90 protein-coding genes and 3 pseudogenes are annotated in these 95,649 nt (G+C 64.5%); 46 read left to right on the top strand and 47 right to left on the bottom strand.

The window, feature by feature from the left end:
• The 3 genes and pseudogenes from HZZ13_RS29490 to HZZ13_RS29480 all read right to left on the bottom strand — a co-directional run.
• Nucleotides 1-221: pseudogene (locus HZZ13_RS29490) on the bottom strand (hypothetical protein); the annotation flags it as partial.
• A gap of 129 nt (nucleotides 222-350) precedes the next feature.
• Nucleotides 351-1,913 (bottom strand): hypothetical protein, encoded by a 1,563-nt coding sequence (locus tag HZZ13_RS29485; protein ID WP_197963018.1) that lies wholly within the window; start codon nucleotides 1,911-1,913, stop codon nucleotides 351-353.
• Between the two features lie 44 nt (nucleotides 1,914-1,957).
• Nucleotides 1,958-3,448: a hypothetical protein gene (locus HZZ13_RS29480; RefSeq protein WP_197963017.1), complete on the bottom strand. Its 1,491-nt coding sequence runs from the start codon at nucleotides 3,446-3,448 to the stop codon at nucleotides 1,958-1,960.
• Nucleotides 3,449-3,801: 353 nt separating this feature from the next.
• Between HZZ13_RS29480 and HZZ13_RS29475 the strand changes: the two genes are divergently transcribed.
• Nucleotides 3,802-3,966 (top strand): Flp family type IVb pilin, encoded by a 165-nt coding sequence (locus HZZ13_RS29475; protein ID WP_197963016.1) that lies wholly within the window; start codon nucleotides 3,802-3,804, stop codon nucleotides 3,964-3,966.
• Between the two features lie 188 nt (nucleotides 3,967-4,154).
• On the opposite strand, the gene HZZ13_RS29470 is transcribed toward HZZ13_RS29475, so the two are convergent.
• Nucleotides 4,155-5,138 (bottom strand): phosphatase PAP2 family protein, encoded by a 984-nt coding sequence (locus HZZ13_RS29470; RefSeq protein WP_197963015.1) that lies wholly within the window; start codon nucleotides 5,136-5,138, stop codon nucleotides 4,155-4,157.
• A gap of 599 nt (nucleotides 5,139-5,737) precedes the next feature.
• Between HZZ13_RS29470 and HZZ13_RS29465 the strand changes: the two genes are divergently transcribed.
• Together HZZ13_RS29465 and HZZ13_RS29460 are read left to right on the top strand one after the other, a co-directional pair.
• Nucleotides 5,738-5,938 (top strand): DUF6494 family protein, encoded by a 201-nt coding sequence (locus HZZ13_RS29465; protein ID WP_197963014.1) that lies wholly within the window; start codon nucleotides 5,738-5,740, stop codon nucleotides 5,936-5,938.
• Nucleotides 5,939-6,420: 482 nt separating this feature from the next.
• Nucleotides 6,421-6,828, top strand: a complete 408-nt coding sequence (locus tag HZZ13_RS29460) for a hypothetical protein (protein ID WP_197963013.1) — start codon at nucleotides 6,421-6,423, stop codon at nucleotides 6,826-6,828.
• 448 nt (nucleotides 6,829-7,276) lie between these two features.
• On the opposite strand, the gene HZZ13_RS29455 is transcribed toward HZZ13_RS29460, so the two are convergent.
• Nucleotides 7,277-7,837 (bottom strand): group I truncated hemoglobin, encoded by a 561-nt coding sequence (locus tag HZZ13_RS29455; protein ID WP_197963012.1) that lies wholly within the window; start codon nucleotides 7,835-7,837, stop codon nucleotides 7,277-7,279.
• A 333-nt stretch (nucleotides 7,838-8,170) separates the two neighbouring features.
• The gene (locus tag HZZ13_RS29450) at nucleotides 8,171-8,581 is read right to left on the bottom strand and encodes a hypothetical protein (RefSeq protein WP_197963011.1); all 411 of its coding nucleotides are present in this window, start codon (nucleotides 8,579-8,581) and stop codon (nucleotides 8,171-8,173) included.
• Between the two features lie 654 nt (nucleotides 8,582-9,235).
• Here HZZ13_RS29450 and HZZ13_RS29445 point away from each other — a divergent pair.
• Nucleotides 9,236-9,867, top strand: a pseudogene (locus HZZ13_RS29445) (tyrosine-type recombinase/integrase).
• A 306-nt stretch (nucleotides 9,868-10,173) separates the two neighbouring features.
• Here the strand turns inward: HZZ13_RS29445 and HZZ13_RS29440 are convergent.
• Complete coding sequence (locus HZZ13_RS29440) at nucleotides 10,174-10,767, bottom strand: class I SAM-dependent methyltransferase (protein WP_197963010.1); 594 nt, start codon at nucleotides 10,765-10,767, stop codon at nucleotides 10,174-10,176.
• A gap of 607 nt (nucleotides 10,768-11,374) precedes the next feature.
• Nucleotides 11,375-11,641 (bottom strand): hypothetical protein, encoded by a 267-nt coding sequence (locus HZZ13_RS29435; RefSeq protein WP_027571093.1) that lies wholly within the window; start codon nucleotides 11,639-11,641, stop codon nucleotides 11,375-11,377.
• A 315-nt stretch (nucleotides 11,642-11,956) separates the two neighbouring features.
• On the opposite strand from HZZ13_RS29435, the gene HZZ13_RS29430 reads away from it, so the two are divergent.
• On the top strand, nucleotides 11,957-12,142 hold the full coding sequence (locus tag HZZ13_RS29430) for a PRC-barrel domain containing protein (protein WP_197963009.1): 186 nt from the start codon (nucleotides 11,957-11,959) through the stop codon (nucleotides 12,140-12,142).
• 373 nt (nucleotides 12,143-12,515) lie between these two features.
• Here the strand turns inward: HZZ13_RS29430 and HZZ13_RS37690 are convergent, their stop codons facing one another.
• Nucleotides 12,516-12,902 carry a hypothetical protein gene (locus tag HZZ13_RS37690; RefSeq protein WP_197963008.1) on the bottom strand — a complete coding sequence of 129 codons (387 nt, stop codon included), beginning with the start codon at nucleotides 12,900-12,902 and terminating at the stop codon, nucleotides 12,516-12,518.
• Nucleotides 12,903-13,831: 929 nt separating this feature from the next.
• Nucleotides 13,832-14,041 carry a hypothetical protein gene (locus HZZ13_RS29420; RefSeq protein WP_197963007.1) on the bottom strand — a complete coding sequence of 70 codons (210 nt, stop codon included), beginning with the start codon at nucleotides 14,039-14,041 and terminating at the stop codon, nucleotides 13,832-13,834.
• A gap of 686 nt (nucleotides 14,042-14,727) precedes the next feature.
• On the opposite strand from HZZ13_RS29420, the gene HZZ13_RS29415 reads away from it, so the two are divergent.
• A complete protein-coding gene (locus tag HZZ13_RS29415; RefSeq protein WP_057028549.1) occupies nucleotides 14,728-15,408 on the top strand; it encodes a TetR/AcrR family transcriptional regulator in 681 nt (226 codons plus the stop codon).
• Nucleotides 15,409-15,560: 152 nt separating this feature from the next.
• Here the strand turns inward: HZZ13_RS29415 and pyk are convergent, their stop codons facing one another.
• Together pyk and HZZ13_RS29405 are read right to left on the bottom strand one after the other, a co-directional pair.
• Nucleotides 15,561-16,997 carry a pyruvate kinase gene (gene pyk / locus HZZ13_RS29410; RefSeq protein WP_197963006.1) on the bottom strand — a complete coding sequence of 479 codons (1,437 nt, stop codon included), beginning with the start codon at nucleotides 16,995-16,997 and terminating at the stop codon, nucleotides 15,561-15,563.
• Nucleotides 16,994-17,575, bottom strand: a complete 582-nt coding sequence (locus HZZ13_RS29405) for a DUF1036 domain-containing protein (protein WP_197963005.1) — start codon at nucleotides 17,573-17,575, stop codon at nucleotides 16,994-16,996. The genes pyk and HZZ13_RS29405 overlap by 4 nt, the downstream gene beginning before the upstream one ends.
• 153 nt (nucleotides 17,576-17,728) lie before the next feature.
• On the opposite strand from HZZ13_RS29405, the gene HZZ13_RS29400 reads away from it, so the two are divergent.
• From HZZ13_RS29400 to HZZ13_RS29390, 3 genes are all read left to right on the top strand, one after another.
• Nucleotides 17,729-18,034 carry a DUF1244 domain-containing protein gene (locus tag HZZ13_RS29400; RefSeq protein ID WP_197963004.1) on the top strand — a complete coding sequence of 102 codons (306 nt, stop codon included), beginning with the start codon at nucleotides 17,729-17,731 and terminating at the stop codon, nucleotides 18,032-18,034.
• 187 nt (nucleotides 18,035-18,221) lie between these two features.
• Nucleotides 18,222-18,494, top strand: a complete 273-nt coding sequence (locus tag HZZ13_RS29395) for a DUF2312 domain-containing protein (RefSeq protein ID WP_018641571.1) — start codon at nucleotides 18,222-18,224, stop codon at nucleotides 18,492-18,494.
• Nucleotides 18,495-18,580: 86 nt separating this feature from the next.
• Nucleotides 18,581-20,344, top strand: coding sequence for an adenylate/guanylate cyclase domain-containing protein (locus tag HZZ13_RS29390; protein WP_197963003.1), 1,764 nt, complete (start codon nucleotides 18,581-18,583; stop codon nucleotides 20,342-20,344).
• 55 nt (nucleotides 20,345-20,399) lie between these two features.
• Here the strand turns inward: HZZ13_RS29390 and HZZ13_RS29385 are convergent, their stop codons facing one another.
• From HZZ13_RS29385 to HZZ13_RS29375, 3 genes are all read right to left on the bottom strand, one after another.
• Nucleotides 20,400-22,031 carry a peptidoglycan L,D-endopeptidase MepK gene (locus tag HZZ13_RS29385; RefSeq protein ID WP_197963002.1) on the bottom strand — a complete coding sequence of 544 codons (1,632 nt, stop codon included), beginning with the start codon at nucleotides 22,029-22,031 and terminating at the stop codon, nucleotides 20,400-20,402.
• Nucleotides 22,032-22,304: 273 nt separating this feature from the next.
• Nucleotides 22,305-24,485: a L,D-transpeptidase family protein gene (locus tag HZZ13_RS29380; RefSeq protein ID WP_197963001.1), complete on the bottom strand. Its 2,181-nt coding sequence runs from the start codon at nucleotides 24,483-24,485 to the stop codon at nucleotides 22,305-22,307.
• A 346-nt stretch (nucleotides 24,486-24,831) separates the two neighbouring features.
• Nucleotides 24,832-26,328 (bottom strand): sigma-54-dependent transcriptional regulator, encoded by a 1,497-nt coding sequence (locus HZZ13_RS29375; RefSeq protein ID WP_197963000.1) that lies wholly within the window; start codon nucleotides 26,326-26,328, stop codon nucleotides 24,832-24,834.
• Between the two features lie 127 nt (nucleotides 26,329-26,455).
• Between HZZ13_RS29375 and HZZ13_RS29370 the strand changes: the two genes are divergently transcribed.
• Nucleotides 26,456-28,378 carry a M3 family oligoendopeptidase gene (locus tag HZZ13_RS29370; RefSeq protein ID WP_197962999.1) on the top strand — a complete coding sequence of 641 codons (1,923 nt, stop codon included), beginning with the start codon at nucleotides 26,456-26,458 and terminating at the stop codon, nucleotides 28,376-28,378.
• Between the two features lie 12 nt (nucleotides 28,379-28,390).
• Here HZZ13_RS29370 and HZZ13_RS29365 read toward each other — a convergent pair whose 3' ends face one another.
• Nucleotides 28,391-29,173: a sterol desaturase family protein gene (locus HZZ13_RS29365; protein WP_197962998.1), complete on the bottom strand. Its 783-nt coding sequence runs from the start codon at nucleotides 29,171-29,173 to the stop codon at nucleotides 28,391-28,393.
• Nucleotides 29,174-29,279: 106 nt separating this feature from the next.
• Here HZZ13_RS29365 and HZZ13_RS29360 point away from each other — a divergent pair, with 106 nt between their 5' ends.
• The 10 genes from HZZ13_RS29360 (at nucleotide 29,280) to HZZ13_RS29315 (ending at nucleotide 38,170) form a co-directional block, all read left to right on the top strand.
• Entirely contained in the window at nucleotides 29,280-29,954 is a 675-nt protein-coding gene (locus HZZ13_RS29360; protein ID WP_210349524.1) for a TetR/AcrR family transcriptional regulator, read from the top strand.
• 132 nt (nucleotides 29,955-30,086) lie between these two features.
• Nucleotides 30,087-30,239, top strand: a complete 153-nt coding sequence (locus HZZ13_RS29355) for an aa3-type cytochrome c oxidase subunit IV (RefSeq protein WP_018317799.1) — start codon at nucleotides 30,087-30,089, stop codon at nucleotides 30,237-30,239.
• 137 nt (nucleotides 30,240-30,376) lie between these two features.
• The gene (locus tag HZZ13_RS29350) at nucleotides 30,377-31,504 is read left to right on the top strand and encodes a Re/Si-specific NAD(P)(+) transhydrogenase subunit alpha (RefSeq protein WP_197962996.1); all 1,128 of its coding nucleotides are present in this window, start codon (nucleotides 30,377-30,379) and stop codon (nucleotides 31,502-31,504) included.
• A gap of 11 nt (nucleotides 31,505-31,515) precedes the next feature.
• A complete protein-coding gene (locus HZZ13_RS29345) occupies nucleotides 31,516-31,833 on the top strand; it encodes a proton-translocating transhydrogenase family protein (protein ID WP_197962995.1) in 318 nt (105 codons plus the stop codon).
• A gap of 39 nt (nucleotides 31,834-31,872) precedes the next feature.
• Nucleotides 31,873-33,270: an NAD(P)(+) transhydrogenase (Re/Si-specific) subunit beta gene (locus HZZ13_RS29340; RefSeq protein WP_197962994.1), complete on the top strand. Its 1,398-nt coding sequence runs from the start codon at nucleotides 31,873-31,875 to the stop codon at nucleotides 33,268-33,270.
• Between the two features lie 211 nt (nucleotides 33,271-33,481).
• Nucleotides 33,482-34,279: an alpha/beta hydrolase gene (locus HZZ13_RS29335; protein WP_197963023.1), complete on the top strand. Its 798-nt coding sequence runs from the start codon at nucleotides 33,482-33,484 to the stop codon at nucleotides 34,277-34,279.
• Nucleotides 34,280-34,376: 97 nt separating this feature from the next.
• Complete coding sequence (locus HZZ13_RS29330; RefSeq protein ID WP_197963022.1) at nucleotides 34,377-35,711, top strand: sodium:proton antiporter; 1,335 nt, start codon at nucleotides 34,377-34,379, stop codon at nucleotides 35,709-35,711.
• A gap of 49 nt (nucleotides 35,712-35,760) precedes the next feature.
• Nucleotides 35,761-36,858, top strand: coding sequence for a calcium:cation antiporter (locus HZZ13_RS29325; protein ID WP_197962993.1), 1,098 nt, complete (start codon nucleotides 35,761-35,763; stop codon nucleotides 36,856-36,858).
• A gap of 12 nt (nucleotides 36,859-36,870) precedes the next feature.
• Nucleotides 36,871-37,155 carry a cupin domain-containing protein gene (locus tag HZZ13_RS29320; RefSeq protein WP_197962992.1) on the top strand — a complete coding sequence of 95 codons (285 nt, stop codon included), beginning with the start codon at nucleotides 36,871-36,873 and terminating at the stop codon, nucleotides 37,153-37,155.
• Nucleotides 37,156-37,246: 91 nt separating this feature from the next.
• On the top strand, nucleotides 37,247-38,170 hold the full coding sequence (locus HZZ13_RS29315; RefSeq protein WP_197962991.1) for a hypothetical protein: 924 nt from the start codon (nucleotides 37,247-37,249) through the stop codon (nucleotides 38,168-38,170).
• A gap of 21 nt (nucleotides 38,171-38,191) precedes the next feature.
• Here the strand turns inward: HZZ13_RS29315 and HZZ13_RS29310 are convergent, their stop codons facing one another.
• The 5 genes from HZZ13_RS29310 to HZZ13_RS37435 form a co-directional block, all read right to left on the bottom strand.
• Nucleotides 38,192-38,842, bottom strand: coding sequence for a tetratricopeptide repeat protein (locus HZZ13_RS29310; protein ID WP_197962990.1), 651 nt, complete (start codon nucleotides 38,840-38,842; stop codon nucleotides 38,192-38,194).
• 101 nt (nucleotides 38,843-38,943) lie between these two features.
• Nucleotides 38,944-39,240, bottom strand: a complete 297-nt coding sequence (rpsU, locus tag HZZ13_RS29305; RefSeq protein WP_008546194.1) for a 30S ribosomal protein S21 — start codon at nucleotides 39,238-39,240, stop codon at nucleotides 38,944-38,946.
• 293 nt (nucleotides 39,241-39,533) lie between these two features.
• Entirely contained in the window at nucleotides 39,534-40,640 is a 1,107-nt protein-coding gene (locus tag HZZ13_RS29300; RefSeq protein WP_197962989.1) for a 5-(carboxyamino)imidazole ribonucleotide synthase, read from the bottom strand.
• A complete protein-coding gene (gene purE, locus HZZ13_RS29295) occupies nucleotides 40,637-41,125 on the bottom strand; it encodes a 5-(carboxyamino)imidazole ribonucleotide mutase (protein WP_197962988.1) in 489 nt (162 codons plus the stop codon). The genes HZZ13_RS29300 and purE overlap by 4 nt, the downstream gene beginning before the upstream one ends.
• 93 nt (nucleotides 41,126-41,218) lie before the next feature.
• Nucleotides 41,219-41,407, bottom strand: coding sequence for a hypothetical protein (locus tag HZZ13_RS37435; RefSeq protein WP_311972763.1), 189 nt, complete (start codon nucleotides 41,405-41,407; stop codon nucleotides 41,219-41,221).
• Here HZZ13_RS37435 and HZZ13_RS29290 point away from each other — a divergent pair.
• Complete coding sequence (locus HZZ13_RS29290) at nucleotides 41,319-41,972, top strand: GGDEF domain-containing protein (protein WP_311972761.1); 654 nt, start codon at nucleotides 41,319-41,321, stop codon at nucleotides 41,970-41,972. The genes HZZ13_RS37435 and HZZ13_RS29290 overlap by 89 nt on opposite strands.
• Here HZZ13_RS29290 and HZZ13_RS29285 read toward each other — a convergent pair.
• From HZZ13_RS29285 to HZZ13_RS29275, 3 genes are all read right to left on the bottom strand, one after another.
• The gene (locus HZZ13_RS29285) at nucleotides 41,969-42,220 is read right to left on the bottom strand and encodes a hypothetical protein (protein WP_197962986.1); all 252 of its coding nucleotides are present in this window, start codon (nucleotides 42,218-42,220) and stop codon (nucleotides 41,969-41,971) included. The two genes, HZZ13_RS29290 and HZZ13_RS29285, sit on opposite strands and share 4 nt — an antisense overlap.
• 117 nt (nucleotides 42,221-42,337) lie before the next feature.
• Nucleotides 42,338-42,556: a hypothetical protein gene (locus HZZ13_RS29280; protein WP_197962985.1), complete on the bottom strand. Its 219-nt coding sequence runs from the start codon at nucleotides 42,554-42,556 to the stop codon at nucleotides 42,338-42,340.
• Between the two features lie 129 nt (nucleotides 42,557-42,685).
• Nucleotides 42,686-42,892, bottom strand: a complete 207-nt coding sequence (locus HZZ13_RS29275; protein ID WP_197962984.1) for a YdcH family protein — start codon at nucleotides 42,890-42,892, stop codon at nucleotides 42,686-42,688.
• A 330-nt stretch (nucleotides 42,893-43,222) separates the two neighbouring features.
• On the opposite strand from HZZ13_RS29275, the gene HZZ13_RS29270 reads away from it, so the two are divergent.
• The gene (locus tag HZZ13_RS29270) at nucleotides 43,223-43,405 is read left to right on the top strand and encodes a YdcH family protein (RefSeq protein WP_008546178.1); all 183 of its coding nucleotides are present in this window, start codon (nucleotides 43,223-43,225) and stop codon (nucleotides 43,403-43,405) included.
• 158 nt (nucleotides 43,406-43,563) lie between these two features.
• Here the strand turns inward: HZZ13_RS29270 and HZZ13_RS29265 are convergent, their stop codons facing one another.
• Nucleotides 43,564-44,667, bottom strand: a complete 1,104-nt coding sequence (locus HZZ13_RS29265; protein ID WP_197962983.1) for an NAD(P)/FAD-dependent oxidoreductase — start codon at nucleotides 44,665-44,667, stop codon at nucleotides 43,564-43,566.
• Between the two features lie 202 nt (nucleotides 44,668-44,869).
• Here HZZ13_RS29265 and HZZ13_RS29260 point away from each other — a divergent pair, with 202 nt between their 5' ends.
• From HZZ13_RS29260 to HZZ13_RS29240, 5 genes are all read left to right on the top strand, one after another.
• Nucleotides 44,870-47,554 carry a sensor domain-containing protein gene (locus HZZ13_RS29260; protein ID WP_197962982.1) on the top strand — a complete coding sequence of 895 codons (2,685 nt, stop codon included), beginning with the start codon at nucleotides 44,870-44,872 and terminating at the stop codon, nucleotides 47,552-47,554.
• 137 nt (nucleotides 47,555-47,691) lie between these two features.
• Nucleotides 47,692-49,170, top strand: coding sequence for a glycerol-3-phosphate dehydrogenase (locus tag HZZ13_RS29255; protein ID WP_197962981.1), 1,479 nt, complete (start codon nucleotides 47,692-47,694; stop codon nucleotides 49,168-49,170).
• A gap of 52 nt (nucleotides 49,171-49,222) precedes the next feature.
• Nucleotides 49,223-50,395, top strand: coding sequence for an ABC transporter ATP-binding protein (locus HZZ13_RS29250; protein ID WP_197963021.1), 1,173 nt, complete (start codon nucleotides 49,223-49,225; stop codon nucleotides 50,393-50,395).
• Nucleotides 50,392-51,306, top strand: coding sequence for an ABC transporter permease (locus HZZ13_RS29245; protein ID WP_197962980.1), 915 nt, complete (start codon nucleotides 50,392-50,394; stop codon nucleotides 51,304-51,306). The genes HZZ13_RS29250 and HZZ13_RS29245 overlap by 4 nt, the downstream gene beginning before the upstream one ends.
• 4 nt (nucleotides 51,307-51,310) lie before the next feature.
• Nucleotides 51,311-52,123: an ABC transporter permease gene (locus HZZ13_RS29240; protein WP_197962979.1), complete on the top strand. Its 813-nt coding sequence runs from the start codon at nucleotides 51,311-51,313 to the stop codon at nucleotides 52,121-52,123.
• A 91-nt stretch (nucleotides 52,124-52,214) separates the two neighbouring features.
• On the opposite strand, the gene HZZ13_RS29235 is transcribed toward HZZ13_RS29240, so the two are convergent.
• From HZZ13_RS29235 to HZZ13_RS29220, 4 genes are all read right to left on the bottom strand, one after another.
• Nucleotides 52,215-53,066: a carbohydrate ABC transporter permease gene (locus tag HZZ13_RS29235; RefSeq protein ID WP_197962978.1), complete on the bottom strand. Its 852-nt coding sequence runs from the start codon at nucleotides 53,064-53,066 to the stop codon at nucleotides 52,215-52,217.
• Nucleotides 53,063-53,935 carry a carbohydrate ABC transporter permease gene (locus HZZ13_RS29230; RefSeq protein WP_197962977.1) on the bottom strand — a complete coding sequence of 291 codons (873 nt, stop codon included), beginning with the start codon at nucleotides 53,933-53,935 and terminating at the stop codon, nucleotides 53,063-53,065. The genes HZZ13_RS29235 and HZZ13_RS29230 overlap by 4 nt, the downstream gene beginning before the upstream one ends.
• 191 nt (nucleotides 53,936-54,126) lie before the next feature.
• The gene (locus HZZ13_RS29225; protein ID WP_197962976.1) at nucleotides 54,127-55,512 is read right to left on the bottom strand and encodes an ABC transporter substrate-binding protein; all 1,386 of its coding nucleotides are present in this window, start codon (nucleotides 55,510-55,512) and stop codon (nucleotides 54,127-54,129) included.
• A gap of 194 nt (nucleotides 55,513-55,706) precedes the next feature.
• Nucleotides 55,707-56,687, bottom strand: a complete 981-nt coding sequence (locus tag HZZ13_RS29220; protein WP_197962975.1) for a LysR family transcriptional regulator — start codon at nucleotides 56,685-56,687, stop codon at nucleotides 55,707-55,709.
• Nucleotides 56,688-56,805: 118 nt separating this feature from the next.
• Between HZZ13_RS29220 and HZZ13_RS29215 the strand changes: the two genes are divergently transcribed.
• Nucleotides 56,806-57,879, top strand: coding sequence for a 4-oxalomesaconate tautomerase (locus HZZ13_RS29215; protein ID WP_197962974.1), 1,074 nt, complete (start codon nucleotides 56,806-56,808; stop codon nucleotides 57,877-57,879).
• 54 nt (nucleotides 57,880-57,933) lie between these two features.
• Nucleotides 57,934-59,319, top strand: a complete 1,386-nt coding sequence (gene dctA / locus HZZ13_RS29210; RefSeq protein WP_197962973.1) for a C4-dicarboxylate transporter DctA — start codon at nucleotides 57,934-57,936, stop codon at nucleotides 59,317-59,319.
• Nucleotides 59,320-59,339: 20 nt separating this feature from the next.
• Here dctA and HZZ13_RS29205 read toward each other — a convergent pair whose 3' ends face one another.
• The gene (locus HZZ13_RS29205) at nucleotides 59,340-61,238 is read right to left on the bottom strand and encodes an AsmA family protein (protein WP_197963020.1); all 1,899 of its coding nucleotides are present in this window, start codon (nucleotides 61,236-61,238) and stop codon (nucleotides 59,340-59,342) included.
• 288 nt (nucleotides 61,239-61,526) lie between these two features.
• Here HZZ13_RS29205 and HZZ13_RS29200 point away from each other — a divergent pair, with 288 nt between their 5' ends.
• From HZZ13_RS29200 to HZZ13_RS29190, 3 genes are read left to right on the top strand one after another with little or no spacing between them, the layout of a single operon-like run.
• Complete coding sequence (locus HZZ13_RS29200; RefSeq protein ID WP_197962972.1) at nucleotides 61,527-62,234, top strand: CoA transferase subunit A; 708 nt, start codon at nucleotides 61,527-61,529, stop codon at nucleotides 62,232-62,234.
• 18 nt (nucleotides 62,235-62,252) lie between these two features.
• Complete coding sequence (locus tag HZZ13_RS29195) at nucleotides 62,253-62,903, top strand: CoA transferase subunit B (RefSeq protein WP_197948214.1); 651 nt, start codon at nucleotides 62,253-62,255, stop codon at nucleotides 62,901-62,903.
• A gap of 21 nt (nucleotides 62,904-62,924) precedes the next feature.
• Nucleotides 62,925-63,560, top strand: a complete 636-nt coding sequence (locus HZZ13_RS29190; RefSeq protein WP_197962971.1) for a GNAT family N-acetyltransferase — start codon at nucleotides 62,925-62,927, stop codon at nucleotides 63,558-63,560.
• Nucleotides 63,561-63,654: 94 nt separating this feature from the next.
• Here HZZ13_RS29190 and HZZ13_RS29185 read toward each other — a convergent pair whose 3' ends face one another.
• From HZZ13_RS29185 to HZZ13_RS29175, 3 genes are all read right to left on the bottom strand, one after another.
• Nucleotides 63,655-64,473, bottom strand: a complete 819-nt coding sequence (locus HZZ13_RS29185; protein ID WP_197962970.1) for an SUMF1/EgtB/PvdO family nonheme iron enzyme — start codon at nucleotides 64,471-64,473, stop codon at nucleotides 63,655-63,657.
• A 53-nt stretch (nucleotides 64,474-64,526) separates the two neighbouring features.
• The gene (nirK, locus tag HZZ13_RS29180) at nucleotides 64,527-65,651 is read right to left on the bottom strand and encodes a copper-containing nitrite reductase (RefSeq protein ID WP_197962969.1); all 1,125 of its coding nucleotides are present in this window, start codon (nucleotides 65,649-65,651) and stop codon (nucleotides 64,527-64,529) included.
• A 302-nt stretch (nucleotides 65,652-65,953) separates the two neighbouring features.
• A complete protein-coding gene (locus HZZ13_RS29175; RefSeq protein WP_197962968.1) occupies nucleotides 65,954-66,154 on the bottom strand; it encodes a hypothetical protein in 201 nt (66 codons plus the stop codon).
• A 163-nt stretch (nucleotides 66,155-66,317) separates the two neighbouring features.
• Here HZZ13_RS29175 and hemN point away from each other — a divergent pair, with 163 nt between their 5' ends.
• Nucleotides 66,318-67,670 carry an oxygen-independent coproporphyrinogen III oxidase gene (gene hemN / locus HZZ13_RS29170; protein ID WP_197962967.1) on the top strand — a complete coding sequence of 451 codons (1,353 nt, stop codon included), beginning with the start codon at nucleotides 66,318-66,320 and terminating at the stop codon, nucleotides 67,668-67,670.
• A gap of 50 nt (nucleotides 67,671-67,720) precedes the next feature.
• On the opposite strand, the gene HZZ13_RS37265 is transcribed toward hemN, so the two are convergent.
• Nucleotides 67,721-67,852 carry a hypothetical protein gene (locus tag HZZ13_RS37265; RefSeq protein WP_283817191.1) on the bottom strand — a complete coding sequence of 44 codons (132 nt, stop codon included), beginning with the start codon at nucleotides 67,850-67,852 and terminating at the stop codon, nucleotides 67,721-67,723.
• Between HZZ13_RS37265 and HZZ13_RS29165 the strand changes: the two genes are divergently transcribed.
• A complete protein-coding gene (locus tag HZZ13_RS29165) occupies nucleotides 67,851-68,048 on the top strand; it encodes a DUF1858 domain-containing protein (protein ID WP_197962966.1) in 198 nt (65 codons plus the stop codon). The genes HZZ13_RS37265 and HZZ13_RS29165 overlap by 2 nt on opposite strands.
• Nucleotides 68,049-68,154: 106 nt before the next feature.
• Here the strand turns inward: HZZ13_RS29165 and HZZ13_RS29160 are convergent, their stop codons facing one another.
• A complete protein-coding gene (locus HZZ13_RS29160; RefSeq protein ID WP_197962965.1) occupies nucleotides 68,155-68,859 on the bottom strand; it encodes a Crp/Fnr family transcriptional regulator in 705 nt (234 codons plus the stop codon).
• Nucleotides 68,860-68,989: 130 nt separating this feature from the next.
• On the opposite strand from HZZ13_RS29160, the gene HZZ13_RS29155 reads away from it, so the two are divergent.
• Together HZZ13_RS29155 and HZZ13_RS29150 are read left to right on the top strand one after the other, a co-directional pair.
• Entirely contained in the window at nucleotides 68,990-70,207 is a 1,218-nt protein-coding gene (locus tag HZZ13_RS29155) for an NnrS family protein (protein ID WP_197962964.1), read from the top strand.
• Between the two features lie 160 nt (nucleotides 70,208-70,367).
• Entirely contained in the window at nucleotides 70,368-72,044 is a 1,677-nt protein-coding gene (locus HZZ13_RS29150; RefSeq protein ID WP_197962963.1) for a mucoidy inhibitor MuiA family protein, read from the top strand.
• Between the two features lie 238 nt (nucleotides 72,045-72,282).
• Here the strand turns inward: HZZ13_RS29150 and HZZ13_RS29145 are convergent, their stop codons facing one another.
• Genes HZZ13_RS29145 through HZZ13_RS36990 form a run of 4 tightly spaced genes read right to left on the bottom strand, consistent with a single transcriptional unit; the run spans nucleotide 72,283 to nucleotide 75,315 of the window.
• Complete coding sequence (locus HZZ13_RS29145; RefSeq protein ID WP_197962962.1) at nucleotides 72,283-73,074, bottom strand: heme ABC transporter ATP-binding protein; 792 nt, start codon at nucleotides 73,072-73,074, stop codon at nucleotides 72,283-72,285.
• Complete coding sequence (locus tag HZZ13_RS29140; RefSeq protein WP_197962961.1) at nucleotides 73,071-74,156, bottom strand: FecCD family ABC transporter permease; 1,086 nt, start codon at nucleotides 74,154-74,156, stop codon at nucleotides 73,071-73,073. The genes HZZ13_RS29145 and HZZ13_RS29140 overlap by 4 nt, the downstream gene beginning before the upstream one ends.
• Nucleotides 74,153-75,103: a heme/hemin ABC transporter substrate-binding protein gene (locus tag HZZ13_RS29135; protein ID WP_197962960.1), complete on the bottom strand. Its 951-nt coding sequence runs from the start codon at nucleotides 75,101-75,103 to the stop codon at nucleotides 74,153-74,155. Before HZZ13_RS29135 ends, HZZ13_RS29140 begins: the two co-directional genes overlap by 4 nt.
• 5 nt (nucleotides 75,104-75,108) lie before the next feature.
• Nucleotides 75,109-75,315 carry a hemin uptake protein HemP gene (locus HZZ13_RS36990; RefSeq protein ID WP_246504594.1) on the bottom strand — a complete coding sequence of 69 codons (207 nt, stop codon included), beginning with the start codon at nucleotides 75,313-75,315 and terminating at the stop codon, nucleotides 75,109-75,111.
• A 261-nt stretch (nucleotides 75,316-75,576) separates the two neighbouring features.
• Between HZZ13_RS36990 and HZZ13_RS29125 the strand changes: the two genes are divergently transcribed.
• The 6 genes from HZZ13_RS29125 to HZZ13_RS29100 all read left to right on the top strand — a co-directional run bounded on the left by HZZ13_RS29125 (nucleotide 75,577) and on the right by HZZ13_RS29100 (nucleotide 80,960).
• Nucleotides 75,577-77,925, top strand: coding sequence for a TonB-dependent hemoglobin/transferrin/lactoferrin family receptor (locus HZZ13_RS29125; protein WP_197962959.1), 2,349 nt, complete (start codon nucleotides 75,577-75,579; stop codon nucleotides 77,923-77,925).
• A 93-nt stretch (nucleotides 77,926-78,018) separates the two neighbouring features.
• Nucleotides 78,019-78,351 (top strand): heme-degrading protein HmuQ, encoded by a 333-nt coding sequence (gene hmuQ / locus HZZ13_RS29120; protein WP_197962958.1) that lies wholly within the window; start codon nucleotides 78,019-78,021, stop codon nucleotides 78,349-78,351.
• A gap of 27 nt (nucleotides 78,352-78,378) precedes the next feature.
• Nucleotides 78,379-78,888: a heme utilization cystosolic carrier protein HutX gene (gene hutX, locus HZZ13_RS29115; protein ID WP_197962957.1), complete on the top strand. Its 510-nt coding sequence runs from the start codon at nucleotides 78,379-78,381 to the stop codon at nucleotides 78,886-78,888.
• Nucleotides 78,889-78,915: 27 nt separating this feature from the next.
• A complete protein-coding gene (gene exbB, locus HZZ13_RS29110; protein WP_197962956.1) occupies nucleotides 78,916-79,692 on the top strand; it encodes a tonB-system energizer ExbB in 777 nt (258 codons plus the stop codon).
• Nucleotides 79,693-79,695: 3 nt separating this feature from the next.
• The gene (gene exbD / locus HZZ13_RS29105; protein WP_197962955.1) at nucleotides 79,696-80,136 is read left to right on the top strand and encodes a TonB system transport protein ExbD; all 441 of its coding nucleotides are present in this window, start codon (nucleotides 79,696-79,698) and stop codon (nucleotides 80,134-80,136) included.
• Nucleotides 80,136-80,960 carry an energy transducer TonB gene (locus HZZ13_RS29100; protein WP_197962954.1) on the top strand — a complete coding sequence of 275 codons (825 nt, stop codon included), beginning with the start codon at nucleotides 80,136-80,138 and terminating at the stop codon, nucleotides 80,958-80,960. The genes exbD and HZZ13_RS29100 overlap by 1 nt, the downstream gene beginning before the upstream one ends.
• A 231-nt stretch (nucleotides 80,961-81,191) precedes the next feature.
• Here the strand turns inward: HZZ13_RS29100 and HZZ13_RS29095 are convergent, their stop codons facing one another.
• The 5 genes from HZZ13_RS29095 to HZZ13_RS29075 all read right to left on the bottom strand — a co-directional run bounded on the left by HZZ13_RS29095 (nucleotide 81,192) and on the right by HZZ13_RS29075 (nucleotide 87,121).
• Nucleotides 81,192-82,547, bottom strand: a complete 1,356-nt coding sequence (locus HZZ13_RS29095; protein WP_197962953.1) for an esterase-like activity of phytase family protein — start codon at nucleotides 82,545-82,547, stop codon at nucleotides 81,192-81,194.
• An 84-nt stretch (nucleotides 82,548-82,631) separates the two neighbouring features.
• Nucleotides 82,632-83,531 (bottom strand): carbohydrate ABC transporter permease, encoded by a 900-nt coding sequence (locus tag HZZ13_RS29090; RefSeq protein ID WP_197962952.1) that lies wholly within the window; start codon nucleotides 83,529-83,531, stop codon nucleotides 82,632-82,634.
• On the bottom strand, nucleotides 83,524-84,480 hold the full coding sequence (locus HZZ13_RS29085) for a carbohydrate ABC transporter permease (RefSeq protein WP_197962951.1): 957 nt from the start codon (nucleotides 84,478-84,480) through the stop codon (nucleotides 83,524-83,526). The genes HZZ13_RS29090 and HZZ13_RS29085 overlap by 8 nt, the downstream gene beginning before the upstream one ends.
• Nucleotides 84,481-84,647: 167 nt before the next feature.
• Nucleotides 84,648-85,991, bottom strand: a complete 1,344-nt coding sequence (locus tag HZZ13_RS29080; RefSeq protein WP_197962950.1) for an ABC transporter substrate-binding protein — start codon at nucleotides 85,989-85,991, stop codon at nucleotides 84,648-84,650.
• Nucleotides 85,992-86,077: 86 nt separating this feature from the next.
• Nucleotides 86,078-87,121: a C-terminal binding protein gene (locus HZZ13_RS29075; RefSeq protein ID WP_197962949.1), complete on the bottom strand. Its 1,044-nt coding sequence runs from the start codon at nucleotides 87,119-87,121 to the stop codon at nucleotides 86,078-86,080.
• A gap of 253 nt (nucleotides 87,122-87,374) precedes the next feature.
• On the opposite strand from HZZ13_RS29075, the gene HZZ13_RS29070 reads away from it, so the two are divergent.
• The gene (locus HZZ13_RS29070; RefSeq protein WP_197962948.1) at nucleotides 87,375-89,060 is read left to right on the top strand and encodes a methyl-accepting chemotaxis protein; all 1,686 of its coding nucleotides are present in this window, start codon (nucleotides 87,375-87,377) and stop codon (nucleotides 89,058-89,060) included.
• 167 nt (nucleotides 89,061-89,227) lie between these two features.
• Here HZZ13_RS29070 and HZZ13_RS29065 read toward each other — a convergent pair whose 3' ends face one another.
• Both HZZ13_RS29065 and HZZ13_RS29060 read right to left on the bottom strand, forming a co-directional pair.
• Nucleotides 89,228-90,205 (bottom strand): Bug family tripartite tricarboxylate transporter substrate binding protein, encoded by a 978-nt coding sequence (locus HZZ13_RS29065; RefSeq protein WP_197962947.1) that lies wholly within the window; start codon nucleotides 90,203-90,205, stop codon nucleotides 89,228-89,230.
• Between the two features lie 222 nt (nucleotides 90,206-90,427).
• A complete protein-coding gene (locus tag HZZ13_RS29060) occupies nucleotides 90,428-91,363 on the bottom strand; it encodes a DMT family transporter (protein WP_197962946.1) in 936 nt (311 codons plus the stop codon).
• A 104-nt stretch (nucleotides 91,364-91,467) separates the two neighbouring features.
• Here HZZ13_RS29060 and HZZ13_RS29055 point away from each other — a divergent pair, with 104 nt between their 5' ends.
• A complete protein-coding gene (locus tag HZZ13_RS29055) occupies nucleotides 91,468-91,857 on the top strand; it encodes a DUF1330 domain-containing protein (RefSeq protein WP_197963019.1) in 390 nt (129 codons plus the stop codon).
• 690 nt (nucleotides 91,858-92,547) lie between these two features.
• On the opposite strand, the gene HZZ13_RS29050 is transcribed toward HZZ13_RS29055, so the two are convergent.
• Entirely contained in the window at nucleotides 92,548-93,480 is a 933-nt protein-coding gene (locus tag HZZ13_RS29050; protein WP_197962945.1) for a DMT family transporter, read from the bottom strand.
• A 423-nt stretch (nucleotides 93,481-93,903) separates the two neighbouring features.
• On the opposite strand from HZZ13_RS29050, the gene HZZ13_RS29045 reads away from it, so the two are divergent.
• On the top strand, nucleotides 93,904-95,196 hold the full coding sequence (locus HZZ13_RS29045; RefSeq protein WP_197962944.1) for an adenylosuccinate synthase: 1,293 nt from the start codon (nucleotides 93,904-93,906) through the stop codon (nucleotides 95,194-95,196).
• Between the two features lie 37 nt (nucleotides 95,197-95,233).
• Nucleotides 95,234-95,649: pseudogene (locus HZZ13_RS29040) on the top strand (hypothetical protein); the annotation flags it as partial.

Raw genomic sequence — 95,649 nt, 5'->3', positions numbered from 1 at the left:
ATGCGTATCGGCCGTCCATCCGCGGCAGCCTTCTTGCGCACGTCTGCAAGCCGCGCTGCCAAGGCCACCAGATCACCGCCACCAATCGTGTACCGGCTCAGCTTCTGTGAGCCCGGCAGCAACACGCCGAGCTTCCATTTCGCTTTGCTCAGTTCAAAAGCCAGGTAAACCGTGGCATGCTCCGCCGTGGCGGGTGCGTCAATGCGATCGAGCTTGATCATCTTGGTCCTCCGAGGCTGGGTGGTTTGCAATCCAATCCTAACCTCTCTTGACCACCCGCCGCCCATAGGATCTGAGGCGCGTCAGCGCCGTCTCGAAGGACGAGGCGTGCACGCAGGTGCGGCTGCAGCCTAGGGCTTGCGGCGAATCCGGTAGAGGACAAATCGCCTCGATGTCTCCAGCACCTCCAGCCGATCCGGCAGCGGATTTGCGGCCGGCGATCCCAGCACATAGAGGTAGTCGAAATCCCGGTCCCAGGTGCGGACGAATTGCGGGGCGTCCGCCGGCGGCTGGCCCATCGCGATCGCGGCAAGCAGGCTTGAGGGCACCGGACCGCCATAGGGAACGGCAATGTTGCGCACCGCCTCGCGCGGCCGCACCGGCTGCTTGCCCGTTTCCGTGAACAGGTTGGGCACGAACGCGTCGGCATAGTGCACCGCCAGCGTCGGCGCATAATACATCGGATAGGAGGTGAGGTCGGCGAAGGGCGGATCTCCGTTGTCGCCGATGCTGCCGACGAGAACGCGCGAGCCGCGGTCGATCTTCCGGAACGAGGCGATCATCGCCGCATAGTCGGCGCGGTAAGGCAGCCAGACCGCGAGCACGACGGCGAGATTGAGCAATATGATGCCGCTGATCGCAGCGAGCGCGCCCATTCGCCAAGCCCTACTCGGCAGCGACAGCGAGCAGAACGCCGGCAGGATCACGGCCGCGGCGGGAATCATGCGCAGATCGACGAACGAGGTTCCGAACAGCTTCGAGGGAATGACGAGGTAAAGCAGTGCAAAACCGATTGCGATCCACAGCCCGGCCGGGTCGAGCTTGAGGACGCCGCGCCGCGCGGCGAACAGCAGGGCGGTCATCAGCACGAGCCCAGTTACCGCCGCGATCGTCAGATTGTAGCCGTTCATGATGCGAAGCGGCCAGATCGGCTTGAATCCGACGAACCAGCTGTTGCCTTCGCTTCCGATCGCGCCTGCCGTGACATGCATGATCGCAAGCAGCGCAAGCGCCGGCACGGCCAGCGCGCCAAGCCGCGCGGCCGCGACGGCAAACGTGGTCTGCCCTTGGCGGATGCGCGACAGCTCGAAAAGGCCGAGCGTTGCGCCGTAGATGCCGAGCGAAAAGAAATGCGCCACATAGAGCGCGGCGACGAAGATCAGGTTGGCGGCGAAGCGCAGCGGCCAGGGGCCTTCGGCCAGCATCAGATAGGCGGCGATGCCCCAGAGCGCGAGGCCGAGCCCGAACTCGAAGTTCACGAAGCCCCAGCTGAACGGCAGGCAATAGAGGAAAGCGAGCGCGGCGAAGCCGGCGAGGTGGACGCGCCTCTTCCGGACTCGTTCGAGCAGAAGCGCGCCGGTGACGATCAGGACCTGGCTCAGCAGGAGAAACAGCCGCGTGGCGTTCTCGACGCTCATCAGCCGCGCCAGCTGCGGGACCAGCAGGTCCATTCCGAGGTTGGGATAGAAGGCCCAGGTCACCTCGTAATGTGGATTGGCACCCGGAGTGCCGTTCTGGCTCAGAATGTACATGCGGGCGAGGTGATTGGGATAATCGACCATCGCGGGAATGGGAGTCAGCAGCACCGGAACAAACGAGACCGCCGCCAGCAGCGCGAGAACGATGGTCGCCACGGCCCGGTCCGGGTCGGGACGCGCCGGATCTGTCAGGGTCGGCTGGCTGGAAGAAACCATTTGATGAAGTCGCTGTGGCCGAAGACGAGCGCTGGAGCAGGTCCTCACTTCGAAGGCGCCGCGATCGCGCTGTCTGCGGTGTCGCGCACGTGAATCACGGCGATGTCGTCCGCATAGATCCGCTTCCAGCCCTTGAGCTGGTCGAGGATCTGCGGGCCCGGCGCATCAGCGACCAGCAGCGTCGCGTCGATCTTGTGCTCGTCGAGCAGGCGCGGCAGCAGCTCGGGCTTCTTGCCTTCCGTCGCCTTGAAGAAGTCCATGATGAACTTCTCGCCGTAGAGCTCGGCGCGGCCGTCGACGAAAACAGGGATTTCGCGCGAGATCAGATAGCCGCCGAACTGGTAGGCGTTGAAGACGCGCTGCACCTTGCGCTGCTCGAGCAGGTCGACCGCCGCAACCGGCGTCTGCGTCATCGTGAAGCTGAAGCGGTGGTGCGCCAAATAGAGCGAGGTCGAGGTCCAGCTCGCCGCCACGATCATCAGCGCGCCGAGCGCTGTAATATAGCGGGCCGGCCAGCTTTCGGCACCGGCGGCATCGGGCGCTGCCTGCGGGAACATCTCGCCGAGCGGCTTTGCCAGCACCAGTGGCACCAGGAATGCAAATGCCTCGATGCTCCTGACGTGGCTCAGCGCGCTCCAGGTCAGGAACAGGATCAGGAAGATCCGGGGCGCCGACAGCACCAGGCCGCGATAATAGCCGAACGCGATCAGGGCGAGCAGGGCGCCTTCGAACGGGGTGAACGAGGCGAAGTTCGCCGGCATCCATTCGAGGATCAGCGTCAGCAGCTCGCCGAGGCTGAGGATGTTGGTCGCGCCCTGCAGCGTTCGCCAGCCATACGGCGTGCAGCAGCTCGCGATCAGCGCGCCAATTCCGAACAGCACCCAGCGCATGAACAGAGCAAGCCGGCGTCCCTTCTCGGCATGCTCGACCGCCTCGAGCGAGATCGGGCCGATCAGCGCGAGCCCGAGCACGAAGCCGCCATGCAGGTTCGCCCAGAGCGCCATCAGCGGCAGCCAGGTCCAGGATGGCGCGCTCCTGCGGCTCGCAGCCGCCATCAGTAGGCCGATCCACGCCACCATCACCGGCAGCGCCAGAATATGCGGCCGCGCCAGCACGTGATGGATCGACAGCAGCAGCGCCAGCATCGCGAACAGCACCGCGCGCGGGGCTTCGATATGGGCCTCGAGCAGCTGGACGAAGATTGCGAGAGTGAGCGCGACGGCGGCCGCGGTGAGGATGACAGGGCCTGCCCAGCCCCATTGTGCATGGGAGAAGGCGAACGCGACCTGCGACAGCCAGGACGTCGAGATCCACGGCGCGCCCGTCCGCGTGAAGGAGTAGAAGTCGATCATGGGCATGGCACGGTGATCGAGGATCCATTGCCCAATCTTGATCTGCCAGAACGAGTCGGAATCCTGAAGCAGCGTGTCGCCGAGGAAAAGGAAGAACAGATAGGCGCCGGCACCGACGCACAGCGGCACCAGGGCGCGCGCGCGGCCCTGCACCGCGATGCTGTTGGCGAAGGAAAGGGACATGCCGCCTCGTCGTCCTGGTTGTTCTTGCCGGTCCGGCCATGATCCGGACCCGGCGGGCTGCGTGCGCACCATCTCGTCGCGCTTCAGTCCGAGCGGGCGGCATTGGACCATGCCGGTCATAACTTCGGGTAAACCGGCCGCGCCAGATCGGCGTCATATGTCTACAATTTAACGGATTGTTTCGAACTTGGATTTACCATGGGCCAATACACGCAATCCGCCCAGTGTTTACGCAGTCGAATTAACTGCGGCGCAATTCTTTGCCTCTACGTTCCCTTCTCATGGTCGGGCGGCGCTGGGAAGCCGAAGAGACCAGATCAGTTGTAGCCTCGTGTACTCATTTGGAGCACTCTATGAAGAACCTCGTTGCGCGTTTCTTGAAGGACGAATCCGGCGCCACCGCCATCGAATACGGCCTGATCGCCGCCGGCATCGCGCTGGCGATCATCACCGTCGTCAACAACCTCGGCACCACGCTGAACGCCAAGTTCACCTCGATCTCGACCAGCCTCAAGTAAGGCTGAACGACCTGGGAATTCTGAGAGCCTCGTCTTCGACGAGGCTCTTTTCTTTTGGGCGGCCCACAACGTCATTGCGAGGGCAGCGAAGCAATCCAGACTGCCTCTGCGGAAAGATTCTGGATTGCTTCGCTGCGCGCGTAATAACGGGGAAACATCGGCGTGCCGTCACCTACGGCAGTTGCGCCTCATTCCGCGAGGCTGGGTTGCCAGACCGGCGATAGCGCAGGTGCGGCAGAGGCGGCTGCCGCGCGGCCGAGCCGTTCAACCCAAAACTTCGTCACCCAGATCGAGGCTGCGGCGAGCGCGATGCCGCCGGCGACGTCGATGAGATAGTGCGCGCCGATCGCCGGCGTCGCTGCGATCATCAACATGTTGAGCGCGGCCGCGATGCCGCCGATGCCGCGCACCGGCCACAGCGCCCACATGTAGAGCACGGCGGAGGCGGCGTGAAAGCTCGGAAACGAGACGATGCCGGAGAGGAAGAACAGATGCAGCTCGTGCAGGCTGCCGTCGCGCAGCGCGAGGATGTCGCGCAGCTGCCCGGCATACACCGCGGTGTTGATCTCGGGGAGGTGCGCGGCCGGCAATTGCAGCCCGTAATAGGTGCCGATCGCCGGCACCATTGCGGAGACCGCGATGGTGACCACGAGCGCGAGGCTCATCGCCAGCATGAACACCTGCAGCCGCACACGACGTGCCGTCAGTGTCAGCACGACGGGGACGCCGAGCAGCGGCCATTTGATCAGTCCGTAGCCGCGGGCCAGCACGTCCGCCAGCCAGGGATGGTCGTTGACGAAGCGCGCGAGCGGTTCGGGATCGAGGCCGAGCGCGCGGTCGATCGCCAGCAGCGCCTCGTCCTGGAGCGGCCAGTTCATCTTGCCCGCGACGTAGCTCAAAGGTCCGACAATGGCGCAGGTGAGAATGACCTGTCCGATCGTGCCGAGCGAGAACACCAGTTTCGGATCGGCAAGCTCGCCCTTCGTCAGCTGGTGGCCACAGGCAACGCCGACCAGGACGGCCGCGATCGCGAGCGTGATGCTGTAGGCGACGGGCTCGAGGCTCAGACCGGTTGCGGGGAGACCAACCGCCAGCAGGCCGCCCATGGCCGCGATGGGAAGCCAGTTCAGGTTGAAGAGCCGCCAGGCGGCTCGGGCGTCCGAATCGAGCATGCTGCACCGGGATGGGATCGCAGTCCGGCGGTAAGGTCGCGGACCTGCTTTAAGATGACGGTAACAATCGTGGTTAGCCGTCTATCAACCGGCTCTCGCACTTTGCGCATTTGTCGCCTGCGAGGATCTGGCGTTAAAATGCCTCACAAGGCCGCAAAACCGCTCCCACGCCACCTGCGGTGAGATATCCGCCCCACTTGATAAAACTTTGGCAAGAGTTGGTTGTCTCTCAATGTGAGAAGAATTCCAGTCCCGAAGACTGTCGAGCAGAGCATCTTAAAGCCGAAGGCGAACCCGACGAAAACGAACGGATCAGAGATGACATTCTGAGGTACGGGTGGCGCGGTTGTGCTGCACGTCACATCAAGACCGCGGGCTCTACACGGGCGGCGGCTGACCGAGATCAAGCAAAGCTCAATATTCTTCTTCGCAAGCGCTTTAAGGTAACGCCTCGTGGCCGTTGCGGAGACTAATTGGTGATATTGGCGTCGTTCCTCACGCCCTGGTCCCGATCATTGATCCCTGGTCCGGGACTTGTGGCTGTAAACACGGGATTGCCGATGTGTTAGACTTTGCCCAGCCGATCAGGGAGAAAAGCCATGACCGCCGAGTTCGATGAAGACCGCTTCAATATGGCGATCCGTAAGTTTCTGAAGCATGTCGGAGTTACATCGCAGCGTGAAATCGAGAACCTGGTCCGTAGCGGGGCGGTGAAAGGTGGCGAACTCAAACTGCGAATGACCCTGTCCGCTGAGGGGACACCGCTGGAACATGTTGTCGAGGAAACAGTCGCACTCTGACGAGGGCACACGCTGCGACCCAACCTCCGTTCAGGGTCACAAGCCGCGGTGAAGGCGAGCGCCGAACGATGACCGGTCTACCGCTGACTGCCGACTGACGCCGGGTTAAGCGTAGTTCGGCCCAGGGCAAAATCCAGAACTTCCTGGAAGCCGCAGTCGGGTTGTGGCGGCGAAAATACTGCCGGGAGGCCAGTCAGTGACGCTGACTTGCCAAATCGGTTGGCCGGGAGTGAAGCTGCTAATATTGTGGGCTTCCCAGTGAGACATTGTGCGTCACTGTTTCTCCGGGATGTCAGGGTAGAATGCAATTGCGTTGAAGCGGGACATGCCGAAATCGCCGCTTCGAGCGCGACGAGTTGCAGTAGTGCCATCGGCAGGCACGCGCTCTTAAGAGACCGGCCTTTCTTCGGTTTCGATTCACTCTCCACGAAACGTACGCGCCGCTTCTGCGGCGGCTCGTGCTGCAACTTCAGGAGAAAGCCATGAGCAACATCGATCGACGGTCAGCATTGGCAATCGGGTTGGCAGCGGCTTCGGCGGCCATGGTGAAGCCTGCCGCGGCTCAAACCACGGGCTACAAGGATGCGACGCCGTGGCCAGGTGTCGTAGTGCGTGAATATGATGGTGAGACCCCATCCATCATCCCTGGTTTTAAGACCGTCTCAATGCGAGATATAATTATGCAGCCGGGATCGAAGACCATGGGCCCCCCGATGATGAATGCCATGGTCTGCCACATCACCGAAGGGGAGCTTCGGCTCGATCAGGAAGGAAAGACCTTTACGGCCAAGAAAAATTACGTCTGGACCTGCAACAAGGATACAAAGGAACAAGCTTACAATGATGGGAACGTGGTCGCAATTATGAGGATCACGGACCTGAAGGCTTGAGGCTGGCTTCTCCGTAAGAAATCGATTGCACGTACGGATGGCGTACTCGGCCAGGCGCTGAGCGCGCTGCGATGGGCGAAGACCCGCTAGCAGCAGGCACATCGTGATCCGTGCTGGCAAAAAACTCATGGGAGGATGCGATGGCTTCGAACGGTCAAATCGACCTGAGGGGTGGAATGCTGGCCTTCGATGAGGAGACCGGACGCAAGATTGAACACTGATTACGCCCCGAACGCCTTCAGCTTTTTGCTGCTGCAGATCGTAGCCGATTACGTCCGCGGGACGGGCCAGCTCTCAACCGCCGCGGTGGCCGCCTGGGTCGCTGACATCCTCGACTGCTCACGTGCAGGAGGGCATCGCCATCTTCGCCTTGGGGCCAACAGCAGACTCCATCGAGATGACCGCGGCAGAGCGGACATGCGCTGCCCTTCAGCCGTTAGGTGATGCTTCAACCGCGCTTGGCTCTCGATACGTAACCGGCGGTGACCTCATCTTTGTGGCTGGCGAACGCAGCCAGTACTTCGGTCTTCTCGCGCTTCGGGACCTTGGCGAAATCAAGTGTCCGTCCGAGTTCAGCTGCGACCTCGTCGAATTCCGCCGGCGAGATCCGCAAGGCCCGGTGCGCCTCCTCAAGGCCAAGGGGCGTCGTCCCTGGCCTGGTGGCCTTGAACTGGAACGGCCCGCCCGAAACGTCACAGACCCAAAGTGTTCGCATGAACTTGAGGCCAGGCAAGCGTTTCAGATTCTTGGTGTGCCATTCCCTCAACTGCGGATTTTTGGACTTCTGGCCGACGATGGGGTTCTTTACGACAGCGTCGCTGAAGTGATCCACGACCGCTGCAATGGCGAAAACGCCGCCAAGTCGTTCATACAGACTTTGATCCGGAGGGGTTTGCTGGGCCTGCGCATGCGCCTGATTGGCTCCAGCCAACGCCACGGGGGCGGCTGTCAGCGCCAGGCCTGCGACCACGCTTCGTCTGCTGATGGAAGTCGAACGAGCCCTTGCCATGGGTACCTCCTTACAGGTTTCGTGAGGCATTGCGGCACCAGCATCATCCCGTCCAAACGGCCGCCGTGCGCGCGTTGCCGGGCCGGGCGGCCTCGGATTGGAAATGGTTCCGGAAAAATTTTGCTGCGAGATGCAAACCCATGCGCCGTCAGGTGACTCCCAAATGTCCGCTCCGGGTCAAAAGCAGCGGTCACAGCAAGGGCGGCGCGGCTTCCGGTCTGCCACCGATAGCCGACATCGCAACGGGGCATCCTTGTTCGGATGAGGGCCAGCAGCCGACATCAAGTTAACCCGTCCACATTTTTCGCGTTCACACCTCGGCGGATTGCATCCTTACTCTTGCTCCGAGCGAACCATCAGCCATTCATGCGTAGGCTCCAACACTCGAAAGAACTGCGGATCGTGGAGATGATAGAGGATGTGGCGGAACTCCTCTCGGATGTCCAGAAGCAAGTCCCCTAGTGGTTCGCCTTGTATTGACGGGTCGGCGAGTTTCGGAAGCTGCTCATGCAAGAATTTTCTTAGCGATATCTCAAGGTCCGAGAAGGCATGTGCCAAGGTCTCTGGCTCCTCCTGGCTGCGTACGATCACAGGAGTAGTACTCAATCGCTGTACCAAATTCCGGAAAGCCTCTTTGCTTTGTAAAAGTTCGGTCATTTGTTCATTGCCCAAGTTCAGCCCCTCGCCAGCCGTCTGGGATGCCTCAACGCATGCTTGTACTCTGATCGGGAAATGAATGGCCATGCATTGTAATCTCCAGCCTCCAGAAAGGCGGCCGCGCGTTCGTAAGAGATTGCGTTAGGTCCGTTCAGCCATCTCGTCACGATTGGTCGAGCACGTCGCTGGGGTGAGATGCCGGGAAGACGTATCTTTGGCCAGCGGTACTCAAAATTATTATCCAAAAATAGAATCCAGCGCAGCACCTCTCGGCTCCAGACGGGAGCGATGCTGTAACGCCCGATCAACCGATGCTCCTTCATGTCGCTGTACAGAAGCCACGACATGTCCGTGATCGCCGAGATCGCCGCATCCTCGTCGTTCACCGGAAGACTGCGCTCGAATTGGTCGTTGGTGATCGCTCCGGCAATCAGGCGCCTAAGGTTTCTGGAAAGCTGGTCGCGTGCTGCCCGATCTATCATCCTGCTACTCCGAGCAAGTTCGATCCGAACTGATAGAATATCTGAGTGTCTCTCAGCCCAGTATACACGGCGGTTCTTCGGCGCGGTTGCCCGCTTAGTTTAAATTTGAGAGAAATCGAGCGATGTCCGCTTCGGGTCAGAATCGGTCCCGGCATCGCTCGAATTGAACGCAAGTACGTCTCCAATCATCTCAAAGCGACGCCGGATTGGAAGGGCTACGGGCTGAAAATGACCAGCCTCACTAGCTGAGGAGGTCAAAATGACCATTACCCCAAGCACCATCCCCGCCCTCTCGAAGCACGTTCCTTGGAACAAGGGGAAGATCGTCGGCGCAAAGCCGCCGCTCCGTCCGAAGCACGTCTGGTCAATCCGAACCAAGCTCCAGGTTGAAGGCCGAATGCGCGACCTGGCACTGTTCAACGTCGCCATCGATAGCAAGCTGCGCGGCTGCGACGTCGTAGCATTGAAAGTTGATGACCTTGCGCCAGGGGATATTCGGCCGACCGTGCGACCGTCCGACAGAAGAAGACCGGCCGGCCAGTCAAATTTGAACTGACGGAATCGACCCGGCAGGCAATCGACGATTACCTGCGGGTTACGGGCAAGAAGTCAGGAGAATACCTATTCACCGGCCGGCGGCTGAGTGGACATATGTCGACCCGCCAGTATGCCCGCCTCCTATCCCACTGGATCACTGGCATAGGACTGGACCCGCACCTGTTCGGGACGCATTCCCTTCGCCGGACCAAGGCGACCTTGATCTATCGCCGAACCGGCAACCTGCGAGCCGTACAGCTCCTTCTGGGGCACACCAAGATCGAGAGCACCGTTCGATATCTTGGCATTGAGGTCGATGACGCCCTTGCGATAGCAGAACAAGTCGACGTCTGACTTCGGGGGCAGAGCAGACGCGCTCTGCGCTGCCCTCAGACGGCTCTGGGCCAAACAGCGAAGAACTCAGCTTGAGCAAATCTGGCCTGCTCTGATGTAGTAAGCGGACCTCCGGCAGACGAAGCGCCACCTCTCAGATGGGCCATCACCGGGAGTCGAAGACCTGCACAAGCTCTGTCCGGTCCACCTCAGAAAGCCGAGATCGCGCCGTTGACAATGGCCACCTGTCCGCACGACTGAGCAGATCGTCACTGCCCACGCCAGAAATCCGCAGACGGATTGGGAAATTCCGGCTCGTCTGGTTCGCTACGCTATTGATCGATAGAAGCTGGCGACCTGACCGGCGGAGTTGGTGAAGCCGTCATACCGCTCTAGCCATGAATGGCTCGCGAAGATGGCACGTTGGGCCGGGCTCTCCATCACAAAGGCCAAGCGGAAGGACCGTCGCATGCCGAATGGCACATTGATCCGATCTCTATCGATCTTGGCGAGGATGAGATCCAGAACATCTGGCTCGACGGGGTTGAAAGCGTAGGCGACGGTGGCCTTCGAGTAATCGAAGTCTTCTGCCGCACCTTGCCAGACGCCAATTCTTGGATGCGCCTGTCGCGAAACGTTGAGCTTCGCAATATCGACCAGGGCGGGCTCGTATTCGATGCCGAGAATTGACCCGACCGGATATGTCGCCGCAATCGCCAGAACGCGTCCTTTGCCACAACCTATGTCGATGAAATCGTCATCCATTGAGAGGCGGAGCCGGTCCAAGACCTCGCGGATGAGGTTGTGACGGATAGTTGCATAGTAAACGGCACCAGGCTTGTTTGTCGTTGCTATTCCGCCTGCACGAATACCGAGGCGGAAGTCTTCAACGGCATCCGTAATCTTCGAAAGGAAATGCATGGGGGCAATCTCCTCTGGGTCTCAAGCAACGATCTCCATCAATGCACGGAACAGTTTGGACCTACAAATAGACAGATATTCTGACTGATCGTCTGCTCGCCATCGAACACACCGCATTTTTCCTGCAAGCCCGCTCTACGTAGATACACGCAGGCGATTTTGCCAAGCATTCTTACACCGCCCTCCTCTTCCTGGGGTGGACCCGGGATGACGTGCGTGAGCACAACTAGTCCGCTTTACCGCCGATAGGCGGACAGCGGTGCAGACCCTCAGGAGGTCTGCCTCGGGTCAAAGGCTGCCTTTGCAGTTTCCATGGCCCTGTTCGGGTCACCTTCAGGAAGCAGACCTCGCGGCGCACTGAGTTAGCGTCCGCCACGGGCCAAGAGCTGACGCGCCGGGGACTCGCGGGCCATCTGTGCGCGTCGGCGATGGCACGCCTGGCGCAAGAGCATCATCTCGATTTCGGCCTGCGTGTTCACTGGCGCGGTTATCTCTGGCCCGAGAGCCGCGGGTCCAACTAGATGGCCCGCAAACAAAAAGTCGCGCCGACAGGAATGGGCGCGACTTTTCTCGAATAGCCAAAGACGATCAGGAATGATGCCCTCGACTATTTCTCTTTGATGACAGTCGTGCTGCTGCTACTACCAACTGTCCCTTCCTCGCAGACTTTGGTCTGCTTGATGCGATCTTCGGCTTCCACGCGGCTCTTGAAAGCCAGCGGACCGATCTGTGTTACGACCTCCTTGTCCGCCGGACGTGTCGTGGTAACGGTGCATTGGCGGTTCGGACCCTGCACGACATAGTACTCATCGGCCAGTGCCGGGGCGGCGCATCCGATGATGAATGCGCCAGCAAGAAGTAGTGGTGCCTTCATTGTCGCCTCTCTCTGTTCAAGTGCTGCCGACCGGCGCGATCGAGAAACCGTCACGTGCTACCGGGCACGCGACCGCTCCTGCTCGCTTCTGTCGGCGGCTCTGTAACTCAGTGCAGACTGCAAGAGTTCCGAACGGCCACGTCTGTGGTGAAGAGAACAAGTGAGACCCAAGGGACCGTCTCAGAATTCAATTCACGCGCCCTGGAACTCCCCCGATTGCGTGCTCGCGTCAAAATACCAGAGTGGTAGAATACAAGAATTCGCACCAAACAGGGTGCATTTGTGAGTGCTGCAAGTACCGGCGACGCGCGAGCGATGAACATCTTGCGCGAACTGCACGAGGCCGAGACGGAGCTGGTCGGCAAGGCCGTCGTCTTGACTGACGGCAAGGCTGGCACAATTGATCGCGTCTTCCTCGATGATCAGCACGGGCTTCGCATCTCGGTCGCAGGACATGAAGGTCGCTGGCCGATTTCGACGGTGAAACACATTGAGGGCTGATCGGCCGTGCGCCCGGTGGCAGCGTACCCTCCCAGCAGCGCGCGCCCGACGACCTGCGATCAATCAGTGAATGGTTGACTTCACCGGGTCTGCCGATTGATCGAGAGCTGTATTCTCCTCGGCCTCTCGCACTCGGCCTCGAAGGGCCTCGAGTTCGGCAAGCTGAGAAAGAAGCGCCTGAGCGCGCAGGCACAGGACAACGCGGTTGTACGCCCGATTACGGTTACTCATTGCACGCCCCCGATGTTTGAAGAGTTGGCTTCTTGGGTCGGTTCTCATCCCCGTATTGCAAGGGTTTTCTCACCCGGCCAGATCAAGCGAGCTGGTCGAGCTACCGACGTTGCATTCCCGGAAGTGGGACGACAGCTCAATCTCAGCCAAGTGCTCCCAGCATTCCGCGTCCGCGAGGAGTTTCCATTTGTTCATGCTGTTGTACGCGGCCTGTTGACGGCACAGCGAACCCATTGCGCGCAAGCGTCGCACCTTCTCCACTGCGAACCTCCTTCGGACTTGTTTTTCGAAAGCCATTGTTGGTCTCGGATGAAAAGTCTCGCAGATTAAAATGACGGATGATAGTCCGGTGTTTGACTGGTTTAAATGACAGCGCAATCGTCTGACTTTTCAGCGGCGTCGTGTCTTCAGAAAGCGCTTGATTGCATCCAATGCTTCGATCAAGGACGGCCGCGTTGGTCGAGGCGGCAAGCGTGGCCTGCGAGGGGGCAGCGTGATCACAACAAACAAAACGTTGATCAGTAGCCATAGCCCAAGAACCAAAAGGGTAGTCCGCACGCGAACCTCCCATAAAAATTAACTAAATATAGGGGCACCGCGCGGGACAATAATGACCGCTTTGCCTCTCACGGCAGCACAGCCAACCGATTGTCGGCCGTGCCACCATGGCTGGAATTGCATCATGCAAGAGGCCACCAACTGAGACGAGCTTTACTTGCTAATGCGGAGATACAAGCGCGGCAACGCTGAACGCCACTATGCAGGCGGCGGCTAGGGACCAGAGCGCTATGGCGATCTCTCTAGGCATGGTGCCCAACATCGTGCGCCGTACCTCGAAGCGCGTTACTTCATGAACTAAGTGCTCGTAACGACCAGGGCGATCAGCAGTGCGCCACCCACCAGCGCGATTGCAAAACAGACGCGCGCCGGGATCGAATACGTGTCGAAATGGGGTTCTCTGATGATCACGCTACGGCTCCTCCCCTGTTGGAGTGCAACCGGCTGTCTTCATGAACGGAACCAGTGAATTCCCTTTCTGGGACGGCGTCGAGTCAATTCAGTTCCGCAGTGCATTCCGGGCCAGCGGCGAAAACCACCGGGAGCCAAATAGGCAACCTCTCTGACATTCCTCCGACTGGAACTTATTTAACGTCTTTTAATTTATTTAATTCGTCGTAATTTAATGTTTGTCGCCTGACAATCGTAGGATGGACGCTATGCCCTCGGAAGACGAAGACCGGCGTGAGTTTCTCAAGACTTGCGGAAAATTCGCGGCGGTCACGCCGCCCGCCATGACTATGCTGCTTTCCACCTCCCTCACGTCAAACGCTATCGCGCACTCCGGAGGTGGAGGCGCCCGTGGTCACGAGCACCACGAGCATCATCATCATCATCACCATCACGACCGGGACTAGGCGCAAGTATCTCGAAGACAGTGAGGCCGCCCTAGAGGCGGCCTTAGTTCTTTGTCAGAGGCTTTGCCGGTTCTTCTGCCACTGCCTCGACATCAACCGGGGGAAGCTCGCCCGTGCGGTCCTTCAGGTCCGCCGCTCGCTGGATCAATCCCGACGCAAGCTGCGGGTCTTTTGTTGTTCTTGCCATACGCAGCAGCGTTGCTGCGGCCTCTCGGGCGAAGGAGGTGTAGCGCGGCACGTCTTTTTGTCCCATCGAAGCCCCCTTGGATGAGTCAGAAAGCCGGCTTGCGTTCCGGTGCATTGTACAAAAATGTACAAAGGGACAAAAAGGCCTGAAGCTCGTCGCTCCTGTAAGGGTTCCTGATTGTCCGCTCCGGGTCAAAGGCTGCCTTGGCGAGCTTGCATGGCCGTGTTCAGGTTACCCTCACGAAGCAGACCTCGCGACGCTACGAGCTCGGGTCAGCCATGGGGCCAGAAGCGGAAGTTACGTTAGCCCACTGGCTGCGGGCCGAGCTGTCGAACTTCGCCGGGGCTAAGTGCCATCAAGATTCTCTGTTGCGAACTGAATTGCTTCTGGACGGGACGTGTGCTCAGCCGCGAATGACGCTCGCTGTCGGCGGCCGACAATGTCTTGCAGGTACCGCTCTGATGGAGGCGCACAGCGCCGGTGCTAAGGACGAAGCGGGCCTGGGCCCGCCGCAACGAGCCAAAAGCGCTGCGCTTGCAGGGAAGGGGCTCGACGATATCCGTGACAAGAGGCCTCGCACGGCCGACGCCGGCTTGGCGCCCTCGTCCGCTCGCCATGGCACCCCACGCATTTCCCATCTTGTCATTCATCCTGAATAGTTGTTCAGTCCTTGCGGGGCGATTTGCATCTTTTGCGTGAGAAGCGTTCGGCCGCAGGGCGTGCGGCCGGCGTGGTGGGACAGGAAGCGCGCCATGGTTTATCGGCGGACGCATCAAGTGGTGAAGCGCCTTGCGGCGCGGCGCAGCGCTATACTGGCGGCGGCGCGGGAGGCGGCGGCGGAGGGCGGGATGGCGGCGGTGCAGATCGCGCCGGTCGCGGTCCGGGCCAATGTCGCAGCCGGTACCGTCTACCGCTATTTCCCCTCCAAGGCCGAGCTGATCTCCGAGCTCATTGCCGAGGTCTCCCGCGACGAGCTCGCGGCAATCCGAAGGGCGGCCGATGCCGCGCCGGGGCCGTCCTCGGCGCTGGCGGCGGCGGTCACCACCGTGGCAGTCCATACGCTGTCGCAGCGCAGGCTGGCCTGGGGCATCCTGGCCGAGCCGGTCGACGTCGATGTCAGCGCCTCACGCCTTGCCAGCCGGCGCGAGATCGCCGGCGAGATCGCCTCCCGGATCGACGCTGCGGTGCGCGCAGGCCACCTGCCGGCGCAGGACACCGCGCTCGCCGCCACCGCCTTGCTGGGGGCGCTGCATGAGGCTCTGGTCGGCCCGCTCGCGCCCGACAATCTCGACGATCCCGTCAAGATGCGCGATGCGGTGCAGACCGTGACGCTGCTGGCGCTGCGCGCCGTCGGCGTCATGGACGCCCGCGCCCGCGGCCTGGTGGTGCAGCAGACACTATTGCCGACGACCAAGGCGCTGGTTGGGGCGTAAAAAACGCGACGCGCGCGCGGTGGCGAGGTGATCGCGCCCGGGCCATTGCCTGAGCTTGTCTTTTCGTAAAACCCCGGCAAATCCGGCCAAGCGGCCGGCTACTGTGCATGGGGTTGTTTTTCGACTTTTTTGTTTGGCCGCCCCGGCGGGCCTCACATGTTCGCGTCGCCCTCGGGTCCGACCGAGGCGATGCGCACCATGTTGGTGGTGCCGGGGATGCCGAGCGGCACGCCGGCGACGATGATCACGCGCTGGCCGGCGCGGACGAAGCCATCGCGAAAGGCGATCTGGCCGGCGCGGCTGACCATGTCGTCCTGGTCGCGCGCGTCCTCCGCCACCACGCAATGCACGCCCCAGGCGACCGCGAGCCGGCGGCCGGCGGTGATGTTCGGCGTGATCGCCACGATCGGCGGCTTCGGCCGCTCGCGCGCCACGCGCACGGCGGTCGAGCCCGATGAGGTCCAGCAGATCAGCGCCGGCAAATCGAGTGTCTCGGCGATTTGCCGCGCGGCGTCGGCGATGGCATCGCCTGCGGTGGATTCCGGCGCCGGGCGCTGGGCGGTGATCACCGAACGGTAGGTCGGATCGCGCTCGACCTCCTCGCCGATGCGGTTCATGGTCGAGACCGCCTCGACCGGGAATTTGCCGGCCGCCGATTCCGCCGACAGCATGATGGCGTCGGCGCCCTCATAGACCGCGGTGGCGACGTCGGAGACTTCGGCGCGGGTCGGCACCGGCGACTGGATCATCGATTCCAGCATCTGGGTCGCAATCACCACCGGCTTGCCGGCGCGGCGCGCCATCCGCGTCATCTGCTTCTGCAGGCTCGGCACCCGCTCCAGCGGCAGCTCGACGCCGAGGTCGCCGCGCGCCACCATCAGCGCATCGGACGCCTCGATGATGTCGGCGAGGCGGTCGATCGCCTGCGGCTTCTCGATCTTGGCCATCACGGCGGCGCGGCCGCGGATCATCTTCTTGGCCTCGATCACGTCGTCGGCGCGCTGCACGAAGGACAGCGCGATCCAGTCGACGCCGGTGACGAGGGCGGCCTCGAGGTCGGCGCGGTCCTTGGGCGTCATCGCCGAGACCGGCAGGTCGGTGTCGGGCAGGCTGACGCCCTTGCGGTCGCTCATCTTGCCGCCGACCACGACACGCGTCACCGCATGCTCTTTCGAGGTCTCCTCCGCGATCAGCCGCACCTTGCCGTCGTCGAGCAGCAGCGCATGGCCGGGCCGCAGCGCCGCCAGGATCTCCGGATGTGGGAGATGGACGCGCGCGGCATCGCCCGGCGTCTTGTCGGAATCCAGCGTGAAGGTCTGGCCGTTCTGGAGCTGGATCGCCCCTTCGGCAAAGGAGCCCAGTCTCAGCTTCGGACCCTGCAGGTCGACCAGGATGCCGATCGGCCGGCCGTAGCTGCTCTCGACGTTGCGGATCGTCGCCACCAGCTCCCGCATCTTGTCATGCGGGGTGTGGCTCATGTTGATGCGGAACAGATCGGCGCCGGCCTCGAACAGGCGGCGGATCATCGCGAGGTCTGAGGAGGCCGGTCCCAGGGTCGCGAGAATCTTGATACGGCGAAGGCGCCTCATGGCTTATTTCCAGACGGGGGTGGCAGGCCGGGCGAGCCCGGGGGCGTAGCACCGGGCGGGCTATTGGGCAAACCCGGAACGCCGCCGGGGCCCACCGGGCCGGGCAGGCCAGGCACGCGCTGCTGCGCCGGCTGCTCGTTGGCGTCGGTCAGCTGCACCGTCCAGGCCCGCTGCTCGCCGGTGTCGACCTCGAAATAGCCGGTGCGGTCATAGCCGCGCGCCAGGCAATCCTCGGTGCCGCGGATGGTGAACTCCTTGTCGCGCGAGCACATGAAGGCCTGGCCCGACCATTCGCCGCCGCGGTCGTAGTCGATGGCATAGATGTAGTAATAGCGGGCGACCAGCGTGCCCCGCAGCAGCGTCTCGCAGGAGCGGGACGAGATGTTCCACCAGCCCTCGGTGGTCCAGCCCTCGGCGTCCTTGTAGCCGAGCGCGATCCCGACCCGGCTCGACGTGTTGTTGCAGAGGCGGAAATCGGCGGAGGCGGGGCTGGCATAGAGGCACGCCAGGGCGACCACCAGCACCGGGACCAACCGGGCGAGCAGGTAAAGCGGGGAGCGGGGAGATTCGGCAGTCATTGTCGCGGAAGCTATACCAGATCATTGACGATTTGGCGTAGGGCCGGGGGCAGCCGGGCAGTGGCCCGTTTGCGCCGCGATATGGCAAAATCTGTGACAAGACCCACCTGATCCCGTAACCCTGCCCCGAACGGACTTTTAGGGAAGACAGCCATGGCAATCGACGACAAAACCAGAACGGAGCTCGAGGCGGCCGCTTTCCGGCGCCTGGTCGAGCATCTGCGGAGCCGCACGGACGTCCAGAACATCGATCTGATGAATCTGGCCGGTTTCTGCCGCAACTGCCTCTCCAATTGGCTGAAGGACGCCGCGGACGCCCAGGGCGTCGCCTTGAGCAAGGACGAGAGCCGGGAGGCCGTCTACGGCATGCCCTACGAGACCTGGAAGGCGAAGTACCAGGGCACGGCCACGCCCGAGCAGCTCGAGGCGATGAAGAAGGTCCATCCCCACGGGCATTGAACGGCGGTGCCCTGAGTTGCACCACACAACAGCTTTCTTTGCGTCGGCGCAGGAAGGTGTGGGCGCGCTGTGGACGAGCGTGATGCTTGCTTGAACGCTGGGAGCGCCGACCCTAAGGGTCTACCCAGCACGCGCGGTGAGGATGCCGGCGTCACCTCGTTTTGCCAGTTCCATTGGGAGTACCAAGATGGCCACCTCCGCCGCCGTCCGCGACGACGAGCCCGCGACGAAATTCGCCAAGGACCAGCTCAAATCCATCATCGAGCGCATCGAGCGGCTGGAGGAAGAGAAGAAGGCGATCTCCGACGACATCCGCGACGTCTATGCCGAGAGCAAGGGCAACGGCTACGATGTCAAGGCGCTGCGCACCATCGTGCGCCTGCGCAAGCAGGATCCCAACGAGCGCGCCGAGGCCGAGACAATCCTCGAGACCTACATGCAGGCACTGGGGATGCTCTGAGGCGCCTTGCCCGGTCGGCGTTGCAGTGCACTAAGCTTGGGCAAAATCTCGGCATCTGCTAGATTGCTCGGTGAAGGGACCGAGCGATGGATGTGCCGGGACCAGAGCGCAGGCTTGCCGCGGTTCTCGCTGCCGACATGGTCGGCTTCAGCCGATTGATGGAGGTCGACGAGGCCGGCACCCTTGCGCGCCTCAAGACCCATCGTGTCGAACTCATCGATCCCGCCATTGCCAAGAATCGCGGCATCATCATCAAGACAACCGGCGACGGCATGCTCGCCGAATTCCACAGCGTCGTCGACGCCGTGCTGTGTGCCGCCGAGGTTCAGCGCCGCATGGCGCGGCGCAATGCCGACGTCCCGCCGCCGCGATGGATACAATTCCGCATCGGCATCAATCTGGGCGATGTCATCGTCGATCAAAACGACATCTTCGGTGACGGCGTCAACGTCGCGGCGCGACTGGAGGCGCTCGCCGAGCCTGGCGGAATCTGCGTTTCAGGCGCGGTGCGCGATCAGGTCGGCGACCGGCTGGACGGCGTTCAATTCGACGATCTCGGCGAGCAGACGGTCAAGAACATCGCTCGCCCGATCCGCGTCTTCCGCATTCGGCTGGCGGAGGGGCCTGCAAGCCTGCCAGACGCGACGAAGGCCATTACAACACCGGTCGTCTCGAAGAAGCCGTCCATCGCCGTGCTGCCATTCGCCAACATGAGCGGCGATCCGGAACAGGAGTTCTTTGCGGACGGCCTCACGGAAGACATTATCACCGAGCTCTCACGCTTCCACGACTTGCTCGTCATCTCGCGAAACTCAACCTTCGTCTACAAGGGCAAGGCCGTAAAGGTCCAGGACATCGGCCGTGAGTTCGGGGTCGACTATGTCATCGAGGGCAGCGTGCGGAAAGCCGGGGGGCGCGTCCGCGTCACCGTGCAGCTGATCGACGCGGAAACCGACCGCCATATCTGGGCCGAACGTTACGATCGCGAGCTCCAGGATATTTTCGCCATCCAGGACGAGATGACCCGCGCAATCGTCGCGACGTTGCCTGGTCGCGTCGAAGCGGCAGCGCATGACCGCACCAAGCGCAAGCCGACCGAGAACATGCGGGCCTATGAATGCGTGCTGGCTGCAAAGCTGCTGCATCACCGTTCAACACGCGAGGACAACGCGCAGGCGCAGATACTGCTCGACCGGGCGCTCACAATGGATCCGAATTACGCCCACGCTCACGCCTGGAAGGCGTGTGTGCTCGGCCAGTGCTGGATCTATGGCTGGTGCGCTGACCGTGACGCGACCTTCGAGCAGGTGGCTTCCGAGCTCGAGATCGCATTGGCACTCGACGACAACGATGCGGACGTGCACCGGATCCTCGCCGCGCTCAATCTGACGCGCCACGACTACGAAAAAGCCACCTATCATCAGGAGCGTGCGCTGGCCCTCAACCCGAACTACGATCTGGTCGTCGTGCAGCAGGGAGAGCTCCTGACCTGGCTGGGCCTGCCCGAGGAGGGTATCGACTGGATCAGGAAAGCGATGCGTCTCAATCCTCATCATCCCGAGCGGTTCTGGAGCCATCTCGGCCGCGCGTATTATTGCGCGGAGAAGTATGCTGAGGCCGCCGAGGCCTTCTCAAGGATCACGCGGCCCGACTATACCCACCACGCGTTCTTGGCAGCGATTTTCGCGCAGATGAACAATTCCATCGCGGCTGGCGCTCATGCCGCGGAGGTCCTGAAGCGCGAACCAGGGTTCTCGGTGGCGGCCTATCTTGCGACACTGCACTACAAGCGCGAGCTCGATCGCGAGCGTCACGAATCCGGCCTGCTCAAGGCCGGCCTGCCGGCATGATCAATGCGCGGGAGCAAGGACGGGGCAGGGGTGAAGTTTGCGTAGGCCGCAGCTCTCAGCGCAGCGCGGCGGTGCGCATGACGAACGACGTCGTCTCGAGCTTTGCGGTCGCGCTGCCCGAGAAATTGTCGCAGGACAGGCCCTGCGTCGGGTCGTCGGAGAAGCCCATCGCGATCACGGCGTTCGGCTTGACGAAATAGCCGCGCAGCGCCGCGGTATCGAGCTCGCCCATCAGCGTCACCGACATCGCGCGGCTGGCGCTCGGCGACAGCATCACGATCTTCAGCCAGATGCTCTCGCCCTTGGCCGCGGAGAGGCGGGTCGCGGTTGCGATCCTGCCGTCGATGCTCTTGCCGACCACCGTGTTGATCTCCGTCGCCTGAGCCACGCTGCGGGACGCAGCGGCGGGGCGGCCGGTGCGCGGGATCGGCGCGGAGGCGGCGACGACGTTGGCGCGGTCGACCGGAGAGGCGGCTGGCGCGTAAGCCAGGGCCTGGAAGGCTGCGTTGGACACGCTCGCGGTTGGTTGCGGATCGGTGGCGGCGGCCAGCGCCTGGCGCGCCTTCAACGCTGCGACCTGCGCCGGCGTCGCTTGCTGCGGCGTGGCCGGAACGTCATCCCAGAATCCGCGCGCATTGATGATGTCGGCCGGGGTCTCCAGCTTTCCGTCAACAGACTTGCCGGTCGCCGGCTTGTCAGCCACGGGCGCGGGCTTCGGCTTGGGCGGCGCGACGATCTGCGCATCGGCCGAGGCGAGCTGGAGGGTTGCGGCGATCTGCGGCTTGGCCCGCGGCGTCGGCACCGGCTCGGCGGGCTTGGCGGCGGCTGCGACGACGGTCGGTACCGCCGGCTTCGCGGCCGGGGCGGGGGCGCCCTCGTCATCCTCGTCGCTGGCGGCCGGAGCTGCCGGCTTGCTCTTGAACAAGGCGGCGAAGAAATTCGGCTTGCTGCCGGAATCGTCGCCGCTGCCGCGGCGCTCGATCTCGGCCTTGGCGAGCTCATAGCCTTTCAGCGGCACGCCATCGGTCGGCAGATGCACCGTCTTGCCGTCCGGGAAGACGCGGGCGAGCTGGTCATGCGTCATGCGCGGCCAGTGCCGGATGCTGCCGGTGTCGAGGTGCACGAAGGGCGAGCCGGAGGTGGGATAGAAGCCGACGCCGCCGCGCTGCAGGCGCAGGCCGGCGAAACGGATCTGCTCCAGCGGCACGCCCGGGATGTAGAAATCCATCGCATGTCCCAGCATATGCTGGCTGAAGCGCGCCACACCGGAGGAGCGGCGGCGGAGCATGGCATTGGTGGCGGGGGAGCGATAGGAGGAGATGATCTGGATCGGCTGCTTGCCGTCAACGTCGCGATAGACTTCCCAGAGGATGTCGAAGAGGCGACGGTCCATCACCGTCTCGTCCTGGGTGCGCCAGTCGCGCAGGAAGTGGTTGAGCTGCTTCAGCGCCGCTTCGTCGTAGCGCCCGTCGCGCTTGAAGGTGACCGTGAGGTCTTCGCCGGAATGGGTGTGGTGGAAGGAGAGCGTCTTGGTCTCGTTCAGCGCGGCGGCGTCATGAACCGAACCGGCGGCCGCAAGCAGCAATGCGGCCGCGAGGCCGATCCGGGATCCGGCCTTCACGCCCGCATGGGACAACGACAGCACAGCAAATTGGCGTGCGAGACCAGTCAGCACGTATGAGCCCACCCAGTCGACGAGCGTTCAAATGGACTCTCCCGCCAACCCCGTTAGCAGCGCGAAAGAGGATGAACGCTTTCTTAAAGCGAGAAGGTTAATTTGACGTTGACCTTCCCGCCCCCAAACCAAGTCAGAATACGATCCTAAGCGGTTGACTGTGGCAAAAACACGCCCGCCGCCCCAGTGCGGGTCGCAGCATGGTTAACGTGAAGCGACCCCGTCCTGGGAACGGGGCCACTGATTTCATTGCAGAATTTCAGGAACCGGGGTGTCGCACGGGCCTCAGCGGGTAAACACCCGCTGTGGACGGCGGCCGACCGGCGCCGGCGGCGCGGCCGGGGTGGGCGCCCCGAACAGCCGCTCGAAGAAGTTGGGCCCGGACGAGCCGAAGCCGCCGCCATTGTTGGCCACGGCCACCCCGGACGGCAGCGTCGTCGCCGGACGCGAATAGCTCGGCTGGGAATGCGCCACGACGGCCTCGAGGTCCTTGCCGCGGTTGTTCTTCAGGATGTTGATCATGGTCGCGTCGCGGCCATAGACGTCCTTGCGGAATTGCAGCTTGCCGGCGTCATCCACGAACGCGGTCTGATAGGTAATGTTGACCGGGATCGGGGTCGGGAATTTCAGGTCGATCTCGCTCTTGCCGTACATGCTGCGCACGCGCTCCGGCGTGTACTTCTCGTTCGGCATGGCGATGTTGAGCAGCACGGAGGCGTACTGATCCGGATTCTGCACCCGCATGCAGCCGTGGCTGAAGGCGCGCTCGTCGCGAGCGAACAAATGCTTGTCCGGCGTGTCGTGCTGATAGACCAGGAACTTGTTCGGGAAGTTGAAGCGGATGCGGCCGAGCGCATTGGCCTCGCCGGGCGGCTGCGAGATGTGCACCGAGCCGTCGCGGTTCTGCTCGAGCCTGAGCCCCATGCGCTGAAGCACGGTCGGGTCCTGCTGCAAGGCCGGCAGGTATTCGTTGTAGACGATCGACGGCGGCACGTTCCAGGTCGGATTGACCGTGATGTACTTCATCGTCTCGCTGAGCAGCGGGGTGGCATGGTTGCCCGGCTTGCCGGTCACAACGCGGGTGGTCCAGACCTGCTGGCCGCGCTGCATCACCTTCAGCGTGAAGTCGGGAATGTTGAGGATGACATAAGCATCCCCCAGCGAAGGCGCGCCGAGGTCGCGCGGCAGCCAGCGCCAGCGCTCCATGTTCACCAGCACCACGTCGATCTGCTTGTCGCGCTTGGGCGTGTTGAGCGCCTTGACCGTCTTGTCGTCGAGGATGCCGGTCGGCTTCATCTCGGCGCCGCTCTGGAATTTGCGCACGGCTTCGGCGACCGCAGCGTCGTAGCGGGTATCGCTGGCATTCTCGGTGAGGCCGAGCTTGGCGCGCAGTTGCGGCACGCGCGGATCCTCCACGACGATCTCAGCCTGCTTCTTGCCGGCTGGGGTGTATTTCAGCGCAGGGCCGTCGGCGATCTCGATCGCCGGACCGCTGCCCTGGCCGCGCAGCTCGGCGAGCTTGGCCTTCAGCTCCTTGTAGAGCTTGTGCGGCGGGTTGTAGCTGTCGAGCGCCGCGGAGGCGTCGGTCGCGGTCGTGACCTTGGCGAGCACCTCGCCGGGGTCGACCGGGTGCTCGGGATAGAGAATGTCGCCGCTGACCTGCGACCAATGCATGCGGCCGCTCTGGGCGTGGCGCGCGTAGTCGAACATGCTGGCGGTGAGCTTCAGCTCAGCATCCGCCAGCGCATCGGCGGTCGTGGCGGCGGCGAAATCCGGCACCGGATAGTCGGCGGGATTGAGACCGTCGGAGGCCGCGTCCTTGAGCCGCGCGATCACGCCCTTGGCCGCAGCAGTCAGGCTGCCGCCTTGCGTCCAGACCGGCGCGAAGTCGCGCGCGGCGTAAAACTTCTCGACGGCCGCGCGCTCGTTCTTGCGGTCGAAATGCCGCGAGGTCTTGGCGCCGATGATGTCCTTGAGCTTGTCGGCGACCGGCTGGTCGGCGGCGGGCACGTTGTTCGCGGCCTTCACGGGCTCGGCCGCCGGTGCTGCGGGAGCCGCCGGCGTGGCGGTCGCGGTGTCGGCCTTGGTAGGCTCGGCCTTTGCCGGCTCGGTCTTCGCAGTCTCGCTCTTCGGCGCTTCTGGCGCGGGTGTGGTGGCAACGTCGGACGGCTTGGTCTCGACCTTGTCCGGCGCTGGTGCGACGTCCGCCTTGGCGGAGTCCCTCGCGGCGTCCTTCGTGGAATCCTGCACCGTGGCGGTGGTGTCGAGCTTGATGTCGGCTGCAGTCGGGGGCGGGACATTTGCGGGCTCGGGGCGCGGGATCGCAGCTTCGATCGCGAGCTCGGCGGCGCTGCTGCGCGCCTGATCCTGCGCCAGGGCCGAGCTGGCGGACACCGTGAGGAAGGTCGCCGCGACCGTCATCAAGACACGGTCAAAGCCCACACGATGATTCAAACAGTCACGCATTGTGTCGCACCCCTCGGGTGAGCTGTTCCTCCGTGGAACAGCTTCGTTGTCGCCTATTGATGAGTTTCGGCTAAAACCGCGCCGGCCTCTCGAAAGTTGCACGCCTGCACGCAACGATTCTGACGCAGACGATATACAGGCCCCGATTCTGCAGCCAGCGCTACCCGGGACAACTCACCACAAACTGACTTCAAGGGAGCCTCTTGGCAACGGATTGTACGCTTCTGCCACGCGCTTTTCCTCTGTCTGTCACTTCCAAGTCACGGTTCAAACGCAGGCGAATCCCTTGCCATGCGAACGGCTTAGAGCAGTCTCGCAGCGCCGCGCGAATCCCCGTTCGCTGGGCTCAGTGCGTCTCCTCACCGCTTTTGCCGCCATGCCCGGGAACCCCGGCTTCATCGAGTTTGCGGTAGAGAGTCGAGCGGCCGATTTTGAGGCGGCGAGCCACTTCGGACATCTGGCCGCGATAGTGCGAGATCGCGAATCGGATGATCTCGTTCTCCATGTCCTCCAGCGGGCGGACATCGCCGGTCGCAGTGAGTATGGAGAGCGTTCCCACCGCGGGGAGCGGGGCGATTGGTATGTCATTACCTGACACCAGGGAGGGCGTCGCCGCCGGCTCGAGCAACAGCGGGGCGGTCGGAATATCCGTGATGGGATGCGCCTGCGAGGCGAGCAGGGGGAAGTCGCCGAGACCAAGCTGGTCCCCGTCGCTCATCACCACGGCGCGATAGACCGCGTTCTCGAGCTGGCGGATGTTGCCGGGCCAGTCGAGCTGGGCAAGGTGGGCCACCGCCTCGCCGCTGATCCCGCTGATCGGACGGTTCTCCTCGGCGGCAAAGCGCGCGATGAAATGCCTGAGCAGATGCGGGATATCCTCACGCCGCGCGCGTAGCGAGGGGATCGTCAGCGGCAGCACGTGGAGCCGATAGAACAGGTCTTCCCGGAAATGTCCCTGCTTGACCCGCTCCAGCAGCTTGCGATTGGTGGCCGAGATGATGCGGACGTCGACCTTGACCGGCTTGCGGCCGCCGACCGCTTCCACGGCTCCTTCCTGGAGTGCGCGCAGCAGCTTCACTTGCGCGGTCAGCGGCAGCTCGCTGACCTCGTCCAGAAACAGCGTGCCGCCATGCGCCTCGACAAACTTGCCCGTGTGCCGCTCGGTGGCGCCGGTGAAGGCGCCCTTCTCGTGGCCGAACAGGATGGACTCGACGAGGTTGTCGGGGATAGCGCCGCAATTGACCGCGACGAACGGCTTGGCCTTGCGTTCGCCGCTGCCATGGATGGCGCGCGCGAACATCTCCTTGCCGACGCCGGATTCGCCCTCGATCAGCACAGGGATCGCGGAGTTTGCCGCCTTCTGGGCGGCGCGCATCACGCCCGTCATCGCTTCGGCGCGGGTAATGATGTCGGAGAAGGTGAGCCGTCCTTCGCGGCTGTGACGGATGCGCTGCAATTCGCCCTTGAGTGCGGAGGTGTTGAGGGCGTTGCGCAGCGAGACCTGGAGCCGCTCGACGCCGACCGGCTTGACGACGAAATCGGCGGCGCCCGCGCGCATCGCGGAGATCACGTTGTCGATGCCGCCATGCGCGGTCTGCACGATGACGGGGACGCTCAGACCGGCTTCGCGGATCTTCGCCAATACGCCCATGCCGTCGAGGCCGGGCATCACGAGATCGAGGATGACGGCGTCGATGGCCGGCCCGTCGGGGGCGGTGAGGGCGGCAATTGCGGCGTCACCGGAGTCCACGACGACCGTCTCATAGCCGCATTTCTGCACCATGTTCTCGACCAGCCGGCGGGCTACAGCGTCGTCGTCGGCGATCAAAATACTGGCAGCCATGGTGTTCCCCGCACGCTACTACTATCTGTCTCGAATCGGGGCACTCTGGCCGAAGCCGATTAACGCACGCTTAAACCTTGATGCCCCCGCCCGCCGCCGCGATTGTTGAACACAGGTTTCCCACACAATGAATTCGCGCTCCAAGTCTGCCTCGAACAAGTCCGCCTCGAACAAGACCGCTCTCAAGAAATCCTCTCCCGGCAAGTCCGCTCTCCGTAAGCCAAGCACCAAAAAATCCGCCGCCAAGGCAAGACCCTCCGAAGCTGCGAGCAAGACCGGCAAGCTTCCGGAGTGGAACCTGGCCGACCTCTATTCCGGGATCGAGGCGCCGGAAGTGGCGCGCGATCTCGAAAAGCTGGATGCCGACTGCGTCGCCTTCGAGACGGACTACAAGGGCAAGCTGGCGACAGGGACAGCAAACGAAGATGGCGGAAAGTGGCTCGCCGAGGCGGTGCGACGCTATGAGGCAATCGACGATCTCGCCGGCCGTCTCGGCTCCTATGCCGGCCTCGTCCATGCCGGCGACAGCGTGGACCCTGCGATTTCAAAGTTTTACGGCGACGTGTCCGAGCGACTGACGGCTGCGTCCACGCATCTGTTGTTCTTCGCGCTCGAGCTCAACCGGATCGATGACGATATTTTGAATCGCGCGATGCAGGCCGCCGAGCTCGCGCATTACCGTCCCTGGATCGAGGATCTGCGCAAGGAGAAGCCGTACCAGCTCGACGACAAGCTCGAGCAGCTTTTCCTGGAGAAGGCGCAGACCAGCTATTCCGCCTTCAACCGGCTGTTCGACCAGACCATCTCCGGCCTGCGCTTCAAGGTCGGCTCCAAGGAGCTCGCGATCGAGCCGACGCTCAACCTGTTGCAGGACCGCGATGGCGCAAAGCGCAGAAGCGCGGCGGAGGCGCTGGCGAAGACCTTCAAGGCCAATGAGCGCACCTTTGCGCTGATCACCAACACGCTGGCCAAGGACAAGGACATCTCCGACCGCTGGCGCGGCTTCAAGGACGTTGCCGATTCCCGCCATCTGAACAACCGCGTCGAGCGCGAGGTCGTCGACGCGCTGGTGGCCTCGGTCCGCGCAGCCTATCCGAAACTGTCGCATCGCTATTATGCGCTGAAGGCGAAATGGTTCGGCAAGAAGCGGCTGGCCTATTGGGACCGCAACGCGCCGCTGCCTTTTGCGGCGACCGACGTCATCGCCTGGCCGGAGGCGCGCAGCATGGTGCTGTCGGCCTATCGCGGCTTTTCGCCCAAAATGGCCGATATCGCCGAGCGCTTCTTCACCGACCGCTGGATCGACGCGCCGGTGCGGCCGGGCAAGGTGCCGGGGGCGTTCTCGCATCCGACCACGCCGTCAGCGCATCCTTACGTGCTCATGAACTACCAGGGCAAACCGCGCGACGTGATGACGCTCGCGCATGAGCTCGGCCATGGCGTCCATCAGGTGCTCGCGGCAAAGAACGGTGCGCTGATGGCGCCGACGCCGCTGACGCTGGCGGAGACCGCGAGCGTGTTCGGCGAGATGCTCACGTTCAAGCGGCTATTGGCCCAGACCAAGAACGCGAAGCAGCGCCAGGCGCTGCTCGCCGGCAAGGTCGAGGACATGATCAACACCGTGGTGCGGCAGATCGCATTCTATTCCTTCGAGCGCGCGGTCCACACCGAGCGCAAGAACGGCGAGCTCACTGCGACGCGGCTCGGCGAGATCTGGCTGTCGGTGCAGGGCGAGAGCCTCGGGCCGGCGATCGAGATCAAGGCGGGCTACGAGAATTACTGGATGTACATCCCGCATTTCATCCACTCGCCGTTCTACGTCTACGCCTACGCGTTCGGCGACTGTCTGGTGAACTCGCTCTATGCGGTCTACGAGAACGCGGCCGAGGGTTTTGCCGAGCGCTATCTCGACATGCTCGCCGCCGGCGGCACCAAGCACTATTCCGAGCTGCTGCGCCCGTTCGGGTTAGACGCGAAGGACCCCAAGTTCTGGGACGGCGGGCTCAGCGTCATCGCCGGCATGATCGACGAGCTCGAGGCGATGGGCTGATGCGCCTGCACTTCAGCCCGACGGATTGGTGCCGCGGCCGAGACTGTTCGGCCCGGCCGCGGGTTCATTGACGTCGACGAAGCCCAGCATCGCACCCAAGCGCTTGGTTGCCGGCGCGTCGAAGCCGACCGCGCCCTCGAAGCTTGCGGGGTTCCGAAACGTGCCGAACAGCATGTCCCAGATCGGCAAATCGCCGTAGTTGAAGGCGTGCACGTCGCGCTGGTGGTGGATGCAGTGCGCCTCCGGGCGCTGGATGACATAGCCGAGCCATTGCGGTGTGCGCACGTTCATGTGCTGGAAATAGCCGTAGAAGGCGGCAATGTAGCCGGTCGCAGCGGCCGCCACCGGATCGAGCCCGAGCACAAGCGTCGTGACCACGGAGGCGATCACGAAGAATGCGATCGTCTCCAGGGGATGGAAGAGTGCTGCGCCCGACATATCCATGCGTTGCGGGCTGTGATGGATCTGGTGAAACAGCCGCCACATCATCGGGAAAGTATGGGCACTGCGGTGCCAGCCATAGTTGACGAGCGACAGCACGGCATAGCCGAGGGCGGCGCCGCCGATCACGCCGGTGCCGGTCAGGTCCATCAGCCGATGCCGCGCGAGCCAGGCTTCGGGAATCAGGAGCGGCGTCAGCGTCGCGAGCAGTCCCTGCACGGTCAGGAAGCAGAACCCTTTCAGCCGCCAATAGGGAATATCGGGGAATTGCCGCGCCGGAATCAGGCGTTCGATTCCCAGCATGGCGAGATAGGTCGCCGGGACCAGCAGGCCGAACAGGTCAATTGCAGACATCGTTCCCACTCCAACCTTACAGCGTAAGTCGTATCGCACGATACAGCCTTCCAGTGTAAGGTGGCAAGTGGGTTCGATTCGGCATGTCATGACCAGAAAAGCCAGGGTGAACCGGAAAGTCTCGCCGGCGCCGCGCAAGCGCCGTTCGGCGGGCGAGGCCGGCAAGGGGCTGTCGCGGGAGCGGATCGCGGCCGCCGCGATGGCGCTGATCGACCGCGACGGGCTGGGGGTGTTCTCGACGCGCCGGCTCGGCGAGGAGCTCGGCTGCGAGGCCATGAGCATCTACCATCATTTCCCGAGCAAGGCGCATTTGATGGATGCGCTCGTCGATCTCATGCTCGCGGAGGCGCAGGTTGCGATGGAGCCGCAATGGGACTGGCGCGAGCGCCTGCGCCGGGCCGCCCACGGTTTCCGCGCCATGGCGCTCAAGCACCCGGCCTTCTTCCCGTTCTTCGCGGTGCATCGGCTCAACACGCCCGCCGGTGTCGCCTATATCGACGGCATCATTGGCATCCTGCGCGAGGCCGGCTTTTCCGATCGCGCGGCGGCGATGTATTTTCGCGAGCTCGGCTATTACCTCACCGGTGCGGCGCTGGACGAGACGGCCGGCTACGCCAAGGGGCCGTCATCGCCCGAGCCGGTTTCCAATGAGGCTATCGCCGTCAGCTTCAAGCATCTTGCCGCGGCCGCGCCCTTTTTCCAGCCGGCGCATTTTCAAGCCACCTTCGAGACAGGTCTCGAAATTCTGCTCGGCGGGATCGAACGGTCGCGGGCGTCGTGACGTTCCGGATTCGCGACAATCTGGATTCCAAATGACCTGATTTGGCAGGAAACCCTGCCTCGGTGCCGTTGCCCTGTCCAAATCTTTCAGGTATCCCAGCCCGAGAATTCGGCTTTCGACTGGGGACATTCCATGGCTGACCATAGCGAAGTGGCGTACTCGACCGCCGACGGCAACGACTACGTTGCCCACGAGCAGACCTATGAGGGTTTCATCAAGCTGGTGAAATACGGCACGGCCTCGGTCGCGCTCATCGTGATCCTGATGGCGATCTTCCTCACCTGATCCATCGCCTGCCGCACCGCCAGCGCTGTCGGTGCCCATAAAATTTGCATTCAAGCCGGTTCTAAAACCGGTATCCAACGTTGCGGGAGTAACGCTAAGTTCGCGTGCGCGCTTTGTCCCGCGTCGCCGGAGGGCCTATGAAGATCGCCGTTGCCAAGGAAATCGATCCGTCGGAGCCGCGCGTTGCCGCTTCGCCTGATACGGTGAAAAAATTCAAGGCGCTCGGCGCCGAGGTCGCCGTTGAGCCGGGCGCCGGCATCAAGTCGGGCCTGCCGGATTCCGAATTCACCGTGGCCGGCGCCACCGTCGGCGCAGACGCGCTGAAGGATGCCGACATCATCATCAAGGTGAAGCGTCCCGAAGCCTCCGAGCTGTCGCAGTACAAGCGCGGTGCGCTCGTCATCGCCATCATGGATCCTTACGGCAACGAGGCCGCGCTGAAGACGATGGCCGATGCCGGCATCGCCGCCTTCGCGATGGAGCTGATGCCGCGCATCACCCGCGCGCAGGTGATGGACGTGCTGTCCTCGCAGGCCAACCTCGCCGGCTACCGTGCCGTGATCGAGGGCGCCGAGGCCTTCGGCCGCGCTTTCCCGATGATGATGACCGCAGCCGGCACCGTGCCGGCCGCAAAGGTGTTCGTGATGGGCGTCGGCGTCGCTGGCCTGCAGGCGATAGCGACCGCGCGCCGCCTCGGCGCCGTCGTGACCGCCACCGACGTGCGGCCCGCCACCAAGGAGCAGGTGGAATCGCTCGGCGCGAAATTCCTCGCGGTCGAGGACGAGGAGTTCAAGAACGCGCAGACCGCCGGCGGTTACGCCAAGGAAATGTCGAAGGAGTACCAGGCCAAGCAGGCCGCGCTCACCGCCGAGCACATCAAGAAGCAGGACATCGTCATCACCACTGCGCTGATTCCGGGCCGCCCGGCGCCGAAGCTCGTCAGTGCCGAGATGGTCAAGTCGATGAAGCCCGGCTCGGTGCTGGTCGATCTCGCCGTCGAGCGCGGCGGCAATGTCGAGGGCGCCAAACCCGGCGAGGTCGTCGACCTCGATGGCATCAAGATCGTCGGCTACACCAACGTCGCCGGCCGCGTCGCGGCCTCGGCCTCCAGCCTCTACGCCCGCAATCTGTTCGCCTTCATCGAGACCATGGTCGACAAGAAGGAGAAGAAGCTCGCCGTGAACTGGGACGACGAGCTGGTCAAGGCCACGGCGCTCACGAAGGACGGCGCCGTCATCCACCCGAACTTCCAGCCGAAGGTGTAAGGAGAGTCGCCATGGAGCATGCTGCACAACTCGTCGACCCCTTCATCTTCCGGCTGTCGATCTTCGTTCTCGCCGTCTTCGTCGGCTATTTCGTGGTGTGGTCGGTGACGCCGGCGCTGCATACGCCGCTGATGAGCGTGACCAACGCGATCTCCTCCGTGATCGTGGTCGGCGCGCTGCTCGCGGTCGGCGTCGGCATGGTCTCGAGCGGCTCGGGCTGGGCGCGCGGCTTCGGCTTCGTCGCGCTCGTCTTCGCCTGCGTGAACATTTTTGGCGGCTTCCTTGTCACCCAGCGCATGCTGGCGATGTACAAGAAGAAGTCGAAGTAAGCGGCCACCTCGGGCTGAAGGGATCAATGGGGACCTGAGATGAGCGCCAATCTCTCTGCATTCTTGTATCTCGTGGCGGGGGTGCTGTTCATCCTGTCGCTGCGCGGGCTGTCGAGCCCGGCAAGCTCGCGCCAGGGCAATCTGTTCGGCATGATCGGCATGGCGATCGCGGTCGCCACCACGCTGGCGAGCCATCCGCCGGCCGACGGCGTGGCCTGGGTGCTCGTGATCCTCGCGGTCGCGATCGGCGGCGGCATCGGCGCGGTGATCGCCCGCCGCGTGCCGATGACCTCGATGCCCGAACTGGTCGCCGCCTTCCACTCGCTGGTCGGCATGGCGGCGGTGCTGGTCGCTGCCGGCGCGTTCTACGCGCCAGAGGCGTTCGACATCGGCAAGCCCGGCGCCATTCACGCGTCGAGCCTGGTCGAGATGTCGCTCGGCGTCGCCATCGGCGCGCTGACCTTCACCGGCTCGGTGATCGCCTTCCTGAAACTGTCAGCGCGCATGAGCGGCGCGCCGATCATCCTGCCGGCCCGTCACATCATCAATATCGCTCTCGCCGTGGCGCTGGTGTTCTTCATCGTCCGTCTCGTTCTCACCGGCGGCGCGTTCGACTTCTGGATGATCACTATCATCGCGCTGGCACTCGGCGTGCTCATGATCATTCCGATCGGCGGCGCTGACATGCCGGTCGTGATCTCGATGCTGAACTCCTATTCGGGGTGGGCCGCCGCCGGCATCGGCTTCACGCTCGGCAATTCCGCGCTGATCATCACCGGCGCGCTGGTCGGATCGAGCGGCGCGATCCTGTCCTATATCATGTGCCACGCGATGAACCGGTCCTTCATCTCGGTCATCCTCGGCGGTTTCGGCGGCGAGACGGCCGCGGCCGGTGGGGCTACAGGCGAGCAGAAGCCCGCCAAGCTCGGCTCGGCGGACGATGCGGCCTTCATCATGAAGAACGCCTCCAAGGTCATCATCGTGCCCGGCTACGGCATGGCGGTGGCGCAGGCCCAGCACGCACTGCGCGAGATGGCGGACATCCTGAAGAAGGAAGGCGTCGAGGTGAAATACGCCATTCACCCGGTCGCCGGCCGCATGCCCGGCCACATGAACGTGCTGCTGGCCGAAGCCAACGTGCCCTATGACGAGGTGTTCGAGCTCGAGGACATCAACTCCGAATTCGCGCAGGCCGACATCGCCTTCGTGATCGGCGCCAACGACGTCACCAACCCGGCGGCCGAAGAGGACAAGTCCTCGCCGATCTACGGCATGCCGGTGCTCCAGGTCTGGAAGGCGGGCACGGTGATGTTCATCAAGCGATCGCTGGCCTCGGGCTATGCGGGCATCGACAATCCGCTGTTCTACCGCGACAACACCATGATGCTGCTCGGCGACGCCAAGAAGGTCACCGAGAACATCGTCAAGGCGATGTAACGCGGGAGGGACCGTGGCCATCAACAAGGAATGGCACCGGTCCCATCGCATGCCGCCCAAGGCGACGCGCGAGCAGCGCATCGCTGGCACGCTGCCCACAAGGCGGCGTGCGGCTGTCGTGACGTTCCGGCGAGCCTGCGGCCCGACGTCATGAAATTGCTGCGGAGCCAGCGCAAGCCCTAGTCTCAATCGAGGAACGGGCCGCGCAATGATGAGCATCGTCAAGTGGATCGCCATCGTGCTCGTGACCGTCTATTGCGCCGGTCTCGTCGTGCTGTACGTCCGCCAGCGCGAGATGTTGTTTCCGATCCCGCCCGTCGGCCGCACCGCACCGGATGCTGCGGGCCTTCCCGAGGCCGAAGAGCATGTCCTGACCACGTCCGATGGCGAGCAGGTCATCGTCTGGCACGTGCCCGCCAAGCCCGGTCGTTCCGTGATCCTGTACTTCCACGGCAATGGCGATTTTCTCGCCGGCCGCGTCAGCCGTTTCAAGGCGATGACTGCCGACGGCACCGGGCTCGTTGCGCTGTCCTATCGCGGCTATGGCGGCTCGAGCGGGATGCCGAGCGAACAAGGCCTGCTGCGCGACGCTGCCGCGGCCTACGCGTTCACGACCGCGCGTTATGCGGCGGAACGAATCGTCGCCTGGGGCTTTTCGCTCGGGACGGGCGTCGCGGTCGCGCTCGCCTCGGAGCATCGCATTGGAAAACTCATCCTGGAGGCGCCCTATACGTCGACGGCCGACATTGCGGCGTCATCGTTCTGGTTCGTTCCGGTCCGCCTTCTGATGCGCGATCCATTCCATTCGGTCCAGCGCATATCGCGCGTCACGGTGCCGCTGCTCGTCATGCATGGCACCAATGACCTTGTCATTTCGATTGTCTTCGGAGAGCGTCTGTTCGCACTCGCCCGCGAGCCCAAGCGGTTCGCTCGCATGGAGGGCGGCGGGCACGACAATCTCGATCAATATGGCGCGATCGAAACGGCGAGAGGCTTCATTGGCGGCTGACGGCTTGGCTCAACGGTACATTCCAGCACTCGCTGTCTCCTGCTTGACGCTTCTGCCGCAGAATGCGCTTGCGGCGACCGGGCTCGACGGTGCGGCGATGCGCTGGCCCTACGCGCTGCCCTTTGCCGGCTTGTTGCTGTCGATCGCTCTGGGGCCGCTGCTGTTCCCAAAGATCTGGCATCACCATTACGGCAGGATCACCGCTGCCTGGTCGCTGCTGGCGCTCGCTTCGCTCGTCGTCTTCGCCGGCGGCATGGCGACACTGGCGGCGCTGGTCCATGCCATGATCGCCGAATATCTCGGCTTCATCGTGCTGCTGTTCGCGCTCTATGTCGTGGCCGGCGGCATTCTTATTACGGGCGACATCAAGGGCACGCCGGCGGCGAATGTCGGCATCCTCGCGCTCGGCACGTTCGGGGCGAGCGTCGTCGGCACCACGGGTGCCGCGATGATCCTGATCCGCCCCCTGGTCCGCGCCAACCGGCTGCGGCGCCACAACACTCATGTTGTGATCTTCTTCATCATCCTGGTTGCGAATGTCGGCGGCGCGCTGAGCCCGCTTGGCGATCCCCCGCTGTACGTCGGCTTCTTGCATGGCGTTGACTTCTTCTGGACCACGCGGACCATCTGGTTGCAGACTGCGATCGTGGCCGGGCTGCTGCTTGCGATCTTCGCCGCGATCGATGTCCGGCGCTTCCGGAGCGAGCCGCCGCCCGATGACACCGGCCCCGCGCAGCCGGTCCGCATCCGCGGCATCGTCAATCTGGTGCTGATCGCGGCCATCGTCGTCAGCCTGCTCGCCTCGGCGATGTGGAAGCCCGGCATTGCGGTCGATATTCTCGGCACCAGACTGGAGCTGGAGGACGTCGTCCGCAATCTGGTGCTGCTGGCGATTGCGGCGCTGTCGGTGTGGCTGACGCCCGATGAGCACAGGCAGGCCAACGGCTTCACCTGGGAGCCGATCCGCGAGGTCGCCAAACTGTTCGCAGGGATCTTTGTCGCCATCATCCCGGTCATTGCCATGCTCAATGCCGGCCATCACGGTGCGTTCGCCTGGCTGCTGTCGGCCGTGACGGAGCCGAACGGCGCACCGCGCGAGGCCGCCTATTTCTGGTTCACCGGCCTGATGTCGGCGTTCCTCGACAATGCGCCGACATATCTGTTGTTCTTCGAGCTCGCCGGCGGCGACCCGCAGGTGCTGATGCACGAGCTCTCGGGCACGCTCGCCTCGATCTCCATGGGGGCCGTCTACATGGGAGCGCTCACCTATATCGGCAACGCGCCGAACTTCATGGTGAGCAGCATTGCCAGCGAGAATGGCATCGGGATGCCGAGCTTCTTCGGCTATTTCCTGCGCGCAGGCGCCGTGCTGATCCCGCTTTTCCTGCTGCTGACGTTCCTCCCGCTCGCCCCGATCCTGCATTGGCATTGAATCTCGCGCTTGATTTGCTACTGCTCATTCCAGCAACTGGAAGCAGTCGATGAGCGCATATCGTGCGATGCCCCGGTCGGCCTGGATCTTCCCGGCGCTGGCCGTGCTGTTGTTCGCAGCCGTCAGCGCGACGGGTTATATGTTCACGCTGTCGTTTGGCGGGCTCGCCTTCGCCGTCGTCCTCCTGGTCATCCTGTTCGGCACGGTGTTCGCCGCGGTTCATCATGCCGAAGTGATCGCAGAGCGGGTCGGCGAACCCTATGGCACGCTGGTGCTGACGCTCTCGGTGACCATCATCGAGGTCGCGCTGATCACCACGATCATGCTGGGCGACAAGCCTGCCCCGGCACTGGCCCGCGACACCGTGTTCGCCGTGGTCATGATCGTCTGCAACGGCCTGGTCGGGCTCTGCATCTTCATCGGCGGCCTGCGCTATCGCGAGCAGGGCTTTCAGCTCTCCGGCGCCAACGTCTATCTCAGCGTCCTGTTCGCGCTCGCGACCATCACGCTGATCATGCCGAACTACACCACCACCACGCCTGGGCCGGTTTATTCGGCGGTCCAGCTCGGCTTCGTCGACGTGGTCACGCTGGCGCTCTATGCGGTGTTTCTCTACACCCAGACCGTCCTGCACAAGGATTACTTCGTGCATGAACGTGCGGAGGGCGAGGGCGGGGCGGCGCATGTGTCGGCAGGGGCACTCGCGCTCACCGTGGTGCTGCTCCTGATCTCGCTTCTGGCGGTCGTGCTGCTCGCCAAGAAATTCTCGCTGGTGGTGGATGCCGTGGGCGCCAGGATCGGCGCGCCGCCGGCCTTTGCCGGCCTTTTGGTCGCGGTGCTGATCCTGATGCCCGAGGGCGTTGCGGCCGTCGCGGCGGCGCGCAGGAACGACCTCCAGAAGAGCATCAATCTCGCCCTCGGCTCCTCGCTGGCGACCATCGGCCTGACGATTCCCGCCGTCGGAGTCGCCACCTACGCGCTCGACAAGGAGCTCGAGCTCGGCCTCAGCGCCCAGGGCAGCGTGCTCTTGTTGCTGACCTTCTTCCTGAGCATGCTGACCTTCGGCACGGGCAGGACCAATGTCCTGTTCGGCCTGGTGCATATGGTGGTATTTGCCGTCTACGTGTTCATGGTTTTCGTGCCCTAGAAGGAGCTCCCAGTGCTTGCCGCCAAGTCCGAGGTCCAGATCGACAACGAAGAAGTCCGGGTGACCGAATGGCGGCTTGCCCCCGGCAGCGCGACCGGCCATCACACCCACGGAATGGACTATGTGATCGTTCCGGTCGCCGCCGGCGAAATGACCATCGTGGCCCCCAATGGCGAGCGGTCCAAGGCGCAGCTTGCCGCCGGGAAATCCTATTTCCGCAAGGCCGGCGTCCAGCATAACGTACTTAACGAAACCTCAACTGAGATCGTGTTCCTTGAAATTGAGCTGAAACGCTAGGGTCTCGCCGCCGTTTGCCATCGATCCGTCGCAGTTGATCCCTCACAATGCCCTAAAGTTCCCGCATCAGGTCGCGCGGGGAGTGGTCGGAATGCTGAAATACCTCGCAAAAATTTCGATGGATATTTTCCCCTCGGTGCTCGCGACGATCATCGGGGCTTACATCGTCAATCATTACATCAACGCCAAGCCGGCCGCCGACACCCCAGCCGCCCTGACCGCGCCTGCCCAGGCCGGCAGCGACGGCAAGCCGACCGATACCGCCAAGCTTCCCGCCCCCGGCGTCAAGGCCAAGGGCATCCCCGAGAAGAGCGTGACCGACAAGGCGGCAGCCGAGAAGCCGGCCGATCACCCGCCGGCCGCCGAGACCAAGGCTGCAGACGTGGCTCCCGCTGAGACCGGCCCACGCGGCCGTCCTTCTGCCCGCGACAAGGCCGCGGCGAAATCCGCACCGGCAGCATCCGCTCCCGTGGTTGAGGCCAATTCGGCCCCGACGGCGGCTTCCCCGGCCGCGACTCCCGACGCCAACGATCTGGCGCGTGCGGCGATCGAGCGCCTGCGCAAGTCGCCTGAGGGCAAGGCTGCCGAGGCGAGATCGTCCGAAACCAAGCCGACCGAGGCTCGCGCCCCGGATGCCAAGCCGGCCGATCGGACGGCTGAGCCTGCGGTGCGGGATGCCGCCCGCACGCCGGAGGCCCCGCGGGTCGTGAATGTGGAGCCGTCTCCGGTCCGCCCGCTGCCGCCGCCGATCAATGTCTCGACGCCGTCGCCCGAGGCCTATGGCAATGCGGGCTCCAATCCGCCCTATACGGCCTCGATCGGCAACGACGATCCGAATCGGGTGACGCCGCCGGCCGACATTCCCGTGCCGGTCATCGCGCCGCCGCTCGACCTGCGTGCCGACGCGGGCGCCGCCATGCCGCGGCCGAAGAAGACCAATGTGGCCGACGAGATGCTGTCGGGCATGAAGTCGATGTTCAACGCCGTTCTGCCCAAGAGCGCCACGCCCGACTAGAACGACTAAGGCCGCGCACCGTCAGCCGCCGACGCGGGCGAGACCGCTGCGGGCGGCTTCATCGCGTGGGCGAAGCGCAACCGCCTTGGTGTAGGACGCGGCCGCCTTGGCCTTGTCGCCCAGGCGCTCATAGGCCTGTCCGCGCGCCGTCCAGACCTGGGCATTGTGCGGATCGGCCGCGGAGGCTTCATCGAGATCGGCTGCGGCCTCCTTGACCTTGCCGAGCGCCAGATAGCTGTTGGCGCGGCCGAGCAGCGGCTCGGCCTTTTGCGGGTTGAGTCCGCTGGCGGCGCTGAAATCGGCAATCGCGAAGTCGTGCTGGTTGTTGCCCTGGTAGATCAGGGCGCGGCCATAGAGCGCCTGCGCATTGTAGGGATCGAGGCCGACCGCGCGATTGAACTCGTCGAGCGCTGCCGCGGTCTCGCCTGACTTCGCCAGGGACTGAGCCTTCGCCGTATGGGTCTGGGCTTCGGTGACGTTGCCGGCGCTCACTGCGCTCTCGGCCGGCGCGGCGGCCTTGGGGGCCTCCTGCGGCTTGTCCTTTTCCGGCATCAGCGATCCCAGATCGAACGAGCAGCCGCACAGTGCGATTCCCGTCAACGCCGCCGCGAGCGGCGGCTGCCAGATCCGGCGCCGTCGCGCAAAGCCGCGCTGAGGGAAAGGGGAGGCCATCTACGGTTCGCTCGCGCTAGAGCTTGCTCCGACAAATCCTCAAAACAATAACGCGGGCCTGGGGCCCGCGTCATCGAAAACTAAGGTCTTGCTGAATCGGTTCAGCGCGGTCCGCGCGGACCTGCACCGGGGCCGCCGCGACCGCCGCGATCACCGCCCGGGCCGGCGCCGAACACCGGCTTCGGCTTCATCGGCAGCAGGCCTTCGCGCTGCAGCTTCTTGCGGGCCAGCTTGCGTGCGCGGCGCACGGCTTCGGCCTTTTCGCGGGCCTTCTTCTCGGAGGGCTTCTCGTAATGACCGCGGAGCTTCATCTCGCGGAAAATTCCCTCGCGCTGCATCTTCTTCTTCAGCGCCTTGAGGGCTTGATCAACATTGTTATCGCGAACGAGAACCTGCACGCGGCATCCTCTTCAGGTGGATCGGATTTGAATTCTGGTAAGTCAAAGGGGATGGCGAAACGCGCAAGCCCTTAACCTTGAGCGCGCGGATGTATCAGACAAAACCGCGGATGTCCACCGGCCAAGCGGGTTTTCGAGCCAAGTTCGGCCATTAAATGCGGCAAAAATGGCCCCGTGCGGCCCCTGATCGGGTGGTTTGGCGCCGCGGACGGGCCGATCTCGGACGCTTTGCGCCGAAAATCAGGGGAGACGCGACATGGACCAGGCCGGACGCAGCCTTTGCTGTGATCCCGTCACTTGTCCAGGGGCGGCCTAACTTCGGTCACGTGCCCCATCTTGCGGCCGGGGCGCGGCGCGCCCTTGCCGTAGATGTGCACGGTCGCGCCCGGCACGCCGAGCCACTTTTCGTAATCGTTGATTTCGTCGCCAATCAGGTTGGTCATGGTGACGACCTCGCCGTGGCGCACCGGCTTGCCGAGCGGCCAGCCGGCAATGGCGCGGATGTGCTGCTCGAACTGCGAGACGGAGGCGCCGTCGAGCGTCCAGTGCCCGGAATTGTGCACGCGTGGCGCGATCTCGTTCACCAGCACCTTCGGCCCGGTGCCGTTGGCAAGAACGAACATCTCGACCGCGAGCACGCCGACATAGTCGAGCGCGGTTGCGATCTTGCTCGCAACGTTGCGCGCCTCCGCTGCGAGCGCATCAGGGATCGACGCGGGCGCACGCGATATCTTCAGGATGTGGTCGCGGTGCTCGTTCTCGGTGACGTCGAAGCACTCGACCTCGCCCGTGGCCGCGCGCGCGGCGATCACGGAGATCTCGCGCTCGTAGGGCACGAAGGCCTCCAGGATCGCCGATTTGGTGGCGAGGCTGGTCCACACTTTGGCGATGTCGTCGCCCTCGCGAATGATGGCCTGGCCCTTGCCGTCATAGCCGAAGCGGCGGGTTTTCAGCACCGCTGGAAGGCCGATCCTGGCGATCGCCTCGCGCAGCGAGGAGACGGAGGTGACGTCGGCATAGGCGGCAGTACCGATCCCGAGCTTGGTCACGAAATCCTTCTCGGCGAGCCGGTCCTGGGTGGTCTCGAGAACCTTGCGGTTGGGCAGCACCGGGCGGCGCGCGTCCAGCACCAGCGCCGCTGCCGCCGGCACGTTCTCGAATTCGTAGGTGATGACGTCGACATCATGCGCGAACAATTCGAGCGCCTCGACGTCGGCATATTCAGCGCAGGTCGCGTTCAGCACGACGTCGAAGGCCGGCGAATCCGGATCGGGTGAGAACACCTGGCAGCGCAGGCCGAGCCGCGCCGCGGCCATGGCCAGCATCCGGCCCAATTGTCCGCCGCCGAGGATTCCGATGGTGTCGCCGGGCTTCAGCTTCACTTGCCTGCTGTCCGTCACGCCTTGCCCTCCGGGCGCTCGGCGACCGCCTCGGTCTGCGCCTTGCGCCAGGCGGCGAGGCGATCCGACAGGGCCGGATCGGACAATGCGAGCACGGCGGCCGCCAGCAGCGCGGCATTGATGGCGCCGGCCTTGCCGATGGCGAGGGTGCCGACCGGGATGCCTGCGGGCATCTGCACGATCGAATAGAGCGAATCGACGCCCTTGAGCGTCTTGGATTCGACGGGAACGCCGAAGACGGGGAGTTCCGTCAGCGCCGCCGCCATGCCGGGCAGATGGGCCGCGCCACCAGCGCCGGCGATGATGACCTTGTAACCCGCGGCCTTGGCGCCCTTGGCGAATGCGAACAGCCGGTCGGGCGTGCGGTGGGCCGAGACGATGCGGCTGTCGGCAGCAATGCCGAGCGCGTCAAGCGTGTCGGCGGCGTGCCGCATCGTGTCCCAGTCCGACTGGCTTCCCATGATGATGGCGATCGGCGCGGTCATGACGTCAATTGTGCCCAGAAAAACAGAGAGATAGGCCAGATTAACGATTCCGGCCGGCGGCTCGCAAGGCGGTGGCAAGGAGAAGGGAATCCACTATCCTGTCTTGGTGAATCCCCGCAAGCCTTCATTGAGCAGGATGCCCATGAAGAAACCGAAAAGGGCGAGCCCTGCGAAGGCCAGAAAGGGCCGGAACATCAGCGCCCGCCGATCCAAAGCCGTTTCGAGTCGCGCGGCCAAACCGGCCTTGCGCAGCGTGCCGGCTGCCGATGACAAGGCGATCATCCGCGGCCTCAGGAGCAAGCTCAAGGCAGCCCTGCTGCGGATCTCGGAGCTCGAGGCGGCCGCCGACACCGATTTCCTGCTCGGGATTCCCAACCGGCGCGGTTTCGAGCGCGAGCTCGTGCGCGCCATCGCCTATATGAAGCGCTACCGCGCCAGCGGGGCGCTGGTCGTGCTCGACGTCGATCGGCTGAAGCCGATCAACGATTCCTTCGGTCATGCCGCCGGCGATGAGGTGCTCAAGGCGATCGTCGCCACGCTGACGCGACAGGTGCGCGCCTCCGACGTGGTCGGCCGGCTCGGGGGCGACGAGTTCGCGCTGCTGCTCTGGAATATCAGCGAGACCGATGCCAAGGCGAAGGCCGCGGCCTTGGAGCAGGCGATCGACGAACTGTCCTTCGTCTTTCGCAGCCAGCACGTGACCGCGGGCGCCTCGGCGGGCGTCGCCCTGCTCGGTCCGCATTCCGCGGCAGGCCGCGCCCTGGAGGAGGCGGATGCCGCCATGTATGTGCGCAAGGCGCACCGCCGGCACGAACCGCGGATCAGGCTGGTCGGCAGCGAGCGCTAGAGCGTCGCAAGATCTTCCGGCACATTGCCGAACTTGCGCAGCAGCGTCGCGTCGCCGAACTCGCCCGTCATGGGATCGCCGCTGCGGCTGAACGCGACCGCGCCGATATGGCCGGCGCCGCGCGCCAGAATCTCGGCGCGTCGCAGCGCCGCCGTCGAGGATTGACATTCCTCTGCCGCGCCTGCGACGGGTGATCCGTCGTTATCGAGCAGAAAGGGCATTGCAACGTAATAGGTCACATCCGACATGGCGTTGCTCCGATGGAGCATGATCCGGACCCGAGGAACCGCGTCAGCGCAGTGTGAAGCGGTTTTTCCGACAAGATCATGCTTGAACCAAAGCGCGACCTCTTCGCGCTTTGAAAATCAAGCGGCGCTGCTCTTGCTCCGCATGTTGCTGCGCGAGCTCTCCGGAATGCAGCCCGCGGAAATCGCCGCCTGCAATTCCTCCAGCTCGGCTTCCAGATATTCGTTGGCCATGATCAACGCCTTGATCGTGCTGCGCAGATTGCCGTCGCACATCGCGATCGCCTGATCGCAGGCTTGTTCATAATGGCTGTGGTCGAGAAGGGCGGTTGCCGACATCTGCGTTGTCCTCGTGGTCTCGTGCTCGGGCGTTCTCTGAGGTGTTGGGGCGCGCGGGAATGTTCCTCTTTTGTTCTTATTGAGTCAAGCGGATTCATCTGGTGAGCGGCGGCGAATGCCGGCTCACAGTCAGGCGATGATGTCGGGGGTAATCTGGTCTTCGATAAACGCGATGCGGTCGCGCAACAACAGCTTGCGCTTCTTCAGCCGCTGTAACCGCAACAGGTCGGGGGCGGGCGATTGATGCAACGCATCGATCGCCGCATCGAGATCTCGGTGTTCCTGCTGCAACCGGGTGAGCTCGGCTCCGAGCTCACGCTCATCTTCATTGGTCATGTCTGCGGTGGCCGAAAACCGATAGGCGTGAGATCCGGGCTATGGATGCCCTGTGGAAATTATCGTCCTTGCGCCGCGTGATCGCAAGCGATCTGCGATCCCTCGTCGCCGATCTCCCGCAACATATTTCTGCGAGGGGCTGCGGCGTTGCGCCGGCGCATTGATATCATGGATTTTTCCGGCGTGGTTCCCTTGGTCACGCTTCCTTACATATCAACTTTCAAAAATGACGCTGCGACGACGGATACCCATCGACAGGACGAATCGGTGATGTAGACTTGGGCGTCCGGATCGAATCCTAAAGGTTCAACCCTACCGAGGAGGTTTCGAATGACAATTCAGGCACATCTGGTTGAATTGGAACGGAAGCACAAACTTCTCGAAAACGAATTGCACGAAGCTCTCGTGCACCTTTCAACAGACGACCTGCAAATTGTTGAGTTGAAGCGCCGGAAGTTGATGGTCAAGGACCAGATCGAGCGTCTGAAGCAATCGGGCGACACGCTCCACTAGTAACCCCCATGACAGTGTAGAGTTGATCACGTCCTTCACGCAGGGATGATAGCATTCGTGCTCATCCCTGCTGCAAGGATGTGCTACCGGGCAAGACGTTTGCGCGGCGCTTGTTTGCACGCGTGGTCTTGACGCATCTGTCCGCGTTTCGAAACGCTCTAGATGTCTGCGAGCTCGGCGACGTGATCGGCGATCGCGAGCGAGGACGTCAGTCCCGGCGATTCGATACCGAACAGATTGATCAGGCCCGCAACGCCGTGATCGCGCGGGCCCTGCATCAAGAAATCCTGCGTGGCCACGGCCGGCGGCACGATCTTCGGGCGGATGCCGGAATAGCTCGGCATCAGCGCGCCGTCAGGCAGCGTCGGCCAGTATTTGCGGATCGCCGGATAGAAGCGCTCGGCGCGTGAGGGATCGACCTCGTAGTTGATCGTCTCGATCCATTCGACGTCAGGCCCGAAGCGCGCCTGTCCTGCCATGTCCAGCGTCAGGTGCACCCCCAAGCCGCCGGGCTCGGGCACCGGGTAGATCAGGCGCGAGAACGGCGCCTTGGCGTTGCAGCTGAAGTAGTTTCCCTTGGCGAGATAGGCCGGCGGAATCCGGTCCAGCGGCATGCCGTCGATGTTGCGCGCCACATGCGTCGCCGACAGCCCCGCGGCGTTGACGAGGAGGCTGCATTGCAGCGTCATCGGTGCCTCGCCGCCGGCATCGATCTCGATGAAGCCCGCGGCCGACTTGGCCCGGATCAGCGGGGTGTGGAACGCGAAAGCCGCGCCGGCGTCCTCGGCTTCGCCGCGCAGCGAGAGCATGTAGGCGTGGCTGTCGATGATGCCCGTCGAAGGTGACAGCAGCGCGGCGTCGCAGGCGAGCGCCGGCTCCAGCGCGCGTGCGGCCTCGCCCGAGAGCAGCTGCATGTCGAGCACGCCGTTGGCCTCGGCATGCGCCTTGATCGATTGCAGCTTCTCGGTCTCATTCGGGCTGGTCGCGACGATCAGCTTGCCGCAATTCCTGTGCGGGATGCCGCGCTCGGCGCAGTAGCGGTACAGGGCGTGCTTGCCGGCCACGCACATGCGCGCCATCCAGCTCCCGGCCCGGTAGTAGATGCCGGCATGGATCACCTCGCTGTTGCGCGAGGAGGTGACGGTGCCGATCGCCTCGGCTTCCTCGAGCACGATCACCTCGCGCCCGGCCTGGGTGAGCTTCCGGGCCACCGCGAGCCCGACCACGCCGGCTCCGATGACGACGCAATCGACCCTATCCATGGTTGTGCAGGATACCCGTTGGGAGCACCGGTGGCGCATGGCCCGGAACCGGCGGCGCAGGCGGGGCTTCCGTTAAGATGGCGTTTATCATGTCAGGGCAATTGCCGTATTTCACGTGACATTATTCTGTTGTTCCCACAGGCGTTTACCCGATCCAAACCCGCGAGGCCAGACAATCCGACGTTGAAATCGCGGGTGGCTGATGGCTGAGAAGAACTGGCACGTGGGCAGCACGCTTTCGATTGCTGTGCAGGCCCTCCTATGCCTGGCCGGTGCGGGCGCGCCTGCGCGCGCCTTTGCGGCATCGGACAGCTTTGCCGTTTCGCGCGATCTCGCCAGGCTTGATCCCGGCGTGATCTGGGAGGCCCTGATCGCCGGCATCGTGGTCTGCTCGTTCCTCGCCGCGATCGGGCTGTGGCTCCATTCCGCACTGCGCCGGTCCAGGCGCTTGCAGCTGCGGCGCAACGTTTTCATCTCCTCCGCCATGAACAATCTCAACCAGGGCGTGGTGATGACGGATGCGCAGCGCCGCATCATCTTCTGCAATGACCGCTATCTCGAGATCTATGGCCTGAGGCGATCCGACCTCCGGCCCAACATGACCGGCTACGACATCCTGAGGCTGCGCCGCGAGCGCGGAGTGCTCGGCGTCACCGACGACGAATTTTACCAGAAGGCGGCGAGCGCCAACGGCCTGATCACGGAGCTGCCCGACGGGCGTGCCATCCTGGTGAAATATTTCGTGCTGCCGAACGGTGGCTCGGTGGCGACCCATCTCGACGTCAGCGAGGAGCGCAGGCTGTCGCGGCAGCTCGCCTCCACCAAGCAATTCCTGGAATCGGTGCTCGACCATGTGCCGGCCTGCGTGGCGGCCAAGAACATCGAGGACGGCTGCTACATCTTCGCCAACAGCGCCTATGAGAAGTTCTGGGGATTGTCGCGGGACTTCGCCGTCGGCAGGAACGCGCGGGAGCTGTTCGCGCCGAGCTCGGCGGCCAGCATCGAGGCGGCCGACCAGGCGGCGCTCAATTCACCGGATGGCCAGTACCGCAACGAGTTCGAGGTGGATCGTGCCGGTGCGCGGCGCATGGTCGCCTCGATCCGGATCGTGGTCCGCAACGAGAGCAACAAGCCCGAATTTCTGCTCATCGTGTTCGAGGACATCACCGACCGCCGTTCGCTGTCGGAGGAGCTGGAGAGCACCAAGAAGTTCCTCGAGCTCGTGGTCGACAACATCCCGGTTGCGCTGATCGTGGAGCAGGTCAAGGACGGCCGCTATCTGCTCGCCAATCGCAGCGCGGAGACGATCCTCAACCGCAGGCGCGAGGAAGCCACCGGCCTGACCGCGTCCGACATCTTCAACGCCAAGGAAGCCAAGCTGATCGTCGCGCGCGACGAGGCCGCGATCAAGAAGCGCGGGATGATCACCGAGGAGCATCCGATCTCCACCAAGGACGGCCTGCGGCTGTTCCTCACCCGCCGCGCCACCGTGGTCAATGATGCCGGCGAGCCGCAATATCTGATCAAGACCCACGAGGACGTCACCGATCGCCGGCAGACCGAGTCGCGCATGGCGCACATGGCCTATCACGACGGCCTCACCGATCTGCCGAATCGCGCCGCCTTCCTGCAGGCGCTGACCCAGATGATCGAGGCTTGCGAGGGCACCGACGAGGAGTTCGCCGTGCTCTGCGTCGACCTCGACGGCCTCAAGGAGGTCAACGACGTCTTCGGCCATGCGCTCGGCGACAAGCTCCTGATCGAGGTCGCCCATCGGCTCCAGGATTCCGCGCGTGGCGGCGTGGTGGCGCGCCTGTCAGGGGACGAGTTCGGCCTGATCATCGACGGTAAGCAGCCCGAGGCCGGCCTTGCGCTGGCGCAGCAGATCGGCGAAGCCGTCGCGAAGGATTTCCAGATCGACGGCCGGCCGGTCCGCGCCGGCATCACCACGGGCATGTCGGTCTTCCCCCACAATGGCACCGATGGCGCCTCGCTGCTCGCCAATGCCGGCGCGGCGCTGTTCCGCGCCAAGCAGAAGTCGCGCGGCACGATCAGCCTCTACCAGCCCGAGATGGACCAGCAGATCCGCGACCGCCGCGTGCTGCACCAGGACCTTTCCATGGCGGTCAAGAACGGCGAGCTATCGCTCGCCTTCCAGCCGCAGGGGGCCGCGGGTCACAGCGTCGCCGAGAGCGAGATCATCGGCTTCGAGGCGCTCGCGCGCTGGCAGCATCCGGTGCGCGGCCAGGTTTCGCCGGCCGAATTCATTCCCATCGCCGAGGAGAGCGGCCTCATCGTCGAGATGGGCGAGTGGATCCTGCGCGAGGCCTGCCGCGAGGCGGCGTCCTGGCCGAAGCCGCTGCAGGTCGCGGTCAATCTGTCGCCGGCGCAGTTCATGCACGGCGACGTGGTCGGGCTCGTCCATTCGATCCTGATCGAGACGGGCCTTGCACCCGGCCGGCTCGAGCTCGAGATCACTGAAGGTGTTCTGATCGAGGATTTCGACAGGGGCCTTGCGCTGCTGCGCCGCCTGAAGGCGCTCGGCGTGCGCATCTCCATGGACGATTTCGGCAGCGGCTATTCCTCACTGAGCTACCTCCAGGCGTTCCCGTTCGACAAGATCAAGATCGACCGCGCATTCATCATCAATCTCGGCCGCAACCCGCAATCGGCGGCGATCGTGCGGGCCGTCATTGACCTGGGCCACGGCCTCGAAATGTCGATCATCGCCGAGGGCGTCGAGACGGTCGACCAGCTCGCCTTCCTCGCCAACGAAGGCTGCGACGGTGTGCAGGGCTATCTGCTCGGCAAGCCTTTGCCAATCGGCAAATATGCCGGGCTCGTCGGCCGCGCCGAAGCCATGGAGCTTGCGCTTAAGACCGGCTAGAGCGTTTTCGAGCGAAGTGGACACCGGTTCGCGTCAAGAAAACGCGTCAGAATATGAATCTCGAGCCACCGTTCCGATTTCATCGGAACGGAAATGGCTCTAGTGATGGGAGCGCTTCGCTCCCATTCGACGGCTTCATGGCGGACTACGACCTCGCGATCATCGGCGGCGGCCTGAACGGCGTCAGCATCGCCCGCGATGCGGCGGGCCGCGGCTTGCGGGTGATCCTGTTCGAGCAGGGCGATCTCGCAGGCGCGGCGTCGTCGGCCACACCGCGGCTGATCCACGGCGATCTCTCGGCGCTGGAGCGCCGTGGCTTCTGGCGTGTGCGCCGGGCCCTGGCCGAGCGCCGGACCTGGCTCCGGATCGCACCGCATCTGGTTCGGCCGATGCGTTTCGTGATTCCTGCGCATGCCGACGAGCGTCCACCCTGGCTGCTGCGCGCCGGCCTGTTGCTCTATGACGGCCTCGCGGGCCGGAGCGGCCTGCCCGGCTCGGCGACCCTCGACATCACCCATCACCCGGTCGGCAATGCGCTGAAACGCCCGTTCGGCACGGCGTTCGAATATTCGGACTGCATCGTCGACGATTCCCGCCTTGTCGTGCTCACGGCGCTGGACGCCGCCGAGCGCGGCGCGGCGATCTGGACCGGGGCACGCTGCGTGCGCGCCGACCGAACCGACATCTGGCGGCTCGCCGTGGTCGATCGCGGCCATCGCCGCTCCATCACTGCAAGGGCGTTGGCCAATACCAGTGGCGGCTGGACCTCGATCGTCGCGGAGACGGTCCTGCGCCAGCCGCAGCCCGCCGTGACGGCCGTGCAGATGAGCCAGATCATCGTGCCCAGGCTGTTCGATTCAGATAACGTCTACGTCTTCCAGAACAGCGACGGCCGGCTGATCTTCGCAAGCCCGTTCGAGCGCGCGTTCACGCTGATCGGCACGGTCACGCACGAGTTCACCGGCGATCCCGCTATCGTGGCGATGCGAGGGGCCGACGTCTCTTATCTCTGCGAAGCGGCGAGCCGCTACTTCCGCGAGCGGGTGGTCCCAACCGACGTGGTCCGGACGGTCTCCGGCGTCAATTTGAGGCTGGCGTCCGCGCGGCAACGCGAGGGCACAACCCTGTTCCACGCGCGCCGGCGCAAGGCGCCGCTGATCACGATCTTCGGCGGCGACGTCACCACCTCGCGCCGGCGCGCCGAGCGGGCGGTGACGAAGCTGACGCCGTTCTACCCGATGTCGCCGCCCTGGACCGCCGGCGCAGCGCTGCCGGGTGGAGATTTCGCCTGGGACCGTTTCGACACCGAGGTCGACCTTGCACGCGAGCGCTGGCGATTTCTGTCGGAGCCGGAAGCCCAGCGCCTGGTCGCGGCCTATGGCTCGCGATTGCCGGCCGTGCTCGGCGAAGCAAGGACACGCGAAGAGCTTGGCCCCGCCTTCGGCCCCGGACTGACCGGCGCCGAAGTGCGCTATCTCATGACCCGCGAATGGGCGCGTTTTCCGGATGACGTTCTGTGGCGGCGCTCCAAGCTGGGCCTGACCATGGCCGCGGCGGACCATGAGGCGCTGGCGGCGTTCATGGCGGGTGTGAACGATTCATCCCGAACCGGTTGAGCTAAACACGATCGGCCGCTAGCGTGCGGCGGAATCGGGGTTGGCAGGGATCATGGCGGAAGAATTGCCCGGAACGAACGTTGCGGCTGAACCGGCTGGCGGAGATGCATGTCCGGCGGCCGGCCAGCCGCTGCTGCGCATCGAGGGTGTCGCCAAGACCTTTGGCACGTTCCGCGCCGTCGACGGCGTGTCGCTCGATATCAAGGCCGGTGAGTTCTTCGCGCTGCTCGGCCCGAGCGGCTGCGGCAAGACCACGCTCTTGCGCATGCTCGCTGGCTTCGAGGCGCCGGACGAGGGGCGCATCCTGCTCGGCGGCAAGGACATCGCGCAGGCGCTGCCGCATGAGCGCCCGATCAACATGATGTTCCAGAACTATGCGCTGTTCCCGCATCTGTCGGTGCGTGACAACATCGCCTTCGGCCTGAAGCGCGCCGGCATGCCGCGTGCCGACATCGCCACGCGCGTGGCGGAGATGGTCGCGCTGGTCAAGCTCGAAGGATTGGAAAAGCGCAAGCCGGACCAGCTGTCCGGCGGTCAGCGCCAGCGCGTGGCGCTGGCCCGCGCCCTGGCGCGCCGGCCGCAGCTCCTGCTGCTCGACGAGCCTCTTGCAGCCCTCGACAAAAAGTTGCGCGAAAACACGCAGGCCGAGCTGATGGAGCTGCAGCGGCGGCTTGGCATGACCTTCATCATCGTCACCCACGACCAGGAGGAGGCGATGACGATGGCTGATAGAATCGGGGTGATGAAATCAGGCAAGCTCGCCCAGGTCGCGAGCCCCCGCGAGCTCTACGAGGCGCCGCGCTCGCGCTGGATCGCCGAGTTCGTCGGCGACGTCAATCTGTTCGACGGTGAGACCAAGTTGCGCGACGGTCATCGTCTGGTGATCGGCACGCGTGATGCGGGAACGCTGGTGGTGGCCGAGCCGCGCGAGGCCGTCGGCACTGGAAAACTGGCGGTCGCGATTCGCCCCGAGAAGGTCAAGCTGTCGCGGCGCGGCCCGGTCAGCGAGGCCGGTCGTGAGACGGCGATCAACAGCCTCGACGGCGTGATCGCCGACATCTGCTATCTCGGCGGCACCACCACCTACAAGGTGAAGCTCGACACCGGCGGGACGTTGCAGGCGTCGGTCGCCAACAGCGCGCGGCTCGACGTCGACGCCTACGGCCTGAACCAGCATGTCGTCGCCTGGTTCACGCCGGATGATTGCGTGGTGCTGCAATCATGAGCTCGCGCCGCATCTTCGCAAGGCCGGCGCGCTTCGCAGCGATCGCGCCCTATGTCTGGATGGTGCTGTTCTTCCTGGTGCCGTTCGGCTTCGTGCTCAAGATCAGCCTGTCGCAGACCGCGATTGCGCAGCCGCCCTATGAACCGGTGTTCGACCTGACGGCCGGATGGGACACACTGAAGGCGGCCTTTGCCGCGCTATCGGTCGGCAATTTCAGGCTGCTCGGCTCCGACGACATTTACGTCTTTGCCTATGTCCGCAGCCTCACCGTCGCCATCACCGCCACCGCGCTGCTGCTCCTGATCGGCTATCCCATCGCCTACGGCATGGCGCGGCTGCCGAAGCGCTGGCAGGCGGTGGCGATGGTATTGGTGATCGTGCCGTTCTGGACCTCGTTCCTGATCCGCATCTATGCCTGGATCAACATCCTTCAGCACGACGGCTTGCTGAACCAGATCCTGCTCGCGCTGCATCTGGTCAGCCAGCCCGTGGTGTGGCTCTCCACCGATACCGCGATGTATATCGGCATCGTCTATTCCTATTTGCCGTTCATGATCCTGCCGCTCTACGCGACGCTCGCCAAGATGGAGCCGGCTCTGGAAGAGGCGGCCTCCGATCTCGGCGCGCCACCCTGGCAGGTGTTCTGGCTCGTCACCTTCCCGCTGTCGCTGCCCGGCGTCGGCGCCGGTGTGCTCTTGTGCTTCATCCCGATCGTCGGCGAGTTCGTGATTCCCGACCTTCTGGCCGGCTCCAACGCGCTGATGATCGGCCAGACCCTGTGGCTCGAATTCTTCACCAACAAGGACTGGCCGGTTGCCTCCGCTGCGGCGATCGTGCTGCTGGTCGTGCTGCTGGTGCCGCTCTTGCTGTACGAGCGGCTGCAGAAGCGGCAGCTGGAACAGGGAAGATAGCGCAATGCGCAAGGTCTCCGGCCTGTCCCGCTTCAACATCGCCTCGCTGGCATTCGGGCTGGCCTTCCTCTATTTGCCGATCCTGATCCTCGTGCTCTATTCCTTCAACGCCTCGCGCCTGGTGACGGTGTGGGGCGGCTGGTCGCTGCGCTGGTATCATGAGTTCTTCAATGACCGCGCCATGATCGAGGCCGCCTGGATGAGCCTGCGGGTCGCGGTCGCCTCCGCGACCATCGCGACGTTGCTCGGCACCCTGGCAGCGGTGGCGCTGTCGCGCGGTGAACGATTTCGCGGCCGCACACTGTTCTCGGGCATGCTCTACGCCCCGCTGGTGATGCCGGAGGTGATAACGGGATTGTCGCTGCTCTTGCTGTTCGTCGCGCTGAACGCCGAGCGCGGTTTTTGGACGGTGACGATCGCCCACACCACGCTGACCATGTGCTTCGTCGCGGTGGTCGTGCAGTCGCGCCTCGGCTCGCTCGATCGCTCGCTGGAGGAGGCGGCGATGGATCTCGGCTGCGATCCGGTGCGAGCGTTCGTCGCCGTGACGCTGCCGCTGATCGCGCCGGCGATCGTCGCCGGCTGGATGCTGGCGTTCACGCTGTCGCTCGACGATCTCGTGATCGCGAGCTTCACCACCGGCCCGGGCTCGGCGACGCTGCCGATCCGCATCTATTCGGAGGTGCGGCTCGGCGTGAAGCCCGAGATCAACGCGATCTGCACGCTGGTGATCGCCCTGATCGCCGTCGTCATCGTCATCGCCTCGCTCGCCTCGAAGCTGTCGAGCTCGCAGGGCGAGAGCGCGGCGCCGCTTTAGCACAAGGTGTCATTCCGGGGCGATGCGCAGCATCGAACCCGGAATCTCGAGATTCCGGGTTCGCGCTGTGCGCGCCCCGGAATGACTGCCATCAGGACTTCACCGCACCCGCCGTGAGCCCGCCCACCATGTAGCGGCGGAAGGCGTAATAGACCGCGGCCGGCGGCAGCGCGTAGATGAAGCCGGTGGTCATCAGCAGCTCCCACGGCGAGTCGTCGGCGGCGAGGAAGTTGCCGAGCGCGACGGGGAGGGTGATCTCGCGGTCGTTCGACAGCAGCAGGAACGCGTAGAGATATTCGTTCCAGGCCAGCAGCACGGCATAGGTGCCGATCGCGACCAGCGAGGGCATCATCAGCGGCAGGTAGACCAGGCGGAAGATCTGCAGCGTGGTGGCGCCGTCCATCACCGCGGCCTCGTCCAGCTCCACCGGCAGCTTGTCCGAGGCCTGCTTCAGCACCCAGATCGCGTAGGGGCTCGCAATCGTCACCATGGCCAGGATCAGCGACCAGTGATTGTTGAGCAGGCCGTAATTGCCCATGGTGCGATACATCGGCACCGCGAGGAACGCCGCCGGAATGAAATAGGTGAACAGCGCGAGGTTCAGCACCGCGCGTCCGCCCGGCACCTTCAGCCGCGAGATCGAGAACGCGGCTGCGGTCGCGATGAGCAGCGTCAGCACGCCGACAGAGACCGCGATCAGCGTCGAATTCCAGAACTGGACGTAGAAATCGCGCAGGAAATAGTGCTGCTGCTTGAACACGATCTCGAAGTTGTGCAGCGTCGGATGGTCCGGCCACAGCTTGCCCGAGAACGCGTCCTCCTTCGGAGAGATCGCGAACAGGAACATGTGGTAGATCGGGATCATCGTCCACAGGAAGACGGGAATGCCGATCAGCAGCAGCCGCGCTTCCGTGGCGACGTCACGGAGAGAGGGGAGCTTCATCGCGACAACCGTTTCATCATGAAGTAAACCAGTGGCAGGACGAACGGCATCGCACAGACGATGGATGCCATCGCGAGCGAGAGCTGGTCGAGCCGGAGATAGCGGATGCCGAGCGTCGCCAGCACGTGTGTGAGGTCGGCAGGTCCCCCGCCGGTGAGCAGGTAGACGCTGTTGAAATCGCCCAGCGTCCAGATCATCGAGAGCAGCGTGCAGGTGACGTAGAGCGTCTGCATCGACGGCCAGGTGATGTAGCGGAATTTCTGCCACCAGCTGGCGCCGTCGACCTCCGCGGCCTCGAACAGGTCGTGTGGGATCGCGAGACGGCCGGTGATCAGGATCAGAGTCCAGAACGGCAGCGACTTCCAGATGTGCACGCCGATGGCCATGGCCAGCGCCACAGTCGGATCGTTAAGCCAATTCGGGCCGTCATCGCCGGTGAAGGAGAAGATGAGGTGGTTGACCACGCCCCATTCGGGATTGAGCATGAATCGCACCGACAGGATGGTCGGGATCGACGGCACCGCCCACGGCAGGATGAAGATCACCGAAAGCCATCTGATCCAGGTGCGCTGCTGCGCGAAGAAGCCGGACAGGAACAGCGCGATCAGCATCTTGATGTTGATGCCGATGATCAAGAAGATCAGCGTGTTGATGGCGGCGCGCGCGAAGATCGGGTCGTTGTACAGTGCGACATAGTTCGACGGGTCGCGCGCCAGCCACAGCCCGTAGCAGACGGGATAGACGACGAACGCAAGGAAGACCAGCAGATAGGGCGCGAGCAGGATGATGCCCCAGACCTGCGCCGGGGTCAGCCGCGACGACAGGGGCGGGCCGGGGATAGCCTGATCGCCAGAGAGCGTGATCGCCATTCTTTCGAAACTCTTTCAAATCTAAAACCTCTCCCCGCTTGCGGGGAGAGGTCGGATTGCCCCGGCGATGCGAAGCATCGTCCGGCGCAATCCGGGTGAGGGGGTACAGGACTCACGACGCGCACAACTCGCGGATAGAGCCCTCACCCCGACCCTCTCCCCGTAAGAACGGGGAGAGGGAGGGATGGACCTTAGCCCGCGACCTGCTTGATGCGGGCGATCAACTCGTCGACGGCCTTGTCGACGGGAACCTTCTCGCTGACCACGCGGTTCATCGCCTTCGCCCACACGTTCTCGTTGTTGAGAATCGTGAACTTCCAGTTCTTGGTGAAGTCGAACGCCGCGGTGCCGCCCTTGAACTGGGCGTAGACCGCCTTGCGGTGCTTGTCAGCCTGCCAGAACGGGCTTTCCTGGCTTTCCTTCGTCACCGGGAACCAGCGGCCGAGCGCGCCCTCGATGTAGGGACGGACGTTCTCTTCCTGCAGCAGGAAGCTGATGAACTGCTTGGCCTCGGCCTTGTTCTTGGCCGCGGTGAAGACCAGTCCGGTCTTGACATCGGAGCGGTAGCGGATGGTCGAGCCATCCGGCGCCTTCGGGAACGACGCCGTGATGATGTCCTGCTCGTAAGCCTTCTTGCCGGCCTCCCGTTGTTCCGGCGTGAGGTTCTGGTTCTGGGAATCCTCGAACCATTTCGCCGCGATCGAGATCGTGAAGTTATGGGTCATCACGATCGTCTTGTTGTGGAACGCGACGTTGTTGTCGGGATCCTTCCAGGTGGTCGAGGAGGGCGGGGTGCAGCCCTTGATGTAAGTGTCGGTATAGTCCTTCATCGCCTTGATCAGGTTCTCGCGAACCGTGGGATCGTCCACCAGTAGCTTGCCGTCGTCATCGACCAGTTTGACGTGGTAGGCGTCCATGAAGGTGTAGAACGACTGGAAGGAGTCGGTGGATTCCACGCCCATCGGCTGGCCGACGGCGTAAATGCGCTGGCCGGTCGCCTTGCGGATCGCCGGCTGCACCTTGTCGCACCAGAACGTCCAGTAGCCCGTCCAATCGTTCGGGATGTCGCTCTGCTTGAAGCCGGCCTTCTCCAGCATGTCGTTCCAGATCTGGACGTGCATGCTCTGCTGCTTCAGCGGAAAGCCGTAATAAGACTTCTTCTTGGCGACGTCGTTGTAGAGGATCGAGGCATCGAGCGTGTTCTGGACGAAACGGCCCTTGATCGGCTCCATGACGTCGGTGAGGTCCTCGAGCTTGCCCTCATAGGCCCATTTGCCCTGTACCTGCACGTCGTAGCTGTCGGAATAGGCGACGTCGGGCACGGTGCCGGCATCGAGCGCCGCGACCGTCTTCGGAATCATGTCCTGGATCGCGTACTGCGACAATTCGACCTTGATGCCGGTCTTGGCTTCAAACTTCTTGATCGTCTCGGCGAGCGCTTCGTCCTCGGACTTGTAAAAGCCCTTGACCCACCAAACCGTAATCGTCTTTTGCTGCGCAAAGGCGGGTGCCGCGGCTGCAAACAGCCCAGCTGCAGCGACCGCCAGTGTGATTGCGCCGATAACCTTGGATTTCACGTTTTTCTCCCTCAAACGGCCGGTGTTTTAACCGGTCGTATAAAACACTAGCGCATGGCCGTCATCCGATCTAGCCGCTTCTTGTCAGACCTATGTCGCGGTTGGAACGAGGCTAAGAAGATGCGAATTCGCGCATCGATCCAAAGGCCGCATCAATACACGCCAATCAATTCGCCTCGCGGTGTCTGGCCTCGTCAGCGTTTCCCTCTGGGGCGGATCGAAGCAGCATTCAAGCTCGTCTCGGCGGATCGGGAGCGTGGCCTGCCTTGCCCGCTGGTCCGAGCAGGCGAGCGCCATGCTTCGAGCAGCATCTTGAGAAACTGGCTGGCATGAGGGGACAGAGTAGCCCCGCGCCTCCGCACGATGCCGATGGTCCGCGACACTTCCGGCTCGATCAGCCGAATGGTCTGAATGATCGGATGGCCGGCCGCGGGGGTCGCGAGCTTCGGTAGCACGGCGATGCCGAGGCCCGCTTCGACCAGGCCAAGCGAACCGGAGAGGTGAGCCACTTCATAGGACCAGTTCAGCTGCAGGCCGTGTCGCGCCAGCGCGTTGTCGATCAGCGCACGATTGCCGCTGTTGCGACCGACGGTGATGACCCGGTGCGGCACGATCTCCGGCCAGCTGACCTGCTTGCGCGATGCCAGCGGATGATCATGACGGCAGGCGAGGACGAAAGGATCCTCGACCAGCTTCTCGAACTCGATTTCGGCATGCGAGGCACCGATGAAGTTGATGCCGAAATCGGCCTCGCCGCGCGCGACCGCTTCCAGTCCCTCGTTGGCGCCGATGTCGAGAATCCGGATGCGAATGCGCGGATAGGCTTCGGCAAACCGGCCGATCGCGCGCGGCAGGAAGTAGAACACCGCGGTCGGCACCGCCGCCACCGAGACCAGGCCCGAACTTCGCGCGCCGATATCTTGGATGGCGAGCACCGAGGTCTCGAACTCGTCGATGAGGCGGCGCACCTTCGGCAGGAAGTCGCGGCCCGTCATGGTGAGATTGACGTGGCGCGTCGAGCGCTCGAGCAGTGGCGCCCCGAGGCCTTCTTCCAGCTTCTGAATGCGCCGGCTGAGCGCGGGCTGGGACAGGTTCAGCGCCCGCGCGGTGCGGACGAAGCTTCCCGTCTCCGCCACGGTGATGAAGGCCTTGAGGTCGAGCAGTTCCGCGTTCATGGCACCCTCCAATTATACCGATATATGAAATAATACCTCGGATATTTGCATTTCACAAAAGAGTTTTGCCGGGCGATGCTCTGGCCGGCGCGAAGGTGTCGCCGCACGGAACAGCTCCATGAACGATCAGATTGCCATTCCCTGTGTGGTCATGCGCGGGGGTACCTCGCGCGGGCCGTTTTTCCTGGCCCGCGATCTTCCGGCAGACGCGAGGTCGCGTGACGCCGTCCTGCTGTCCGTGATGGGAGGCGGACACGACCTTGGAATCGACGGCATCGGCGGCGGCAATGCCGTCATCAACAAGGTCGCGATCGTCGGACCGGCATCGGTGCCCGGCGCCGACGTCGACTATTTGTTCGCCCAGGTGCGGGTTCGTGAAGGGATCGTCGATACCTCGCCGAACTGCGGAAACATGCTGGCGGGGGTGGGGCCATTCGCAATCGAGGCTGGCTTCGTCGCCGCCGCCGCCGATCGCACCCATGTGCGCATTCACAACGTCAACACCGGCAAGCTGATCGACGCGACGGTCGCCACCCCGGGAGGGCGGGTGACCTACGAGGGCGAGGCGCAGATCGATGGCGTGCCGGGAACGGCCGCGCCCATCGAGCTGTCGTTCCCCAACGCGGCCGGCGCACGCACCGGTCGCCTCCTGCCGACGGGACGAGCCGTCGACACGATCAACGGAATCGACGTGACCTGCCTCGATGCGGCGATGCCGGTCATGCTGGTCCGTGCGGCGGATCTGGGATGGAGCGGCCGCGAGGCCCCCTCCGACTTTGCCGACAGCAGTTTTCGTGCGCGCCTCGAGGACTTGCGGATTGAGGCTGGACGCCGGATGGGCTTTCCCAATCCCGCCTCGATGGTGATCCCGAAGCCGGTTCTGATCGCGCCCGCGAGTGGGGCGACGTTGAACGTCAGGTACTTCATGCCGCACGACTGCCATAGCGCGCTGGCGGTGACAGGCGCTGTCGCGATCGCGACCGCATGCGTCACATCAGGAACGATCGCCGCAGAGATGGCCGGAAAGCTGGCGCCGCCGGTGCCGATCACGCTGGCCCATCCCTCCGGCCAGCTCGTGGTCAGGCTCGAGCCGGGCCCGGTTGCCCGGGTGCTGCGGACAGCCCGGCGGATCTTCGAGGGCCACGTCTTCGCCCGCCGGTCACACCTACCTCATTCGGTGCTGGCGGCCTGAGTCCCGCCGCCTCCGAAGCCATTACGAAAAATCAGAGCCATGGGAGAGATGAGAATGCACAAGGAAGCGCAGGGTGGCCACGCCAACACCGAGGCGGGAAAACCCTTCTACCGGATTCTCTATGTCCAGGTGCTGATTGGCCTCGCGCTCGGTGTCCTCACCGGTCACTTCTGGCCTGAATTCGGTGCTGCGCTAAAACCCTTCGGCGACGGCTTCGTCAAGCTGGTCAAGATGATGATCGCCCCGATCGTGTTCTGCACCATCGTGAGCGGCATCACCAGCATCAGCGATTCCCGCGAGGTCGGCCGCACGCTGGTGAAATCCATGGCGCTGTTCTACCTGCTGACCGTGCTCGCATTGCTGGCCGGGCTGGTCGCCGTTTGGCTGATCCAGCCGGGTGTCGGCATGCATGTTTCCGTCAGCACGCTGGATCCGTCGGTGGCTGCGAAATTCACCAAGCAGGCCAGCGCGACCGGATTTACCGACTTCATGCTGCACATCATCCCGCATTCGTTCTTCGGAGCGTTCGCCGACGGTGAAGTGCTGCCGGTCCTGCTCATCTCCATCCTGATCGCCTTTGGCCTCAGCCGCGCCGGCGATGGGGGCGTGGTGGTGACCAAGGCGGTCGCCTCGTTCTCTCACGTGCTGTTCGTGTCCTTCGGCTTCATCATGAAGCTCGCGCCGCTCGGCGCCTTCGGGGCCATGGCGTTCACCGTGGGCCGCTACGGCATCCGCTCGATCGGCTCGCTCGGACTGCTGATCCTCACGTTCTACATCGCCTGCTCGGTTTTCGTGGTGGTCGTGCTTGGCACGCTGGCGCGACTGAACGGCTTCAGCCTGTGGAAGACCATCCGCTACTTCAAGGAAGAATTGCTGATCGTGCTCGGCACGTCGTCCTCGGAGCCGGCGCTGCCTGGCGCGCTGCGCAAGCTGGAGCAGCTCGGATGCCGCAAGGGCGTCTCGGGGCTCGTGCTGCCGATGGGCTATTCCTTCAATCTGGACGGCAGCGCGATCTATCTCACCCTGGCGTCCATCTTCATCGCGCAGGCCTGCGACATTCACCTGTCGTGGGGACAGATCGCCGCGATGCTCGGGCTGATGCTGCTGACGTCCAAAGGGGCGGCCGGCGTCACCGGCAGCGGCTTCGTCGCGCTTGTCGCGAGACTTTCGGTGATGCCGGATCTGCCCGTGACTGGCGTCGCACTGCTCGTCGGCATCGACCGCTTCATGTCGGAGGCGCGGGCGCTGACCAGCATGGTCAGCAATTGTGTGGCGTCGATCACCATTTCGCTGTGGGAGAACGCCTGCGACCGCGAGGTGTTGGCCCGTGAACTGGGCCAGGGCAGCACGCCTGCGGTCGCGACCGCGCCGACCATCGCTGTGGCACCCGTGATGCGGGAGGACAAGAGCTGGATTTCGACGACCCAATCGGCCGCGTGACGCCGCGCCGGATCTTTGCCTCAGTTGGACTTGGCGTTGTCCTTGCCGTTTTCCTTGGCGTTCTCCGCCGTCGGCGATCCGTCGGGACGCTTTCCGCCGCCCGTGATCCGCTGCTTGAGGAGATCGAGGAAGGGAGACGCCGCAGGCGACTGCCGGATCAGGCTTTCGGGATCGGGAAAGATCAGGGGATCGTCCCAGGGGCCTTGCACCATGAACGGCAATTGAAAGCCGGACGCCGTGTTGAGGCTCGCCACGCCCTTCATGTCGTATTCGCGCGCCGGCACAGAGGCGGTGCCGGTCAGCGTGATCTTGGCCGCCGGGCCCTCGATGCGGATGTCCTCGGCGGTTGCGATGCCGTCGGAGAATTTCACCGAGATCGTGAGCTTGTCGTATGGCGTCGAGCCGTTGCGGAAATTGCCGCCGCCCGACAGCGGCCGCCGCTCCAGCCGCTTCAGCAGCTGCTCGGCATTGAAGCCCGCGATCGCGCCGTTTTGCCCGGTCACGGTGGCGCTGCCGTCGAGCGACTGCACGAGGCCGAACGGGCTCGAGCCCGAAGCGAAGAGCGAGACGTTGATGTTGCCGCGGCCGGACAGCTTGTTGAGGCCGAACAGCTCGGTGGCGCAGGCCTGCAGATCCACGTCGGTGAACTGGAATTGCGCCTTGATGTCGGCGACCGTATCGGACCGCGCGATGCCGAACGAGCCTTTCGCGATCCCGCCATAGACCTGCGCCTCGCCGACCGAGAGCGCCAGCGTGCCGTTGCGTAAATTGGCGCCGATCGCGGTGCGGCCGAGCCTCGTGGGCCCGACCGTCAGCTTGGCCGCCGACAGGCGCATGTCGAGGTCGGTGGTCGACAATCCCTGGAGATCGAACAGCTGCCTGTTCCACTCGCGCGCGCCGCTCGCGAGCAGGCGGAACGTCGAGATATAAGGTGTGAAGTCGAGCGCGTCGGCGGCGAGCGTGGCCTGCAGCGTCTGCCGGCCGTTATTGGCGTAGGTCATGACGCCCTCGGCGGCATTGCCGTCGAGCTCGACATTGACATTGGTGAGCGCGATCGAGGCGCCGACGACGTTGGCGCGCGCCTTCAGCACGAAGCGGCCGAAGCCGCCGCTGCCGGGCTGTGGCTGCCCGGTCCAGCGCAGCGCGTTGCGCAAGGACGGGCTGTCCACCGTGAGCGTGCCCTCCATCATCGGGCTGGTGCGATTGGCGACGCTGCCGTCAAAGGCGAGCTTGAGCGGCGCGCTGGCGATGCGCGCCTTCAGGCCGGAGCGGTCGCCGGAGAGGGCGGCGACGAAATCGGAAAAGCTGATCGAGCCGTCGACGCGCTCGCCGCGCCAGTCGAACTGCCCGGTCGCGGCAAAGGAGCGCGAGATCGAAGGCCAGGCCAACGACAGGTCGATGTCCTCGAGCTTCTCGGTGGCATGCGTGGCAACGTCCTCGTAATCGAGCACGCCGTCCTGGATGCGGATTTCGGAGAACGAGACCTGGTTCTCGGCCCCGGGCTTCATGGTGCGTGCGATGGTCTGGATGAAGGGTGTCCAGTTGCTCTCGCCGTCCGGCTGCAGGCTGACGTGGATGCGCGGCCGCAGCAGCGTCAGGTCGGCGATCTCGAACCGTTGCAGCAACAGCGGCAGCAGCCGCAAATTCGCGGTGAGCACGTCGACCTGGAGCGCGGGAGCGCTGGTGCCGCCGCCCTTGAGGCCGACGTCACGGAAGGAGATGTAGCTCGCCGGAAGCACCGAGATGTCGATGCTGCCTGCGACATTGAGCTCGAGCCCGGTGACGTCGCGGATCTGCGCTTCGACCGCCTTGCGCAGCGCGTCGCGGTTGATGAGCCAGGAGGTCGCGATCAGGGCGATCAGCGCAATGCCGAGCAGCGCCGCGATCGGCGTCCCGAGGCGCTTCATTCCTTGGGCCATGGTCAATGGCGTGTCCTGATCGGGTTGGTCGTTGGAGCCAGAAGGGCAGGCCGCGAAAGCTTGCGTGCCGGTGCCCAGATCCTATGGTGTTAAGTGCCGCAACTTGATGGGTTTTCTTGACGCTTTCAAGGCCGCTGCACGGTTATGCCCACGGCATGGGCAGCTTCTATCACCCCGGGGCGGAGCGGAGAACCCCGTATCATTGACGGCTTCGGACGATTTCGCCTAATAATCGCCGCCAATGAGGCGCGGCGCCCGCAAGCCGAAGGTTCAGTCGAGGTTTTTTGCATGAACAAGGTCTATCCCGACGCCAAGTCGGCGCTCGACGGTATTCTAAAAGACAACATGATGATCATGTCGGGCGGTTTCGGCCTCTGCGGCATTGCCGAGGAGCTGTCGGACGCGATCCGGGATTCCGGCGTCAAGGGCCTGACCGTGGTCTCCAACAATGCCGGCGTCGACGGGATCGGCCTCAGCCGCCTGCTCGAAACCCATCAGATCAAGAAGATGATCTCGTCCTATGTCGGCGAGAACAAGCTGTTCGCCCAGCAATACCTCGCCGGCGAGCTGGAACTCGAATTCAATCCGCAGGGCACGCTGGCCGAGCGCATCCGCGCCGGCGGCGCCGGCATCCCGGCCTTCTACACCAAGACCGGCGTCGGCACGCTGATCGCCGAAGGCAAGGAAGTGAAGGAATTCGACGGCGAGAAGTACCTGATGGAGCGCGGCCTGTTCGCCGACCTCGCCATCGTGCACGCCTGGAAGGGCGACACCGCCGGCAACCTGATCTACCGCAAGACCGCGCGCAACTTTAACCCGATGATGGCGACCGCCGCGAAGATCACGGTGGCCGAGGTCGAGCATCTGGTTCCGGCCGGTGAACTCAATCCGGACCACATCCACACGCCCGGCATCTTCGTGAAGCGCATCGTCGAGGTCGGCACGGCCAAGAAGCGCATCGAATTCCGCAACACCCGCCCGCGCCCCGCCGCTTAAGCGCAACAGGAGACTCATATGGCCTGGACCCGTGAACAGATGGCCGCGCGCGCCGCGAAGGAATTGCGTGACGGCTACTACGTCAATCTCGGCATCGGCATCCCGACGCTGGTCTCGAACTACATCCCCGACGGCATGGACGTCTCCCTGCAGAGCGAAAACGGCATGCTCGGCATGGGGCCGTTTCCCTATGAGGGCGAGGAAGACGCCGATCTCATCAATGCCGGCAAGCAGACCGTGAGCGAGCTGCCCTCGACCTCGTATTTCTCGAGCGCGGATTCCTTCGGCATGATCCGCGGCGGCCACATGGATCTGTCGATCCTCGGCGCCATGCAGGTGGCCCAGAACGGCGATCTCGCCAACTGGATGATCCCCGGCAAGATGGTCAAGGGCATGGGTGGCGCGATGGATCTCGTCGCCGGCGTCAAGCGCGTCGTCGTGGTGATGGAGCATTCGGCCAAGGACGGTCCGAAGCTGCTGAAGAAGTGCAACCTGCCGCTGACCGGCGAGCGCGTGGTCGACATGGTCGTCACCGATCTTGCCGTCTTCACCATCGACAAGCACGGCACTGGCGGCATGGCGCTGATCGAACTCGCCGACGGCGTCTCGCTCGACGAGGTCAAGGCCAAGACCGAAGCCGAATTCCGCGTGGCGCTGAAGAACACGTAAGGTCGTCGTAAAGGGGCGCGCATGACGATACGGTCCGCGCGTCCCGAAGATGCCGAATTCATCGCACAAACCATCCTGTCGTCGCAGCGCGGCTACCGGCCCCGCGGCTGGTTCGACATTGCGCTCGGCTGGCCGGAAGAGCTGTGCCGTGAATTCATCGCTGCGATTGCGACCGGGCAGGCGGTGTCGATGTGGCACCATTCAAACTTCCTGATTGCTGAATGCGAAGGCCAGCCGGCCGCCGCGCTCTGCGCCGTGCCCGCGGCCGGTACCGGGCCCGCGGCATGGGCTGCGATCGAGGAGGTCGGCGCAGCGACCGGGTTGACCGTGTCAGAGCTGGAGGCGATCCGCCGACGCGGTGCCTATATCCGGAATTGCTGGGTTCAGGGCGGCGAGGGCGACTGGATGATCGAGCACGTCGCAGCCGATCCCAATTATCGCGGCCGCGGCCTGGTACAAGGCTTGATCGAATCCGCGCTGGAAAAGGGAAGGGCAGCGGGCTTCCGCCGCGCGACGATCTCATTCCTGATCGGCAACGAGCCGGCCGAGCGCGCCTACGCCAAGGCCGGCTTTGTCTTTGCGGAAGAGAAGCGCGATCCCGCGTTCGAAGCGATCGTCGGCGCGCCCGGCTTTCGCATGTTTGCGCGGACGATGTGAAACGCTGTAGCCCGCATGAGCGAAGCGATATTGGCTACGACCTCGTCGCCCGCAGCTTGCCCCATCGCGCCGAGACGCTGGCCAGCCACGACGTCTACTCGCGCACCAGGCGGAAGCCGAGATTGGCGGGCGGCACGCCCTGGGCGCAGCCGCCGGCACGGGCGTCGCGGATGAAGTCGGTGACATAGGCGCGGTGTGCACCCTCGGCGACGCGCACGCCGCAATTCACGGTCGCGCGCCCGGGATTGCCGGCGTCATCGACACGCGAGCGCACGAAGCACGTCGCGGTCCACTCCCAGACATTGCCGGCGAGGTCTTCGACGCCATGCTCGTTCGGGCCGAACTTGCCGAAGCGATAGGCCGTGGTGTCGGAGAGGTCGCGCTCGGATTCGCGCTCGTAGCGGCTGATCCAGCGCTTCGAAGGGTCGCTTGCATCGACCGGTACCCCGTCATCCCGGAATCTGGAGCCGGCGGCAAAGGCCCATTCCTCGTCGCTCGGCAGGCGGTAATGACGGCCGGTCTTGCGCGACAGCCAGCCTGCATAGGCCTCGGCGTCGTGCCAGCTCACCTGCACTGCGGGACGATCGGCGGCGATCGCCACGTCGCGATCGAGCGCGCGGCAGGCGCCATCCTGCACGCAAAGCTGATAGTCGGACGAGGCGACCTGATTTCGCATGATGCGCAGCGGCCGGGTCATCCGGATGATGCGCAGCGGCGCTTCGGCCTGCTGTCCGCCGCGGGTGAAATCGCCGGCCTCGCGATAAGAGAAGCTGCCCGCGGCGACCTCGACCAAGGCCGGCTCGCTTCCGGCGTGGCGCGTCGCCATCTCCGAGACCAGCGGCGCAACAGCCAGTGGCCCCGCAAGCCCGGCCGCACAGGCAAGTGCCAGTTTGAGCTTGAATGCGATCAGCATGGTCGTGCCCCGAAGAAGAAGGGGCCGGTTGTTCGCCGGCCCCTCTCGCTTGGTCAGTTGGTCTTGCTACCGGTCTCGAGGGCGCCTTGTGTCTGCGCCGGGATTTCCGCAGGTGCCTTCACCTGGGTCATCAGATCGTCGTTCCACCTGCCTTCGACCTTGAAGTGCGCGGTGGCGCCGAGATCGGCCGCCTCGATCAGGTTATGCGTGACATAGGCGTAGATGCCGGGCTGCTGGAACTTGTACAGCGCAGCTCCCGCCGATCCACCGCGGATGAACCAGGTCTCGAGCCCGACCTCGGGCGCGTTGCCGAACTTGCCGGTCTCCCAGACATGGTCGCCGTGGCCGCCGATCAGATGCGGACGGCTGTCGCGATTGGCCTGCGAATGCACGATCAGCACGTTCTCGCCGACCTTCGCGGTGAGCGCGTTCTTGCCGGTGAGAGCGCCGATCTTGCCGTTGAACACGACATGGGTCGGGATCAGCTTCTTCATCACCTCTTCGGTGTCGGTGAAGGCTTCGCCCGGCGATTCGTAGGACTTGAAGTTGCCCTTCTCGTCACGCGGCACGTACATGTCCTGCTCGCCGATATAGTAGACCTTGTCGTATTTCAGCGCGTGGCCCTTGCCGTCGTTCAGCCCCTCGCGTGGCAGCACCATCACGGCGCCGTTCATGCCGGAGACGACGTGCCAGGGGATCATCGGGCCGCCCGGTGCGCAGTGATAGACGAACACGCCGGTCTTGGTCGCCTTCCAGCGCAGCACGACCTGCTCGCCGGGGTTGATGAGCGTGAGCTCGCCGCCGCCGAGCGCGCCGGTCGCGGAATGGAAGTCGATGTTGTGCGGCATGGTGTTGGTCGCGGGATTGACCAGCGTCAGCTCGACGTAGTCACCCTCGTGCACGACCATGAGCGGGCCCGGCATCGAGCCGTTGAACGTCATCGCCTGGAAGGTGGTGCCCTTGTCGTCGATGACGACCTTCTTCTCCTCGACCGTCATCCTGAACTCGACGATCTTGGGGCCCTGCGTCGTGGCCTGCTCGTGCGCGTGCACGAAGGGCGGAGCGACCAGCTCCACCTTCTGACGCGGCAGCTTGAGATCGCCGGCGGCGAAAGCCGGGGTCGCCAACATCAGGGCGGTCGCGGCGGCGCTGATCAATGCGGCTCTGCGGGTGAACATCGGAAGCATCCTTCATCTGAAATGGTTTTGATGACGGAGTGCAGTGTGCGCCTGTTACGGCAAGCGTGTTTGCGCTGCGACAAGCTTCCGCCGGATTCACCTCGGCAACAGGACCTGGATTTCTCGAAGGAGCGGGATCGGCGATGCCAACTCACCGCGTCCCCAGGGGGCGATGCCGATCGAGGCCGAGCGTCAACTCGGCGGCAACTCGTTTGCATGTTCAAGCCGGATGGCGATCTCGACCGCCGCGCTCATGCGCGTGGATGAGATCGCAAGACAGGCCTTGGCGAAGGCGCTGGCAGTCAGAGCAGGTTCACGGCCAGCCAGACCAATCCCCAGATCGCCAGCGCCAGCGCGGCGAAGACGGCGGTCGCGGCAGCCAGGGCGCGCGCCGCGCCGGCGGGGGGCGGCGCGGCTGGGGCCGGCCGGAAATCGTCGAAACGCGGGATATGGCCGCGGACGTCGAGCAGGGAGAGAATGAGTTCGAGTGCGAAAAGCCTCATGGCAAACGCTCCGAATGGCCGCGATTTTCCTCACCATGGCCGGGAACCGGTGCCCGCGCTTTGCGCGAGCGCAAAGTCGCGTCCTCCGATCCGGTTTATTTGAATTCATTCCGTGATTTGCCGCGATGTCTGCGCGCGGCGGGCATTTACGAATGGGTAACTCATGAGAGCTGATCTTGCGGCGATCTACGGCGAAGAACGCCTGCCACGCTATACCAGCTATCCGACCGCACCGCATTTCACGCCCGCGATCGGTCCGGACGTTTATGCCCGCTGGCTGACGGAGCTGCCCGTGGCCGCCAGCGCATCGCTTTATCTGCACGTGCCGTTCTGCCGCGAGATGTGCTGGTACTGCGGCTGCCATACCCAGATCGTCCGCCGCGACGAGCTCATCGCCGGCTACCAGCGGACGCTGCGCAGCGAGATCGCGCTGACCGCCGAAACCATCGGCCACCGCATCAAGGTCGAGCACATCCATTTCGGCGGCGGTACGCCGACGATCATGGCGCCGGACGCGTTTGCCGAGCTGATGGCGACGATGCGCCAGGAATTCTTCGTGCTGCCCTCGGCCGAAATCGCGGTCGAGATCGATCCCCGCACATTGACCGCGGACATGGTCGAGGCGATGCGGCTCTCCGGCGTCAACCGCGCGAGCCTCGGCGTGCAGAGCTTCGATCCGGTGGTGCAGCGGGCGATCAACCGCGTGCAGAGCTTCGCGCAGACGGCATCCGTGGTCGAGATGCTCCGCGGCGCCGGGATCGAGGGGATCAACTTCGACCTGATCTACGGGTTGCCGCACCAGACCGTGGCTTCGTGCCTGGAGACGGTTAGGCGCAGCCTCGCGCTCGCGCCCAGCCGCTTCTCGGTGTTCGGCTATGCTCACGTGCCACAGTTCAAAAAGCACCAGCGCATGATCAATGAGGCCGTCTTGCCCGACGGACTTGCGCGCCACGACCAGGCCTGCGCTATTGCCAATGCGCTGAAGGAAGCCGGTTACGTGCAGATCGGGCTCGATCATTTCGCGCGGCCCGACGATGCCATGGCCGTGGCGTTCGAGCAGGGCACGCTGCGGCGCAACTTCCAGGGCTACACCACCGACCGGAGCGAAGTCCTGCTCGGCTTCGGCGCCAGCGCGATCGGGCACCTGCCGCAGGGCTATGTCCAGAACGAGGTGCAGATCGGCGCCTATGCGCAGAGCATCGCCGCCGGCCGCCTCGCCACCGCGAAGGGCTATGGCCTCACCGATGACGACCGGCTGCGCGCCGACATCATCGAACGCATCATGTGCGAGTTCGGTGCCGATCTCGGCGACATCTGCGCGCGCCACGGCGCGGAGGCCGGCGCCATGCTGAAATCGGCCTCTCGTCTGAAGCCCCTGATCTCCGACGGCGTCGTGAGGCTCGATGGCGAGCGGCTCGCCGTCGCTGGCGATTCGCGCTTCCTGGTCCGCAGCGTCGCCGCCGCGTTCGACGCGCATCTGGATCCGGGCAAGCAGCTGCACAGTCGGGCGGTGTAGCCCCCCTGTCATTCCGGGGCGCGCCTCTTGGCGCGAACCCGGAATCCATTTCATTGCACTGGTTGCTGCTCGATGGATTCCGGGTTCGCGCTGCGCGCGCCCCGGAATGACAAGCCAGCTTGCGCTCCAACAAAGAAACTCAGTCCCGCGCCGCTATCGTCGATCGGAATGGAGTTGTCCATGCCCTTCCGATCCGACGATCTGGTCGATGACATCATGCAATCGGCGCCGCACACGATCCGCGTGTTTATCGCCTTCAGGATGGCTTGTGTCGGCTGTCCGATCGCGACCTTCCACACGGTCGATGACGCCTGCCGCGAGCATGGCATCGACCGCGACACTTTCCTCGCCGCGTTGAGCGAATGCGTGCCGGCGTGAAAACGATCAGGGAATCGCGCAGGTGTGCGCGGATTCCCGGACGTGGGCGCGCTTTCGCCGTAAGCGGAAGCGCCCCTCATCCCTATCTTGAGCAGAGAGGTATCTCTTACGCCGCGCCGCTGTCGGCGCTCCGCTCCGCCAGCACGACGATCTTGTGCGGCTCACGCAGGATGATGCGCTGGCGGCCGCTCTCGACGAGGCCCTGGCTCTCCCAGCCGCTCAGGATGCGGCTGACGGTGTGCAGCGTGGTGCCCGTCATCTGTGCGATGTCCTGGCGGCTGATCGGGAAGTCGATCTCGATGCCGTGGTCGAGCTTCTTGCCGGACTGCTTGGCGAGGCGCAGCAGCGCGTGCGCGATGCGTTGCTCCACCTGTTGGGTCGACATTTCCAGGATGCGGGTGTGACTTTCCTGCAGCCGCGTGCCGACGGTCTGGAGCGTGTTGGCGGCAAGCGCCGGGAACCGCTCGACCAGCCGCGGCCAGGCCGAGGTCGGCCAGATCAGCACGACGCTGTCATCGACCGCCATCGCCGTCGCCGGATACCGCGCGGCTCCGATCGCCATCGCGAGCCCGAACGTCTCGCCGGGCGTGACATAGCGCACCACGATCTGCTCGCCGGCCGGCGTAGTCTTGGCCGCGCGGACATGGCCGTGCAGCAGCAGGAAGAAGCACTGCGCGTCCGCCCCCTGCATGGCACTGTTCTTGGGATAGCGTGCCGAGCGGGCCTCACGCAGGATCTCGTCGAGAGCTTCCGGCGTCATCCCCGCAAACAGCGGCAAATGCGCAACCAGCGATGTGTCGACCTTGGCCATTCTGCCTCCCTGACAACAGGGAGTGTGATGGCACCTGCAATCGTCAGGTAGTTTGCGTTAGCGCAAAACGAGGCGGTCCGGCGGGCAGTATTTTTCCAAGCAACGGTCTGAATTGATTGGAGTTGACCCCATGGCTGGCGCCCGATCCCGCAACTTTGCGGGCTGGCCGCTGTTTGCGAACAGCTTTCGCCCCTTTTTCCTGCTCGCCGCAGTCCAGGCGGCGCTGTCGATCCTGGCCTGGCTGCCGATGTTCTACGGCGAATTGTCGGTGAGCTCCGCATTCGCGCCGCGCGACTGGCACATCCACGAGATGCTCTATGGCTTCCTGCCCGCTGTCATCACCGGGTTCCTGTTCACCGCCATCCCGAACTGGACGGGGCGCCTGCCGATCCAGGGCGCGCCACTCGCGGCCTTGTTGACGGTCTGGCTTGCCGGGCGCGTCGCGGTGACGCTGTCGGCGAATACCGGCTGGGCGTTTGCGCTCGTCGCCGATGCCGCGTTCCTGGCATTGGTCGTTGCCGCCGCGACGCGCGAGATCATCGCGGGCGGCAACTGGCGCAACCTGCCGGTGGTGGGGCTGGTGCTGGTTCTGCTCGCCGGCAACGTCGCCTTCCATGTCGAAACGCACTACGAAGGCGCGGCCGACGTCAGCATCCGCGTCGGCATCGGCGTGGTCATTTTGCTGATCGGCTTGATCGGCGGCCGCATCATTCCGAGCTTCACCCGTAACTGGCTGGTCAAGTTCAATCCCGGCCGTCTGCCGGTGCCGTTCGGACGATTCGACGGCGCGGTGATCGGCTTGAGCGCGCTCGCGCTGATCGCATGGATCGCGGCACCGCTGAACACGGTCACCGGCGTCGCGATGGCGGTGGTTGGCGTGCTGCATCTGGTTCGGCTTGCACGCTGGGCCGGCGATCGCACCACGCGGGAGCGGCTGCTGTTGATCCTGCACGTCGGTTATGTCTTCGTGCCGCTCGGCTTCATCCTGAACGCTGTGGCCGCCTTCGGCGAGCTGCCGCCGAGCGCCGGCATCCATGCCTGGATGGCCGGTGCGGCGGGAACGATGACCCTCGCGGTGATGACCCGCGCCAGCCTCGGCCATACCGGACAGGCCCTGACGGCTTCGCCGGCGATCCAGGGAATCTATGCTGCAATCATCATCGCAGCCCTGGCCCGCGTCGCTGCCGTGGTGTTGCCCGCGTATAGCGGCGTGCTGCTGCATATCGCCGCCTGCGGCTGGATTCTCGCTTTCCTGGGATTTGCCGTCGCGTTCGGCCCGTTGCTGGCCGGCAGCGGGCGGCGGGCGCTCGCCACGATGGGCGTGCCCGCTTCGCCGACCCAGGCCTGAAGGACCGCCGAGCGTTCCGCAGCCATGGTGCCGTCGCGGCGGCGCCCCACGGAAGTCTCAATCGAACCGGTTCCTTCCCTGCCGCGTCCAACCACGATGGCGAGGCATCTCATCGCGCGCGTCCGGCTGGCGGCGCGGCGATACCGGCAGGAGGGACTTCATGCGCATCACAGCCAAATGTTTGGCAACCACCGGCCTGGTCCTGGTGACCACGGCCCTCGCACCGCCGTCATGGGCGGCCAACGTGGACGCCACGTCCATGATTGACACCGTGACCGTCTATCCCGACGGCGCCACCGTCACCCGCGTCATTGCCTTGGATCTCGCCTCCGGCGATTCGACGCTGGTGGCCAAGGATTTTCCGCTCTCGCTCGATCCATCTTCCCTCCGCGTCGAAGGCGAGGCGGGCGCCAAGCTCACCATCGGCACGATCGATGCACGCCCGCCGAAGGCCGCGCCGCCGGTCAACCTGCCCGAGCTCGACAAGCGCATCGAAGCGTTGAGGGATCAACGGGCCGATCTGCAGGGTGCGATCGACTCGGCCAATGCCCGGCGCAAGTTCGCACAGCATTTTGCTGAGGCTTCACCGGCCGGCCTCGGCGAGAAGGGCGAGGCGCGCCCGATCACCGAATGGCGCGCGGCCTTTGCCGCGGTCGCCGAGGAGGTCGCGACCGCCGACAGCGCAATTCGCGATGCTACGCGAAAACAGCGCGAGCTCGACCGCCAGATCGCGGAATTGGAAGCCGAGCGCTCGGCCAAGCCGCCGAGCAAGCTGGAAGTGCGGATCGACGTCGCCTCGGCCGCTGCGACCAAGGCGACGCTGCGCGTGACCTATGCCGTGCGCAACGCGCGCTGGGTGCCGCTCTACGACGCCCGGCTCGATACCGGCGCCAAGGATCGCAAGCCGCAGCTCGAACTGGTTCGTCGCGCCGAGGTGACGCAGTCCACCGGCGAGGACTGGTCGAACGTGACGCTCGGCGTCTCCACGACCCGCATCAGCCGCGGCGGCAGTGCCCCGGAGCTGCATTCACTGATCGCGCAATATCCACAAGTGCCGAAGCCGCTGGCAGCAGGTTCGGTCTCCGATCTGGCGCGGCCGGCGCCAACCGCCCGCCAGCGTTCGGCGCAGTTCGAGCCCATGTCCAAGGTCGCAGAGGCGACCGAGCGCGCCGACGAGCAGCAGGCTGTCGCCGAGATCGGCGACTTCCAGGCCACCTTCAAAATTCCCGGCCGCGTCAGCCTCGGCGCCGCCGAGGGGGCCAAGAGCCTGCGCATTGCGGCCATGACCGTGCCGGCCGATCTCGCCGTCCGCGCAGCGCCGGTGCTGGACCCGACCGCCTTCCTCGAAGCCAGCTTCAAGCAGAGTGACGACACGACGCTGCTGCCGGGCAAGGTCGCGATCTACCGCGACGGCACCTTCGTCGGCCGCGGCAAGATCACAGCGTCCGCCAAGGACGACATCGTGCGGCTCGGGTTCGGCGCCGACGACAAGGTCAGGATCGAGCGCGCCGTGCTCAAGCGCAACGAAGGTTCGGCCGGCCTGCTCGTGGCGACGTCGAAGACCGACGAGCGCGCGTTCAAGACCACGATCCGCAACGGGCATGATTTCCCGATTCGCGTCGCGATCGAGGATCAACTGCCGGTCAGCGAGAACGAGGACATCGTCGTCGAGATGCTGCCCTCGAGCACCCAGCCGACCGCAAGCAACATCCGCGACAAGCGCGGCGTGCTGGAATGGTCCTTCGACGCCAAGCCCGGCGAGATCAGGGACATCAACTTCGCCTGGCGCATCCGCTGGCCGAAGGACAAGAGCATGGTGATCGTCCCGGCGGGGTAGGGCGGTTGGCCTGAAGTTGAATCGAGTTCGGCCGGCAGCAGTGCTCTCTCCGTTCCCTCCCCCCTTGTGGGGAGGGGCAGGGAGGGGGGTGCCACACGGGGATTCTATCCGTCGCGCAACGGGCTCGATGCATCGCCGGTCACTGCCACCTTTTGCTGGGCTACCCCCCTCCCTAGCCCTCCCCCACAAGGGGGGAGGGAACGCACCTCTGTCGGAGCGCCAGCGAGGTCATCAGGCCTTAGGGTACCGCCCGCATCGACTGCGGCAGCACGTACGGCACGCCGTCTGTCTGCTGCACGACCGCGTCGATCTCAAACACATCCCGGATCCTCTCGCGTGTGACGACTTCGGCGCGGGGGCCGTCCGCGGCGAGCCTGCCGCCGGCCAGCACGACCAGCCGGTCGGCAAAGCGGATCGCGAGATTGAGATCGTGCAGGATGGCGATGACGGCAGTGCCATTGCCAGCGCGGCGGCGCGCCGCTTCGACGAGGTCGATCTGGTGACGCAGATCGAGGCTCGAGGTCGGCTCGTCCAGCAGCAAAAGCCCGGGGCCGTGCTCGGCCTCGCCGCAGGCGAGCTGCACCAGGACGCGGGCGAAATGGGCGCGCTGCTGCTCGCCGCCTGACAGCGTCGGCAATTGCCGCTCGCAGAAATGCGACAGGCCGACCTCGTCCAGCGCGGCGTCGACGAGCGGCTCGGCCTCGCGCAAGCTGCGCTCGCCCGCGCCCATCAGCACGATCTCCTCGACGGTGAAGGGGAAGGTGACATTGACGTGCTGGGACAGCATGGCGCGGCGCGCGGCGAGCTCGCGCGGCGTGAAGCTGCCGATGTCGCGCTGCTTGAGCCGCACCTCGCCGGCGCTCGGGCGAAGATCGCCGGAGAGCAGCCGCAGCAGCGTCGATTTGCCGGCGCCGTTCGGGCCGATGATGGCGACCATCTCGCCGGCCGCAACCGACAGGCCGACGCCATCGAGCAATGTCGCGCGGCCGGCGCGCTTGCCCAAGTGTCGTGCTTCGAGCACCGCGGTCATAGCGCGGCGAGCCCGCGCTGCCGCAGCAGGATGAAGAGAAAGACGGGTGCGCCGACGGCCGCCGTCAGGATGCCGATCGGCATCTCCGCCGGCGCGACGATGGTGCGTGCCAGCGTGTCGGCGCCGACCATCAGGATTGCGCCTGATAGCACCGAAGCCGGCAGCAGCAGGCGATGCGCCGGGCCGATCACGAGGCGGAGCAGATGCGGCACGACGATGCCGACGAAGCCGATCACGCCGCTGATCGACACCGCGACGCCGGTCATGGCCGAGATCATTACGATCGAGATCCGCTTCAGACGCTCGACGTCGACGCCGCCGTGAAAGGCGTCGGCCTCGCCGAGAACCAGCAGATCGAGACCGCGGGCGATGAAGGCGCAGGCCGCTAGTCCGGCAATGAGGACCGGCGCGAGCACGGCGGCCTTGGTCCAGGTCGCCCCGCTCATCGAGCCCAGCATCCAGAACGTGATGTCGCGCAGCTGGCGGTCGTCGGCGATGAAGACCAGGAGGCCGATGCCCGCATTGGCGATTGCCGTGATGGCGACGCCAGCGAGCAGGAAGATCGCGATCGAGGTGCGCCCTGCGCGGCTGGAGATGCCGTAGAGAATTGCGGTGGTCGCCAGCGAGCCCGCGAAGGCCGCCAGCGGCAACAGCTCGGTCTGGAGAAAGCGCAGCGCCTCGCCGAAGCGGGAATCGGTGAAGACGATCGCGCTTGCCGCTGCGAGCGCGCCGCCGCTGGAGACGCCGACCAGGGCGGGATCGGCGAGCGGGTTGCGGAACAGCCCCTGCATGATCGCGCCGGCCGCGGCAAGCAGCCCGCCGATCATCGCGGCCGCCGCGATCCGGGGGATGCGGATCGACCACAGCACGAGCTGGTCGCGGGCAGTGATGGCCGTGCTTTCGCCGGTGAGGCCCAGCGCGGCCGGCAGGCGGGAGAGCGGGATGCCGGCGGCGCCGACCGTCAGGGCGGCGATCGCGGTGACCAGCAGCACCACGAGCAGAAGCGGAATCGCGAACGATGAAGTCCGCCGTCCCGCGCTGCGTCGCGGGCTTCGCGCTTCGATCCCGACGGCCACGCTCATTGCCGGCAATTCGCCGTCGACAGCGCCGACGTGAACGCGCCGCCCTCGGCCAGGGCCGGATAGAGCTTGACCGAGAGATCGCGCGCCGCCGCCGCGGTGCGCGGCCCGAAGCCGAGCAGATAAAGCCCATCCATGGTGATGAAGCTCTTGTTGGCCGCGACCGGCGTCAGCGCAAAGCCGGGATGCGTATAGACTGCATCGGCCTGCAGCGAATCCTTGCCGCGCTCGATCGACAGCACGACATCGGGCCTTGCGGCCACGATCGCCTCGTCGCTGATGATCTTGTAGCCGTCGTAATCGTCGACCGCGTTGGCCGCGCCCGCGAGCTGGATGATCTCGTCCGCCGCGGTCTTGTGGCCCGCCACCATCGCCCGCCCGTTCTGGAGCGACATCACGAACATCACCCGCACCGGCTTCGTTACCTTGGCGCGCAGTGCACGGAGCTGCGCAAGATCGGCGGCGACGGCGGCGCTGAGACATTCGGCACGCGCATCGACGCCCATGACGTGGCCGACCAGCCTGATCTTCTCGATCAGGCCGTCCTCGGAGAAGGTTTCGGGCACCAGCACCAGCGGCACCTTCGCCGTCTCCAGGATGTCCAAGGTCTCGCGCGGGCCCGAGCCCTGAATCGCCAGGATCAGCGTCGGGTTGAGACCGAGCACGCCCTCGGCCGAGATCTGGCGCATATAGCCGACATTGGGTTTGTCGTGCAGCGCCGCCGACGGATAAAGGCTCGTGGTGTCGACGCCGACCAGCCGGCTCTCCAGCCCGAGCGCATAGAGGATCTCGGTGATGGCGCCGCCGATCGACACCGTGCGGGCAAAATCGGCAACAGTGACCTCGCGATTGCGCGCGTCATGCACGGTGATCCCCGCGGCGTGCGCAGCAGACGCGAACGCGATTCCGCCGGAGAGCAGGAGACGGGCGAGCGTGCGGCAAAATGCCATTGCAATTACTTCGTCAGGATCAGCTTGTTCTGCGAGGTCAGGCGGAGACGATAGCTGTCCTCGCCATGCGCAATGATGATCTCGCGCTCGGCGGCAAACAGCTCACGGCTGTCGATGCGGCTCCCGCGCATGGTGAGAGTTCGCGTTGTTGCAGAAGGGCTTTGTGCCGGCCCTGCCGCGCTGCCGCTGCTGTCTCCTGATGTTGCTGACATAGTCGGTGTGATGCGCTTTCGAAACTTCGAGGACCGCCCGTTTGTACAGGCGGCGCCGAGCGCATTCCAACGGTTGCAATTTACAATCGATATAAACTGTAACCTGATGTCATTGACCGTCAGAGTGTTGCCACGTAACCATTTCTGGCAGCGGGGAAACTTGCCCGCCTCTTGAGACACAGCCAGCCAGTCGCTCGCGTTGCGAGCGCACGCCAGCCAGACGACATCAAAAAATAAAGTGAAGTGCAGGCTGGGGCTGATATGGCTGACGGGGCTAGGTATTCGCGCGCCCTGATTTTGAGCGCGTCGGTGGTTTCAATGGCGGCAATGACAGCGGAGGGCAGTCTCGCGCAGACCGCATCGCCGCAGAGTGAAAGCGCGTCCTCCGAACGGCCGAAGCAGGCCAAGCGCAAGCCTGCGAAGCCGCAAGTCGCACAGCAGGCAACGCCCGACACCCTGAATGCCCGTGCCCAGGCCGGCGGCACGGCACCCGTTCAAGTGCTCGATACCATCACCGCCGCCGCAACCAAGACGAAAGAACGCGCGATCGACGCGCTCGCGCCCGTCAGCTCGATCTCGCTCGACCAGATCCAGGGCATCCAGCCGAACCGGCTGTCGGGCATTTTCTATGCGGTGCCCGGCGTGTCGTTCCAGGAGCGCGGTGACGATCCCGCAACCGTCATCAACATCCGCGGCTTGCAGGATTTCGGCCGCGTCGCTGTCGTCGTCGACGGTGCGCGGCAGAACTACCAGCGCACTGGCCACAACGCCAACGGCTCCTTCTTCCTCGATCCCGAATTGATCGGCGGCGTCGACGTCGTGCGCGGACCGACTGCCAATATCTACGGCTCCGGCGCGATCGGCGGCCTGGTCTCGTTCCGGACCAAGGACATCGACGACGTGCTGCGTCCCGGCGAGCGCTGGGGCGTCGATCTCTCCGGCTCCTACGGCTCCAACAACAATCGCGGATTGGGCTCCGTGTTCGGCGGCGTGCGCGCCACGCCCGACGTCGATATCTTCGGCGGCGCCGTTTACCGCACCCAGGGCAATTACAAGGACGGCAACGGCACCGAGATCGGCAACACCGGCAACCAGGTCGAGGCCGGGCTGATGAAGCTCACGGTGCGACCGGCCCTCGGTCACGAAGTCAAGTTCGGGGCCGTCTTCCAGGATTATCAATACGACATCGGCCAGTTCAACCGCGGTCCGACCACGAGCCCAGCTTTGATCGCCCTGAATCGTGGCTCGTCGGTTTATGCGTCCGACGCCAAGAACTACACCGGCAGCATCACCTGGAACTATTCGCTGCCGAGCGACAATCTGTTCGACTGGCACATGTCGGTCTACGGCAACCGCGTCGATAACGATCAGACTAAGACCTACCACTACGGTACGACGCCGACGGCCTATTGCAACGGCGGTCTCGGCAACAATGTCTCGGGTTGCGTCGGCGACAAGCGCGGCTATGTCCTCAACACCTATGGCATCGACGTCAACAACACGACGCGCTTCAACGTGGGCGATTGGCGCAATGCCGTCACCTGGGGCGTCGACGCCTTCCAGGATGACGTGATCACGACCGACAGCCGCGGCAATTCCAACATCACGACGCCGAGCGGCATTCGCACCGTGTCGGGCGGCTTCATCCAGTTGAAGCAGAATTACAGCACCTGGTTCGAAGCGGTGAGTGCGATCCGCTATGACCGCTACGACCTCGATTCAGGCAATACGCATGCCGGTGGCGACCGCTTCTCGCCCAAGATCACGCTCGGCGTCACGCCCGTGCCGGGCTTCCAGCCCTATGTCAGCTATGCCGAGGGCTATCGCGCCCCGTCCATCACCGAGACGGTCATCTCGGGCGCGCATGCCACCGGTGGCGGACCGGCCTTCTTCACTTGTCCAAACGGCACCGTCGGCCTGTTCTGCTTCCTGCCCAACCCGAGCCTTCGTCCCGAGGTCGGCAAGAACAAGGAAGTCGGCTTCAACCTGAAGTACGACAACATCTTCAGCGCCAACGACTCCTTCCGCGGCAAGATCAACCTGTTCCGCAACGACGTCTCGGATTACATCGACCTCGTCGCTTCGGCGCCGGTCCCGGTGCCGCCGTTCGGATCGTTCAGCCAGTACTATCAGTACCAGAATATCGCCAATGCCCGGATCGAAGGTGTCGAGGCGGAGACGATGTACGATGCCGGCAACTGGTTCATCGGCGTCGCAGGCCACTACATCAAGGGCAAGAACGTCGCCACCAATATCGGGCTCGCGACCATCACGCCGCGCAAGGTCGTCACCACCGCCGGCGTCCGCCTGCTGGATCGCACGCTGATCCTGTCGGCGCAGTGGGCGTCATATGGTCCCAACAATGATGTGCCGGCCGGCTATCTGCCCGCGACCGGCTACGAGCTGGTGAACCTGTACATGACCTACAACGCGACCAGGGACATCGTGTTCACGGCCTCGATCGACAATCTCTTGAACCAGTATTACCGGCCTTACGCCATTCCCGGCAGCTCGACCGACGGCACCACGCAGAACGACGTGCTGTGGTCGGCCCCGGGGCCGGGCAGGGTCTACAAGGCCGGCATGAAGATCCACTTTGGAGGTGCGTAAGACGCGTCGCAACACCGTCAACCTCCGCCGGGCCGCGCTGATGCTCCAGCGCGGCTTCGGCATGTTTCGTTTTGATCAGAAGGAGAGACTTTCATGTTCATCGCTATGAATCGTTTCCAGGTGAAGAAGGGCGCGGAGACCGCGTTCGAGACCGTCTGGGCCACGCGCGAATCCTATCTCGGCAGCATGCCGGGCTTCGTCGAGTTTCATCTGTTGAAGGGACCGGAGGCCGAGGACCACACGCTCTATTCGTCGCACACCACCTGGGTCGACAAGGCGGCTTTCGAGGCCTGGACGCGCTCGGAGGAATTCCGCCGCGCTCATGCGCGCGCCGACAACAAGACCGGCGAGAGCCTCTATCTCGGCCATCCCAAATTCGAGGGCTTCGAGGTGATCCAGAGCGAGCGCAAGGCCGCTGCGGCCTGAGGTGATGGCGCACGAAGGGAGCCGGACATGCTGAGCACCGACCTCGCAGATCTCAAGGCGCATATGGCCGACAATCCCGGCGCGGTGATCGAGGACGTCGCGCGCGAGCGCAACGTCACACCGCGCGCGGTGATCGAGGCGCTGCCGGCCGCCATGGTGCGCATGGGAGGCGGCGAGCATTTCGCCGCCGCCATGCAGGACATTTCGGAATGGGGCGAGGTGACGCTGATCGTGCATACGGATGATGCGATCTTCGAGTTCACCGGCGCCGTTCCGGCCGGCGAGATCGGCCGCGGCTATTTCAACCTGATGCAGCCGAAGGGCCTGCACGGTCATCTCCGCCACGAGCGCTGCGCAGGCGTCGCCTTCGTCGAGCGGCCGTTCATGGGCAAGATGTCCGCCTTCGTCGCCTTCGTGAACGCCGACGGCGGCATCATGTTCAAGGTCTTCGTCGGCCGCGACGAGACCAGGGCGCTGCGGGCGGATCAGCTGGCGCGGTTCCGGCAGCTTGCGGACCGGATTGCGCCCGCGCTCTAGCTTGCTTCAACGGGTCGGGAGATCAGGATGCAGAGCAATTCCAGGCTTCGCCATGTGATCCTAACAAGTGCGCTGGCACTGGCGCCGGCACCGGCGTTTGCGATCGACGCGGCGCTGTTGCCGCGCAATCTGTCGCCCTGGGGCATGTTCCTCGGTGCCGACATCGTCGTGAAGATCGTGATGGTCGGGCTCGCCGTCGCTTCGCTGGTGACATGGACGGTCTGGCTCGCCAAGACCATCGAGCTGCGTCGCAAGGGCTCGCTCGCCCTGCAGCGGACGCGCACCCTCGAGGGCAACGTGACGCTGGCCGAAGCATGCGCACGGACCGGGGACGCGCGCGATGCGGTCGCGCAGCTGCTCCAGTCCTGCGCCAGGGAGGCCGAGCTCTCCGGCGGCGTTCTCGACGACGGCCTGCGGGAGCGCATCGCGTTGCGGCTGGAGCGGGTCGAGGCGGCGATGTCCCGACAGATCGCGCGCGGTACCGGCGTGCTCGCGACCATCGGCGCCATCGCGCCGTTCGTCGGCCTGTTCGGCACCGTCTGGGGCATCATGAATTCGTTCATCGGCATCTCGGAGAGCCACACCACCAGTCTTGCGGTGGTCGCGCCCGGCATTGCGGAAGCCTTGCTCGCCACCGCGCTCGGTCTCGTCGCCGCGATTCCGGCGGTCGTGATCTACAATCATCTCGTCCGCGGCATCGCCAATTACCGCGCTTTGCTCGGCGACGCCTCGGCGCAGCTCATGCTGATGGTGAGCCGCCAGCGCGACCACGGCCATTTCCGTCTGGCCCGGGCGGCGGAGTAGGCCATGGCGGCCAAGCTCGGGACATCGAAGCTCGGCGCGCGCGGCGATTCCGGCGAGCTCGAGGTCACCCACGAGATCAATGTCACCCCGTTCATCGACGTCATGCTCGTGCTCCTGATCATCTTCATGGTGGCGGCGCCGCTTGCCACCGTCGACATCGGCGTCGATCTGCCGGCAACGGCGGCCGAGCCGGCACCGCGGCCCGACAAGCCGGTTTTCGTCACCGTCAAACCGGACCTTTCGATCGCGGTGGGAGAGGATGTCGTCGCTCGCGGTGTGCTCATCACCTCGCTCGATGCCGCCACCAAGGGCCGTAAGGACGAGCGCATCTATCTGCGCGCCGACAAGGCCGTCTCCTATGGCGAGTTGATGGAGGTGATGAACACCTTGCGCAACGCGGGCTATCTCAAGGTCGCCCTCGTCGGCCTCGACGGACGCAGCTGATGGCAGCGAACGCCTTCGCCTTGCCGCCCGGCGAGCGCGACGGCTTGCGCTGGGGCCTGTCGGCGGCCGCGATCGTGGCGTTGCATGTGGGGGCCGCGCTGCTTGCAATGAGCTGGCTCAGGACGCAACCCGAGCAGGGCGTCAGCCTGCCTGCGATCATGATCGACATGTCGCCGATGACATCGGCGCCGCAGCCGACGTTGGACGACGTCGCGCCGGGGCCGTTGATGCAGGAGGCGGATGCCTCGCCGCCGGAGCCGGTGCAGCAGCAGGCCGTCGAGGAGACCATTGCGCCGACGCCGCCGCAGGACAGGCCGGAGGTGGTCGCGCCGCCGGAGCAGAAGCTGGAGCCGGCGCCAACCAAGACGGAGCCGGCGAAAATCGTGCCGGTCGAGAAGCCGGCGCCGGAGAAGCCCAAGTTGGTTCGCCGCGAGGCCAGGAAGCCGTCGGATGCAATTCCGGCGCCGCGCACCAGTGCGCCGCCGCGCGCCGAGCGCGAGGCGCCGATGGCATCGGCCATGAGTGCGGGCGCGGCGGCCGCCGCGGTCGCATCCTACAACCAACGCGTCCGCGCGCATCTGATGCGCTTCCATTCATACCCGGCCGCCGGCGGCGGCCAGCGTGGCGTTGCAAGGCTCAACTTCAGCATCAGCCGCAGCGGGCAGGTGACGTCGAGCCGCCTCGCTGGTTCGTCCGGCGTCGCCGCCTTCGACACCCAGGCGATGTCCATGCTCCGCCAGGCCTCGCCGTTCCCGCCGATCCCGGATGAGATCAAGAACGGCGCGATGAGCTTCACGATCCCGGTGGAGTTTACGGTAAAGTAACCCGGCCTCTTCGTCTCTCCCGGCGTGCGGCAGGGCCACCGCATTTGAATTCAGTAGCGGTCGTCATGCCCGGGCTTGTCCCGGGCATCCACGTTCTTTGTGCTACGTGGAAAGGCGTGGATGGCCGGGACAAGCCCGGCCATGACGCTGTGGGACCGTTGGTGCCCCAACGCTCACCCTCATATGGGATAGCCCTACCGCGTACGGGGAGAGAGAGGCGAGGGCCTCCCCTTACTTCGCCTTCAGGAAATCCGCGACCTCGAGCAGCACGAATTCGTTGTCGTCAGCCTTGTTGGGATCGCGGCTGGAGGAGAACGGCAGGTTGTTGTCGTTGCCGACGATGATGTGGGTGTCGTCGACGCGATCGACGTTCTCGATAGTGAAGAACGGGAAGGTGTAGACGCCGTCGTTGAGCGGCTTCTTCGCCTTCTTGTCGGGGTCTTTGATCTTCATCAGGTCGATATAGCCGATCTTGCGCACGGGCTTGCCGACATTGGCGTCGGTCAGCTCGATCTTGTAGACGCGCTTAAACTTGGCAATGTCGGGGAAGCAGTTCTCGCCGCGCTGGCCTTGCGGGCAGGCCTTGTCGGCCGTGCCTTCGCCGTTGTCGCGCTCGATGACGAGGCCGGAGGCCTGGTCGATCATGTTGAAATCGCCGATGGCGTTGCCGTTCTGCTCGAACACATATTGCCAGTAGCGTCCGGTGAATTTCTCCGCGGCGACGTCGAACTCGAGGATGCGGGAGGCTTCCTTGTCGTCGACCTTCTCCCAGTCCTTCTTGTCGGCGTCCCACAGCGGCCCCTCGAGCAGGCCGTAGAGGAATTTTCCGTCCTTGGACGCGGCGAAGCCCTCGTAGCCCTTGGAGCGGCGGAGATTGACATTGGTGTAGGTCGCGCCCGGCGCGGCCGGCGTTCCCACCGCCCAATTGTCAGGCGAGCGCACCGGCTTGCCGTCGGCCACCGTGTCGAACACGCCGAGGATCTTGCCTGACTTGTCGGCCTTCAGGATATAGGGGCCGAACTCGTCGCCGATCCAGAAGGTATCACCGATGATCTGGAAGCCCTCGGTGTCGAAGTCGGAGCCGGTGAGGTAGCGCTTCTGCGTATCTTCATGGACGATGCGGAAGGGCACCTTCTTGTCGGGATCGTGCAGGAAGATCGTTTCCAGCCGCTCGATCTTGCCGCTGGCCCAGTCCATCTTGTAGCGGTTGAGGTACAGCATCGAATCCGGCGAGTTGGCGCGGGCGCCCATGCCGTTGTCGGTGAGGACCCAGAACGTGCCGTCGGGCATGGTCTTGATGCCGGAATGGCCCTGCAGCGGCTGGCCCTTGAACGGCAGCGACACGCCGGTTGGACGCTCGAACGACTTGCCCATGACGGTGCCGAGCGCGTCGACCCGCTTCCCGGTGGTATATTTGCCCGCCGTCTTGAGATCGGCGGGGGCATCAGCCGGCGCCTCGATGAACGTTTCGGCCGGCATCACCACGTGGCCGGCGAGCTTGGCGGGGAATTCGCCCTCGCCCTGCGCGAGCGCGGCGCTCGCGGTGAGAATGATCGTGGCGACGGTGCAAAGAAAGGTCGCGCGCATGTGCGTCTCCTGTTGGCGGACGCACGTTTTATGCGGATCGCATGTTGCAGGATTGTGAAGCCGGGCCAAAGGTCACAGCTTCGTCTACTCCTTTACCGCCCCCGTCAGCGAGGACACGTAATAATCCACGAACAGCGAGTAGAAGATCGCGACCGGCAGCGAGCCGAGCAGCGATCCCGCCATCAGCGCACCCCATTGATAGACGTCGCCGGTGACGAGCTCGGTCAGGATCGCGACCGGCACCGTCTTGTTGGCGCCGCTCTGGATGAAGGCGAGCGCGTAGATGAACTCGTTCCAGGACAGCGTGAAGGAGAAGATGCCGGCCGAGATCAGCCCGGGCACCGCGAGCGGCAGCGTGATCCGGCGCAGGATCTGCAGACGCGTGGCGCCGTCGACCAGCGCGCATTCCTCCAGCTCGTAAGGGATCGACTTGAAATAGCCGATCAGGAGCCAGGTGCAGAACGGCACCAGGAAGGTCGGATAGACCAGGATCAGGGCCAGCGGCGAGTCGAACAGGCCGAACTGCACCACGACGGTCGCGAGCGGGATGAACAGAATCGACGGCGGCACGAGATAGGCGAGATAAATGCCGAGGCCGACATAGGGACTGCCGCGGAAGCGCAGCCGCTCGATCGCGTAGGCCGCCAGCGTAGACGCGATCAGCGACAGCGTGGTCGAGCCGATGGCGACCAGCATCGTCGTCTTCAGCCATTGCGGATAGGCGGTGTTGAACAACAGGTGCTTGATATGCGCCAGCGTCGGCGATGAGATCCAGAACGGGTTGTTGTCCCGGTAGTTCATCAGCTCCGCGTTCGGCTTGAACGAGGTGATCGCCATCCAGTAGAACGGAAACAGCAGGATCAGAACGAAGCAGCCGAGCGGCAGGTAGATCATCATCAGCCGCCGCAGCCCGGAATCCCAGGCCATGGTGTCGGGCGGCGCCTTTGCGTTGGCGACGGTCGATTGCGCGACGGTGTCAGTCATTGGCCTCTCCCTGCTGCCATTTGCGGCGCGCCAGGCCGAAATAGGAGAACAGCGTCGCGAACACCAGGAACGGGATCATCGACACCGCGATCGCCGCGCCTTCGCCGAGCTCGCCGCCGGCGATGCCGCGCTGGAACGCCAGCGTCGCCAGCAGATGGGTCGAGTTCACCGGACCGCCGCGGGTGATGGCGTAGACCAGCTGGAAGTCGGTGAAGGTGAAGATGATCGAGAACGTCATGACGATGGCGAGGATCGGCATCATCATCGGGAAGGTGATGTAGCGGAAGCGCTGCCAGGCGCTGGCGCCGTCCAGCATCGCGGCCTCGTAGAGCGAGGGCGAGATGGTCTGCAGGCCCGCCAGCAGCGAGATCGCGACGAAGGGAATGCCGCGCCAGATGTTGGCGGCGATCAGAGAGAAGCGCGCCGGCCAGGGCGAGCCGAGGAAGTCGATATTGCTCGACCTCCAGTGCAGAACGTCGACCAGGAGGTAGGAGATGATCGAGAACTGCGGGTCGTAGATCCACCAGAACGCCAGCGCCGAGAGCACCGTCGGCACGATCCAGGGCAGCAGCACGATGGCGCGCAGCAGGCTCTTGAACGGGAAATGGTTGTTGAGCAGCAGGGCGAGCCAGAAGCCGAGCGCGAATTTCCCGAAGGTCGCCACGGCCGTGTAGAACACGCTGTAGAACACCGCGTTCCACCACAGGGGATCGGTGAGCAGGTACTGGAAATTCTCGAGCCCGACATAGATGCCGCGCCGGCCGATCGTGGTGTCGGTGAAGGCGAGCCAGATGCCGAGGCCGAGCGGGTAGGTCAGGAACACCGCGAGCAGCCCGAGCGCGGGCGCGAGGCACATCGCGATCAGGAACGGCTTGTAGTCGAACAGCCGCACGATCCAGTTCGGCTGCCGTTGCGCCAGTGCATGGGAGGAAAGCGTCGTCACGGACATCAGGGCGTTGTCCCGTCTAGACTATCACTACACCCGTCATTGCGAGCAAAGCGAAGCAATCCAGTCTGGTTCTGCGGTGGCAGTCTGGATTGCTTCGTCGTTTCAGTGCAAAATTGCTCTGCAATTTTGTCACGTGCTCCTCGCAATGACGACGGCTTGATCGATTTCTACCGGCCCTGCCGCCGGAAGTAGCGCTTGCAGCGCTGCTCGGCTTCGGCGGCGGCAGCCTCTGGCGTGGCTGCTCCGGTCGCAACGGCAGAGCACATCTGAATCAGCACGTAGTCCGCACTGACCGCGCCCGTCGCCGTGGAGATCGGTCCCTTATAGCCGTCGTAGTATGTGCTTTTCATCGTATCCTTGAAGATCGAGACCTTGGGGTCGCCCTTCCAAACGGCTGCTTCGGCATAGGCGGCGAGCGGCTGCGACCAATAGCCGGAGTTGGCGTTGAGCCAGGGCTCGTACTGGTCTTTTTCCAGCATGAACTGCAGAAAGGCCTTCGCCGCGTTCGGGTACTGGCTATGTTTGAACACCATGGCGTTCAGCGTCAGACCTGCCATCGGTGAGACCTTGGCCAGGCCCTTCGGCAGCAGCTGATGCTCGCTGTCGTCGGCGATCGCCTTGGTGGCCGGATCGTTCTTCAGCGAAAAATAGAGCGAGACGCCGTTGGCCGTCAGCGCGATCTCCTGCGAGGAATAGGCTCGGTTGTTGCTGACGTCGTTCCAGGACGGCGTGCCGGCGATGAAGGTCGGGTACAGCTGCTTGACCCAGTTCAGTGCGGCGATCGTCTCCTTGCTGTTGATGGTGAGGTTGCCCTCTTCGTCGAGGAGCGCGGCATTGTGCGACCACAGCGCCCAGTTGGCGAAGCCGTTGCCGTCGCCCTTGGCGTTGCCGAGCGCGAAGCCGGCCGGCTTGCCGGCCTTGTGCAGTTTCTGGCACAGGTCGACGATTCCGGCATGGTCTTCCGGCACCTTGTCGAAGCCGACCGATTGCAGGACGGACTTGCGGTAAATCAGCGGTCCCGCGGTGGCGCCGAACGGCAGCCCGATCCAGGACTCGCTCTTGTTCTTCTTGCCGTAGCGCTGCGCCAGCGGCAGCCATCCGCCATAACGCTTGCCGACATAGTCGGCAACGTCGGTGAGCTCGATCAGCTTGTCGATGTAGATATGGGGCGCGTCGGAGAAGCCGATGATGATATCGGGGCCGGCGCCGGAATTGGCTGTTACCGCGGTCTGCTGGTTGATGTCTTCCCAGCCGACGAAGTCGACCTTGACCTCGACCCCGGTGTCCTTGGTGAACTTTGCCGCATTGGCGCGGAACACGTCCTCGTCCGCCTGGACGAAGCGCACCGGGCGCAGCATGCGCAAGGACGCGCCCTTCTCGATCTCGAGCTTGGGTGCCGGGACGTCGGCAGCCTTGATGTTTGATGTTTGCGCTGCAGCACCGGTGGCCGCGAGCGTTGCAGCGGACAGGCCCAGCGCCAAGGCATCACGACGTGTGATGTCGTTCCTCATCAGTACCTCCCTATGATGTCTCCCTTCCCGGCGTTGATCACCGGTGAAGGGCCGTTTCGGTCGTAGGCGCCTCTTGCGCCGGCCGCCTAGCTGTTCGGCCCGCGATCCATGCTGACGGGTTGCCAGCGGCGGAGCGTGGTGTTCTGCAGCACTGACGGATTGACGCAGCTTACCGGCCACATGCCCTGAAGCACCAGTGACAATTCGTAGCCCACCCGGCGCTTGCGCGCTTCGTCGAACCGTGCCGAGGCCGAGGCGACATGGGCGGTCAGGGTCACGTTCTCCATGCGGAGCAGGGGATTGTTGTGCGAAGGGGGCTCTTTCTCCAGCACGTCGAGGGCGGCGTGTGCGATCCAGCCCTCCTGCAGCGCCTTGATCAGGCTCTCCTCGTCCACGGTGGCGCCGCGACCGGTGTTGATGAAGATCGAGCCTTTCTTCATCTGCCGGAAGTGCTTCTCGGTCAGCATGTGGTGCACCTCGGGCCGCGCAGGGGCATGCATCGAGACGAAGTCCGATTGCGACAGCACCTCGTTCAGCGTCGCCGGGATCACGCCGTGGTCGTACATCAACGTTTCCTGGATGAAGGGGTCGTAGGCCATCATGCGCAGGCCGAACGGCGCGGCGCGCTTCGCGACCGCACGCGCGACGCGGCCGAACGAGATGAAGCCGAGCGTCTGGCCCATCAGCCTCGGGATCTTCAAGAGCGCCGGCCGACCCTCGGCCCAGCGGCCGTCGCGCACCATGCGGTCCTGCTCGACCAGGCGGCGGAAGCCCGCGAGCAGCAGCATCATGGCGTGGTCGGCGACCTCCTCGATGAAAGTGTCGGGGATGTTGGTGACCGGAATGCCGCGGGCAGTGGCGGCCTTGACGTCGACGCTGTCGACGCCGACCGAGCCGAGCGTGATGACCTTGCAGTTCTCGAGCGCATCGATAATCGACTTGGTGATCGGGATAGCCTTGGCGTAGATCGCGTCGGCATTTTTCGCGGCGGCGATGAACCCGGTCTCGTCGGCGGGCGCCTCGACGATCTCGGCATCGATCGGATCGAGCGCCTCGCGCTCATAGGAATAATCGCTGCCGGCGACCGTGAAGCTCGCACCCTTCGGCGTCACCACCCTGTATTTCGGCATTCTCTGCTCCCGATCTGGTTTCTTGTTGTGACCCGCCTCCACGGGCGGGCCTTTGCGTCTTTTACGCGAAATCCGGGCGAGTGCGTACAATTGCCGGTTGTCCGAAGCGATGAATATTGCCGGTTTTGTCGGCGCCGTCAGGGCTTCTACGGAGACGCGTAAGGAACTTGCTAAGGTGTCGCTCCCTAAAAGTTGATTCAATTTCGATCGATTCACTCGCGTGCCCGTATCCCGTTCTTGCCGGAGCTATCCCGTGAAGTTGAGCAATCTGAAGATCGCCTCGAAGCTTGGCATTCTCGTCGGCGTCACGCTGTTCGGCCTCTGCATCTCCGGAGTTCTCGCCGGCTATCTGATGAAGCGCGAGATGGTGAATGCGCGCATCGACCAGGCCAAGGCGATTGTCGAGCTGGCGCGCAACTATGCCGCCGCGTTGAAGAAGCGCGTCGATGCCGGCGAGATGACGAAGGACGCCGCGATGGCCGAGCTTCGCCGCTACGGCAACGCGATGACCTACGACAAGGGTGCCGGCTACCTGTTCGGCACGTCCTATGACGGTCTCACCCAGCTTGCGCCCGATCCGAAGGTCATCGGCACCAACCGAATGGACGTCGTGACCAACGGCCGCAAGCTGTCGCTGGAATTGATGAACGGCGTCAAGGCCAACGGCGAGATTCTGCTTCAATACGAATACATGAAGCCCGGCCAGGAAACGCCGATCCGCAAGATCGGTTACGCCGTCGCGGTCCCCGGCTTCGACATGTATCTCGGCACCGGCGCCTATCTGGATGACATCGACGCCAAGATGGGCCCGGTCTACTGGCTGCTCGGCCTGGCGGTGCTCGGCATCGTCGTGGTTGCCGGCAGCATCGCCTGGCTGCTTGGCCGCAGCATCAGTGCTCCGCTGGCTCTGCTCGGCGCCCGCATGAAGGATCTCGCCGACGGCAAGCTCGAGGGTGATATCCCCGGCGTCGGCCGCGGCGACGAGGTCGGCGCGATGGCCGCGACCGTCCAGATCTTCAAGGACAACGCGGTCCGCATCCGCGACCTCGAGAAGACCGAGGCGGACGCCAAGGAACGCGCCGCAGCGGAACGCCGCAGCGCCATGGAGGAGATCGCCAACGACTTCGAACGCAGCGTCAACGGCATCGTCCGCTCGGTCTCCGCGGCCGCAGCCGGCATGCAGACCACGGCGCAATCGATGACGGCGACCGCCAGCGATGCCTCCTCGCGCGCGGCGACCGTCGGTGCCGCCTCGCAGAAGGCGTCCGGCAATGTCGGCACCGTTGCGGCCGCCGCCGAAGAGCTGTCGAGCTCGGTTGCGGAAATCTCGCGCCAGGTGACGCGCTCGACCGAAGTTGCGAGCCGTGCCGTCAACGATGCCGAGCGCACCAACGCCACGGTGCAGGAGCTCTCCACCGGTGCCGAGAAGATCGGCGAGGTGGTCAAGCTCATTCACTCGATCGCGGCGCAGACCAACCTGCTCGCGCTCAACGCCACCATCGAGGCGGCGCGTGCCGGCGAGTCCGGCCGCGGCTTCGCCGTGGTCGCCTCCGAGGTCAAGGCACTCGCCAACCAGACCGCGAAGGCGACCGAGGAGATCTCCGCCCAGGTCGCGGCGATGCAGACCTCGACCAGCGACGCGGTGGCGGCGATCTCCGGCATCACCCAGACGATCGCCGAGATGAGCGAGATCACCGCCGGCATTTCCGCATCGATCGAGCAGCAGGGCGAGGCGACGCGCGAGATCGCCCGCAACATCCAGTCGGTCGCGGCCGGATCCAGCGAGATCAACGCCCATATCGGCAGCGTCACCTCGGCCGCGGAAGCGACCGGCAGCGCGGCCAGCGACGTGCTCACGAACGCCCGCGAGCTGGACAACCAGTCCGGCGCGCTGCGCAATGCCGTCGATGGCTTCCTCGCCAAGGTCCGCGCGGCGTAAGACAGGTCTCGTGCCCCGGACGCAGCGCAGCGCTTCCCCGGCGATGCGAAGCATCGTCCGGTTCAGCGGTGCGCTGCAGAGCCGGGGCCCATGCTTGCTGCAGCCTGGGTCCCGGCTCTGCGATGCATCGCTGGCGCGCTGCATCTTGTCCGGGACACGAGACCGTTCTACTGCTTCTCGATCTTCGCGTTGGTGATCAGCTTCTCCCACAGCACCAGCTGCTCGTTCACGAAGGTGCCGAGCTGCTCCGGCGTGCCGGAAAAGGCGTCCATGCCAAGCGTGGCGAGCTTGGCCTTGATCTCCGGGTTCTCGATGATCTTGCGGATCTCGGTGTTGAGCCGCGTCACGATCTCCTTCGGCATGCCGGCGGGGCCGAAATAGCCCTGCCAGGACGAGATGTCGAAGTCCGGAACGCCGGCCTCCTGCATCGAGGGCAGGTGCGGCACCAGCGGTGAGCGGTCCTTGGTGGTGACGGCGAGCGCGCGCAGCGCGTTGCCGTTGACGTGGGGCAGACCGGTCAGGATGTCGACGAACATCATCGAGACGCGTCCGCCCATGACGTCGTTGAGCGCCGGCGGCGAGCTCTTGTAGGGCACGTGCAGCAGGTCGAGCCCGGCATTGTGCGCGAAGGTCGCGCCTGACACGATCGCCGCCGACGAGCCCGAGGCGTAGCTCAGCTTGCCTGGATTGGCCTTGCCGTAGGCCACCAGCTCTCCGACCGTCTTGGCCGGCACCTCGGGATTGATGACCAGCATGAAGGGCAGATCGCCGGTGCGGGCGATCGGGGTGAAATCCTTGACCGGATCGTAAGTGAGGTTCTTGAGCAGATAGGGATTGGCCGAATGAGTGGTGTTGGTCGTCACCAGCAGCGTGTAGCCGTCGGGAGCGGCCTTGGCGACATAGGTCGCGGCAAGCATGCCGTTGGCGCCCGCCTTGTTCTCGATCACGATGGGAACGCCGAGCGCCTGCGACAGGTGCTGCGAGATCAGCCGCGTCGTGGTGTCGGTGCCGCTGCCGGCCGCGAACGGCAGCACCAGCGTGATGTTGCGGCTGGGATAGGTGTCGGCGTGAGCGGTGGATGCTGCCGTGAGGCACAGCGCGGCCGCGGCGACGGTCCGCAGGTTTCGTATCAGCCCGGAAATCATGTCTGGTCGTTCCCTCTTTTTCGTTGGCGGGGAACCTAGCTTGTCTTCGCCAAGATCGGAAGACATCAGTTTCGTGCCCCGGGCGCAGTGCATCGCGCCACTCTTCGCGGCGTGATGCACTGCTGAACCGGGGCCCACGCCCGCGGCAATCTGCGTCTCGGCTCCGCGATGCATCGCTGGCGCGCTGCATCTTGTCCGGGACACGAGATCCGTCGCGCGGAATTACGTCACCGCCGAGCCGCGGCGCGAGGCAAGCACGACCCCAGCGAGCACCAGTGCGTAACCGATCAGGTGGAATGGCTGGAGCTTCTCGCCGAGCAGCAGGATCGCCATCGCCGAGCCGAACACCGGTACCAAGTGAAAGAACGGCGCCGCCCGGTTCGGCCCGATCAGCGCCACGCCGCGGTTGAAGAAGAGATAGGCGAGGGTGGAGGGAAAGATCAGGATGTAGCCCAGCGTCGCCAGCGTGATCGCGTCGAATTGCAGCACGCGGCCGCTCGCCGCCTCCCAGATCGCCGTCGGCAGCAGCATGGTCGCGCCGCAGCAGGTGGTGAAGGACAGGAAGGAGAGCTGGTGGATCTTCGGCCGGCGCGGGATGAGGGCCGAATAGAGCCCGAACGCCACCAGCGAGGAGGCGAACATGATGTCGCCCCTGTTGAAGCTGATGCTTGCCAGCGCCGCGAGGTCGCCGCGCAGGATGATGATCAGCACGCCGAGCAGCGAGATCGCGATGCCGCCGAGCTGCGCGCCGGTCAGCCGCACCCCGAACAGCACCAGCGACCACAGCGCCACGAACAGCGGACCCGCCGACTGGATTAGAAGCGCATTCAGCGCCTCGGTGTATTGCATCGCCCAGTACGAGATCGCGTTGTTGAAGGCAAAGCCGACCAGCGACAGGAACAGCATCAGGGGCAGGCTCCTGCGCAAGGCTGGCCAGTCGCGCTTCAGATGCGGCCAGGCGAACGGCAGCAGGATCAGGAACACGCCGAACCAGCGGATCGTGGTAATCGTCAGCGGCGGTACATGCGCGCCGACATGGCGCGCGATCACAATGTTGCCGGCCCAGAACAGCGAGGTCAGGCTGAGCAGCAGATAAGGCTGGTTGTTGAGCCAGCTGGCCGGACCAGCGGCCGGTGACGCGGGCGAAGCAATTGTCATGGGCGTTTACGCGAGCTTGCGCCGGATTACCGTCGTGGCACAAGTCACAGCGCCGCAATGCTACAATGCAGCCGAGCCTTGAGGAGGTGTCATTGGCGGTCAATATGTTGAACATCGAGGGCCTGGAGCGGCTCGATTCGAATGCGCCGGTGGTGATGCTGAACCTGATGCGCTTCCACGCGCGCTCGCGCGACGGCAACGGGTCGGGCCGGGAGGCATACCTGCGCTACAGCGCGATCACGGTGCCGATGATCAAGGCGCGCGGCGGCACGCTGCTCTGGACCGGTGAAGCCGAGGCGGTCGCGCTCGGTCCGCACGCGGGCAACGATTGGGACTTCGTCGCGCTGGTGCATTACCCGTCCGTCTCGGCCTTTCTCGACATGATGACCTCGGAAGCCTACGAGCGCGAAGCCGATCCGCATCGCGTCAACGGCTGCGCCGAGCACGTGATCATTGCGACGAGCGAGGCGTACAGCAAGTTCAAGCCGAAATAGCGGCGCGCTCTTCTTACCCTCCCCTGGAGGGGGAGGGTCGCTGCGCATGAAGCGAAGCGCAATGCGGAGCGGGGTGGGGTGACGGTCTCTCCGCATCAAACAGTGCCCGAACGGAGAGATCACCCCACCCCGCTCGCGCTACGCGCGATCGACCCTCCCTCTCCAGGGCAGGGCAATCGCATATGGATTTCACGAAGATTGTCCGCGGGCTTGCTCCGCCTCTCCCGCTTGCGGGAGAGGCCGACGCGCTCGCAGAGCGCGGCGGGTGAGGGCTCTCGCCACGCAGGGACGTCCTCCACAATCCTCGACAATCCCAACGCGGAGACACCCCCACCCCAGCCCTCCCCCGCAAGCGGCTCGGTGGCGCGGACTCCCCACGGGGCATCGATCACGGCCAATCCGTCAGGGCACACATCCTCTCCAGGTGGTTGGACCACGGGGAGCGCTTGGTTGCTCCCGGCGAATCGGCTCGGTTCCGGAATCCTACGCTGATCTGCGCCGGCGCCGCAGGTCACGCTCCGTTTCGCTAAGCTTCACTTCGCGAGACCCGCGGCGCATTCCAAGAACCGCACCCAAAAGGGTACAGGGAGCCCACCGCCGATGCCGCAGCATCGTGTGCGCCACATGCGATAGCCCTGCCCTCCAGGGGAGGGTGAAAGAGGCACCTGCGTGTTTGGACGAAACGGTCGCCTAAGTCGCCTGCTTCCGCGACGCGGCGAATACGCCCGCCAGCACCAATGCAAAACCGATGAAGTGGAACGCCTGCGGGTGCTCGCCCAGAAAAGCCATCGCCATGATCGAGCCGAACACCGGCACGACGTGGAAGAACGGTGCGGCGCGGTTGGCGCCGATCAGGCGCACGCCGCGATTGAAGCAGAGATAGGCGAGTGCCGAGGGGAAAACGGCGACGTAGAACAGGGTCAAGAGGTTCGGCCCGTCGAGCTTCATCACCGCCCGCGCCGACAATTCCCAGATCTCCAGCGGAATGAGACAGGCGGCGCCGCAGCCGAAGGTGAAGGCGAGGAACGAGAGGCCGTGCATCGGCGGCCGCTTCAGCGACAGCACCGAATAGAGCGCGAAGATCAGGAGCGCGACGAGGAAGATCAGGTCGCCCTTGTTGAAGTCGATGCTCGACAGCGTGGTGAAATCGCCATGCAGCAGGATTGTGAGCACGCCGCACATCGACAGCAGCACGCCGAAGGCCTGCGCCGCGGTGAGACGGATGCCGAGGATGGCCAGCGACCACAGCGCCACCAGCAGCGGCGCAGCCGACTGCAGCAGCAGCGTGTTCAGCGCCTGGGTATGCTCGAGCGCCCAATATTGCAGCGTGTTGAAGGCGCCGATGCCGGTGACCGAGAGCGTGACCATCAGCCCGAGCTTGCCGCGGATCGCCGGCCAGTCCTGCACGAGGTGCTTCCAGGCGAACGGCAGCACCAGCAGGAAGGCAAAGAACCAGCGCAGGAACGATAGCGTGACCGGGGGAATGTGGCCTGCAGCGAGCCGCCCGACGATGGCGTTGCCGGCCCAGCACAGCGCAGTGATGCTGAGCAGCAGGTAAGGCTGGTTGGCGATCCAGCTGTGGCCGGATGTTTCCGCGCGCGTGGTCTGGCCGGTGGCGGACATTGTGATTATTGGAGCCCCGCGTCGAGTGCGCCGGGCCCTCCGGCCCGGCAAGGTCCGGGCCGGCTGATCGCCCGGCAGGTCCAAAGACACGTAAAACGAGGTTGCATCAACGGGGGGCGGACGCATCGCGACCATGCTGGCGGCGAAGGCGGCCTCTCACGCTTTGGTCGAAGCGGCTGCGCCGGCCCTTAAGGGTTCGGGATTTTCCGCGGATATCAAGGGCTTGGACCCGGCTCCGGAGCCCGAAAAAGCCCCGTTCTTGCTTGCCTAGAAGGGCTGCTTCCTTTATCCGGTTGGCTGCCTTGCGTGCGGGCGGCTCCGGCTGCCGATTGGGCTGGGCGCAGGCGTGATCCCGGAAGAGTGGGCACCGGTTTTCCGCGAGGATCATGCCTCTAGAGACAGGTTGAACAGGATTACCCGCGAATGGCCAATGTTGTCGTCGTCGGCGCCCAGTGGGGCGACGAAGGGAAGGGCAAGATCGTCGACTGGTTGTCGGAGCAGGCGGATATCGTCGTCCGCTTCCAGGGCGGCCACAACGCCGGCCACACGCTGGTGATCAACGGCAAGACCTACAAGCTCGCGCTCCTGCCCTCCGGCGTGCTGCGCGAGGGCAAGCTGTCGGTGATCGGCAACGGCGTGGTGTTCGACCCCGCCGCCTTCCTCGACGAGGTCGCCAGGCTCAGGTCGCAGGGGGTCGATGTCGGTCCCGACAACCTGCGTGTCGCGGAAAACGTCACGTTGATCCTGCCGCTGCACCGCGAGCTCGATGCACACCGCGAATCCGCCAGCGCCGCGACCGCGATCGGCACCACCCGCCGCGGCATCGGCCCGGCCTATGAAGACAAGGTCGGCCGCCGCGCCATCCGCCTGATGGATCTCGCCGATCATCAGACGCTGCCGCACAAGATCGAACGCCTGCTGGCGCACCACAACGCGCTGCGCCGCGGCCTCAACCTGCCGGAATTCGACAGCGCCGTGATCCTGAAGGAGCTCATGGCGATGGCGCCCCAGCTCCTGCCCTACGCCGAGACGGTCTGGCGGCTGCTCGATATCGAGCGGCGTGCCGGCAAGCGCATGTTGTTCGAGGGCGCGCAAGGCGCGCTGCTCGACGTCGACCACGGCACCTATCCCTACGTCACCTCCTCCAACACGGTGGCGGCCCAGGCCGCGACCGGCGCCGGCCTCGGGCCGGGCGCGGTCGGCTACGTGCTCGGCCTGTGCAAGGCCTACACGACCCGCGTCGGCCAGGGCCCGTTCCCGACCGAGCAGGACAACGAGATCGGCCGCAAGATCGGCGAGCGCGGCCGCGAGTTCGGCACCAATACCGGCCGTCCGCGCCGCTGCGGCTGGTTCGACGCCGTGCTGGTCCGCCAGGCGGTCCGGACCTGCGGCATCAATGGCCTCGCGCTGACCAAGCTCGACATCCTCGACGGCTTCGATTCGATCGAGGTCTGCACCGGCTACAAGCTCGACGGCAAGGAGATCGACCATTTCCCGGCCGGCGAGGGCGCGCAGGCCCGCGTCGAGCCGATCTACGAGACCATCGAGGGCTGGAAGGAGCCGACCGCCAATGCACGGTCCTGGGCCGACCTGCCGGCGCAGGCCATCAAATATGTCCGGCGGATCGAGGAATTGGTGGGATGTCCGGTCGCGCTGCTTTCCACCAGCCCGGAACGCGAAGATACTATCCTGGTGCAAAATCCGTTTGAGGCTTAACGATATCTTACCGGGACGCGCGTATAGTTGAGTAGAAATGGCTGATTACTATCCGCTGATCGCCCGAGCTATTGCCGCCCTGGACCCCAACGCTCCCGGCGAAAGCCGTCGCGCGCTCTATGAGCGGGCGCGCACGGCCCTGATCGCGCAGCTGCGCAGCGTGCAGCCGCCGCTCTCCGAATCCGAGATCACCCGGGAACGGCTGTCGCTCGAGGAGGCCGTCCGCAAGGTCGAATCGGAGGCCGCCCAGCGGGCCCGCGAGGCCTCGCGTCCCGGTGGCGGCGCCCCCTCCGGCTCAAGTGGCGATGCCTTCCGCCGCGCCAGCACCCGTGCCACCGAGGGCAACCCGGCAGCAGTGCCGCCGCGCACGCGTCCGGCCCCGACGCCGCCGCGCGCCGACCGCCCCTCCTTCAATGTCGACGACCAGGGCGAGACCCCGCGTCCGCCACGCGC

Origin of the sequence: Bradyrhizobium agreste (genome assembly GCF_016031625.1) — a bacterium.
GTDB classification, from domain to species: Bacteria; Pseudomonadota; Alphaproteobacteria; order Rhizobiales; family Xanthobacteraceae; genus Bradyrhizobium; species Bradyrhizobium agreste.
The sequence above is the reverse complement of the archived record's forward strand: the minus strand, read 5'-3'. Positions and strand labels throughout refer to the sequence as shown.

Bases quoted from the DNA above. Each gene is read 5' to 3' on its own strand.
- HZZ13_RS29380 (WP_197963001.1), bottom strand. From the start codon at position 24,485: ATGCGTGACTGTTTGAATCATCGTGTGGGCTTTGACCGTGTCTTGATG.
- HZZ13_RS29135 (WP_197962960.1), bottom strand. From the start codon at position 75,103: ATGGCATTTTGCCGCACGCTCGCCCGTCTCCTGCTCTCCGGCGGAATC.
- HZZ13_RS29160 (WP_197962965.1), bottom strand. From the start codon at position 68,859: ATGGCCAAGGTCGACACATCGCTGGTTGCGCATTTGCCGCTGTTTGCG.
- HZZ13_RS29455 (WP_197963012.1), bottom strand. From the start codon at position 7,837: ATGGCAAGGGCTCGTTCGACTTCCATCAGCAGACGAAGCGTGGTCGCA.
- HZZ13_RS29200 (WP_197962972.1), top strand. From the start codon at position 61,527: ATGAACAAGGTCTATCCCGACGCCAAGTCGGCGCTCGACGGTATTCTA.
- HZZ13_RS29145 (WP_197962962.1), bottom strand. From the start codon at position 73,074: ATGACCGCGGTGCTCGAAGCACGACACTTGGGCAAGCGCGCCGGCCGC.
- HZZ13_RS36990 (WP_246504594.1), bottom strand. From the start codon at position 75,315: ATGTCAGCAACATCAGGAGACAGCAGCGGCAGCGCGGCAGGGCCGGCA.
- HZZ13_RS29045 (WP_197962944.1), top strand. From the start codon at position 93,904: ATGGCCAATGTTGTCGTCGTCGGCGCCCAGTGGGGCGACGAAGGGAAG.
- HZZ13_RS29060 (WP_197962946.1), bottom strand. From the start codon at position 91,363: ATGACAATTGCTTCGCCCGCGTCACCGGCCGCTGGTCCGGCCAGCTGG.
- HZZ13_RS29085 (WP_197962951.1), bottom strand. From the start codon at position 84,480: ATGTCCGTGACGACGCTTTCCTCCCATGCACTGGCGCAACGGCAGCCG.
- HZZ13_RS29205 (WP_197963020.1), bottom strand. From the start codon at position 61,238: ATGGCCCAAGGAATGAAGCGCCTCGGGACGCCGATCGCGGCGCTGCTC.
- HZZ13_RS29430 (WP_197963009.1), top strand. From the start codon at position 11,957: ATGAACATCTTGCGCGAACTGCACGAGGCCGAGACGGAGCTGGTCGGC.
- HZZ13_RS29065 (WP_197962947.1), bottom strand. From the start codon at position 90,205: ATGATTTCCGGGCTGATACGAAACCTGCGGACCGTCGCCGCGGCCGCG.
- HZZ13_RS37690 (WP_197963008.1), bottom strand. From the start codon at position 12,902: ATGGCTACTGATCAACGTTTTGTTTGTTGTGATCACGCTGCCCCCTCG.
- HZZ13_RS29470 (WP_197963015.1), bottom strand. From the start codon at position 5,138: ATGCTCGATTCGGACGCCCGAGCCGCCTGGCGGCTCTTCAACCTGAAC.
- exbB (WP_197962956.1), top strand. From the start codon at position 78,916: ATGCAGAGCAATTCCAGGCTTCGCCATGTGATCCTAACAAGTGCGCTG.
- HZZ13_RS29475 (WP_197963016.1), top strand. From the start codon at position 3,802: ATGAAGAACCTCGTTGCGCGTTTCTTGAAGGACGAATCCGGCGCCACC.
- HZZ13_RS29080 (WP_197962950.1), bottom strand. From the start codon at position 85,991: ATGAGGAACGACATCACACGTCGTGATGCCTTGGCGCTGGGCCTGTCC.
- HZZ13_RS29480 (WP_197963017.1), bottom strand. From the start codon at position 3,448: ATGTCCCTTTCCTTCGCCAACAGCATCGCGGTGCAGGGCCGCGCGCGC.
- hemN (WP_197962967.1), top strand. From the start codon at position 66,318: ATGAGAGCTGATCTTGCGGCGATCTACGGCGAAGAACGCCTGCCACGC.
- HZZ13_RS29370 (WP_197962999.1), top strand. From the start codon at position 26,456: ATGAATTCGCGCTCCAAGTCTGCCTCGAACAAGTCCGCCTCGAACAAG.
- HZZ13_RS29265 (WP_197962983.1), bottom strand. From the start codon at position 44,667: ATGGATAGGGTCGATTGCGTCGTCATCGGAGCCGGCGTGGTCGGGCTC.
- HZZ13_RS29400 (WP_197963004.1), top strand. From the start codon at position 17,729: ATGGCAATCGACGACAAAACCAGAACGGAGCTCGAGGCGGCCGCTTTC.
- HZZ13_RS29055 (WP_197963019.1), top strand. From the start codon at position 91,468: ATGTTGAACATCGAGGGCCTGGAGCGGCTCGATTCGAATGCGCCGGTG.
- HZZ13_RS29155 (WP_197962964.1), top strand. From the start codon at position 68,990: ATGGCTGGCGCCCGATCCCGCAACTTTGCGGGCTGGCCGCTGTTTGCG.
- HZZ13_RS29230 (WP_197962977.1), bottom strand. From the start codon at position 53,935: ATGGCGATCACGCTCTCTGGCGATCAGGCTATCCCCGGCCCGCCCCTG.
- HZZ13_RS29310 (WP_197962990.1), bottom strand. From the start codon at position 38,842: ATGGCCTCCCCTTTCCCTCAGCGCGGCTTTGCGCGACGGCGCCGGATC.
- HZZ13_RS29340 (WP_197962994.1), top strand. From the start codon at position 31,873: ATGAGCGCCAATCTCTCTGCATTCTTGTATCTCGTGGCGGGGGTGCTG.
- HZZ13_RS29190 (WP_197962971.1), top strand. From the start codon at position 62,925: ATGACGATACGGTCCGCGCGTCCCGAAGATGCCGAATTCATCGCACAA.
- HZZ13_RS29450 (WP_197963011.1), bottom strand. From the start codon at position 8,581: ATGGCCATTCATTTCCCGATCAGAGTACAAGCATGCGTTGAGGCATCC.
- pyk (WP_197963006.1), bottom strand. From the start codon at position 16,997: ATGAGGCGCCTTCGCCGTATCAAGATTCTCGCGACCCTGGGACCGGCC.
- HZZ13_RS29460 (WP_197963013.1), top strand. From the start codon at position 6,421: ATGAGCAACATCGATCGACGGTCAGCATTGGCAATCGGGTTGGCAGCG.
- exbD (WP_197962955.1), top strand. From the start codon at position 79,696: ATGGCGGCCAAGCTCGGGACATCGAAGCTCGGCGCGCGCGGCGATTCC.
- HZZ13_RS29215 (WP_197962974.1), top strand. From the start codon at position 56,806: ATGAACGATCAGATTGCCATTCCCTGTGTGGTCATGCGCGGGGGTACC.
- purE (WP_197962988.1), bottom strand. From the start codon at position 41,125: ATGACCGCGCCGATCGCCATCATCATGGGAAGCCAGTCGGACTGGGAC.
- HZZ13_RS29275 (WP_197962984.1), bottom strand. From the start codon at position 42,892: ATGACCAATGAAGATGAGCGTGAGCTCGGAGCCGAGCTCACCCGGTTG.
- HZZ13_RS29185 (WP_197962970.1), bottom strand. From the start codon at position 64,473: ATGCTGATCGCATTCAAGCTCAAACTGGCACTTGCCTGTGCGGCCGGG.
- HZZ13_RS29485 (WP_197963018.1), bottom strand. From the start codon at position 1,913: ATGGTTTCTTCCAGCCAGCCGACCCTGACAGATCCGGCGCGTCCCGAC.
- HZZ13_RS29245 (WP_197962980.1), top strand. From the start codon at position 50,392: ATGAGCTCGCGCCGCATCTTCGCAAGGCCGGCGCGCTTCGCAGCGATC.
- HZZ13_RS29220 (WP_197962975.1), bottom strand. From the start codon at position 56,687: ATGAACGCGGAACTGCTCGACCTCAAGGCCTTCATCACCGTGGCGGAG.
- HZZ13_RS29090 (WP_197962952.1), bottom strand. From the start codon at position 83,531: ATGACTGACACCGTCGCGCAATCGACCGTCGCCAACGCAAAGGCGCCG.
- hmuQ (WP_197962958.1), top strand. From the start codon at position 78,019: ATGTTCATCGCTATGAATCGTTTCCAGGTGAAGAAGGGCGCGGAGACC.
- HZZ13_RS29250 (WP_197963021.1), top strand. From the start codon at position 49,223: ATGGCGGAAGAATTGCCCGGAACGAACGTTGCGGCTGAACCGGCTGGC.
- HZZ13_RS29420 (WP_197963007.1), bottom strand. From the start codon at position 14,041: ATGGGACAAAAAGACGTGCCGCGCTACACCTCCTTCGCCCGAGAGGCC.
- HZZ13_RS29150 (WP_197962963.1), top strand. From the start codon at position 70,368: ATGCGCATCACAGCCAAATGTTTGGCAACCACCGGCCTGGTCCTGGTG.
- HZZ13_RS29235 (WP_197962978.1), bottom strand. From the start codon at position 53,066: ATGAAGCTCCCCTCTCTCCGTGACGTCGCCACGGAAGCGCGGCTGCTG.
- HZZ13_RS29075 (WP_197962949.1), bottom strand. From the start codon at position 87,121: ATGCCGAAATACAGGGTGGTGACGCCGAAGGGTGCGAGCTTCACGGTC.
- HZZ13_RS29280 (WP_197962985.1), bottom strand. From the start codon at position 42,556: ATGTCGGCAACCGCCCTTCTCGACCACAGCCATTATGAACAAGCCTGC.
- HZZ13_RS29140 (WP_197962961.1), bottom strand. From the start codon at position 74,156: ATGAGCGTGGCCGTCGGGATCGAAGCGCGAAGCCCGCGACGCAGCGCG.
- HZZ13_RS29335 (WP_197963023.1), top strand. From the start codon at position 33,482: ATGAGCATCGTCAAGTGGATCGCCATCGTGCTCGTGACCGTCTATTGC.
- HZZ13_RS29255 (WP_197962981.1), top strand. From the start codon at position 47,692: ATGGCGGACTACGACCTCGCGATCATCGGCGGCGGCCTGAACGGCGTC.
- dctA (WP_197962973.1), top strand. From the start codon at position 57,934: ATGCACAAGGAAGCGCAGGGTGGCCACGCCAACACCGAGGCGGGAAAA.
- HZZ13_RS29315 (WP_197962991.1), top strand. From the start codon at position 37,247: ATGCTGAAATACCTCGCAAAAATTTCGATGGATATTTTCCCCTCGGTG.
- HZZ13_RS29270 (WP_008546178.1), top strand. From the start codon at position 43,223: ATGACAATTCAGGCACATCTGGTTGAATTGGAACGGAAGCACAAACTT.
- HZZ13_RS29345 (WP_197962995.1), top strand. From the start codon at position 31,516: ATGGAGCATGCTGCACAACTCGTCGACCCCTTCATCTTCCGGCTGTCG.
- HZZ13_RS29330 (WP_197963022.1), top strand. From the start codon at position 34,377: ATGCGCTGGCCCTACGCGCTGCCCTTTGCCGGCTTGTTGCTGTCGATC.
- HZZ13_RS29195 (WP_197948214.1), top strand. From the start codon at position 62,253: ATGGCCTGGACCCGTGAACAGATGGCCGCGCGCGCCGCGAAGGAATTG.
- HZZ13_RS29465 (WP_197963014.1), top strand. From the start codon at position 5,738: ATGACCGCCGAGTTCGATGAAGACCGCTTCAATATGGCGATCCGTAAG.
- HZZ13_RS29440 (WP_197963010.1), bottom strand. From the start codon at position 10,767: ATGCATTTCCTTTCGAAGATTACGGATGCCGTTGAAGACTTCCGCCTC.
- HZZ13_RS29415 (WP_057028549.1), top strand. From the start codon at position 14,728: ATGGTTTATCGGCGGACGCATCAAGTGGTGAAGCGCCTTGCGGCGCGG.
- HZZ13_RS29435 (WP_027571093.1), bottom strand. From the start codon at position 11,641: ATGAAGGCACCACTACTTCTTGCTGGCGCATTCATCATCGGATGCGCC.
- HZZ13_RS29365 (WP_197962998.1), bottom strand. From the start codon at position 29,173: ATGTCTGCAATTGACCTGTTCGGCCTGCTGGTCCCGGCGACCTATCTC.
- HZZ13_RS29375 (WP_197963000.1), bottom strand. From the start codon at position 26,328: ATGGCTGCCAGTATTTTGATCGCCGACGACGACGCTGTAGCCCGCCGG.
- hutX (WP_197962957.1), top strand. From the start codon at position 78,379: ATGCTGAGCACCGACCTCGCAGATCTCAAGGCGCATATGGCCGACAAT.
- HZZ13_RS29240 (WP_197962979.1), top strand. From the start codon at position 51,311: ATGCGCAAGGTCTCCGGCCTGTCCCGCTTCAACATCGCCTCGCTGGCA.
- HZZ13_RS29125 (WP_197962959.1), top strand. From the start codon at position 75,577: ATGGCTGACGGGGCTAGGTATTCGCGCGCCCTGATTTTGAGCGCGTCG.
- HZZ13_RS29390 (WP_197963003.1), top strand. From the start codon at position 18,581: ATGGATGTGCCGGGACCAGAGCGCAGGCTTGCCGCGGTTCTCGCTGCC.
- nirK (WP_197962969.1), bottom strand. From the start codon at position 65,651: ATGTTCACCCGCAGAGCCGCATTGATCAGCGCCGCCGCGACCGCCCTG.
- HZZ13_RS29165 (WP_197962966.1), top strand. From the start codon at position 67,851: ATGCCCTTCCGATCCGACGATCTGGTCGATGACATCATGCAATCGGCG.
- HZZ13_RS29325 (WP_197962993.1), top strand. From the start codon at position 35,761: ATGAGCGCATATCGTGCGATGCCCCGGTCGGCCTGGATCTTCCCGGCG.
- HZZ13_RS37265 (WP_283817191.1), bottom strand. From the start codon at position 67,852: ATGGACAACTCCATTCCGATCGACGATAGCGGCGCGGGACTGAGTTTC.
- HZZ13_RS29095 (WP_197962953.1), bottom strand. From the start codon at position 82,547: ATGCGCGCGACCTTTCTTTGCACCGTCGCCACGATCATTCTCACCGCG.
- HZZ13_RS29405 (WP_197963005.1), bottom strand. From the start codon at position 17,575: ATGACTGCCGAATCTCCCCGCTCCCCGCTTTACCTGCTCGCCCGGTTG.
- HZZ13_RS37435 (WP_311972763.1), bottom strand. From the start codon at position 41,407: ATGATCGCCTTGTCATCGGCAGCCGGCACGCTGCGCAAGGCCGGTTTG.
- HZZ13_RS29350 (WP_197962996.1), top strand. From the start codon at position 30,377: ATGAAGATCGCCGTTGCCAAGGAAATCGATCCGTCGGAGCCGCGCGTT.
- HZZ13_RS29050 (WP_197962945.1), bottom strand. From the start codon at position 93,480: ATGTCCGCCACCGGCCAGACCACGCGCGCGGAAACATCCGGCCACAGC.
- HZZ13_RS29285 (WP_197962986.1), bottom strand. From the start codon at position 42,220: ATGTCGGATGTGACCTATTACGTTGCAATGCCCTTTCTGCTCGATAAC.
- HZZ13_RS29395 (WP_018641571.1), top strand. From the start codon at position 18,222: ATGGCCACCTCCGCCGCCGTCCGCGACGACGAGCCCGCGACGAAATTC.
- HZZ13_RS29260 (WP_197962982.1), top strand. From the start codon at position 44,870: ATGGCTGAGAAGAACTGGCACGTGGGCAGCACGCTTTCGATTGCTGTG.
- HZZ13_RS29175 (WP_197962968.1), bottom strand. From the start codon at position 66,154: ATGAGGCTTTTCGCACTCGAACTCATTCTCTCCCTGCTCGACGTCCGC.
- HZZ13_RS29355 (WP_018317799.1), top strand. From the start codon at position 30,087: ATGGCTGACCATAGCGAAGTGGCGTACTCGACCGCCGACGGCAACGAC.
- HZZ13_RS29100 (WP_197962954.1), top strand. From the start codon at position 80,136: ATGGCAGCGAACGCCTTCGCCTTGCCGCCCGGCGAGCGCGACGGCTTG.